A 115,343-nucleotide genomic window follows, 5' to 3' on the forward strand; every position below is an offset into this window, starting at 1 on the left:
GAATCGTACCTCGGCTTCGTCGCCATCGCCGCTGTCAAACTATGGATGCCCTTTGTCCACGAGCGCTAGTTGGCGGTGAAGCCCGGGTCGATCCTGTCGAGGATAGCGTACGCCGCCTCGATGCGCGCCGGGTTCGCCCAGAAGCGGTTGGCGAGTATCACGATCGCCGTGCCGCGCGCGGGTTGAAAAAGGGCGTAAGCGCCGAAGCCGAGCGTGGAGCCGGTCTTCGAGACGGTCCCGACTGCCGCGCCGGTCACAGGCGCTTCCGGGCGCTCCACCGCATTCGGTTCCAGCACGAACGCCGGATCGGCGCCCTGAAGAAGCTCGGCGCTCCGCGCGGGTGCGCGGTAGAGTTCCCAACCCAGCCCCTGATACATGCTGCCGACGCGGTAGACACCGGTGCGCGCCGCGACGAGCGCGGTTTCGAGGTCGCTACCGAGGCCTGCCGGGTTCACCGATGCCTCCACGAAGCGGAGCAGATCGCTCGCTGTGGTCTTCACGCCATAGGCCTCGTGATCGAAGAGGCCGGGACTGACGCGCACCGGCGCGTTGTCGCGCGTGTAGCCCTGCGCGTAGTTGGCCATGCGGTTCGCCGGAACCTTGAGGAAAGTGTCCTCAAGCTTGAGGGGGGCGAGGACCTTGCCGGTCAGAAGCGTGGAGAAGGGCTGTCCGACGGTCACCGCGGCGAGGTATCCGGACAGCCCGATCGAGGGATTCGAATAGAGGCGGCTCGCGCCGATTTTGGCGGTGGGCTTGAAACTCCGGAAAAATTTGGCGAAGTTCGTCTTGTCCACCCAGGCGGGGAACTGCAACGGCAGGCCGCCGGCGACATAGGTGTGAAGGTCGAGAAGGCTTGCACCGCCGATCGGGCTCCCCGCGATCTCCGGCAGCAGGGTCTGCGCGGACGCCGAAAGATCCACCAACCCTTCCGCTTCAAGGCGTGCGAGAAGCGTTCCCGTGAAGGGCTTGGATAGGGAGCCGATCTCGAACAGAGTCTTGTCGTTCACGGGCGCGCGGGTCTTGCGGGATGCGACGCCGTAGTGAAAGACGTGGCGCTTGCCATCGTGGAGGATCGCGACCGAAAGGCCGGGCAGGTCGTGCTCGGCCATCAGCGGCTTTATCACCGCGTCGACGGTCGCGCGCACAGTATCGGCGGCCAGGGCCGGAAGGGCAGACAACGTGATCGCCGCCGCAAAGGTCAAGGTTCGCAGAAGAACAGATTTCATGCCGTGCTCCAGTTCACGAGTAGATTTTACGCCGACGACTGCTTCCGTCGATGGCCGTTGGCCTTCAGCAGGGATGCCCTTCGGGGAACGCCATGGCGACGGTCCCGCCTCACGATAGAAAACATTTGCCTCGCAGGCCTATGGGTATCTGTAGCGTATTGTCAGGGCGTGATGATGTATTTGGATTTGTGTCTCTATGACTGAATCACGGCGAGGATTGTGCTCCCCGGCCGGCGCGGGTTCAGCGCCCGATTGTCACGAACGGAATGACGAGAGACGCCGCCGCCAGGGTTGCGCCGGCGACCAGTGAGATCGTCGCATAGGTGCTGAAGTTCCTGGCTGGCGCGGTGTCGGCGATATGAAGCTGAACCGCCGCCACGAGATTGTCCAGAACAACGTCCTCGTGCCGGGCGCCGAACATTTCCTCCAGTTCCTTCCGGGCTGTCGGAAAAGGGTCCCGCAGGAGGCTCGTCGCAACGTGGGCCGCGAGAGCGAGCGCCCTGGTGGCCCACAGCGCCGAGGTCACGAGAAGCGCCAGGCCGCACAGGGCGAGCCCGGCCGGGACTGGCTGCGAGGTTGCGAAGGCTTGCGGGTTTCCGCGCAGAATTGCGGCGAGGACGGTGACGAAGCCCGCCATGGCGGCGATTGCCAGCGTCAGCATTACCCTTGTATGCGATACGACGAGCGCGCGAGAGCCGTTGGACTGTTCGATATAGATCTTGACCAATGTTTCGAGTGCGAACCTCCTCGCCTCGAATCCGAGGCGACGGTCCTCCGCCGGCATCGCGGGTGCGTCAGATACTGGTCCCATTCTTCCCTCGTCTTTTTCGGAACAGCCTTGTGCCGCGATTGCCGCAAACCAGCTTGCCAAATTACGTAAACACGTTTATTAAACGATGTCAATTAATGTAGGATGGAAGGTATTCCGGCCATCCACGATACCCTCGCAGGCGGGTGGGACTATTTTGCGTCGCAGACATCACAAATCGGCTTGCAGTATTATCTGAACGTGTTTAATAAACGTTATTATCAATGGGAGGAAATGACCATGCCCCGACAACCCATGACGCCAGAGCAGACCGAAGCAGTCCGCCGCCGCATCCTCAAGGAAGCGGCGCTGATCGTTGCGGAGGAAGGAATCGGCGCGCTTTCGATGCGGTACGTGGCGTCGAAGATGGGCATGACGGGGGGCGCTCTTTACCGGTATTTCCCGAGCCGGCAGGACCTGATCCTGGCGCATTTCAGCATCGGAATGAGCGATCTGCATGAGCGGCTGATGGCGGGTGAGACCTCCCCGGATCCGCTGACGGCGTTGCGTGACTACGCGCTTTCCTACGCGGATTTCGCGCTGTCCGATCCCATTCGGTTCCGGTTGATGTTCCTTGAGGACAACAAGGCGACCGAGAACGCCGGCGTGAATTTCGAAACGGTTGCCGCTGTCTACGGAGAATTCGTCCGCCGCATGGCCGCCGCCATGGATGCGCGGGCGCTCGCCCCCGGCGAGCCGAAGCCGAGCACGGACGTTCTCTGGGCCGGCCTGCACGGATCGGTCACCCTTGCCATCGTGTCGCCTGAAATGGACCTCGGCGATCCGCGCGAATTTATCGAGCGGACGATCGACACCATTCTGAAGGGGCTTTCCCAAGGGGAGCGACGTCATGAACATTCTTAGGCTGGGTGCATTCGTGCTCGCGGCCGCGGCTGTCGCCGGCTGCTCGCCGCAAGAAGAGGCTCAGCCCAGGGCTCCCCGCGTCGTGCAGGTGGTCGAGGCGCGCACGGAAACCGTCGAGCAGTCGTTCAGTCAGGTCGGCGAGATCCGGCCCTACCACGATACGGCGCTGAGCTTCCGCCTGAACGGCATGCTCGCGACGAGGCTGCGCCTGGGCGAGACCGTGCGCGAGGGAGACGTGCTGGCCGTTCTCGACAAGCGCCCGGCGGAAAACGACCTGCGTGCCGCGCGGGCGGAACTGGCGGCTGCGAATGCGGCGCTGTCTCTGGCGACGTTGTCGGCCGAGCGCCAGCGCGTGCTCTTCGAGCGCAACGCCGCCGCCCGCGCCGTGGTGGAGGACGCGGACGCCAACCGCGCGACGGCGACCGCGCGTGTCGACGCCGCGACCGTCGCGCTCGAACGCGCGCAGGATGCGCTGTCCTACACGGAACTGCGCGCCCCTCACGAGGGCACCATTTCGGCGGTCGAAGCCAATCAGGGCGAGGTCGTGGCGGCGGGGCAGGCGGTGCTTCGCCTGGTGACTGAAAACCGGCGGCATGCCGTGTTCGACGTGCCGGAGGTTTTCTACAGGACCACTCCCAAAGCCTCGGTCATCACGTTGCGGCTCGTGAGCGATCCCGCCATCACCGCCACGGGAACGATCGACGAAGTCGCGCCGCTCGCGGACAGGACCACCCGAAGCTACCGGGTCAAGGTCGCGGTGGAGGGGAACGGGGCAAGGATGCCGTTCGGCGCGCCCGTCATCGGCACGCTCGTGTTGAGCAAGGATGAGCTTGTGAGGTTGCCCGCTTCCGCCTTGACGACTTCTGAAACGGGATCGGCGGTTTTCGTCGTCGACGTCCAAACCGGCACGTTGCATCGCCGCCCCGTGGAACTGGCGCGCTTCGACGAGCGCTCTCTGTACGTATTGAGCGGCTTGCAGGAGGGAGAGCGCGTCGCCACCACGGGCGTTGCCAAGCTGCGCGACGGCGAGCAGGTCCGCGTCGCGGACGGAGGGAAGTGATGTCCGCCCAGGCCCGGACGACCCGCGGTCGTTTCAATCTCTCGGCATGGACCCTGCGCCATCGGTCGTTCGTGATCTTCATGATGCTCTCGGCCCTGATCGCAGGTGCCCTGAGCTACATGCGGCTGTCGCGTAACGAGGATCCGCCCTTCACAATCAAGACCATGGTCGTCGCCGCCGATTGGCCGGGGGCGACCACGGCAGACACTGTCCGCCTGCTCACCGAGCCGCTGGAGAAGAGGCTGGCCGAGATCAAATATCTCGACTATACGCAGAGCTACACCCGTCCGGGCAAGTCCGTTATCTTCGTCAATCTCAAGGACGACGCGCCGCCGGCCGAGATCGCGGAGATCTGGTATCAGGTCCGCAAGAAGGTCGAGAACCTCGCGCCGATGCTCCCCCAGGGGGTGCAGGGGCCATGGCTCGACGACGAGTTCGGCGACACCTACGGCAGCATCTTCGCGTTCACCGCCGACGGCTTCACTCTTCGCGACCTGCGCGACCGCGTCGACGTCATCCGCAACCAGCTGCTCTCGGTGCCCGACATCGGAAAGGTCAACCTCCTCGGTGTTCAGGAGGAGGAGATCGTCATCGAGTTCTCGACCGCGCGGCTCGCCGCCTTCGGGCTGGACCAGGCGACGGTGATCGAGGCTCTTCGTGCCCAGAACGCGGTCGCGCCGGCGGGCGAGCTGAAGACGGACGAGGACAAGATCCTGTTTCAGGTCAGCGGCGCGTTCGCGTCCGAGGAGAGCCTGCGCGAGCTGGTGTTACGGATCGACGGGCGGTTCGTCCGGCTTGTCGACATCGCCGACGTCTGGCGCGGGCTCGTCGACACGCCGGCGCCGAGTCTGCGCGTCAACGGCGAAACGGCGATCGGCCTCGCCATTTCCATGACGGAAGGCGGCAACCTGATCGAGTTCGGGGCGAGGCTGCGGGCGCGGATGGCGCAGATCGAGGCGAGCCTTCCCCCCGGCATCGCCGTTGTTCAGGTCGCGGATCAGTCGACGGTGGTGGAGGACGCCATCGGCGGTTTCGTGAAGGTGCTGCTCGAAGCGATTGGGATCGTGCTGGCAGTTTCCTTTCTGTCGCTCGGCTTGAGGGCGGGCCTCGTCATCACGGCGGCGATCCCGCTGGTGCTCGCGATGACCTTCATCGGCATGGAGATCGCGGGGATCGGGCTGCAACGCATTTCGCTCGGCGCGCTGATCATCGCGCTCGGTCTTCTCGTCGACGACGCCATGATCACGGTGGAGAGCATGGTCGGCCAGCTGGAGATCGGGCGGCCCAAGGATGTTGCCGCGGGCCACGCCTACGAGACCACGGCCTTTCCCATGCTGACGGGCACGCTCGTCATGATCGCCGGGTTCATTCCGGTGGGCTTCGCGGCGTCGAGCGCCGGGGAGTACACCTACTCGCTCTTCATGGTCGTGCTGATCTCGCTCTCGGCTTCCTGGATCGTCGCCGTCCTGTTCGCGCCGCTGCTCGGCATGTGGCTTCTGCCGGACACGATGAAGCACGAGCAGCACGGCGAGGGAAGGTTCATGCGCGCCTTTCGCAGCGTTCTGGAAGTGGCGATGCGGTGGCGGATCGCCACGCTGGCGCTGTTTCTCGCCGCGTTTGCCGCCGCCGTTTTCGGCGCGACGAAACTGGAGGAACAGTTCTTTCCCGCATCCGACCGTCCCGAGCTGCTCGTCAACCTGAACCTGCCGCAGAACGCATCCCGTCAGGCCACCGAGGCACGCGCGCGCGCACTGGAGGATATACTGTCGCGGGACCCCGGCGTGCGGAACTTCACGACCTATGTCGGATCGGGCTCGGTGCGCTTTTACCTGCCGATGGATCTCCTGCTCGACAACGACAATGTCTCTCAAACCGTGATCGTCGCTGGAAGCGTGCAGGAGCGCGACGAGGTGCAGCAGCGTCTGGAGGCCTTCTTCGCCAACGAACACCCGGATATCGTCACCCGCGTCTCGCCGCTGGAGGTCGGGCCTCCGGTCGGATGGCCGATCCGCTTCCGCGTGCTCGGCCCCGATTACGATGTCGTGAAGCGCCTGAGCGCCGAGGTCGCCGGCATCGTCGCCGGGGACAACCGCACGTCCGACATCAACCTGACGGCGGGTGAGCCGCAGCGCAGGGTCCGCGTCGAGTTGAACCAGGTCGAGGCGCGTGCGTTGGGTATCAGCTCGCAGTCGGTCGCCAACGAGATTGCGGCGACGATCGCGGGCACGTCGGTGACGTCGGTGAGGGATGGCAACCGCATGGTCGACGTCGTCATCCGTGGCCGGCCTCACGACCGCTCGACGGTCAGCGCGATCGAGGACCTGCATTTCCGTGCTGTGTCCGGCGCCAGCATACCGTTGCGCCAGATCGCGACGGTGGCTTACGGCATGGACGAACCGGTAATCTGGCGCCGCTCCGGCAACGCGATGGTCATCGTTCAGGCGGATGTCGCGAAGAATGTCCAGCCCGCGACCGTCGCCCTCGACATCGACCGCAGGCTCGAACCCGTGCGTGCGCAGCTTCCGATCGGCTACGCGATCGAAATCTCCGGCGTGGTCGAGGAGGCGGCGAAGGGCACGAATTCGATCCTTGCTGTCCTGCCCGCCATGGCCTTCGTGATCTTCGCGCTGCTGATGGTCCAGCTCCAGAGCTTCGCCCGCACGGGGCTCGCCATCCTGATGGCGCCGTTCGGTCTCATCGGCGTGGTCGCCGCGATGCTGCCGACGGGCACGCCCATGGGTTTCGTGGCGCAGCTCGGCGTCATCGCGCTGGCCGGGATGATCATCCGCAACGCCGTGATCCTGATCCAGGAGGTCGACGAGAATGTCCGCCGGGGGGAGGAGCCCTGGGAGGCCATCGTCCACGCTTCCACGCATCGGGCGAGGCCCATCGTGCTGACGGCGCTCGCGGCCATGCTCGGCATGGTGCCGATCGCCTTCCAGATCTTCTGGGGGCCGATGGCCTTCGCCATCATCGGCGGCCTTGCCGTCGCGACGGTCGCCACGCTTCTTCTGCTGCCCTGCCTCCTGCTCTGGCTGCTACAGTATGAGCAGCGCGGCGGGGCGGCGGAAGGACGGGTCGAGACGGCGGCCGCATCCTGAGCGGGTGTGCGGGGCGCCGCGACGGACGCATCGGCGCGTCGAAAGGCGCGCCGGAGGCGATCTCTTCGGCCAAGTGAGTATCAGCTCCAATTCACGGACGATGCATCGGCTCCTGTCTCGGCGGGAGCGCGTGCGGCGCTTGTTGCCTTCGCCGGATCCGCACGTGCGACGAGGCGGTCGAAGGCGAGATAGACCACCGGCGTCGTGAACAATGTCAGCATTTGCGAGATGATCAGACCGCCGACGATGGCGATGCCGAGCGGCACGCGCAGTTCCGCTCCCGGACCGTGGCCGAGCGCCAGCGGCAACGCCCCGAGCAGCGCGGCAAGCGTCGTCATCATGATCGGCCGGAAGCGCAGCAGGCATGCCTGCCGGATCGATTCAACCGGCGTCAGGCCTTGCGTCCGTTCGGCGTCGAGGGCGAAGTCAATCATCATGATGGCGTTCTTCTTGACGATGCCGATCAGGAGGATGATGCCGATCATGCCCATGATGGACAGCTCCTGACCGAACAGGAGCAGGGCGAGGAGCGCGCCCACGCCCGCCGATGGCAGGGTCGAGATGATCGTCAGCGGATGGATGGCGCTTTCATAGAGAACCCCGAGGACGATATAGACGGCGACGACCGCGGCGAGGATCAGCCATGGCTGGCTGGCCATTGAAGCCTGGAAGGCCTGGGCCGTTCCCTGGAAGGTTCCCTTGATGTTGACAGGCATGCCGGCCTTCAGCTCGGCATCGTGAATCGCCGCCACGGCATCGCTCAGCGCGACGCCGGGTGCGAGGTTGAACGACACGGTGATGGCCGGAAGCGACCCCTGATGGTTGACCGTGACCGGCAGGAGACCCGTCTTGATGGACGTGACCATGCTGAGGGGAACCAGCTTCTGGGTTGTTGTCGAACGCACATAGAGGCGGTTCAGCGCATCGGTGTTCAGCTGGAAACGCGGATCCAGTTCGAGCACCACATGATACTGGCTGACCTGGGTGAACAGCGTCGCGACTTGGCGCTGGCCGAAGGCGCTGTAGAGCACGTCATCGATGGCCTGCACGCTGACCCCGAGCCGGGCCGCCGTGGGGCGGTCGATCACGAGTGTCGCGCTTGTCGCCCCCGGCTGCTGATCCGACGTCACATCCTGGATTCCCGGCAAGGCCGTCATGGCCTTGGCCATGACGGCGGCCCATTTGCCAAGCTCGGTGGTGTCGCCGCTCTGGAGCGTATACTGATACTGGGCCGCGGATGAGCGTCCGCCCACCTGGATGTCCTGGCGGACCTGCATGCCAAGCGTGAGGCCCTCGATGTTGGCCGTTGCCTTCTTGATGCGCGCCATCACCTCCGCCGCCGTGGCGTGGCGCTCGGAGAAAGGCTTCAGGTTGATCTGGATCGCGCCGATACTTGCCGAAGGGCTGGGATTGATCCAGTAGGCGACATTGTCGACGTCGGGATCGCTCTGCACGATGTCCCCGAGGCTTTGCATCTTCTGCGACATCGCGTTGAAGGAGATATCGGTTGCCGCGCGCGCCTGGCCGATGATCCAGCCGGTGTCCTGCTGCGGCAGGAACCCCTTCGGCGTGATGGCGTAGAGCCACACCGTCAGCGCGAGTGTCGCGACGGTTACCATAAGCGTCAGGAACTGATGGCGCAACACGACGTCGAGGCAGCGTCCGTAGCCGCGTGTCACCGCCTGGAAGAAGGCTTCCGACCACCGATATAGCCGGCCGCGCGGCGCGCCGTGATCGTGGCTGATCAGCCAGGCGCACATCATCGGTGTGACCGTGAGCGAAATGACGCCCGACATCAGGATCGCGACGCTCACCGTGACGGCGAATTCACGGAACAGGCGTCCGACAATGCCTCCCATCAGCAGGATCGGGATGAACACCGCGATCAGCGAGATCGTCATGGAGACGATGGTGAAGCCGACCTCCCTGGCGCCTTCGATGGCGGCGTCGAGCTTCGACTTTCCCATTTCCATGTGGCGGATGACGTTCTCGATCACCACGATCGCGTCGTCGACGACGAAACCGACCGCGATGACGAGCCCCATCAACGACAAATTGTCGAGGCTGTAGCCGAGCAGATACATCACGCCGAAGGTTCCGAGCATGGAAAGAGGGATCGTGATGCTCGGGATCACCGTTGCCCAGAGGTTGCGCAGGAAGGCGAAGATCACCGCCACCACCAATGCGACGGTGATCAGCATCGTGAACTGCACGTCGTCGACCGAAGCCTGGATGATCTGCGTCCGATCGCCGATCACCGACAGCTTGACGGAAGCAGGCAAGGAGGCGCTGAACTCGGGAATGCGATCCTTGATGGCCTGGATCGTGGTCAGGACGTTGAAGCCGGATTGCTTCTTGATGTCGATCATCACCGAGCGCGTGCCCTGGAGCCACGCCGCCTGACGTGTATCTTCAGGGGCCGTCACGACGGTTCCCAGATCGCTGAGCCGGATCGGGGCGCCGTTCCTGTAGGCGATGACCATGCCCGCATAGGCGGGGGCATCGATCAGCTGATCGGTCGCGTCGAGGACGACAGTCCGGTCGGCATTGCTGAGCGAGCCTTTTGGAGCATTGACGGTCTGCTGGCCGATCACGCTGCGTATGTCGTCAAGGGTCAAACCGCGTGCGGCCACCTTGTCCGGGTCAAGCCGGATGCGGACGGACGGGCGTTGCGGTCCATGGAAGTCTACCTGGCCGACGCCCGTCATCTGCGAGATTTGTTGGGCGATGACGTCCTCGGCATAGTGGTCGAGCTCGGTCATCGGAAGCGTGTCCGAGGTGAGCGCGAGCGTCAGGAGGGTGGCATCCGCCGGATTGGTCTTGTGGAAGGTTGGCGGGTTGGGAAGGTTCTTGGGCAAGGCTCCGGCGGCGGCCGAGATCGCGATCTGGACGTCCTGCGATGCCGCATTGATGTCGCGGGCGAGGTCGAACTGCAGGGTAATTGAGGTGCGCCCGGACGAGCTGACCGAGGTCATCTGGGTCACGCCGGACACCAGCGTCGAGAGCGAGTTCTCCAGAGGTGTCGCGACGGCGGTCGCCATCGTCTCGGCGCTGGCGCCGGGAAGGCTCGCGGAAACCTGGATGGTCGGGAAATCGACCTGTGGCAGCGGCGCCACCGGTAGCTGGAAATAGGCGATCGCGCCGAGAAGGACCAGACCGATCGCGAGCAGGCAGGTGCCCACCCGGCGCCGGATGAACGGTTCCGAAATGGTCATTGCTTCGCCTCCAGTGCGAGATGCTGCGCGGAAATGTCGGATTGGGTGACGCTCACGCGCGTGCCCTGCGTCAGCCGGGATTGTCCGGACAGCACGATATTGTCCCCGGGCGATATGCCGGCCTTCAGCGCGGTGAAGTCGCCCACGGTTTCACCGGTCTGAACCTGCGTCACGGCGACCGTGCTGTCGGGCTTCACCACGAAGACGTAGGGGCCCTTCTGTCCGTTCTGGACGGCGATCGACGGTACCACGGTCGCGTTGGCGTCGGTCCGTACGATAACCCGCGCCGTCACCAGCGCTCCCGGCCAGAGTGCGTTGTTGAGGTTCTCGAACTCCGCCTGGAGCTTGATCGTGCCGGTCGCGGTGTCGACCCGGCTGTCGATCACGGTCAGCTTGCCGTCTGCGAGGTGGCGCGAGCCATCGCGCGAGTCAACGGAGACTTGCAGCGGAGCCTTGGCCTGTCCGGTCAGAAGGTCGGGCAGATCGTCCTGCGGCAGGGAGAATTGAACAGCGATCGGATGCAGCTGGGTGATGGTCACCAGACCGGCGGCATCATTCGCATGGATGATCGCACCTTCATTCGCCTGCTTCAGCCCGGCACGCCCCGCGATAGGCGCCGTCACCGTGGCGAAGGCGAGGTTGAGCTTTGCGGTATCGATCGCAGCCTGGTCCCCGGCGATCAGCGCCTCATTGATGGCAACCTGTGCCTTGGCGGTATCGGAGGCTTGCGACGAGCCGGCGCCGAGCGTACTCAGCCGGGTCGCCCGCCCTTCCTCCTTTCGGGAGTTGGCAAGCTGCGCCATGTCCTTCTGCAACGTGGCCTGTGCCTGGGCGAGCTGGGCCTGATACGGGCGGGGATCGACTTCGGCCAGCAGATCGCCGGCCTTGACGTCCTGGCCCTCCGTGAAGGCGATCTTCTGGATCTGACCATCCACCCTGACCTTCACATCGACCTGATTGAGGGGGGTCACGGTTCCCAGACCGGACCGCGAGATCGGAAGATCGCGACTCGCCGCAAGGACGGCCGTGATGGGGATCGTCGCGGGCGTGGTCGCGGCTTTGGCCGGCAGCGGCTTGCCGGGTATCAGCCGATCCCGCATGGCGTAGCCGCCGCCCGCAATGGCCAGCAAAAGGATGCCGACGATCCAGCGCCCGCGTCGTCGCGGCTTGCGGCGTTCCGGCATGTCGGGGTTCTTGTTGCTGGGTGAGAGTTCCATATCCATCTCCATCACATCGGTTCGGAGGCAGCACGCAGCGGCGGTGCCGGGTGGGACTGCCTGACCGCGACTCCGCGGTCTCGCGCGAATCCTCCGCCGAGGGCGCGAAAGAGGTTGACCGCGGCCTGAAGCTGCTGCAGGCGCACGAGCAGATAGGCTTCCTCTGCCTGAAACAGCGTGCGCTGCGTGTTGAGCACCGTGAGGTAGGTCGAAGTATCGTCCAGGCCTCTCTGTTCGAGCGCCTTCAGCTCACGGCTGTTGAAGGCCTGCCACCACGTCGTGCTGACGGAAGCGTCCTTCCGGTCGCCCGAGCTATAGGTGGCGGAAAGCGCGAGGCCGGGGCGCTGGTAGGGCGGCACGTGAGAGCAGGCGGTCAGCCCGGCGGACGGTATCGCGATGCCCACGGTTTTCCGTCGCGAGCGGCACAAGCGGTGGCGGCTCGATGGTTTCAAGCGGTGGATGGGGCTGTTGGGCATTCGGCTCGACCTGTCACGTCGCGCCTCTGTTGCGGCGCACAATCGACTATGAGGGTCGGCAGATGAGGCGGTTTTCGCACGAAGATGAAATCGCGTTTATGATGGGGCCGGGCTGGTCCGTCCCGTCGGCTATCTCCTCCTCACCGGCGTTGGCGCTCCGCCTAGGATGCCGTATTCGATGCTCGCATGAGGTATCCGGCTCCGGGAATGGTATGGATCAGGGGCGAGGCAAAGCCGCCATCGATCTTGCGGCGGAGCCGGTGGATATGCATGTCGACGACATTGCTCTTCGGCTCGAAGTCATAGGGCCAGGCAGCCTCCAGGAGCATGGTGCGCGTGACCACCTGACCGGCATGACGCATCAGGTATTCGACCAGCAGGAACTCCCGATGCTGGAGATCGATCCGGCGCTCCCCGCGTCGTGCGCGGCGCTGCACCATATCGAGTTCGAAGTCGCCGAGCCGCAGAATGTGATCCCGCCGGTCTGGCCGTTTCCGGCGCAGCAGTGCTTCGAGCCGGGCGATGAGTTCGGCGGTGGCGTAGGGCTTGACCAGATAATCGTCGGCACCGGCGTTGAGGGCTGCGACCTTGTCGAGCGTGCCGCCGAGGGCGCTCAGCATCAGCACAGGGATGGGATTTCCAGCTGTGCGCAGCGCCGCCAGAATCTCTGTCCCGGCCAGCTCGGGCAGGAGTTGATCCAGGATGATGACGTCATAGATGCCCTCCGACGCCATGGCGAGGCCGGTCGGTCCGTCGCCGACCCGGTCGGCGATATGTCCGGTCTCGACGAGCGCGCGCTCGATGTAGCCGGCGGTGCGATCGTCGTCCTCGACGATCAGGATGCGCATCGCGATGCTCCAGAAGAGTCAGATGAAATGGATTTCATGATATGGCAAACCCGACGTTCGGAGCGAAATGAGATCATGCTACCATCAAACATACCTAGGCTGGCTTAGTGAGGCGATGTGATGACGACTATTCTCGTTATCGAGGACGACGTTCAGACGGCTCGGGAGATAGAGGCTGCGTTGGTCGACCACGGTTATGAGGCCCGTATGGCGTCGACCGGACGTGAAGGGCTCGTCAAGGCCGTCGGCGAGAGTTACGACGCGATCATTCTCGACCGCATGCTGCCGGGCGACCTCGACGGCCTGGGGATCCTCACAACCTTGCGGACGGCCGGGGTGAGCACGCCGGTTCTCATCCTGAGCGCCCTTTCCGCGGTCGACGAACGGGTGCGCGGCCTCAAGGCGGGCGGCGACGATTATCTGACGAAGCCGTTCGACTTTCTGGAGCTGACCGCGCGGCTCGACGCCCTGATGCGCCGCAATGTCGGCCCGGCAGCTGAGACCACGCTGCGCGTCGGCGATCTGGAAATCGACCTGTTGACCCATAGCGTATGCCGGCGGGGCCAGACGATCGAGTTGCTGCCGCGCGAGTATCGTCTTCTCGAATATCTGATGCGTCATGCCGGTCAGGTGGTTACGCGGACGATGCTGTTCGAGGAGGTCTGGCACTATCGCTATGACGAGCCAACCAATGTCATTGATGTCCATATCGGGAAACTGCGCCGGAAAATCGATCTGGGGAGCCAGGCGTCGATGATCCAGACCGTCCGCGGCTCCGGCTATATCCTCGATGCGAATCATTGAACTCTATCGCACGACCGGCTTCCGCCTGGCGTTGAGCTTTCTGGCGCTGTTCGGGCTGACGTCCGTTGTTCTCTATACATTCATCGACATCGAGGTGAAGGACTTCCTCACCGAAAAGGTGGATGACTGGGTCTTGCGAGAAGGACGCAGCCTGACCAAGCTCGATGTTCAGACCATCGCAGCGAGGCTGGACAACCGCAAGAATGGCGAGTTTGATGCCGAGCGGCCCATGACGCTGTTCAATGCCGCCCATGAACGGTTAGCCGGAAGCCCGATCCCCTTTCCCATGGGGTACGACGGGGCGACCACGCCATTCGAATTCGGCGCCGACAGCGGCATGCCCGGAGTACCGTTCCGCGGGCTGACCTGGACGCTTCCCGGCGGCGAGATCCTGCTCGTCGCGGAGAGCATTAGCGAAGTGAAGGAATTCAACGAGGTTCTGTTCGGCGCGATGTTGCTGGCGGGTGGCTGCACCGCGCTTTTCGGGCTTGCCGGTGCGGTCCTGATCGGCACGGGGGCCGTCCGTCATTTCGACGCCGTCACCCAGGCCACGCGCAAGATCGTCGCCGGCGATCTGTCCGGCCGTCTGCCGAGCCAGGGTGTCGGGGGCGATACCGGCCGTCTGATCGCCGTTGTCAACGAGATGCTCGACGAGATCGAGCGCCTGATGCGGGAGGTCAAAGGGGTATGCGACAACATCGCCCACGATCTCCGCACGCCACTGACCCGTCTGCTCGCCGGGCTGGATCGTGCCCGCCGCCGCGCAACCAATGTCGAAGACTATGCGAACAGCGTCGATGAAGCGATCGTCGAGACGCAAGGCATATTGAAGACGTTCGCGGCGCTGTTACGCATCTCCGAAGTCGAGGACGGCGCGCGGCGCGCGGGATTCGTCCCGGTCGATCTCGCTGCGATCGTGGCGGATGCCATCGAGCTTTACGAACCGCTGGCGGAGGAAAAGGAGATCAACCTGACGTCCTCCATTCAGGAAAGCGATCCCCGCTCGCTTCCGGGCGATCCCAGCCTTCTGTTCGAGGCCGTGGCCAACCTTATCGACAATGCGCTGAAATTCTCGCCAAAAGGCGGGAATGTCGAGGTCCATCTGGAACGCAAGGGCGACCTGACCCGCTTGCGGGTGACCGACGACGGACCGGGCATTCCGGAAGCTGACAGGGCCAATGTCTTGCGGCGCTTCTATCGCGCGGAACCCAGCCGGCACGCGCCCGGCAATGGCCTTGGTCTCAGCCTCGTCGCCGCCATCGCCCGGCTGCACGGCATAAAGCTGGACATCGCAGGGGGAACTGGCACCACCGTCACGCTTGAACATAACGCGGCGTCTGCGCCTTCCCTCGGCTGAGAAGGGGGCGCGGCAGTATCCGATGCCGGGCCCCGCGCCCTACGATGGGGGAACGGGATACCCGGGCAAACGTCAGCGGCATGCCCAATCGGGTCAAGACGTTCCCTGTCAGTCAGCGGGTGCGTTGCCAGCTTGGCGCAATCGAGCGTTTCCTCAACAAAATCGAACGCTTCAGAGTCGTCGCGACCCGGCAGGGCAAGCGAGACGGTAATTTTCTCGCTTCCTTACAACCCGCTTCAATCCGCATCCGATTGCGAAACCATGTGTCGGTCGCCTCATCCAACGGCGAGAAAAAACGCAGGGGCAGATCACCGGTTTGAGCGTCTGGCGGAGGGCGTCGGGTCTCCGCGCGGCTGCTCAACGAGCCTTGTCCGACCAACGTCGCATTGCCTCCCTTCTTTTCGGGCGTTTGATGTAGGTGGTTGCTTTCGTAACTTATGCGCTGTCGGGATAGGGAGAAGACGGGATGCCGGGTTGCGCGGATGATGTTTCAGGCAGTCTGCGTTCCGGATTCGGGCGTGGGTACGATTCAGCGGCGGTCCGGCTTGCGGGCGGCGGAGGATTTCTGTTCGCCCTGGCGCGATTGTTCCCGCCATGGGTCCGGTGGATAGCGGCGGCTTCGGCTGTGCCACTTGTGATCGCCCGGCCCGCTCTTGCCGAGGGTGGCGATCCGTCGCTCGCCAGATGCGCTGCCATTCCGGCTGATAGCGACCGGCTGGCATGCTATGACGCCCTTGCACGCGATCGGGCGGGTCCGATTTTCTCGGGCTTCGGTAATGGCGCCACAGGCATTTTCAGTACCTCCGGTCCAGCGACTCTTGTCTACGAAAGCGAGGACGTCATCCTCGTTCTTTATCTTGAGGACGACACCGGCCGGCTTGTTCAGAACCTCCATCTCGGCGGCAGGGGCGAAGGGCGTTATCCGCTGCCCGGGCCGGGGCGATATCGTGTGCAGGTCGATGCCTCGGGCGGCTGGCGCATCCGGGTGGTGGAGTCCCGGCCGTGACACTCGCCGTCCGCCTTGCCCTCGCTGTCGCGATTCCGCTCGCCGCGCTCGCCGCCCTGACGTGCCTCGGGGCCTGGCAACTCCGCACGGAGGAATGGACGCACAGCCGCGTGGAGAAGGCGGGGCGGCAGATCGCCGTGCTGGAGCGGGTGCTGGCGGACGTCGACCGGATGGCGCTGGATACGCTGCTCGCCGCGGATCCGGCAGCAGCACGCGCGGCGCTGGCGGAGGCCGAACTCGACGCGATGCAGGATCTGGGCGTGCTCGACCGGCTGACGGAGGAGGAGATCGCTTTCGTCGGCGACGAGGAGCGTGACAGGGAAGTGGAGGAGCGCGAGCGCCCGGCCGCGTTGCGCGCCGGTATCCGCCGCATGACGGCGCTGCTTGGCGGTGCCGTGGAGGCTCGCTTTTCCTCAGATGCCGCTGTCGCGGCGGGCACGGGTGCAAGTGAACTGGACCAGGCGCGGCAGGATTTTCGCGCGCTGGTCAAGGAAGCGCTGACCGACGAGGCCGACGAAATCGAAACCGCCCGCTCCGGCCGAGCTGCGCTCCGCAACAGGCTTGTTTGGCTCGTTTTCGCGCTCGTCGGCATTGCGGCCGTGGCCGCGTTGGCGCTGGGGATGTCGGTCGCCCGGCGGGCGGGGCGGAGTTTCCGCAGCCAGCGCGAAGCCGTGTCCCGGATTGGGGACGGGCATTTCGATACGCGGATTTCTCCCGTGCCGTGGGACGAGGCCGGCACAGTCTCGCAGGCGGTGAACGGCATGGCGGAGGCGCTCGAACGCGCATCAGTCCGACAAGGCGAGGAGCAGCGCCGGCTTGCCGGGACGCTGGAACGCCGGAGTGTCGAACTCGAACTGTCCAACGCCCGGTTGCGTGAAGTCGATGCCAACCGGCGGCGCTTTCTGGCCGACATCGGCCACGCCCTGAAGACGCCCCTCGCGGTTGCACGCGGCACGCTGGAGAACGCCCGCACGGGTTGGGAACGGCAGGGCAGGGGTACGGCACCGTTCGATACCGCGATCGATGCCATCGATGAGGTGGCCGGGCGGGTTTCCGAACTGCTCACGCTCGCGCGCGCCGAGGACGGACGCCTCGTCCGGGCGGTGGAGCCGGTGGAGCTTTACGATTTTCTCGACAGCCGGCTGGCGTCGCTGCGCGCCTTGCCGGGAAGCGGGCGGCTGCGTTTCCGCTATGCAGGCGATGAGCCCGTGATGATCCGGGCCGATCGGCGGGAATTGCAGCGGGCCTGCGATGCGTTGCTTGAGAACGCGCTCGACCACGCCGGACCGGAGTCGCCAGTCGAGGTCACGCTGGAGGCCGACGAGCTGGAAGCCCGCGTCGCGATCCGCGATAGCGGCCCGGGCATTCCCGAGCCGCTCCTCGCGCACGTCTTCGAGCGGGAGGTGAGCGGGAGGGGAGGCACCGGCATCGGCCTTTCCATGGCGCGCGGGCTGGTGCAGGGGCTCGGCGGCACGCTGACGATCGGCGCCGGGTGCACGGGCGGGACGGAGGTGCTGATCCGCCTGCCCCGGATCAGCGAGGAGACGGAGGAAGGCACGGCATGACCATTCTGGTGATCGAGGATGATTTCCGTATTGCGCAGGTGGTGGAGGACGCCTTCGTGGCCGGCGGCTGGCAGGTGGAGCGATGCGGGACCGGTGAGGAAGGTCTCGACCGGGCGGCGGCAGGCCGGTTCGACGCCATCGTGCTCGATGTGCTCCTGCCCGTCTATTCGGGCTTCGAGGTCTGCCAACGGTTGCGCGAGCAGGGTGTGACGACGCCGATACTGATGCTGACCTGCCGCGACCGGGACGAGGATATCGTGCGCGGCCTGCGCCTCGGCGCCGACGATTACGTGACCAAGCCATTCTCGACCACCCAGCTGACAGCGCGCGTGGACGCGCTGGTGCGGCGGGCCACGGGCTTTCCCCGTGGCCGGCAGCTTCGGGCAGGATCGCTGGTCCTCGATCAGAAAAGTCGGCGGGTCTCCGTCGGGGAGCATGTCATTCCGCTCACGGCGAGGGAGTTCGGGCTGCTCGAATTCTTCATGCAACATGCTGGCCGGGCAATTACGCGCGAGACCCTGCTGGAGCGCGTCTGGGGCGACGACGATTGTCATACCCCCAATGTCGTGGACGTTTACGTCTCCTATCTGCGCCGGAAGCTCGCCCACAGCGGCGCCGGCTTGCAATTGCGGACGGTGAGGGGCTACGGTTACATTCTCGACGAGCCGGTCGGGCATTGAACCTGCGGGTTACGCCGCGGGGCGCGACATGAAACGTCGCGGAGCGATCGGCATACGACCAAGGTCCCCCCTCGTCTTAGGAGATTCTCAGGCGGGCCTCAGTCCGCTCTCAGTCCGGAATGCTAGCCTCCCATTCATTGGAACCGGAGAAAACCGGCCTTACGTCTGGGAGGAAAAACGATGAAACGCAAAGCCACGCTTGTGGCGGCCGCCAGCTTTCTGGCGCTCGTGCTCGCTGCACCCGCCATGGCCGATGTCGGCTGGGACGACATCCGTAACGATGCGGAAACGACGGAAGACGTGCTGATGTACGGTTTCGGGCCGAAGGCGCAACGCTTCAGCCCGCTCGATGCCGTCAATGTCGAGACGGTGAAGAACCTCGTCCCCGCATGGTCCTTCTCTTTCGGGGACGAGCGCCAGCGCGGCCAGGAGGCGCAGGCCATCGTCAAGGACGGCGTGATCTATGTCACGGCATCCTACAGCCGGATGTTCGCCCTCGATGCCCGGACCGGACGCAAGCTGTGGCAGTATACCGCGCGCCTGCCGGAAGGCATCCGCCCCTGCTGCGACGTGATCAACCGCGGCGCGGCGATCTACGGCGACAAGGTCTATATGGGACTGCTCGACGCCTCGGTCGTCGCGCTCGACCGCAAGACCGGAAAGGTCGTCTGGCACAAGCGTTTCGGCGATTACAAGGTCGGCTATACGATTACCGGCGCCCCGACGATCATCCGCGACAGGGAAACGGGCCGCGACCTGTTGATCCATGGTTCGTCCGGCGACGAGTTCGGCGTGGTGGGCCAGCTCTTCGCCAGGGATCCCGAGACGGGCGAGGAGATATGGATGCGGCCGCTCGTGGAGGGCCATATGGGCCGCTACATGGGCAAGGACAGCACGCCGACCGGCAACCCCGACGCGCCGTCGTGGCCGCGCGACAAGAGCGGGCAGCTCGTGCAGGCGTGGCACCATGGCGGCGGCGCGCCGTGGCAGTCCGCCTCCTTCGACGAGGAGACGAACACCATCATCATCGGGGCCGGCAACCCTGCTCCGTGGAACGGCTGGGCACGCTGGCCGGGTGACAGCCTGTTCACATCCGGGCAAGCCTATGTCAACCCGACGAACGGCGAGCTGGTAGGCTTCTATCAGCATACGCCGAATGATACCTGGGATTTCTCCGGCAACAACGAGATCATTCTCTTCGACTACACGGACAAGGACGGCAAGAAACATCGGGCCGGCGCCCACGCCGACCGTAACGGGTTCTTCTACGTGACGGACATCGACGCGCTTTCGAAGCGCGGCGGCGAGATCAACCGTCCCAAGGCGTTGCTCAACGCCTTCCCCTTCGTGGACGGGATCACGTGGGCCAAGGGCATCGATCTTGAGACCGGCCGCCCGATCGAAGTCGAGGGCCAGCGTCCGCCTCCGCCCGCGGAAGGGCAGAGCAAGGGGCCCGTTGCGCAGATTTCGCCGCCATTCCTGGGCGGCAAGAACTGGAATCCGATGTCCTACAGCCCGAAGACCGGCCTCTTTTACATCCCGGCGAACCACTGGCAGGAGGATTTCTGGGCAGAGAAGGTGAACTACGCGCCCGGCGCCGCCTATCTCGGCATGGGCTTCACCATCAAGAAGAAATTCGAGGACCACGTCGGCATCCTGCGCGCCATGGACCCCGCGACGGGCAAGATAAAGTGGGAGCACAAGGAGGAGATGCCGCTCTGGGCAGGCACGCTGGCCACGGAGGGAGGGCTCGTCCTCACCGGCACGTCGGACGGCTACTTCAAGGCGTTCAACGCCGAGACGGGCGAAGAGTTGTGGAAGTTCCAGACCGGCTCGGGGATCGTCTCGTCCCCCATCACCTGGACAATGGATGGCGAGCAGTACATCGGCGTGGCGTCGGGCTACGGCGGCGCGGTGCCTCTCTGGGGCGGCGACATGGCCAAGATGACGCGCAACGTGAGTCAGGGCGGATCGTTCTGGGTATTCAGGCTGTCCGACATCAAACAGGCACGGAAGTAGACAGGTCCGGTCCCTTCGGCACCGGTTCCGGCCGGTGCCTTCCTCGCCGCTGTGAGACAATCATGAAAACTCTCGTCATGGCCTTTCTCGTCGCCCTTGTGCCATTCGCCGCCTCGGCTGAGGAGAAGTTCTGGAGTTACGACGGGCCGGATCCCGGTTCCGACGGTGTGGTGGTGATCAATGGATGCCGCATCGAGCCGCGCACCCGGTGTCCCGGCGCGGACTTGCGTCACGCCAATCTCAAGGGCAGCAACCTCGCGGGCGCCGATCTGCGCGGCGCCCGGCTTGCGCGCGCCAACCTCTCCGGCGCCAATCTCCGCGGCGCCAACCTCGACGGCGCGGATCTGAAGGCTGCGCGGCTTGAACGCGCGTTCCTGCAGGGCAGTTCCGCCAGGCAAGCCGACATGCGTGGCGCGAACCTCGAACATGCTCGCGCGGCCGGTTCGGACTGGTCCCGCGCCGATCTCACGGCCGCCGATCTCGAAATGCTCCAGGGCAGCAAGCTCAACCTGAAGGGCGCGAACCTGACGGACGCCAACCTGCAGGAGACCAAGTTATACGATGCCAATCTCGCCGACGCGATCCTGGAGGGGACCAGCCAGGCCTTCGCGATCTTTCAAGGCACCTGGATGGAAGGCTGTCGCGGCTGCCCCGTCAACTGGTGAAAAGCGGAACGAGCAGTCATCAACAGCGTCCTCCGCTATCGTGACAGTTGACTGAAACGCTGACGCATCAAACCGCCATCTGCAGCGGAGTATCAGCAGGTTGGCGCCTGCCCCGAACGTCATCACGGGGTACGACCTCAAAAAGCAACCATAACCCCGGCACGGGAACAGCGCCAATCGCCGCGACGGTGGGCTGGGATTTTGCGATCCGCTGTCGGAGCCGTCACAGACCTTCGACGATCACGAGCTGGGTTTCGGCCGCGCCTTCCCTGCGGCGGCGGGCTTCCTGATACTCGGGTGAATCGTAGCAGGCCCGGGCGCTGGCAAGATCCGGAAAGCGGATCACCACATGGCGTTGCAGCGCTGGTCCCTCAAGCGTCTCAAACGCGCCGCCACGCGCCAGAAACTCCGCTCCGTAACGGGCGAAGGCAGTGGCGGCCTGCTCCCGATAGCCCGCATAAGCCTCGGGGTCGGTGATCGTTACATGGGCAATCCAGTAGGCGGTCATCGGCCGGATTTTCCTTTTTTGGGAGCGGATGTCTCGCTGGCGTCGAGAAGGCGGCCGGCGATCATGGCCGCTTCTGTCAGGTGATCGCGAACGGCTTGCGCGGCGGTTTCCGGCTGGCGCGACAGGATCGCCTCGGCGATGCGCTGCATCCGCGCGTGGCCTGAAACATGACGCTCCTTCGAGGCCAGCGTCAGTGCGCGCAGCCGCGATATGCGACCGTTCAGACGCTGCACGATTTCCCACGCGATATGATGCCCCGCCGACGTGAAGATCACCTCGTAAAAACGGGTCGTCGCATCATAAAGAACCTGCGGGTCCGTCGAGGAAAACGCTTCTTCGAGGTTCTTCAATGCGCCTGAAAGCGCAGCTCGCGACCTGTCATCCAGAAAACGCGCGCAATCGGCGGCTGCCGCGGATTCCAGCCGCAGGCGGATGTCGTAGATCTGCCGAGCCGTGTCTCGGTCCAGCGTGGCAACCACCGGGCCGCTGCGGGGCATGATCTCGACCAGCCCTTCCGCCTCCAGATAGCGGATCGCCTCCCGCACGACCGAGCGCGAGACACCGAGCTGGTCGACCAGAGTGCGTTCGACCAGCCGGTAACCCGAAGGAAGCTGTCCGGACATGATCGCGGCGCGCAGGCGCTCGATTGCGATCTCCCGCAGCGTTTGGGGCACATGCTCAATGCGTAGGCCGATGAACTGTTCGTTTTCCATGCACACACCTTACCCTGCGCAGAAAAAATGCACAACATATTATTGACAGATGGTATGTTGGTATACCAAGATAATTGGACAGCAAGGAGAATCGTAAAGGATAGGTGCAATGGCTGCTGAAATTCGAAAAACCCTTCTGACCGTCGAAACGATCCTGATCGAAGGTGGCCGCGCCGCGCCGCGCCCCCTGAAGCTCATTGCGGCGGCGGCCGTCGTCCGCAATCCCTGGGCGGGCCGTGGCTTTGTCGAGGATCTGAAGCCCGAGATTCATGCGGTCGCTCCGGAACTGGGCGAGTTGCTGACGAAGATGATCATCGATACAACGGGCTCTGGCGAGGCGGTCGAGGGTTATGGCAAGGCGGCGGTTGTCGGGCTGGATGGCGAGCTGGAGCACGCCAACGCACTGATCCACACCCTGCGGTTCGGCAACCATTACAGAAGCGCGGTCGGGGCGAAGTCCTATCTGGCTTTCACGAATACACGCGGCCCCGCCAACTCCCCGATCCTGATCCCGCTCATGGACAAGAACGACGAAGGCCGCCGGTCGCACTACCTGACCATCCAGTTCGCCATTCCCGACGCTCCGGCGGCGGATGAAATCGTGGTGGCGCTCGGAGCCTCCATCGGCGGCCGCCCGCATCACCGTATCGGCGACCGCTATCAGGATCTGAAGGATCTGGGTCATGACGTTTCGAACCCTGCCGCTGTCTGACGGCAGTATCGTTCGGCTGATCGAGAGTGGTCCGCGTGGCGGCGCGAACAGCGCGCCGTTGCTGCTTATCCACGGTGTAGGAATGCGCGCGGAGGCATGGAAGCCGCAGATTGAGGAGCTTTCGCGCAGTCACCATGTGATCGCCGTCGACATGCCCGGCCATGGCGGCAGTTCACCTTTGTCGCCGGATGCGCGCCTGCCAGATTTCGTCGGCTGGGCTGCGCGTCTGGTAGAGGCGCTGGGAGAGGGGCCGGTCAATCTGGCGGGCCATTCGATGGGCGCTCTGGTATCCGCCGGGCTCGCCGTGGAGCGTCCCGATCTGGTCGTGCGCGTCGCGCTGCTGAATGCGGTCCATCGGCGCAGTCCGGAAGCGCGGAACGCAGTCATCGCCCGCGCCGCCGAGATATCCGGTGGAGACGGACGCATCGACGGGCCGCTTTCTCGTTGGTTTGGCGACGATCAGGATGATATCCGCGCCATGGTGGCCGACTGGCTGGCCGGGATGGATCTCCGGGGTTACGCGACGGCGTACCGCTCTTTCGCGGAGGGCGACACCGTCTATGCCGATCGCTTGTCGCAGATCCGTTGTCCCGCACTGCTGCTGACTGGCGAGCATGATCTCAACTCCAGCGCGCAGATGAGCCGCGACATGGCGGCGGCCATTCCGCTGGGCGAGGCGGTGATCGTTCCCGGCCATCGTCATATGGTCAACCTGACCGCTCCCGCCATCGTCAACGATGCCCTGAAAGACTGGCTCAGCCGGAGTATAGCCTATGACTGCGTTTGATCCGCGCGCCCTGCGCGACGCCTTCGGGTGTTTCATGACCGGCGTCACAGTGGTCACCACCACGGGCCCCGCCGGCGAGCCTGTCGGCTTCACGGCGAACTCGTTTTCCTCCGTCTCCCTCGATCCGCCGCTGCTGCTCGTCTCGATCGGCCGCAGCTCGCGCAACTTCGCGCATTTCGTCAACGCCGGGGGATTCGCGGTCAACGTGCTGGCCGAGGGTCAGAAAGAGGTTTCCAGCACATTCGCGCGGCCCGTCGAGGATCGCTTCGCGGACGTCGAATGGCATGCCGGGCCCGCGGGCTCGCCGGTGATCGCGGGGGCGTCGGCCTGGTTCGACTGCACCCTGTGGCAGACGGTCGAAGCCGGCGATCATGTCATCCTGCTGGGGGAAATAAGGGGCTTCTCCGCCTCGCATGAGCCGGGGCTGGGCTACTACCGGGGCGCCTACATCACCCCGGCCGCGACGGCCGCGCAGCTCCCGGCTGGTCCCGATGTCGTGATCTCGGCCATCGTCGAGGCGGCGGGGCAGGTGTTGCTTCTGGATGACGGCGCCGGCCGCTTGAGCCTGCCGGAAGCACGTGTCGGCCGTGATGGCGTCAGGCCGGCTCTGGAGAAACTGCTCGCCAGCGTGGCGCCGGGCGCGGCTTCCGGGGAAATCTATGCCGTCTATGAAGGCGAAGCCGAAGGACGGCAGCATATCGCCTTTCGTTGCGCCGCAACCTCGCCGGAGGCGTCACGCGGCGCATTCATTCCGCTCGAAACCGCCTGTCTGAAGGCGGTGGGCGACCCGGCCACGCGATCGATGCTGGACCGGCTTGCGACCGAAGCAAGGCTTGGCAACTACGGCGTCTACTTCGGGTCGCATGCCGAAGGTCAGGTTACACGCAAATAGAGAGGACACGGCATGAAGTTTTCGCTCTTCATCCACATGGAACGTGTGTCGGCGGATCAGGACCAGAAAACGCTCTACGAGGAAATGCTGGAGCTTTGCCGCATCGCCGACGAGGGCGGCCTGTACGCCATCTGGACCGGCGAACACCACGCCATGAATTTCACCATCTCGCCGAATCCGTTTCTGAACCTGATCGACATCGCGCGACAGACGAAGAACGTGCGCCTTGGCACGGGCACGGTGGTCGCCCCGTTCTGGCATCCGATCCGGCTGGCGGGCGAAGCGGCGATGACCGACCTGATCACCGGCGGCCGGCTGGAGCTGGGCATTGCGCGCGGCGCTTACAGCTTCGAGTACGAGCGGATGCTGCCCGGGCTCGACGCATGGGGCGCGGGCCAGCGCATGCGTGAACTGATCCCCGCCATCAAGAAGGTGTGGCAAGGCGATTACGAGCATCAGGGCGATTTCTGGCAGTTTCCCAAAACGACGAGTGCTCCGCTGCCGGTGCAGAAGCCGCATCCGCCGATCTGGGTTGCAGCGCGTGATCCCAACAGCCACGAATTCGCCGTGGAGAACGGCTGCAACGTGCAGGTCACGCCGCTGCATCTGGGCGATGAGGAAGTCGAGAGCCTGATGGAGCGCTTCAACGCCGCCTGCGAGAAGTTCCCCGATCAGCCCCGCCCGCAAATCATGGTGCTGCGTCACACCTATGTCGCCGACAGCGAGGCAGATGCACAGCGCGGCGCTGAAGAACTGAACCTGTTTTACAATTATTTCGGCGCGTGGTTCAAAAACGAACGTCCGATCTCGATGGGCCTCATCGAGCGGCTGACGCCGGAAGATGTCGCCGCCCATCCGTTCTATTCGCCCGAAGCGATGCGCAGGAACCAGATCGTTGGCGAGGCTCCCGAGGTCATCGCCCGCATCAAATCCTACGAGGCGCTGGGCTATGACGAATTCAGCTTCTGGATCGACAGCGGCATGAGCTTCGAGCGCAAACGCGCCTCGCTGGAGCGTTTCATCCGGGATGTCATCCCGGCTTTCGGGTGACCGGCATGCAGAGTTTTCAACACTATATCGACGGGCGCTTCGAGGACGGGGCGGCGACCTTTGAAAGTCTCGATCCGGCTGATGGCCGCCCCTGGGCGCTGATGCCCGACGCCAGCGCGGCGGATGTGGACCGTGCGGTGCGCGCTGCCGATCGGGCGTTTACCGATCCCCGGTGGGCGGGGTTGACGGCGACCGCGCGCGGAAAGCTGCTGATGCGGCTTGCCGAACTGGTGGAGGAGGCCGCGCCGCGTCTGGCGCGCCTGGAAACCCGTGACACCGGCAAGATCATCCGCGAGACATCGGCCCAGATCGCCTATGTGGCGGAGTATTATCGCTATTATGCGGGGTTGGCCGACAAGATCGAAGGCGCGCACCTGCCGATCGACAAGCCGGATATGGAAGTCTGGCTGCGGCGCGAACCCGTGGGCGTCGTGGCGGCCATCGTGCCATGGAACAGCCAGCTTTTCCTGTCCGCCGTGAAGATCGGCCCGGCGCTGGCGGCCGGTTGCACGCTGGTCGTCAAGGCCAGCGAGGATGGTCCCGCGCCGTTGCTGGAATTTGCGCGACTTATCGATCAGGCCGGTTTCCCACCCGGCGTGGTCAATGTCCTGACTGGCGGTCCAGGGGCCGGCGCGGCGCTGACCACACATCCGAAGGTCGCGCATATCGCCTTCACCGGTGGGCCGGAAACCGCGCGCCACATCGTGCGCGGCTCGGCTGAGAATCTGGCCAAAACCTCGCTGGAGCTTGGCGGCAAATCTCCTTTCATCGTCTTTGACGATGCCGATCTCGACTCCGCGGCGAATGCGCAGGTCGCGGGTATCTTCGCCGCCACGGGCCAGAGCTGCGTCGCAGGTTCCAGGCTTCTGGTCCAGGAGAGTATTCGCGAGGATTTCCTCGCCCGGCTGAAGGCAAAGGCCGAGGCCGTCACGATCGGCGCGCCCGACGATATGGCGACCGAGGTCGGCCCGCTCTGCACCCGTCGCCAGCGCGACCGGATAGAGGGCGTTGTCGCGGCCTCCGTCGCCGGCGGCGCAAGGCTCGTGACCGGCGGTGCGGCGATTGCCGGTGACGGGTTCTACTTTCCTCCCACCATTCTCGACTGCTCGTCCGTGCCGGATGCGTCATCGGTGACGGAGGAGCTTTTCGGCCCGGTCCTCTCGGTCGTGAGCTTCAGGGATGAGGACGAGGCGCTGCATCTGGCGAACGACACACGCTATGGCCTGGCATCCGGCGTGTTCACGCGTAGCCTGACCCGTGCGCATCGCATGATCAGGGGCATTCGCGCCGGCATTGTATGGGTCAACACCTACCGCGCCGTGTCGCCCATCGCGCCCTTTGGCGGGCATGGATTGTCCGGGCACGGGCGCGAAGGCGGCCTCGCCGCCGCGCTGGATTACACGACGGTCAAGACGGTCTGGCTGCGAACCTCGGACGCTCCCATTCCGGACCCTTTCGTCATGCGTTGACCATCACGCATTGAACGGTTCCGACACGGCAACAGCTGGTCGAATAAAGTGAAAATCAACAATGGAGGGTTACGTTATGAAAATGAAAGCGCTCGTTGTCGCTGCCGCCCTGACGCTCGCGGGCGGTGCGGCACAGGCACAGCAGATGGTCTTCACCTCGTGGGGCGGCACGACACAGGACGCCCAGACCAAGTACTGGGCGAAGCCCCTGACCGAAGCCACCGGCATTGCCGTGGTGCAGGATGGCCCAACCGACTACGGCAAGATCAAGGCGATGGTCGAGGCCAACGCCGTTTCGTGGGATGTGGCCGATGTGGAGTTCGACTGGGCGCTTCAGGCCGGCCAGAAAGGGCTTCTTGAGCCGCTCGATTTCACCGTGATCGACCGGGCGCAGCTCGATCCGCGTTTCGTTTCGGATTATGCGGTGGGGTCGTTCTACTATTCCTTCGTTCTGGGCTACAACTCCGCCGCTTTCCCCGGCGAAAAGCCCGCGACGCTGGCCGATCTGTTCGACACCAAGAAGTTTCCCGGCAAGCGCACCTTCTACAAATGGTCCGCCCCCGGTGTGATCGAGGCGGCGCTTCTGGCCGACGGCGTCAAGCCCGAGGATCTCTACCCGCTGGATATGGAGCGGGCTTTCGCCAAGCTCGACACGATCAAGAAAGACATCATCTGGTGGGAGGGCGGCGCGAAGAGCCAGCAATTGCTGGCGTCCGGCGAGGCGCCGATCGGCTTTTTCTGGAACGGGCGCGTGGCGGCGCTTCAGGCTGACGGCATGAACATCGGCATAAGCTGGGATCAGAACATCACCGCAGCCGACGCGCTCGTCGTGCCGAAAGGCACCAAGAACAAGGAAGCCGCGATGCGGTTCATCGCCGCCGCCACCGCCGCCAAGGCACAGGCCGACTTCGCGGCCGACACGGGCTATGCGCCCATCAACACGGGGTCGGCCGCGCTGATGAAGCCTGATGTCCGCGCGACCCTTCCCGACCAGCAGAACGCCTTGCAGATCAACGCCGACATGGCCTACTGGGCCGCGCATCGCGATGAGATCGGCAACCGCTGGTATGCCTGGCAGGCGCGCTGAAACCCGTCTTCGACACCTGCCCGAAGGCCTTGCGGCCTTCGGGCGACATGCCGGCGCGATCGGGAGGAAATATCGCTATGAGCATCATCCGCCTGGCTTTGCCCAACCGGGGGCGCGGGGGCTCGGGCCTGGCGCTGGCCATGCCGGCGGTCCTGCTTCTTCTGGCATTTTTCGTGATACCTGTGGCCATGCTTCTGCTGCGCTCGATCACGGAGCCTGAACCGGGCCTGCAGAACTACGCCGCGCTGGTCGGGTCGCCGACTTACGCCAAGGTTTTCCTGAATACGTTTTTCGTCGCCGGGATCGTGACGCTGATCACCGTGCTGATCGCCTTTCCGGTGGCCTGGGCGCTGACGATCATGCCCCGTCCCTGGGCCGCCGTCATCTTCGCGATCATCATCCTGTCGATGTGGACCAACCTTCTGGCGCGCACCTATGCATGGATGGTGCTGTTGCAGCAGACGGGACTCATCAACCGGATTCTGATCTCCATCGGCATCATCGACCAGCCACTGCAACTGACCAACAATCTGATCGGCGTGACCATCGGCATGGTCTACATCATGCTGCCCTTCATGATCCTGCCGCTTCTGGGCGTGATCCGGAAGATCGATCCGTCCATTCTTCAGGCGGCCGCGCTGTGCGGCGCGACGAGGTGGCAGGCGCTGACCAGGGTCCTGCTGCCGCTTGCGACGCCCGGCATCGCCTCCGGCGGGCTGATGGTCTTCGTCATGTCGCTGGGCTACTTCGTTACCCCCTCTCTGCTCGGCGGCACGGCCAACATGATGCTGGCCGAACTCATCGCCCAGCAGGTGCAGAGCCTTGTGAACTGGGGCATGGGCGGCGCGGCGGCCTTCATCCTGCTCGTCGTCACGCTCGGTCTCTATGCCGTGCAACTGCGGTTCTTCGAAGCCAGAGAGGGGACGCGCTGATGCTTCTCGATTTTCGCAAGCTCGGCGCATGGAAGTGGGCGCTTTCGGCGATCTGCGGGCTGATGACGCTGTTCCTGCTCCTGCCGATCCTTTTCATCGTGGCCCTGTCCTTCGGCAGTTCTCGCTGGCTCATCTTTCCACCGCCGGGCTGGACCTTGCGCTGGTATGAGGAGCTTTTCGCCGATCCGCGCTGGATAGACGCGGCGATGACCTCGGCCAAGATCGCGGTCATCGTCATGGTGCTGTCGGTGGTGCTGGGCCTGCTGGTGTCGCTGGCGCTGGTGCGCGGGCGTTTCCGGGGCAGGGCGGTGCTGCGCGCCTTCTTCCTCACGCCGATGGTCCTGCCGGTGATCATCGTCGCGGTGGCGCTTTACGCGGCCTTTCTGCGGCTGGGGCTCAGCGGCACGCTCGTGGGCTTCGTGATCGCCCATCTGGTGGTGGCGCTGCCGTTTTCGATCATTACCATTTCGGGCGCGCTGGAAACCTTCGATCCCGCCATTGAGGACGCCGCCATCCTCTGCGGCGCGAGCCCGTGGGAGGCGCGTCTGCGCGTGACCATGCCGTGCATCAGCCACGGCCTGTTCTCGGCGGCCATCTTCTCGTTCCTCATTTCATGGGACGAGGTGGTGCTGGCGATCTTCATGGCCTCGCCCTCGCTCCAGACGCTGCCGGTCAAGGTGTGGACCACGCTCAGGCAGGACCTGACACCGGTGATCGCCGCGGCCTCCACGCTTCTCATCGCGCTGACGGTGCTTCTGATGGTCATCGCCGCCCTGATCCGCAAAGGTAAAGCAAGATGACAACACCCTTTCTGCATATCAACGGCCTCCGCAAGGTCTACGGCAATGTGGTCGCCACCGACCATGTCGAGCTTGCTATCTCGAAGGGCGAATTCATGACCTTCCTCGGCCCGTCGGGCTCGGGAAAGTCGACCACACTCTATATTCTTGCGGGCTTTCAGGACCCCACCGCCGGCGACATCCTGCTGCAGGGCCGCTCGTTGCTGTCGACGCCGTCGCACAAGCGCAACATCGGCATGGTTTTCCAGCGTTACACGCTGTTTCCGCATCTCAGCGTGGGCGAGAACGTCGCTTTCCCGCTGCGCGTGCGCCGCGCCGGCAAGGACGAGATCGACCGGAAGGTGAAGAAGGCGCTCAAGCTCGTGCGTCTCGACGGGTTCGAGGATCGGATGCCTGCCAACATGTCTGGCGGCCAGCAGCAGCGCGTCGCCCTGGCGCGGGCGCTGGTCTACGATCCGCCTGTGCTGTTGATGGACGAGCCGCTTTCGGCGCTGGACAAGAAGCTGCGCGAGGAAATCCAGTTCGAGATCCGCCGGATCCATCAGGAAACCGGGGTCACGATCCTCTACGTCACCCATGATCAGGAGGAGGCATTACGGCTGTCCGACCGGATCGCCATCTTCAACAAGGGCAAGATCGAGCAGGTCGGCACCGGGCCGGAGCTTTACGCTAACCCGGCCACGCATTTCGTCGCCGACTTCATCGGCGACAGTGCGTTTCTGGGCGGCGAGCTGGCCGCTGTCGCCGACGACCGGGCTACCCTGCGCTTCGCCGACGGTGAGGTGCTGGCGGGGGTTCCGCTGCATGGAACGGGAACGGCGGGAGACAAGGCCGAGCTGATGTTGCGGCCGGAGCGGATCGAGCTGGCTGCCGGTCCCGGACGCGAGGGCGCGACGCTGCCGGTCGTTGTAGAGGATGTCACCTTCCTTGGCAACAACAGCACCGTCACCGCCCGCACCGGTTGGGGCGACGCGCTGACGGTGCGTTTGAACTTCGGCCATCCGATGATCGGCTCCGTCGCGCGCGGCGACAGGCTGCACGTGCAGTGGCAGCCCAAAGATGCTCACGTTTTTGTAAAGCCATAAGCGATGCAACTGAACGATCCGAGCCTGCTCTGTACGGATGCCCATGTCGGGGCACGTCGTGCTCCGGAGCCGCTCGCGGACGTAACGACTGCACCCGCGCGGACGAGCGAGGAGCGCGCCGCCACAATACCGGGCTGATCTCCATGGAACTTGCGCCTTTCGGCGGCATCAAGCAATCCGGCCTTGGGCGCGAAGGCTCGCATTACGGGATCGAGGATTATCTGGAGCTGAAAGACGCCTGCCTCTCGATATGAGCGCGTCACAGGCATCAAGGACCGGGGAGATTTGGCCTTCGGCCGAGCGCGCGCATGTGCGGAAAACGCTCCCTGGCTCATGTTGTTATCTCATGGCAATGACAACCTGAGACAGGTTTTGATATTGAACGAATGCTTGTCGATTAAATGATTTCATTTAATCAGAACGTTCTCTACGGAAAAATGGTCCGAAACCAGATCTGGCTGACGACCTGTGTCGCGTCATCGACGGGTAACAGCTTCTCGTCATCTGCCGGATGCGCATACCATACATAGGCGGATTGCTCGGTCATCGACGCCAAGGCTTCGAGAGACGTCCTGACGGGCCTCCCGCTGATCTCGGTTATGCCATGGTCGCGGCGCAATGCGGCGGCTACGCGGACTATATGACTTTCCCGCATATACCACCACATTTTATTGTACCGTTTATCTACCATCGTTGCTTCGATGAAGGCGCGCATGACCTTGCGGTGAGTAAGGTAGTGCGACAGGTACCCGTGATTGGATTCCAGAATCGTTTCATAGGGGGCGGTGCGAAACGTGTACCGGCCGTTGCCGCGGCTGGCCGCGTAAAGCTCGCCATGAATGCCGTGGATGATAGCCAGGAAGACATCATCCTTGTTGTCGAAATAGCGGTACAGCGCACCCATCGACAGATCGGCCTTCTCCGCCAGGTCGCTCATGCGCATGGAGACATATCCTGCGTCGCCAAAGACTTCGCGGCCGCTCTCAAGGATACGCGCCAGTGTGGCTCGCCCTTTGGGCGTGGTGGGTTGCGGCAGGTTCGGTTCTGCTGGTTTTTCCATCGTTCCAGACATTTAAAAAAGTGACATCACTCTTGTTTTTATGTGGCAGTTAGCATAGGCTCAACCCAATCAAAGGACAACCGACGATGATGAACATCGCGGGGGAATCGGGACAAATGCCATGGTGCTTTTATCTGCCTCGGAAGCCGCGTCGTGCGCTTCCGAAAAGGGAGCCGTATTGCTGGGCGATATATCCGTTGCCTTCAAACGCTTTGGCGAAGGGCAACCCGTCATATTCGTTCATGGCCTGGCTGAAGACAAGGAAAGCTGGTCGGGGGTCGTGGCGCGCCTGCCCCGGGGTATCCGCGCTCATCTGCTCGATCTGCGCGGACATGGAGGCTCCACTGTCGGAGAGGGAAACGGAACCGTATCCCAGCTTGCCGGTGATCTCACGGCCTATCTGGAAGAGGTGACGGGGCCCGCCGCCTGCGTCGGCTTCTCGTTGGGCGGAGTGGTGGCTCTGGAGGCCGCCTTGCAGCGCCCGGATCTGGTTCGCCGCGCCATCGTCATCGGCGCGTCGAGCAAGGTAGGGCGCGCCGCGGCGGGCTTTTTCGAGGCGCGCATCCAGCAGGCCATGTCGGATATCGACGGGTTTCGCCGCGCACTCGCGGAGGATACGGACGCGCAGGTCGTGTGCAACCGGCAGGATGTTGCGGCCATTGCCGCCCGTCGGATTGCCGCCGTGGGCGATGGTGCCGGTTATGTCAACGCGGCGCGCGCCATGGTGGGGCTGGCAGCCGTGTCTATGACCGAAAGGCTGCGCGACATTCGGGTGCCGGTCCACATCATCCAGGGTGAAAACGATGTCTTCTGTCCGCTAAAGGCGGCACAGATCATGCGCGATGCCATGCCGGACGCAGGCTACACCAATATCCCCGACGCCGGGCACCTGATCGCAGCTGATCAGCCCGATTTGTTGGCCCGGGAACTGTCCCGCTTGATCATTCAAAAGCATGGGAGAAGCAGATGAGCGATAGGAAGGTCGCAATAGTTACCGCCGCCGCCGGTGCGGGTATAGGCTCGGCCGTGGCCCGCCAGCTCGCCGCGGACGGCATGCAAGTCGTGATCACCGACCTGCACGAAGGGCGTATGACCAAACTCTCCGAGGAGTTGTCGCAGGTCTCCGGGGTGGAGTGCCCGTCCTACAAGCTGGATGTCAGCGATCATGCCGAGGTCGAGGCGGTATTCGGCGCGGTGGCCGACCGTTTGGGACGGATCGATGTCCTCGTCAACAACGCCGGCTGGTCCAAGATCGAACCCGTTGCCGAGATGTCCCTCGACACCTGGCAACGGTGCCTTGCCATTGACCTAACCGGGACATTCAGCTGCATGCGCTTCGCGCTGCCGCACATGATCGCTGCCCGCTCGGGGGCGATCGTCAACATCTCGTCGATTTCCGGTTGGGAAATGACCACCGAGCACGGCGCGGCCTACTCCGCGGCCAAGGCGGGCGTCATGGCGCTGACCCGTGTGGCCGCAGCCGAGAACGGCAAGCATGGCATTCGCGTCAACGCCATCGCGCCAGGGCTGATCTACAACGACTTCCTGCGCCGCATTTATCCCGACGAATTTTTCGACAGTTATCTCGAAAAGAAGGCAGTCGTTAACCGGCTCGGCCGCCCTGAGGACATAGCGCATCTTGTGTCGTTCCTCGTCGATGACGTTAAAGCGGGATATATTACTGGAGAAACATATGGTGTGAGCGGCGGAGTGCATCCGCATGCTTGACAGGAACGACATTTTCGTCGGCGCTGCCCCCTCGGCCTGCAGTCTATTGGGCGCTTTCCGGCGCCGTGATCTCTCGCCGGTCGAAGTTGCCGGTGCGTCGCTGGAACGGATCCGCGATTGCGACGACACGCTCAAGGCCATGGTGCTCGTGCTCGACCAACTTGCGCTGACCCAGGCGAGGCAGGCCGAGGACGCATGGCGGACGGGGGATTCGGCGCCGCTGGCCGGCGTTCCGATCACCATCAAGGACACCTTCGATATCGCGGGATCCGTCACCACGCGGGGGTCGCTGATACACAGTCGACACCGCGCCTTCGAGGACAGCGGTGCCGTGCGGCGGTTGCGCGCCGCGGGGGCGGTTTTTGTCGGGAAGACCAACACGGCCGAGTTCGGCCAGTCCGCCACCTGCGAGAACCGTCTCCCGCAGGTCACCCGCAACCCGTGGAATCTGCGCGCGACACCGGGAGGCTCAAGCGGCGGGGCGGCTGTGTCGGTGGCGGCGGGATATGTGCCGCTGGCGCTCGGCGCCGACGGCGGCGGCTCCATCCGCATCCCCGCCGCCATGACAGGCATCTTCGGCTTTAAACCGAGTTACGGGCTTTGCGCCGACGAGGGCGGCTTCCGGGCCATGAGCGAGTTCGCCTGTGCCGGCCCCATGTCGCACGAGGTTGCCGATGCGCGGCTCTTCCTGTCGGTTCTCGCGGACAAGGATTTGCCGCGCCAAAGCGTTCGTGAAGCGTTGCGCATCGGACTGTGCGTTTCGCCCGACGATCATCCCGTGGATCCCGGTATCCGCGCGGCAGTGGTGAAGGCGGCCGCCGCTCTCCGTGATCTCGGGCATGAGGTCGAGGAGATCGATCTGGATCTGCGCGGCTGGGATGAAGTGTTCAATGCTCTGGTTCTGGCTGAGGAATGGCGCGAACGCGGGTTCATGCTCGATTATTGCGGCGACGACCTGAGCGACTACGCGCTGGCGAGCTTGCGCGCCGCGACGAGCCTGAGCGTCGAGCAGGTTGCTGCGGCGCGCAGCCGGCACGCCGGGTACCGAGCACGCATTGCCGGGCTGTTCGACGGGTTCGATGTCCTGCTGACGCCGGCAACCGCCTCGCCGGCGTTTACTATCGGAGCGCGCCCGCGTGAGATCGACGGGCAGAGGGTCAGCGGCCTTTGGGGGGCGTTTCCTTTCACCAGCCCGTTCAACGTCGGGGGAAATCCGGCGGCGGCGATCCCCTGTGATACGACCGGCGGGCTGCCGGTTTCGGTCCAGCTCGTCGGGCGCGCCGGGCAGGATGGGCCGCTCCTCGATCTAGCGGAGGATCTGGAGGAGGCGTTGACGTTCGGCGAGCGGATCGCGGCACTGCAGTTCACAGGGCGGGTCGGGAATGGATGACCTGCGCGTCGAAACGCCGGGCGACGGCGTCCGCCTGCTCGTACTCTCCCGCGATGCGCGGCGCAATGCGCTCTCGCGCAAGCTGATCGGCGCGCTGCGCGACGCTGTCGCCGCAGCGCGGGTCGAGGGTTTGCGGGCCATCGTCATCGCTGCTGAGGGGCGTGTCTTCTCCGCCGGCGCGGATTTTGCGGAGCTGGACGGCAGCGTGGCGGATATCGCCTTCGACGAGGAGATGTCGGCGCTCACCGCGAGCCTGCGGGACAGCGCGCTGATTTCCGTTGTGGCGATCAACGGCGCATGTATCGGCGCGGGGCTCGACCTCGCACTCGCCTGCGACTTCAGGGTCGCCTCGCCCGATGCGATCTTCGCCCTTCCCGCGGTGCGGATGGGGATCCTCTACAATCCGCGGCGGCTGGCGCAGATACTGCCACGGATGAGCCATGCGGCCGCCACGCGGCTGCTGCTGCTCGCCGAGCGGCTGGACTGCACTGACGCCCGGATCGGCGGGATCGTCACCCATGTCGCGGATCGGCCGGGTGCGGATGCGGTGCGCGAACGCGCGTTGGAAATCGCCGCAGCAGCGGTGGGGCTTCCCTCGCTCGCGCAGGAAGCAGCGAAGGCCTTCGTCGCATCGTGCGAAAGCCCCGATTTCAAGGTTGCGGATTGGGAGGCACGGCGGCTCGAACTGCTGGCTTCAGACCAGCGGCGAGAGGCGCTGGAGCAAGCAAGGACGAAAAAATGAAGCATCCGGAAACATTTCACGATCTGATCGGCCTCGACCTCGGCACGCAGGAGATCGGCTGGACCGAGAAGGACGCGATCCTCTATGCCCTGGCCTGCGGGGCGAGGGCGCACGAACTCGATCTGGTCTATGAGCGCGACCTGCGGCCTCTGCCCGGCCTTGTAAGCGCGCTCGGCTTGTGGGCGGTGGAGCGGTGCGGCGATCTGGGCGTATACGACCGGAAGAAGTCGCTACATGTGTCCCAGGGGATTGATATCCACGCGCACGAGGGCGGCGCATTTCTGCCGCGCAGTGCACGTTTTCCCGCTCGGGCACGGGTCGCGGCGGTATGGGACAAAGGCAAGGCTACCATCGTCGAGATCGAGGTCACCAGCGTATTCTTCAGCGCCACCTATTCCATATTCCTGCCCGGCATCGGGGGCTGGGGAGGGCTGAACGCGCCTGCTCCCGCCAAAGCGGACGCATTGCCCGCGCTGGCGCCGCTGGCCGAGTACGCGACATCGCCAGAGCAGGCGGTGCTTTATCGGCTGACCGGAGATCTGCATCCGGTGCACGTCGATCCCGAGATAGCACGCGGCTACGGCTTCGATCGGCCGATCCTGCACGGGCTGTGCACGCTTGGCATAGCGCTGAAACTGCTGGGGCCGGCGTTCGGCGATCATCCAGCCGCGTTGCAGGCCGCGACCGCGCGCCTGAGTTCACCTGTGTTGCCCGGTGATGTCCTGACGCTGCGCGCCGCGCCGCAGGAGGGAGGCGTGGCGTTCGACGTCGTCGTAGGAGATCGGCAGGTGCTCAAGGACGGCTGGGCCCGCTACGCGCCTGGAAGCTGAAGCGATTTCGGATTAGACGGAATCGCTTGATCAATAAGAAATCCTTAAAAATCAAAAAATTAGAGGAATTTCGCGTTTTAACGAAAGCAGGGCGCCTCTAAAGAGCGATCAAACCAGAGAGGGAATATATAAATGAAAAATTCCATTTGCAGGGCGGCCATGGTGTTCACGTTGGCGCTTTGGCCTCTTGGACATGCACTGGCCGACAGCATCAGGATCGGCGAGATGTCATCCTATTCCGCCAACCCGCAATCGACCGATGCCTATCGCAAGGGTTGGGAGCTGGCGGTCAAGGAGATCAATGCCGCTGGCGGCGTGCTCGGCAAGCCCCTTGAGGTCATCTCGCGCGACGATACGGGCAAGCCCGACGCCGGGCTGCGCGCCGCGCAGGAACTCGTGACCAACGAGAAGGTCGCCTTGCTGACGGGTACCTATCTGTCGCATGTCGCGGTTGCGGTGGCGGATTTCGCCAACACCAACAAGATCTTCTTCCTCGTCGGCCAGCCGCAGAGCGATGCGCTGGTGTGGGAGAGGGGTAATCGTTACACGTTCCGTCTGTTCAACAGCAACCGCTCCCAGGTTCTGGCGCTGGCGAAGATGGCGGCCGAGCTGCCGGCGAAGCGCTGGGCGACGATCGCGCCGAACTATGAGTTCGGTCAGTCGGCGGTTGCCGGGTTCCGCCAGGAGCTGCAGCGTCTTCGTCCCGATGTCGAATTCGTCAACGAGCAATGGCCGGCTCTCGGCAAGCTGGAGGCCGGCGCAACCGTTCAGGCCATGATCGCAGCCCGCCCCGACGCGGTGTTCAATGCGACGTTCGGAGCCGATCTGGCGAAATTCGTTCGCGAGGGCAACATGCGCGGCCTGTTCGAGGGGCGCGAGGTCTTTTCGGTGCTGACGGGGCTGCCCGAGTATCTTGAGCCCCTGGGCAACGAGGCGCCGGCGGGTTGGATCGTTACCGGCTATCCGGCGGAGCAGGTCGACACGCCAGCACACAAGGCGTTCCGCGATGCCTACGAAAAAGCCTACGGTCTTTCGCCCAAGGTCGGTTCGCTGATCGGCTACAGCGAGATGCAGGCCATCAAGGCCATCATCGAGAAGGCGGGCAGCACGGACACCGAGGCCCTGATCGCCGCGGCGCGCGGGGTGAAGTTTGAAACACCTGTCGGCCCGCTGACGTTCCGGCCGCAGGATCATCAGTCGACGTTCGGCTTCTTCATCGGAAAGCTCGCCGTCGAGAACGGCAAGGGCAAGATGGTCGACTGGAAGTTCTACGACGGCGCCGACTATCAGTTGCCCGACGACGTCGTCAAGACGCTTCGTCCCCACGCAGCAACCCAGTAACCGGCGAGGCGGCCGGTCGCACCGACATGGCCGCCACCCGTGCCGACAGACGCAAAACCCGCGCCCCCCGAGATGTGTCCGCGCGCGTTTCGCGACGGACGGGGTTTGTCCGCAGTGCCGAGGACCGAAGGTCATGTATGACGCATCCACGCTGTTCGTTCAGCTTCTGAACGGCCTATCCTACTCATCGACGCTGTTCCTTGTCGCTTCGGGACTGGCGCTGATCTTCGGTGTCTCGAAGATCGTCAACTTCGCCCACGGTTCATTCTACATGCTGGGCGCCTATGTCGCCCTGACGGTGATCAGCATCATGCCGAACACCGCATATGGCTTCTGGGGCGGGGTGCTCATCGCCGCGCTGATCGTGGGGGTGGTCGGCTGCCTGATCGAGGTCACGATCCTGCGGCGCATCTACAGCGCGCCGGAGGTGTTCCAGATCCTCGTCACCTTCGGACTGGTGCTGGTATTCCAGAACCTGATCTTCGAGTTCTGGGGGCCGGACGAGGTGCTTGCGCCGCGCGTGCCGGGCCTGCGCGGGGCGGTGACGATCTTCGGCGAGCGCATCCCGCAGTACAATATCGTGCTGATCTTCGTGGGCCCGATCTTCCTCGGGCTGCTGTGGTGGCTTACCCACCGCACCCGCTGGGGCCGGCTGATCCGGGCGGCAACCCAGGATCGCGAGATGGTCGCCTCGCTCGGCGTGAACCAGACGACCCTGTTCACCGTCGTGTTCTTCATCGGCACCTTTCTGGCGGGGCTTGCGGGCGCGCTGCAGATCCCCAAGGAATCCGCCAATCTCCAGATGGATATCAACATCGTCGTCGACGCCTTCGTGATCGTGGTGATCGGCGGCATGGGCTCGATCCTTGGTGCGTTCCTCGCCGCCGTGTTGGTGGGGGTGATCAATGCCTTCGGCGTCCTGTTCTTTCCGCAGGCGGTGTCGGTGCTGATCTTCCTCGTGATGGTGCTGATCCTGATCTTCCGCCCCAACGGCCTCATGGGCGGACGCCTGATACCGCAGCGCCCGAGCGATCTGTCCATCGATCAGCCGTTCCGCCCGCAGTCGCGGCGCGCGCAGCAGGCGACGCTTGCCGTCATCCTCGCGCTGGCGCTGCTGCCCCTGCTGGCGCCGATCTACGTGGAGGTGATGATGACGGAGGTCTTCATCCTGGCTATATTCGCCAGCAGCCTGCACTTCCTTCTGTCGGTCGGCGGCATCGTCTCCTTCGGGCACGCCGCTTATTATGGGCTCGGTTCCTATGCGGCCGCGCTCGTGGCGACGCGCCTCGGCCTGCCGATGGGGGCGGGGATCGTGGCGGCGATGCTGGCCGCCGCGTTGGGCGGCGTGGTGTTCGGCTGGTTCTGCACCCGCCTCAGGGGTGTCTATCTCGCCATGCTGACGCTGGCGTTTGCGCAGATCCTGCACGCGCTGTCGGTGCAGATGGTGTCGTTCACCGGCGGTGATAACGGCATCGTCGGTCTTGCCCGCCCCGCATGGCTGAATTCCCACGTCGCCTACTACTATCTGGCGCTCGGCGCGGTGGTGGTTGCTACCTATCTGATGCGGCGGGCGCTCTACGCACCCTTCGGCTACGCATTTCGATCCGGCCGTGACTCGCTGCCGCGCTCCGCCGCGATCGGCATCAACGTCGCCCTCATCCAGTGGGGCGCCTTTGTTCTGGCGGGCGCCTTCGCCGGGCTTGCGGGCGCGTTGATGGCCTATCACCGCGGTTCCGTCTTCCCGACGGATTTCTCCGTCGCGACTACGGTCGATGCGCTGGTGATGGTGCTGGTGGGCGGGGTGCAGTCCGTCAGCGGGCCGCTGATCGGCGCCCTTGGCTATCACATCGTCTCGGTCGAGTTGATCCGCAACCTCTCCGACTACTGGCGGCTGATACTCGGCATCTTCATCATCCTGTTCGTGCTCAAGATGCCTCAGGGGATCGTCGGCGCGTTCATGGGCCGCTTCGGAAAGGGTGAGAGATGAGCACTCTGACAGTCAACGGTATCAGCAAGTCGTTCTATGGCGTCAAGGCGGTGCAGGGCGTGTCCTTCGAGATCGGTCCGGGCCAGATAATGGCGCTGATCGGGCCGAATGGTGCCGGCAAGTCGACCTGCTTCAACATGCTGAACGGCCAGCTTCGCCCTGATACCGGTTCAGTGACCTTCGGCGGGCACGACATCACCGGCAGTGCTCCGAGCGAGATATGGCGCCATGGGGTCGGGCGCACTTTTCAGATCGCGCAGACCTTCGGCTCGATGACAGTGCGCGAGAATGTGCAGATGGTGCTGCATTCGGTCAATCGCCGCCTGTGGGGGCTTTGGTCGCCGCTCATGGCGGGCTATGCCGCGGAGGCGGATGAGCTTTTGGAGGCGGTCGGCATGCAGGAACAAGCCGATCGAGCCTGCTGCGTTCTGGCTTATGGCGACGTGAAGCGGCTGGAGCTGGCGATGGCTCTCGCTAATCGCCCGCGGCTTCTGCTGATGGACGAGCCGACCGCGGGCATGGCGCCCAAGGAGCGTAACGAACTGATGAGCCTCACGGCCCGTTTGGTGACTGAGCGCGGCCTGTCGGTTCTTTTCACCGAGCACAGTGTCGATGTCGTGTTCGAGCATGCGAACACGGTCGTGGTGATGTCGCGTGGCCAGTTGATCGCCAGGGGAACTCCCGAGGAAATTCGCGAGGATCCGTTGGTACAGGAGGTCTATCTGGGCAGTGGCGCTTTCCTCGAAACATCGGGTATCGGACAATGAACACACCAATACTGGAAGTGAACGGTCTGAATGCGTCCTATGGGCGAGCCCAGATCCTGTTCGACGTGAGTCTCAAGGTCCATCCCAACGAGGTCGTCGCCGTCATGGGGCGTAACGGGGCCGGAAAGTCGACGACCTTTAAGGCGATCATGGGCCATCTGCGCAACCGTTCAGGTTCGGTGCGACTGCGCGGCGAGCAGATCGAGAAGCTGCCGGTCTATCAGGTAGCCCGGCGCGGCCTCGGCTTCGTCCCTGAGGACCGGCGTATATTCTCGGAGCTGACGGTGCTTGAGAATCTCGACCTCGGGCGCCAGCCTCCGCGCGACGGCGCCGCGACATGGACGATTGAGACGCTGTTCGAGGTGTTCCCGAACCTCGCCGCGATGCCGCATCGCCCCGGTTCGGACATGAGCGGCGGCGAACAGCAGATGCTCACCATCGCGCGCACCCTGATGGGCAATCCCTATCTCGTGCTTCTCGACGAACCCTCCGAGGGCGTGGCGCCAGTGATCGTCGAGCGTCTGGCGCGCCTCATCCTCGATCTCAAGGCACAGGGGCTGACGATCCTGCTCTCCGAACAGAACCTCGCTTTCGCGGCAGCGCTGGCGGATCGCGTGTATGTGCTCGACCGCGGGCAAATCGTCTTCGACGGTACCATGGCGGAACTCTCGGCCAACGAGGCTGTCTGCCGCGCTTATCTGACGATGTAGGAAGGAAAACGCAATGTCCGATCACGAAATCTCCGCCCACGACGCCGCTGCCGACGAGGTTTCCGCTATCGTCGAGGGCGTGCGGCAATTCGTGCGCCGCGAGATCGCGCCCCGCGTCGCACGGCTGGAGGAAGCCGACGGTTTTCCGCAGGACGTCGTCGACGCCATGGCCGGGCTTGGCCTGTTCGGCATGGTCATCCCCGAAAGCCACGGCGGGCTCGACCTTCCGCTCGCGGATTATGTGGCGATCATGGAGGAGCTGGCGGCGGGCTGGTCCGCGATGCCCAGTTTCCTCAACAGCCACTGCACTGTGGCACGGTTGATCGCGCTTTACGGCACCGAGGCGCAGAAGGCGCGCTACCTGCCGCAACTGGCCGACGGGTCGCGGCGCGGCGCGATCGTGCTGACGGAGCCTTCGGCCGGTTCCGATCTGAAGCAGATCCGCACCCAGGCGGTGCCGCAGCCTGACGGCAGCTATGTGCTGAACGGCCAGAAGACCTTCATCACCAACGGGCTGCGCGCCGGCCTGCACATCGTCCTCGCACGCGCGCCCGCCGTCGACGGAAAGGGGCCGATCAGCCTCTTCATCGTCGAGCCGGAAACGCCGGGCTTCGAGGTGACGCGCGTCATCGACAAGATGGGGTTCAAGCACGTCGATACGGCGGAACTGCGCTTCGATGACGTTCGCCTCGGGGCGGACGCCCTGCTCGGCGGGGAGACGGGCAAGGGGCTGCCGCAGGTGCTGTCGATGCTCGAAACCGGCAGGCTCGCCATGGCGGGGACGGCGCTTGGCATGGCGCGCCAGGCGTTGTCGATCGCCCTGCAATACGCCAAGGACCGGGAAGCCTTCGGCCAGCCGATCGCGGGGCATCAGGCGGTTCAGATCCACCTGGCCAACATGGCGACCCAGCTCGTCGCGGCGCGGGCGCTGCTCGGGGAGGCGTTGCGCCACAAGGCACGATACGGGCGCGCGGACATGTTCGCCTCCATGGCGAAGCTTTTCGCCACCGAAACCACCATGCAGATCACCCAGGATGCCATGCGCGTGCTGGGCGGCTATGGCTATGTCGCTGAGTTTCCCATCGAGCGCCTTTACCGCGAGGCGCCCATCTACGTGCTGACCGAGGGCACTAACGAGATCCAGCGCATCATCATCGCACGCGAGATGATCAAGGCCGACGGACCCGAGCGACTCGGCCTCGTATGAGCGGCCGGCAAATGATCAGCCGGCAAGTGATCAGCCGGCAAGGAGCAGGAGCATGAATTTTACCGATATCGTCTCGCCGGTGCTGCGCCATGCAGCCGCGCGGCCCGATCACCCCGCTTTCGTGTTCAACAATGAGATCACGTCCTATGGGGCGCTGGTGGATGAGGGGCGCCGGGCCGCGACCGCGTTGCTGGATGCCGGCATCCAGAAGGGCGATCGTGTTGCCGTGTTGTCCGCGAACCGGCCCGAGATCTTCTCGCTCTACCTGGGCATGGCCATGATCGGCGCCGCCATCGTGCCCGTGAACGCGGATTTCGCCCCTCATGAAATCCGCTATATCCTCGATCACTGCGGGGCGAAGCTGCTGATTGAGGCCGACGAACTGACGCCGACGGTCGAGCGTGCCGTCGAGGAGCTGGAGCCCGCTCCCCTGCGCGAGACCTTCGACGGATTTCTCGCGCGGGCCAGGGCAGCCGAGCCCTGTATGGAGCCGCAAGCGGCGGCGGGGAATGATCTCGTCCTCCTGTGCTACACATCGGGCACGACCTCCACGCCGAAGGGCGTCGCGGCGACCCATGCCAACGAGCTTGCGTCGGGCCTCGCTTACAGCGGCATGTGGTGCATCGGTCCCGAGGATCGCATCCTGGTGATGCTGCCGCTGACGTTCAGCTACGGCTTTCACGCCGCGACTTACGTCGCCCTGCTGAGCGGCGCGACGGTGCTGCTCGCGCCGAAGTTCCATCCGCGCCTCGCGCTGGAGGCCATCGAGAACCTGCGGCCCACGGTATTTCTCGGCGTGCCGACGATGTACGCCATGATGGCCGACGTGGCGCGCAAGGACGGGCGGTGTTACGACGTTTCCTCGCTGCGGCTGTGCGCAGCCTCGGGGGCGGCGCTCAACGAGCAGATCGAGGCGGATTGCCGGCAGTCCATCGGCATCACGGTTCGCCCCTATTACGCGATGACGGAGGTGCGGCCGATCTTTTCATTCGACCTGCGTCTGGCCAGCCAGCCGCCCGCGGGCTCGGTCGGCCGCCTGATCGCGCCGACCGAGATCCGCCTGGTCGACGACAAGGGCGCCGAGGTGCCGGGGGGCGAGGTGGGCGAGCTATGGGTGCGCGGCCCGAGCTTTTCGGGAGCGTACTACCGCGATCCGGTCCGCACCGCCGAGGCGATGACGGACGGATGGTTCCGCACCGGCGATCTGGTCGCATGCGAGGAGGGGAATTTCTTCATCGTCGGGCGCAACCGCGATCAGATCATCTCGGGCGGTGCCAAGATTGCACCCATCGAGGTCGAGAACGCGCTGCTCGCCCATCCCGGCATCGCCGCCGCGGCCGTGGTCGGCAGCCCCGATCCGGTTTTTGGGCAGGTGGTGAAGGCGGTCGTCGTCAAGGCCGATCCCGAATTGAACGAGGATGACGTTCTCGTCCATTGCCGCAGCTGCATCGCCGAATACAAGGTGCCGCGCATCGTCGCCTTCCTCGACGAGCTGCCCGTCGCGCCGTCGGGCAAGGTGCAGAAGTCCAAGCTGGTCTGACCATGGCGAAGTCCGCATCCGCGAGCGCTGCGATCGTCATGCGAGGCGTGCTGGCGGGGATTGCCGCGGCGACGATCTGGAGCGGGTGGTATGTCCTTGCCCGGCATGGCGTCACGGCTGGCGGGCTGGACCCCTACGACCTGGCGGCGCTCCGGTTTATGGTGGCCGCGCCGATCCTGATGCTGCTGGTGCGTCGGGTTCCCTTTCCCATGGTCAAGCTGCCGCTTGCGCTGCTGATGACGCTCGGCGTCGGACCGCCGTTCGTCATCCTTGTCGGCCATGGTTTCCTCGCCGCCCCGGCGCTGTTCGGAGGGGCCGTTTCGGCAAGCTCGGGCGTGGTGTTCACGCTGCTCGGCGGCACGCTGTTTCTGGGGGAGCGCCTGAGCAGAGTACAAGCCGGCGGTATTGCGATAACCCTCGTGGGCCTTGTGTGGCTGGCAATGGCTGCGGGCGGGAGCGGCCACATAGGCTATTTCCTGGCGGGCGGGGTTCTGTGGGCCGTGTACGGCGTAGCGTTCCGCCGCAGCGGCCTGACCGCGCTGGAGGCGGTGACAACGGTGGCGCTCCTCTCGGCCCTCGTTTACCTGCCGTTCTACTTCTGGCTGGCTGGCGCGCGGATACTGGCGGCCACGTCACAGGAACTCGTGCTGCAAGGGCTGGGGCAGGGCGTTTTAACAGGTATCGTGGCGCTTGCGCTGCATGCCTGCGCGGTGGCCGATCTGGGGGCCATCAAGGGTGCGCTGTTCCAGTCGTTGGTTCCGGCGTTCACCCTGATACTCGCGGCTGCCTTTCTGAGGGAGATACCCGATCCGGCCGAAATCGCCGCGATACTGATCATCCTGTGGGGTGTGTATATGGCGCTGAAGTACCGGGCATGAAGCGACGGGCATTCAAAGCTCCCGTCGTTTCAGATAGTTGGTTGGGCGCCGTTGCGTCCTTCTTTTCCTTGTCTCATGGAGTGCCGCAGGTCGATGACCGGTGCCTTTGACCTCGCCGTTCCCCTGCTAGAATCTGTCTTGTTTACGTTGAAACAGGACAGATTCTCGTTTCCTTATCTTGAGCGAATTCTGATCGGAACGCGCTCTCATCAGGCTCTCCAACATCTGTGAGAAGCACCGTGTTTAGGAGGCAGGCAACTGGCAGCTCACATCCCGCCATGTGCCGGCGCCGGTCGCCGTCTTCGTCCGCGCCAACCCAATCAGTGCCTGCGCCCGCCCGGCGCAATGCCCCTCGCTTCGGGCGACGGTATAAGACGCGCGCATAATATGCGCACTTCTCGGCATTAGACGCGGGAAGGCGCGTCTTTATACGATCCCTCCATGCATCAGGCATGGAGTTGATAGATGAAGATCACAGGGGCAGAGATCTATCTTGCGAAGATCGATGGCCGGAGCCCGGTTATTCTCAAGGTCGAGACAAGCGAGAACATCTCGGGGTTGGGAGAGGCGGCGCTGGCCTACGGCTCGGGAGCGTCGGCGGTGTCGCAACTGATCGCCGAGTTCTGCGAGCGCTTTCTCATCGGCAAGGACCCTTTCCGGATCGAGGAAATCTGGAGCGAACTCTACGATCACACCTTCTGGGCGAAGGGCGGGGGGCCGATTGTCTTCGCCGCCATCAGCGCCATCGAACAGACCTTGTGGGACATCAAGGCGCGCGCGCTCGGCGTGCCGGTCTATGAGCTGCTGGGCGGCAAGTTCCGCGACGACGTGCGCGTCTATGGCAACGGCTGGTCGTTTCGTGCCCAGACGCCGGTCGAGATGGCCCGCGCTGCGGAGAAAGCCGTGGCATCGGGATACGACGCCCTGAAGCTATACCCCCTGGGCAAGCCGATCCCCAACCATCCGAACGGCATCTTCACCCATGTTTCGCGGCGTGAATACGAACGCGCCGATCGTAACCGGGCCGTCGCCATGGTGCGGGCGGTGCGCGAAGCCGTCGGCCCGGATGTCGACATCATGGTGGATATGAGTGCGGAGCTGACCACCGACGCCATCATCCAGGTCGGCCGTGCCCTTGAGGAATTCGATCTGCTGTTCTTCGAGGAACCCGTCGATCCCACCAACGTGCCAGCGCTGAAGAAAGTTGCCGACAAGCTCGACGTGTCGATCGCCGTGGGCGAGCGGCTGTACAGCCGATACGGCTTCCGCGCCGTGCTGGAGCAGCAAGCGGCGGCCATCCTGCAGCCGGATATCGGTAACACCGGTGGCCTGATGGAAACGAAGAAGATCGCCGCCATGGCCGAGGTCTACAGCATGCGCATCGCCCCGCACGTCTGCGCCGGGCCTGTCGCCAGCGCCGTGGCGTTGCATCTCGACGCCTGCATTCCGAACTTTCTCATTCAGGAACTCTATCCTTTCCGGGTTCCCGAGCATTACGCCCTCGTGGACGATCCGGTCGAGCCGAAGGTGCGCAACGGGCGGGTCGCGATCCCGACACGTCCCGGCTATGGCGTCGATCTCGTGCCCGAGCGGGTGGCGCCCTATCTCTTCCACCGCGTCACTGCCAGCGCGTGATGCCGAAGGTAGGCTTCGCCGATTTCGGAAAAGACGCGACAACAAATAGATGAACCATTGTGGGCGAAGTTGCCCCCTGACGGGTCTAATATCATGGCCGATGAAACGCTGCGCATCTATGTCGAGAACAGCAGGGAACGCGATCCTGCCTACAGGATCACGGAAGAGGCTGTGAGGCGCGCCTTGTCGCCGGTGGCGCTGCCGGCGATCATCGATGTCCGGTATGGCGACGAGCGCGACGAGCGGGCGATACGCGCCGCGCACGTGTTCGTCGCCGGCCGGCTCGACATGGGGATGCTGTCGGCGTGGGGCGAGCGCCTGCGCATCGTCCACTGCACCAGCGCGGGCGTCGAGAGCTATATGCCGCTCGACTGGCTGCCGCCGGGCGCCGTGCTGACCAACAGCAGCGGCGTTCACGCGGCGAAGGCGGGCGAGTTCGGGCTGCTGGCCGTCCTCATGCTGCATCAGGGCATTCCGGCCTATGCCACGTTGCAGCGGCAGCACAGGTGGCAGCGGTCTCTTTCGTCGACGATCGCCGGCCGGAAGGTGCTCCTCTACGGCGTCGGCGCGCTCGGCGGCGCCGTCGCCGAGCGGCTGCGGCCGCTCGGCCTCGATATCGTGGGCGTGCGCCGCAGCGGCGAGCCTCATCCCGCCGTCGGGCGGACGATCCGGCCCGACCGGCTTGCGGACGAACTGGCGGATACCGACTTTCTGATTCTTGCCTGTCCGCTGACGCCCGAGACGAAGGGCGCGATCGGACGGGCCGAACTGGCGGCACTCAAGCCCGGCGCGTCAGTCGTCAACATGGCGCGCGCAGCCGTCATGGACTACGACGCGCTGGCCGGGCTCCTGGCGGAAGGACATCTTTCCGGCGCCATCCTCGACGTGTTCGACAGGGAGCCCTTGCCCGAGACATCCCCCCTGTGGGACGTGCCGAATCTGTTCATCACGCCGCATATCTCGGCGGACGATCCGCACGGCTACGTCGACCGCTGCCTGGCGATACTGGCCGAAAACCTGGCCCGGCAGGCGGACGGGCTTCCCCTCCGCAATGTCGTGGATGGCCGGCGCGGATACTGACCTGGCATACCGCCCGCCGCCCTATCGCATCGGGTTCCTGATCCACGGTCCCGGTTCCTGCAGGAGCCCGAATGCCTGTTTTGCCTCGTCCGTTTTCAGCGTGTCGAAACGGTTCAGGGTATCGAGCAGGAAAGAGGTGCTGTGCTTTTGCGCAAGCTCGCGGAAGCTTTGCGTGAGGCCGGTGATGGGGCGCTGGGGCGGAAATATCATCATGGTGCGGAAGGTGATGCGCGGCAGAAAGGGGCGCACCGCCAGGCTGTCCGTTGAAATGGCGTGCAGGCAATAGGGGTTGACCAGGCCAATGCCGAGCCCGTGCTGCACGAAATGGCAGATGGAAAGCGCATAATGCGTTTCAGCCACGATATTGCGCTCGCCGCCCACGCGCTCGAACATTGCGTCGATCCGCTGCCGCGCCCGATCCGTGCGTGACAGCGACACGAACGGCTCGCCGACGATGTCGCGGGCCTCGATGACCGTCCGTTCCGCCAGCCTGTGGCCGACGGGCATGACACATACCGCTGGCGGCATGGCATATTGCTCCGCCATGACGCCGGTGCTGTCGATTTCTTCCGCCGCGAATCCCACATCGAATTGCCCCGCCGCGACAAGATCGCGGACGGCGTCGGAATTGGCCGATTCCATGGAAATGGAAATCCGCGCCTGATTTTCCTGCATGAACCGCGAAATCAGAAACGGAATCAGGGAAAATCCCAGCGCCGGAAGCGCTGCGATGCGCAAATTGCCGGAGCCGTGGTTACGGATGTCCGCCGCCACCATTTTCAGCCGTTCGAGGACGAGAAACGAGCGGTCCACTTCCTTGTGAAAGAGGGAACCCTCGAAGGTGGGCACGAGGCGGCCGTTTATCCTTTCGAAAAGCGTGAGTTGAGTCGCCTTTTCCAGTTGCTTGATCAGACGGCTGATGGCGGGCTGCGAAACGCCCAGCAACTCGGCCGCGCGCGTCGTGGTGCCTACGGCCATGACGGCATTGAAGGCTTCTATCTGTCGAAAATTCACCGATGCGCCCCATAAGGTGAGTGAATAAGGTATGCATACAACCGTATTTGCGGAGGGGCTACCTTCCTACATATCATTCCAAAGAAGAGAGCCCGGCAAGGGCTGAAGCGGGAACGTCCCGGTCGCGGGCAATGGTCGAATTATCGTGAAGTGGCGTCAATCCGCGCGTCATCGAAAAATCGTTCTGCTCCACGCCGGTGCCTTCTGACCCGGACGCCGGCCCAGGGGCGTGTCCTGCGCGATGCGCGTTCGACGTCGCACGGGGTGGGCCGGGAAGAGGCGCAGAGATGTCCGGCACTCGCAAATTCATAAGGGGAACAATGCAATGATCGCAAAAGACAGCAGGCGTGGGTTTTCTTTTTCCCGCAGAGGTTTTCTCGGTGCGTTGGTCATAGCGGGCGGGCTGCCGGTCGGCATTGCCCGGGCCGCCGCTGGCGCGAAGCCCGTGCGGTTCGGGCTGTCTTCGTTTCCGCCCAACCTGCATCCGTTCGAGTATACCGGAACTGCATCGCTCACCGTCAAGCTGATGCTGTATCGCGGGCTGCTGTCCTATGCTCCGGATGGCACGTTGCGCCCTGAACTGGCGCAAGAGTGGCGCCAGGTCGACCCCGTCACCTACGAATTCGTTTTGCGCGAGAACGCCCGTTTCCACGATGGAACGCCGGTACTCGCCGAAGACGTGAAATATTCCTTCGAGCTGATCGCGGACGAGAAGTCCACCGCGCATCTGCGCAAGGATTTCCAGATCGTGAAAACGTTCGAGGTCTTCGGCGAGCGTTCGTTGCGCATCGTGTTGAAGCAGCCCAGCGTCACCTTCCCGCAGGTGCTGGCGGCGGGGTACGCGGTTGTCGTGTCGCGCCGGTCGGCCGCTCCGAACTTCATCGGCGCCGGCCCGTTCACCCTCGACAATGTCGAGCGCGGCTCTTCCGTCACCGTGAAGGCGTTTCCGGAGTTCTTCCGCGCCGGCGTGCCCGGGCCTTCCGCGATCCACTTCATTGCCATGCCCGACGAGAGCCTGCGTATCGCCGCTCTCGAGTCGGGTGACGTCGACATCATCGAATACGTGTCGACACAGTATTTCGACCGGCTGAAGAACGGGGCAGACGTCGGCCTCGAATCCGCGAACGGTCCGTTCATGTATCTCCTGTTCAACGTCCAGGAAGGTCCCTTTACCGATCCTCGCCTGCGCCATGCCGTTGCCTGCGGGATTGACCGGAACGCCGTCAACGCGGCCGCGTTCTCGGGCGTCGGGACGCCGTTCGACCATCTACCCGTGCCGCCGAGCCCGGCCTATGACGCGGCGCTCGTCAGCGAACGCTTCGGCTATGATCCGGCGCGTGCGAAGGCTCTGCTGGCGGAGGCCGGGGTGGGCGGCGGTCTCGTGATCGAGCTGCTGTCGACGTCGCAGTATGCCCAGCACAACGATACCGCGCTCGTCATCCAGCAGAATCTGGCGGAGATCGGCATCAACGCCAATCTGTCCCTGCCGGACTGGGCGACGCGCGTGAGCCGGGGGAACCGGGGCCAGTATCACCTTGCGGTGCAGGGCACGGCGGGTGCCTTCAACGATCCCGATGCGGTTTCGGCCTATATCGAAGGCGGGCAGGTGCCGTCCTACACGCGGCCTTTCGGCTACAACAACGCACGGGTCAACGAACTGCTCTCCGCCGGCCGTCAGGAGATGGACAACGCGAAGCGGCAGAAGATCTATGCGGAAATCGATGGCCTGATCGTGCAGGACGCGCCGCTGCTCTCGCTTCTGTGGCGCCCGCAGGCATACGGGGTGCGCCGGTCGATCCGGAATTTCGCGCCCTTGCCCGGCTTCCTGTCATTCCAGAGCGCGTTGCGTCTCGAAGACGTCACGAGCGCCTGAGCAAGCGTTGGGAATTGCGCCCGCCCCGCCATGGGCGGGCGATCCGCCGTCAGCCGGAGATCACAATGAACTATGTCGTCCGTCGGGGCGCAACGGCGATCGCAACCCTGTTCGCCGTTGCTTCCTTGATTTTTCTGTTGCTGCATCTCGTGCCCGGCGACCCGGCCGAGATTCTCCTGAGCAGCGGCGGCATCGCGCCTTCGAAGGAGAGCGTGGAGGCTCTGCGCGTCAACCTCGGCCTCGACAAGCCGCTTCTGGAGCAATACATTACCTATCTCGGCAATATCACCACCGGCAATCTCGGCACGTCTTTTCAGGACGGTGCGCCCATCGGCGACGAGATCGTCAAGCGCCTGCCGCGGACGCTCGAACTCATCCTGGCGGCCACCTTCATCTCCGTGCTGGTGGGTATGCCGGCGGGCGTGGCGGCGGCCCTGCGGCGCGGTGGCGTCATCGACGGGCTGTGCTCGTCGCTGGCGAGCTTCGGGCTCTCGGTCCCGGTCTTCGTGACGGGCACGTTGCTGATCCTGCTGTTCTCGCAGATCCTGCGGCTGGTGCCGGCGGGAGGATATGTGGGCTTCGCCGACAATCCGGTGCAGCATATCGTCTACCTGCTGCTGCCGGCCGTCAGCATCGCCGTCGGTCTCATTCCCGTCGTTTTCCGGATGGTGCGCACCTCCATTCTCGAATTTCTGGAGAAGGAGTGGGTGCGCACGGCCAGAGCCAAGGGGCTGGACGAGCCGCGCGTGCTGTTGCTGCACGTCGTGCGCAACAGCTTGTCGCCGGTCGTCACGGTTCTGGGCCTGCATATGGGGACGCTGCTCGGCGGCACCGTGCTCGTCGAGTACGTCTTCAACTGGCCTGGCCTCAGCGGCATGCTCGTGCAGGCTGTCGAGCAGCGCGACTATCCGGCCGTGCAGGGTATCGTGCTGGTCATCTGCCTGCTTTTCGTCCTGATCAATCTCGGGGTGGACCTCCTGTACGGCATGCTCGACCCGCGCGTCAGGTACAAGTGAGTTGCGCCAATGTTGAGAAATGTCACACTTGTTTTCGCGATCGGGTTTCTGGCGGCCATGGTCGCTCTCGCGGTTTTCGCGCCGCTGCTGCCGTTGCCGGACCCGGTCAAGATGGATGTCATATCGCGCATGGCGGGACCGAGCTGGGCGCATCCTTTCGGTCAGGACGAATACGGCCGCGATATCTTCAGCCGGATCATCCACGGCGCGCGGGCGTCGTTGGCGGTGTCGCTGACGGCGGCGGCGCTGGCGGGTGCCGCCGGTGTTATCGTCGGCCTCGTGGGCGGCTATTTTCAGGGCTGGATCGAGCTGGCGACCATGCGTCCGCTCGATGTCATCCTTTCCTTTCCGCCCATGCTGCTCGCTCTGCTGGCAGTCGCGCTGCTGGGGCCGGGCGCGTTGACCCTGACAGTCATCCTGTCGATCCTGTTCATTCCGGCCTATGCCCGCGTCACCTACGGCGAAGTGCTGGTCGTGCGCAATCACGAATATGTCGAGGCGGCGCGCGCGCTCGGGCACCGGCCGTTGCGCATCCTGGCGCGGACGATCCTGCCCAATGTCGCCGGGCCGGTGCTCGTCCAGTTCTCGCTGGTCGTCGCCTCCTGCATCGTGCTTGAGTCCGGCCTGAGCTTTCTGGGGCTCGGTGTCGTGCCGCCCACCCCTTCGTGGGGGCTGATGATCCGCGGCGCGAGGGCCTATATGCACCTCGACCCCATGGGCATCGTCTGGCCTTGCATGGCGCTCGTCTTCACCGTGTTTTCGGTGAACCGGCTTTGCGACCATCTGCGCGACGTGTTCGATCCGAAGGCGCGGCGCGTTTCCTTCTCCCCCGCTTCCGCCATCGATGAGGACGACGGCGCACGCGGGCGGGAAGCGGCAGCCGCGTCGGCCACGGACGACATGCTGCTCGATATTCGCAATCTGACGACGGAAATCGCCGTTCCGCGCGGTTCGATCCGTGCCGTCGACGGCGTGAGCCTGAAAGTGCGCAGGGGGGAGGCGGTCGCGCTGGTCGGCGAGTCCGGCTCGGGTAAATCCATGACCGGCCTCGCGATCATGAAGCTCCTGCCGCGACGCATCAGCAGGATCGCGCGCGGTTCGATCGACTACGTCACCGCCGATCGCCAGCGCCACGACCTGGCGACGGTGCCGCTGAACCGGTTCCGCGCCTATCGCGGCAAGGAAATCGGCATGGTGTTTCAGGAGCCGATGGCCTGCCTCAATCCCGTCTACACCATCGGTTATCAGCTTGTGGAAGCGGTCACGGCCCACGCGCGCCTTCCGAAACAGGAGACGTGGGCGAGGGCGCTCAAGGCGCTGAAGCAGGTCGGCATTCCGGACCCCGAGCGGCGGCTGCACGAGTATCCGCATCAGCTGTCCGGCGGTATGCGCCAGAGAGTGGCCATCGCCATCGCCTTGTGCGGCAAGCCGAGCCTGTTGATCGCGGATGAGCCGACCACGGCGCTCGACGTCACCGTGCAGGCGCAGATACTCGACCTCCTGGAGCAGATCCGCGAGGCGAGCCGCATCGGCCTCATCTTCATCACCCACAATCTCGGCGTAGTCGCGGAAATCGCGGACCGTGTCGTGGTGATGTACTGTGGACAGGTGGTCGAGGAAGGCACGGTGGAGGAAATTTTCTACACGCCGCGCCATCCCTATACGCGCGGCCTGCTGGCCAGCGTGCCGAAGGTGGAGGACAAGACCGGCGGTAACAAGCGGCTTTCCTCCATTCCGGGCGCCGTGCCGAGCCCGCTGGCGCTGCCGCCTGGGTGCCGGTTCGCACCCCGCTGCGCCCACGCGACAGATCTATGCAATGCCGGTGTTCCTGCGCTGGAGCCTGTTTCGGACAGCCAGGCCGCCAGGTGCGTCCGCTGGAGGGAGTTGGCATGACGACGCCTGTCTTGAAAACGACGCCTGTGTTGGAAGTCGAGAACCTTCAAAAGCTGTACTACTCGTCGGGCGGCCTGTTCTCGGGCAAGCGCAAGCCGGTGAAGGCCGTGGACGGCGTCAGCTTCTCCATTGCCCGGGGAGAGGTCCTCGGCCTGGTCGGAGAATCGGGGTCCGGCAAGAGCACGGTCGGCCGCACCTTGCTGCGTCTGCACGAACCGACCGCCGGAACGATCCGTTTCGACGGCGAGGACATCACCCACGCTTCCGGGCAGCGCATGCGCGATTTGCGGCGGGAGATGCAAATCATCTTCCAGGACCCTTTCAGCAGCCTCAACCCGCGCTCGCGTATCATGGAGATCGTGGGCGAGGCGGTCGATCTGCGGGGAGCGTTGCCAAAGGACGAGCGTGAGGCTTCGGTCATCCGGCTTCTGGAGCAGGTCGGCCTGTCGCGGGATCACCTGCACCGCTTCCCGCATGAGTTCTCCGGCGGCCAGCGCCAGCGTCTGAACATTGCCCGCGCGCTCGCCGTCCGGCCCCGGTTCGTGGTTGCGGACGAGCCCGTCGCCGCTCTCGACGTGTCCATCCAGGCGCAGGTCATGAACCTGCTCGTGGATTTGCAGCGCGACACCGGCATCGCTCTGCTGTTCATCTCCCACGACCTCGGCCTCGTGGAGTTCATTGCCGACAAGGTCATGGTGATGTATCTGGGGCGGATCGTGGAAATGGCCAGCGCACGCGATCTCTATAGCCGGCCGTTCCACCCCTACACGCGCGCCCTGCTGTCGACCACGCCCTCCGTGGACCCGCGCGAGGCGCGGGCGCGCAAGAGGACGCTGTTGCAGGGCGAGCCGCCGAGCCCCGCCAACCCGCCGAGCGGCTGCACCTTCCGCACCCGCTGCCCTTTCGCGATCGCCGCGTGCGCGGCCGAACGGCCGGCTTATCGGCAGGTCGGGGAAGGGCATTATCACAGCTGCATCCGCGACGATATTTCGGGCGGGGAGCCGCTGCGGGCGGTTGCCTGAGAGGCGGGGTGATCCGGCCCTACGCGGCGCGTTCCGCGTCGGGTCGCACGCCCCATTCCTCCATGACGGCCGTGCGCAGCGTCCGGAGCGGAGCGTCCGGATCGGGACGGGTGACGAAGTACAGCGGCACTTCCCGACGTCCCTTTTCCCAGACGACGATACGATCGTCGCGGGCAATCGCCCGCACGACCTCTTCCCTGAGAATACAGAGGCCGATACCGGAAGCGACCAGATTGACGATGGTCGCCTCCCTGTCGGCCTCGATGATTTTCATCGGCGTCAGGTGATGGCCGGAAAAGAGATCGCGCACGATATGCGGGTATGATCCGTTCTCGGGCGTCCATATCCACGGCATGCGGGCGATGTCGGCCAGATCGGCCCTCCCGATTTCGCCCGCCCAGGCTGCCGGCGCCGCGACCAGATAAGTCAGGCGCGTCAGTTCCGTGGCGTCCACGTCGCCGGGAAGGTTAGGTCCCAGGAAGAAGCCCGCGTCGAGCTGGCCGCTGCGCAGGCCGGCAATCACCCAGCCGGACAACCCCTGCTGCACGTCGATCCGCAGATGGGGATCGCTCGCGTTCAGTCGTGCCAGCGTCTTGCCGATTCTCAAGACTTCCGCGCCGATGATGATGCCGAGCCGGAGATGACGCGGCGGCGCCGTCCGCAACGAGTCCGCGCGATCCAGAAATGCGGCGGCGGCATCGAGCACGGCCTCCGCCTTGTCCAGCAGCCGGGCGCCCGTTTCCGTCAGCGCCACCTTCTTGCCGTCGCGCTGAAACAGCGACACGCCGATCTCTTCCTCAAGGGCCCGAATCTGGCCGCTGATCGCGGGCTGGCTCAGATGCAGCTTCTCCGCCGCGCGGGTGAAGTTGAGCAGGCGGGCGGTGGTAACGAAAGCGCGCAAATGGTTCAGGTTCATCGGCGGGTCGGGACCGGAGCTGCGGAGAGGGCGGGACGGGCCACGACAGGCGTGCGCGGGTCAATAAGATTTCCTGATGGATCGTCATCAGGAATGACCATTGGCGCAATTCCCCTGTCTGGCGCTAGCTTTCGGGTCACATGCAATTCTTCTGGAGATATCCATGTACCGTATTGGTGTCGACGTCGGCGGCACGTTCACCGACTTTACGCTGCTGAACGATATAACGGGCCAGGTTTCTTTCTACAAGGTATCGTCCACGCCCGCGGACCCGTCGCAAGCCATCTGCACCGGCGCGCGCGAGATGCTCGATGTGTTCGGCGTCAAGGCCGAGGAGGTGAGCTTCATCGGGCACGGCACGACCGTGGCGACGAACCTCGTCATCGAGCGTAAGGGAACGAAGACCGCCCTTCTGACGACGAAGGGCTTCCGCGACATCCTCGACATCGGCCGCCAGACCCGCCCCAATCTTTACGACTACCGCGCCGTCAAGCCGCAGATACTGGTGCCGCGCTCCCTGCGTTTCGAAATCGACGAGCGGGTCGCCTTCGACGGTTCCGTGCTGAAGCCGGTCGATGTGGCGCAGGTCGACGGCATTCTGGAGAAGCTGCGCGCCGCCGACGTGCAATCGGTCGCCATCTGCTTCCTGCACTCCTATCGCAATCCCGACCACGAGAACCGTGTGCGCGACCGGCTGCGCGAACTGGCGCCCGATCTCTACATCACCGCCTCGTCGGACCTGCTGCCGGAGTTCCGCGAGTTCGAGCGCCTGTCGACGACGGTGCTCAATGCCTATGCGGGCCCGCGCATGCAGACCTATCTCGACCGCCTGTCGGAAGGCGTGAAGGAGCTGAACGCGCCCGTCGCGCCCTATACCATCCATTCGAACGGCGGGCTGATGTCGATCCCGACCGTGCGCCAGTATCCGGTCCGCACGTGCCTCTCCGGCCCGGCGGCGGGCGTCATCGGCGGCGCCGTGCTGGCGGGCGAGGCCGGTTTCCGCCACGTGATTACCTTCGACGTCGGCGGCACCAGCACGGACGTCTCGCTCATTCTCGACGGCCGCCCGCAGTTTACGTCAAGCCGCACGGTCGCGGACTTTCCGGTCAAGATCCCGATGATCGACATTCACGTCATCGGCGCGGGCGGCGGCAGCATCGCCCGGCGGGATGATGCCTCCGCCCTCAAGGTCGGCCCGTTTTCCGCCGGCGCCGTGCCGGGGCCCGTCGCCTACGGACGCGGCGGCACGGAGCCGACGGTCACGGACGCCAACGTCGTCCTGCACCGCCTCAATCCGGTGACGTTGCTCGGCGGCAAACTGGCCGTGGACGAGCAGGCGGCGATCCGCGTCATCGATGATCAGGTCGCGGGCCCGCTCGGCATCGACAGGGACGAGGCGTCGCTCGGCATCCTGCGCATCGCCAACGCCAACATGGGGCGTGCGATCCGCTCCATTTCCAGCGAGCACGGCCACGATCTGTCCCGGTTCGCGCTGATGGCCTTTGGCGGTGCCGGTCCGCTGCATGCCTGCGAAGTGGCGCAGGAATGCGGAATCCCGACCGTCATCGTGCCGCGCGAGCCCGGCACCATGTGCGCGCGGGGCATCCTGCTCTCCGACATCAGCCTCGATTTCGTGCGCACGCGCGTGGCGGCCGCGACGCCGGAAACGTGGCGATCGGTCATGACGTTTTTCGATGAAATGCGCCGCGAGGGCGAGGAGTGGCTCGACGGCGAGCATGTATCAGCGGAGTTGCGGAGCTTCCAGCAATTGATCGAGGCGCGTTACGAGGGCCAGAACTTCGAGGTGACCGTGCAGGTCGCCCCCGACGAGACGCTGACGCTGGCCGAATTTCTGACCCGCTTCGATGCGGCTCATCGGATCGAATACGGCTACGACATCCCCGGCCGCACGGTCGAGGTCGTCAACTGCCGCACGAAGGCCGTAGGCCTTGTGCCGAAGCCTTACAACGATTTCCAGCCGAAGATCGGGGGAAGCGTGGAGGAGGCGCTCATCGAACACCGCACGACCTACTTCAACGCCGGTCGCGGGCGCGAGAAGACGCCTGTGTACGAACGCGAGAAGCTGCCGGCGGGTGTGCCGATGGCGGGCCCCGCGATCGTCGAGGAAATGAGCTCGACCACGATCATTCCGCCCGCCACCCGTTTCGAGATCGATCCGGCCGGCAACATCATCATTTCCATCCTGGGAGACGCGCAATGAACCACCAGACCATTCAGGCGGGCGGGACGCCCCGGATCGCCGATCCCATCGGCATGGAAGTATTCTCCAATCGTCTGCTGACGATCACCGAAGACATGGGCAACACGCTCATCCGTTCGTCGTTCTCCACCAACATCAAGGAACGGAAGGACTGCTCGGTCGGCCTTTTCGACAGGCATGGGCGGCTCATCGCGCAGGCATCCCACATCCCCCTGCACCTCGGCTCGCTGCGCGGCAGCGTGCAGGCCGTGCTGGAGCGCTTTCCGGCCGAAACCATCGAGCCGGGCATGGCGTTCATTTCGAACGATCCCTATCTGGCGGGCGGCACCCACATGCCCGACATCGCGCTGGTGACGCCAATGTTTGCCGAAGGCGAACTGCGCTTCTTCACCGCCAACATCGCCCACCATTCGGATGTTGGTGGCAGCGTTCCGGGCTCTATTTCTGCCGCCTCAAGAACCGTTTTCGAGGAAGGCATCCGCATTCCGCCGATCCTCGTGGTGGAAAACGGCCGGATTCGCGAGGATCTGCTGGATTTCATCGCCTCCAACACGCGCGAGCCGGAAGAACGCATCCTCGATCTCAAGGTGCAGATCGCGACGAACGAGCGGGGCAACGCCGCGCTCGATGGCCTGGTGCGGCAGATGGGGCTGGCGCAGGTGGAGCAGGCGATTGAGGACATCCTGAACTACACGGCTTTGCGCATGAAGATGCGCATCGGCGAACTCGGCTCCTCGCGCGGCTCCTTCGTGTGCCACCTCGATGACGATGGCTCGGGCGGCGACCCGGTTCCGGTCGCGGTCTCCGTCTGGGTCGAGAACGGCAATCTCGTGTTCGACTTTTCCGGCACGGGGCCGCAGGCGAAGGGCGCGCTCAATGTCTCCCGCAGCGCGCTCGAAGCATCGGTCTTCTATGCCGCCAAGGCGCTTCTCGATCCGCAGCTGATGCCCAACGAGGGCATGATGGCGGCCGTCGATATCCGCGCGGAAAAGGGCCTCATCATCAACGCGCAGTTTCCCGCAGCCGTCGGCGCGCGCAGCATCACGTGCCAGAAGATCGTCCGCTCGATTTTCGGTGCCTTCCGGGAAATCCTGCCCGAAAGCCGCGCGCTCTCCTCCGGCAACGACGACCTGCCGACCATCGTGTTCTCGGCCAATCACGCGCGCCGGGCGGGCACCTATGTCTATCTGGAAACCATCGGCGGCGGCGGCCCGGCGTCCGCGGAAACGGACGGCATGAACGCGATCCACGTGCATGTCACCAATACATCCAACCTGCCGGTCGAGGCCCTGGAGCACGAATATCCGCTGATGGTCGACGAATACAGCCTGGTCGAGCGCTCGGGCGGCGCCGGCCGGCGCCGCGGCGGCCTCGGCATCACACGCCAGATTACGGCGCTTCGGGACGGCACCATCTTCTCCGCCCGTTCGGACGGCCACAAATTCCCCGCGACCGGCGTTGCCGGCGGTGGCGACGGCGCGACCGCCCATCTCTATCGCAACTACGGGCTGCCGACGGAGCAGGCGCTCGCCTCGAAAGTCACCCATCTCGTGCTCGCGAAAGGGGAGAACATCCGCATCGAGACGCCCGGTGCGGGCGGCTATGGCCTGCCGTCCGAACGGACCGACGCGGAAGTTGAACGCGATCTCGCTGACGGCATCATCGCCGCCGGGGATCTGCCGCTTTACGGCCGGTGAAAATGGCGGCGCGCCGGACATGTCCGCGGGAAAGTTCCGGCGCAGCTCCCCACGCCTGGCGGGCGTTCCAATCAGATGGAAGCATCTGATCGATCAGAACTCGCTCAAAATAAGGAAACGAGAATCTGTCCTGTTTCAACGTAAACAGGACAGATTCCGGCGGGCGTATTCCATGGAGCATATTCGCGGACTGACAGGAGGCGTGAGCGAGATGTCCGACCAGATTGCACCGTCAGGCACATCCTGGTGGCTAGAGGAAGCGATGGCTGCGGAACAGCGGGAGGGCGTGCTCCCTCCGCCGCCGTCCGGCCCGTTGCCGGAAACCGGGGTGGATGTCGCCATCGTCGGCGGTGGCTTCACCGGCCTGTGGACGGCGCTCGCCCTGCGCCAGCGCGCGCCGGAGCTGTCGGTCGCTGTTGTGGAAGCAGGCGTCTGCGGCAGCGGCGCCAGCGGGAAGAACGGCGGCAAGGTGCACGGTTACTGGTCTCAGTTGCCCCATCTTACCGCTACTTTCGGTCCCGACGCCGCCCTCGCCATCGCGCGGGCGGGAACGCAGGCGCAGGATGCGCTCCGCGCCTTCGCCACCGCCGGCACGTATGACGTGTGGTGGCGCGAGGGCGGAAACGTCCGCGTCGCCACGACACCCGAGCAGGAGGCGAAGCTGCGCGGCTATGTCGAGACGGCGCGCCGGCTCGGCGTGCCCGATACGGCGCGGTCATTGAGCGCCGGGGAGGTCGCCGGGCTGTGCGCGTCGCCGGTGTTTCGCAGCGGCGTGCTGTTCGCCGAAGGCGCCACGGTCCAGCCCGCCCGGCTGGCGCGCGCCCTGAGGCGCGAGGCCATGGCAGCCGGCATCGCTGTTCATGAGAACACGCCGGTGGTCGGCCTCGATCGTGGAAACCCTTCGCGCCTGCGCACCGCAAGGGGCGATATCGTCGCCCGCAAGGTGGTGCTGGCAACCAACGCTGCCTTGGGGCGGGAGCCGTCGATCTCGCCCTTCCTGAGCGTATTTTCGAGCTATGCGGCGATCAGCCGGCCGGCCGCCGGCGCACTGGCGTCGATGGGCTGGAATACGGACGTCAGCTTCGCCGACATGCGGATGTTCGTCCACTACTTCCGCCGTACGCCGGACGGACGCGCACTGATGGGGGCCGGGGCGGGGCCCGTCGCCTACGCCAACCGGTCCGAGGCGGTGGGCATGACCGGATCGGCGGAAGGCGCCGGGCGTGCCATTGCCGGAATGCGTCACCTGCTGCCGGACCTGATGAACGCGGTTCCCGCCGAGCGCGTATGGGGCGGTGCGATCGATGTCGCGTCCGATCGCCTGCCGTTTGTCGGCAGCCTGCGGGGAGGCGACGTCTTTTACGCTTGCGGCTTCTCGGGACACGGCGTCAACCCGACCTTTATCGTGGCGCAATGCCTCGCCGCACTCGTGGCGGGCCAGCACCATCCGTGGCTCGACCTGCCGTTCTATCGGCGGCAGATGCCGCGCCTGCCGCCCGAGCCCCTGCGTTATCTGGGTGCGGCGGCGGTGCGGCGCGCGATCCTCGCCTGCGAGGACGCTGAGGAGAACGGGCGCGCCCCGTCCGCCTTCGCCCGGACGGTCGCCGGTCTTCCGGCGCGGCTCGGGCTGCGGATCGGCGTCAGGTAGCGGCGTCCAGAGCAGTTTGCCTTCGAGTCGATCCGTCGAATCGAATGCAAGTTACGGCAAAATATAGGACTTAGAATCTGTCCTGCTTCCGTCGCAACGTCCAGACCCTATCCATGGTCACTAACAGCCTTTAGCGCCGCCGTCAGCGTCTCGACGGCGGAGATGAATTCATGTTCGATGCGGGTCATCTTCGCCATTTCGCGCATGACGATCGAGAAGCCGAACTTGGCCTGGATGTCGATCGGCCGGGCCTCCCCGCCGGCGCGGATATGCTCGCGGGCGGTGAAGGCGTCCACGATGGCAATGCCCAGATCGCGCAGGACGAAGGACGAAACCATCTGCGACAGGTGCACATCGATGCGGGAACGGATATCGAGCCCGTTTTCGCGGACCAGCCGCTCGATGAGTTCGGCGCTGGCCGTTCCCTTCGAGTAGCCGATGAACGGATAGCGCTCCAGATCCTTCAGCGTGACGGCTGGACGGGAGGCCAGCTCGTGATCGTGAGGGAGGATGCACATGTAGGGAACGGCCAGCTGGCGGATGGCGATCAGGCCGGAAATGTCCCGGTAAGGGGACGCGATCCCGATGTTCGCCGCCTGGCTGGAGATCATCCGCAGCGCGCTTATCGTGGTCACCGACATGATGCGGATCGACAGGTCCAGGTGCCTTTCCAGCACGATCCGCATGGCGTCGGCCACCACGGTGGTGGCAAGGGCGGGCATGGAAGCGACGACCAGGCCGACACGCCGGCCATGCGCGATATCTTTCGCCGTTCTCTCCACCTGGTCGAGGCTGATGAAGAAGCGGTTCACCTCTTCCAGCAGATCGAAGGCGCCCGGCGTCGGGTTGACGCGGCCGTGGCTGCGCTCGAACAGCGCCATGCCCAGATGCTGCTCCAGATCGCGGATGAGCCTGCTCGCCGCCGGTTGCGAGATGTGCAGCGCGTCCGCCGCCGCCGAAACGGTGCCGTGAGTCATGACCGCACGGAATATCTCAATCTGTCGATGCGTGAACATGCGCCTATAACATTGCCTCATGAAAGCAAGGGTTATTGGTATTTGATTTATAGGTTGCGGTCAACGAACCATTATGCTGGGCACTGGTTGCAGGATCTGGAGCATGACGAACGGACGAACGAGCGATATCGTGGTCATCGGCGGCGGCCTCATCGGTACCGCTGTCGCCTTTGGTTTGCGTGAACGTGGCCTCGATACGGTGCTGCTGGACGAGGGCGACGTGGCATTGCGTGCCGCGAGAGGCAATTTCGGTCTGGTGTGGTTGCAGAGCAAGGGCGCGGGCCTGCGGGAATATACGTCATGGACACGCAAGGCCGTGGACGCATGGCCCGGTTTCGCCTCGAAATTGAGGGACGTTACCGGCATCGACGTCCGATACCGCCGTCCCGGCGGTTATCATCTGTGTCTGTCGGATGCGGAACGCGACAAGCGTGCCGCGATGGTCGCCCGCGTCAGGCCGGGCCAGCCCCACGACGCCCGGACGGTGATGCTGGAGCGGGATGAGCTGAAGGCGCGCCTGCCTTTCATCGGCCCCTCCGTGGTCGGCGGCTCGTATAACCCGCTCGACGGGGACTGCAACTCGCTGGCGCTGTTCAGGGCCTTGCACGAAGCCTATTCCGCGCGCGGCGGAGACTACCGGCCGGGCCAGGCCGTCCGCCGCCTGCTCAGAGGGAAGGGCGTCTACGGCGCGGAAACTGCGGAGGGAACCTGGTGGGCGCCGAAGGTCGTCATTGCCGCCGGCCTCGGGTTGGTCGATCTCGGTCGGCAGATCGGCGTGGGGCCGGTGGTGCATCCCCAGCAGGGGCAGATCATCGTCACGGAGCGTGTGAAGCCCTTTCTCGACGTGCCGATATCCCAGATCAGACAGACGCCGGACGGCACGCTGCTTGTCGGCGACAACAGCGGCGGCGAGACCTACGAAACCCCGACCTCGCTCTCCGTCATGCACCATCTCGCGAACCGGGCCGTCAGGATGATCCCCGAACTGTCCGACATCCGGATCGTCCGCTCGTGGGTTGCCCTGCGCGTGCTCAGCAAGGATGGCGCGCCGGTCTATCAGGAAGCGCCGGACTGGCCCGGCGTGTTCTTCTTCACAGCGCACAGCAGCGTGACGCTCGCGCCGATGCATGTAACGGAACTGTCCCGATGGGTGGCGGATGGCGCGATCGACGAGGAGGCACGGGCGTTTTCCACCGCCCGCTTCTCCTGACGATGCGGCCTCCGGACAGGCTATCCGGGCGAACGGCCTTGGAACGGTGGATGGAAAACCGCCACCGTTCTCTCCATTTGCCGCTGCACGATCTTTTCAGAAAGCGACATGCCCTTCCGGGAGCGCACTCCTGGAATCCGTCCAGTTTACGTTGAAACAGGACGGATTCTAGCGCGCGTTGTCCACGTAGGCGGTGACGACGACTTCGAGCAGGGTATCTTTTCCCAGTTGGGCCACGCCTACCGTGGCGCGTGCGGGAAGATTTTCCGCGCCGAACCATGCGACCCACGCCTCATTCATCTCGTCCTTCAGGCCGAGGTCCGTCACGTAGATCGTCGCCGCCAGCACGCGGCTCCTGTCAGAGCCCGCCTGCGCCAGATAGGTGCCGAGCTTCGCGAGTATCTGTTCTGTCTGGCCCTTCATGCCGAGGCTCTTGTCGTCCGCCACGATGCCGCCGAGAAAGACAAGGCCGCCGTGCTCCACCGCCCGGTGCATGATTGGTGTTGGAATGTATCGCGTCGCCATGATCCATGTTTCCCGTCTGTCTGGAAGGATGAGCGTGAAACGCCCTGCGTGACCGTCCCCGATCCGAGGGTATAAATCAAATAGCCATATCGCATCTATCCATGCACAAATATTATGTATCTATATAATATCCAAGCATAAGATGGCAATGAGAATGCATTTGTATGCATATTTAGCCTTGTGCAACATCAGACAATTGCTGACGCCGCTTGGGCCGAGCCCTGGTGCCGGAGAGGCCGGCGGATCGTTGAGGGTATCATGACGCATACTCCGGTATTCCGCCGGTTGCCCGGTCCTGATCGCGAGAAGGTCGTCTTGACTGTCGACGGCCATCCGATCGAGGCGCTGAAGGGTGACTCCGTCGCCGCCGCTGTCCTTGCGGCGGGAGTTGTCAGCACACGCACCACGCCGGTGAGCGGCAGCGCGAGGGCGCCCTATTGTCTGATGGGTGTGTGTTTCGAATGCCTGATGGATATCGACGGTGAGCCCAACAGCCAGGCCTGCATGACGCTCGTCCGCGACGGCATGGTCGTCAGAAGCCAGGCGGGCGCGCGCCTCCCGGCCGGTCAGCCGCGGGGAGGCGCGTGATGCCGCCCTCTGCCATGCCGGCGATCGCTGCGCCATACGATCTTGCCGTCATCGGTGCGGGGCCGGCGGGGATGGCGGCAACGCTGAGTGCCTGCGAGCTGGGATTGCGCGTTGCCCTGATCGACGAGCAGCATCAGCCGGGAGGGCAGATCTACAGGGCCGCCGGCGCTTCGCCGTTGGCGGACGTCGCGCTTCTGGGACCGGATTATCGGCGCGGCCGCGAGCTGGTCGCCGCGCTTCGCGCCTGCGGAGCCGCCTGCGACTACTATGCGTCCGCAGCCGTATGGCAGGTTACGCCTTCGCTGGAGATCGGATTTTCGGCAGGCGGCCGGTCGCGCCTGCTGCGGGCGTCGGCCATCGTCGCGGCGACCGGCGCGATGGAGCGGCCGATGCCGATCCCCGGCTGGACTCTGCCGGGCGTGATGACGGCGGGCGCGGGGCAGATCGCGATGAAGAGCGCGGGTTTCGTACCCGTTGGGCCAGTCGTGCTGGCGGGCAGCGGCCCGTTGCTGTTTCTGGTAGCCTGGCAATACCTGAACGCCGGCGTCACCTCCATCGCGGTGGTTGAAACGACGCCGCTGGGGAACCATGCGCGCGCGTTGCGCCATCTCCCGCGCGCCCTGCGCGCGGCTTCCTATCTCCGCAAGGGCGTAACGCTCATCGCGGCGTTGGCCAAAGCGGGCGTACCTATCCGGCGCGGCGCGCGGGACCTGCGGGTGCTTCCCGACGAGAGCGGGCGCGTGGGGCGGCTTCAGTACCGCATCGGCTCGCGCCTCCTTACCGATCCCTGCAATCTGCTCTTGCTGCATCAGGGTGTGGTCCCCAACACGCAACTCACGCGATCTCTGGATTGCGCTCACGCATGGGACGAGGGGCAACGCTGCTGGCGCCCCGTCACCGACAAATGGGGAGCGTCGTCCCTCGACGGGCTGTGGGTTGCGGGCGACGGCGCGGGCATCGGCGGTGCGCTGGCGGCGGAGAGCCAGGGCCGGCTCGCGGCGCTGGACGCGGCACGGTCGCTCGGTCGTCTCACGCCCGACCGCAGGGATGAGATGGCCAGCGCACCGAGGCGGCAGCTATCCCGGAATCTGGCGATCAGGCCGTTTCTCGATGCCTTGTATGCGCCTGCCCCGGATTTTTTGGCTCCACCGGATGAAACCGTCGTCTGCCGTTGTGAAGAGGTGACGGCGGGCGATATCCGTCGTTTCGTCGCGGCCGGTTGCACAGGGGCAAACCAGTTGAAGATATTCAGCCGCTGCGGCATGGGCCCTTGTCAGGGGCGCAGCTGCGGCCTGACGGCAGGCGAGATCATCGCCGCCGCAAGAGGCGTCCCGGTGCCGGAGGCCGGCTATTACCGCATCCGCGCGCCCTTGAAGCCGGTGACGCTGGGGCAGCTCTCCGATCTCTCGATGGAAGCTGATTGATGCCACGCTGACATCAGCCCCCGCCGTTCGTCTGACACATGTTGACGTGGCGGGCGACGCGATCGAGCAGAACGTCGGTGAGGCGCTTGGCCCCGGTGTTTCCATACATTCGAAGATTGCTGGTGATCAGGGTGACGCGCTGCTTGACGGCAAGCGGCGAAAATAGTGGTATTTATCAACCGAAAATAGTTGTATTTGTCCATCATTTGTATAACCTTCCATTAGCTGGATGACGATTTCGTCAGGACATAAAAATGGGGAATTGAGTGGCGGATGACGTCCTCTCAAGAGGTGAGGCTGCACCTCCAACGAATGTAGACCATGTCGATATTGATGTTCTTGAGAACACGTTGAGTTTTTATATCCGCGTCATCGACTTGTCTGTTTCAAAAGACCTTGATGACAGGCTGAAAACGCTCGAAGTGGCTAAGGGAAAGGGAAAGATAACCGCCCTTTTGCTTATCGACAGCCATCCGGGCATCCGGCCCTCCGTCATCGCGCAACTGGCGATGAAGGACCGTTCGGCCATGGGTCGCATTCTGGATCATTTCGAGAAGCAGGGCCTGATCGAACGCAGGATGTCGCCGGCGGACAGTCGGGCGCAGGAACTCTACACCACGCCGAAAGGGGCGGCGCTGGCGCGGACCGTCCGCGGCATCGTCACGCGGCAATCGGAGGATTTTTTCAAGATCATCCCCGAGGATGAACAGAAAATCCTGATGGACATTCTGAAGCGCGCCTATGAGCGCCTGCGGGAGAACTGGAGGTGAGCGTGCCAAAGAATGAATCGCGCGTTGCTCTGATATCTGGTGGCGGACGCGGGATCGGCTCGGCGATCGCGCAAAGGCTGGTCTCGGCAGGGTGGAGCGTGTCGCTCGGGATGCGCAATCCCGATCGGCAGGCGTGGATGGCCGGCTCGGAGGATCGCATTCATCTGGCCGCCTATAATGCCCTCGACGCCGACGCAGAGGAGGCGTGGGCCGCCGCCGCGGCGAAGCGTTTCGGGCGCATCGACGCGATCGTCGCCAACGCGGGCGTTGCCAATCCCAAGGACGTCATCGAGGCTTCCGACGAAGAATTGCAGCAATTGCTTGATATCAATGTCAAGGCGCCGCGCCGGCTGGCCAGGGCCGCATGGCCGTGGCTGGCGAGCGCTGGAAACGGGCGCATCATCGTCATGGCGTCGCTGTCGGGCAAGCGTGTGAAAAGCGCGCGCTCCGGGCTTTATTCCATCTCCAAATTCGCGGCTGTGGCGCTGGCCCACGCCCTGCGCCACGCCGGGTTCGATTGCGGCGTGCGCGCGACCGCCGTTTGCCCGGGCTTCGTCGCCTCCGACATGTCAGCGGCCCTGACCGATCTCCCGCAGGACCGGATGACCGATCCCGCGGATATCGCGCGGATCATCGAAATGCTGCTCGATCTTCCGAACGAGGCGAGCGTGGCGGAATTCACGATCAATTGCCAGCTTGAGGAATCGTTCTGAAATGCCGGGACCTTTCGTAGTTCCATTTCACGGCGACGCCGAACTTCCTGCCGAAGTGGATGTGGTCGTCATCGGCGGCGGCATCATCGGTGCGTCTACCGCGCTTGAACTCGCCGAGAGAGGCACGCGGGTCGCCCTTTGCGAAAAGGGCGGTATCGGTCACGAGCAGTCGAGCCGAAACTGGGGCTGGGTGCGCATCTCGCGCCGCGACCCGCGCGAAATTCCGCTCATGGCCGAGGCGCTGCGCATATGGCGAACGATGGACGAGCGTGTGGGACGCGAAACGGGCTATCGCCGTGCCGGGATCATTTTCACCTGCGCGACGGATGAGGAATACGCTCAACACGAGCGCTGGAACGAGAATCTGCGCGGCTATCAGCTCGACTCGCGGATGATCTCGCGCAACGAGTTCGAGGCGATGTTCCCTGGCTCCAACCTGCCGGTCAAGGGCGGGCTTTATACCGCGGCGGACGGGCGCGCGGAGCCGCAAAAGGCTGCGCCCGCCATTGCGGAGGCCGCGCGCGACTGCGGAGCCCATGTCATGACGGAATGCGCCGTTCGCGGGGTCGAAACGGCGGGCGGCAAGATCTGCGGCGTCGTCACCGAACGCGGATATATCAAGTGCCAGGCGGTGGTGCTGGCCGGCGGCGCATGGTCCGGTCTTTTCCTCGGCAACAACGATATCAATCTGCCGCAACTGAAGGTCATGAACTCTGTGCTGCGCACCTCGCCGGTGGAAGGCGGGCCGGAGCAGGCGATCTGGTCGCGCCACTTCGCGATGCGCAAGCGGCTGGACGGCGGCTACACCATCGCTTCTGGCCACGAAAACGTCGTGCCGATCGTGCCGAACTCGTTCCGCTATGCGCTCGATTTCCTGCCTGCGCTGAAGAAGGAATGGCGCTCGCTCAATCTGCGGCTGGGATTTCGCTTTCTGGATGAGGCGCGGCTGCCGAAGCGCTGGGGTCTCGATGAGCCGACCCCGTTTGAGTATAATCGGGTGTTGGATCCGCAGCCCGACAAGCGCCTGTCGGACACGGCGCTTGTCCATGTGAAAAAAGCGTTCCCCGCCTTAGAAAACGTGGAAATCGCGCAGCGCTGGGCCGGCTACATCGACGTCACGCCCGATGCGGTGCCCGTCATTTCGCCGCTAGAGCAGATACCGGGCCTCTTTGTCGCCACGGGTTTTTCCGGCCACGGCTTTGGCATTGGCCCCGCGGCTGGCCGTCTGATGGCCGATCTTGTGCTTGGAAAGACGCCGATCGTCGATCCTGCGGACTTCCGCTTCAGCCGGTTCTCCGACGGGTCCAAGATCAGGCTGATCAGCGGATTCTGATGTTTCACGAGGCGGGCGCGTGTTGCATGCCCGCCGGCCGCGAATGCGGAACAGTAAAAGCATTAAATGCGAACCAAAAACGTTGAAAAAAGGGGAATATGATGACTGACAAGCAAGATGGTTTCCTGCTGAATCGTCGCCAGACTCTGCTGATGCTCGGTGCGACGGGACTGACCACGATCGCCGTGCCCGGCTTCTTCCGTGGCGAGGCTTTGGCGAAAGAGGCCCCCAAGGGGCAGATTATCATCGGCTTCTCGCAGGAGCCGACCGTCTTCAATCCGCACCTGCTGCATGTCGAATGCGACGAGGGTGTTCATTACGCGGTATTCGATCCTCTCTTCGACGTCGATCCTGAGGGCAATTACTTTCCATTATTGGCTGCCGAGGTTCCTACCGTCGCCAATGGCGGCATTTCCGCCGACGGCCTCAACTGGAAGATCAAGCTGCGCGACGACGTGAAATGGCATGACGGAAAACCTTTCACCGCCGAGGACGTCAAGTTCACGCTCGAACTTCTGACAGATCCCGATTTCAGGAGCTGGCGACGCACCGGGCATGAGTTGGTCCGCGATCTGACCGTCGTGTCACCGACCGAGTTGACGTGGCGCATGGAGAAGCCGTTCGCGCCTTACGCCGCGTTTCTCGCATCGACCTTCATCGTGCCGAAGCACGCATTCGACGGCGTTGCCGACAAGAACAGCGCGCCGTTCAACAACGCGCCGATCGGAACGGGCGCGTTCAAGTGGAAGAAGCGTGTCGCCGGCGACCATATCGAACTGGAGGCCAACCCGGATTATTTCGGCGAGGGTCCGCATATCCAGCAGGTCGTCATCAAATACATTCCCGATCTGACGGTTCTTTACACGCAGTTCAAGACCGGCGACGTGGATCTGGTGGGCGTGCAATGGATCACGGCCGATCATTACGAAGAAGCCAAGAGCCTGCCGGGACGGATCATAGAACTGACCGGCGTCGCGACGATCGAATCGATCAGCCTCAATATGGAACGTCCCTATTTCAAGGATCCGGCGGTGCGCGAGGCGCTCTATCACGCGCTGGACAAGCAGGCGATCATCGACGCCATTTATTATGGCGTGCCGACGCCGACCGAATCCTACATGCCGAAGGAGTCATATTACTACAATCCCGACTTGCCCAAGCATGAGTACAACATTGATAAGGCCAAGGCGATCCTTGATAAGGCCGGCTGGAAACCGGGAGCCGACGGCATTCGTGAAAAAGACGGCGTGCGCCTGTCCTTCAAGAACTCCACGACGGCCGGCAACAATCTGCGCGAGCAGGCCCAGCAATTCGTCCAGCAATCGTTCCGCGACATCGGTGTCGAAATGACCATTTCGAACCTGCCGCCGGCGGTGATGTGGGGCGATTACTGGATGATGTCGCAGTTCGACTCGGTCATGGTTGGCCTTACGCCGCTGATTGGCCCCGATCCTGATCCGTCGGATTTCTTCAAGTCCACGGCTTCCCCGGCCAAGGGCGGGACGGGCCAGAATACCTGGGTCTACGCCAACGCCGAAGTCGATGCGCTGATGGAGCAGGGTGGGGCGCTTTTCGTTCCCGAAGAGCGTCTGCCGATCTACAAAAAGGTGCAGGAGCTTGTCCGCAAGGATCTCCCGATGCTGCCGATGTTCCAGTATATGCAGGTGCGCGGCCGCAAGGCCGATGTCGACGGCTTCAAGGGCAACATCAATAATCGTATTGATACGTGGAACATCCGCGACTGGCGTCGCAAATAAGCTGCCTTCTGGCGCCGTGCCGTGTGCCTGAATGGCGGGGCGGCGTCAAAAGCCGCCCGGGATATTCGTGTCACACTGTCCTGCGCCGGTTTGCTCGCTTTAGGCGGAGATCCCATGCTTGGATATACTTTACGGCGACTGTGGCAGAGCGTTATTCTGCTGCTGATCGTGTCCGTTATCGGCTTTTCGGTTCTCAACCTCGCACCCGGCGGCCCTCTGTCTCAGTACACGCTGACGCCGGGAATGACCAAGGAGGCGCTGGACCGCATCGCCGAGCAGATGGGTCTGAACAGGCCCCTGCCGGTGCAGTATCTCGACTGGCTGTGGCGGCTCGTGCAAGGAGACTGGGGGCATTCCTATCGCGACGGGCGGCCGGTTCTTGAAATCATCGCCGGTCATCTGTGGGCCACCATCCTGCTCATGGGCGGATCGACGCTGCTGTCTATCCTGATCGGCACCTGGCTCGGCGTCCATACCGCCATCCGGCGCGGCTCGGCTTTCGACTATGTGGGGACGATCGTCGCCATGGTCTCCCTGTCGATACCCACGTTCTGGTTCGGCCTGGTGGCGATCTACGTATTCTCGCTAAAACTGCAGTGGCTGCCGGCGGGCAACATGTTCACGGTCGGCGACGGATCGTTCCTGGATTACGTCCGGCATCTCATCCTGCCGAGTGTCGTGCTGGCGCTGGTGAACGTCGCGGTCTGGAGCCGCTACATGCGCAGCGCCACGCTGGAGGTCGTCAATCAGGATTTCATCCGCACGGCCAGGGCCAAGGGCTTGTCGCCGCGCCGTGTGTTGCTGAAGCATGTGCTGGGTAACGCGATGCTGCCGATGATAACGCTGGCTGGCGTACAATTGCCGGCGCTTCTCGGCGGCGCGCTGGTGACCGAAACCGTCTTCACCTGGCCGGGCATGGGGCGCCTGTTCCTCGACAGCCTGGGATACAATGATTATCCGGTCGTCATGGGACTACTGATGTTTTCGGCAATTCTGGTTCTGCTGGGTAACTTCATTGCCGATCTTCTCGTCGCGTTTGTCGATCCGCGCGTTCGTCTGGACTGAGAGGAAATCCCATGAACACGGTCATGCAAACAGTCCCGCAGGCCGCGCGTCCGCGCTGGTGGCGAAGCCGTGTCGTCGGGCGCTTCGTCAGGAACCGGCTTGCGCTCGTCGGGTTGGCGATGATCGCTATCCTGACGTTTGCCTGCGTCGCCGGTCCGCATCTTCTGCCGTTCGACGAACTCTACATCGACCTGCGCGCACGTTTTGCGCCGCCGGGAACCGGCGCGCACATTTTCGGCACTGATCCGCTGGGGCGTGACATCGCCGCGCGGCTTTTCCACGCCGGGCGCATCTCGCTGCTGGTCGGGTTTTCCGCCATGCTGCTTTCGACCTGCATCGGATCGGTGGTTGGTGTCGTATCGGGCTATTATGGAGGGCTCGTCGGCACGACGCTGATGCGCATCGTCGATGCCTTCCTGTCGTTTCCGTCCATCTTTCTCCTCCTGACGCTCGCGGCCTTCGTCAAGCCGAGCCCGTTGATGATCACCGTCATCATCGCGGTGACGAGCTGGATGGAGGTGGCCCGGATCGTGGAGGCCGAAACCCGATCGCTGCGCGACCGCGATTTCGTTCTCGCAGCCAGAATGCTCGGCCTGCGCGGACGCTGGATCATGTTCCGCGAAATCCTGCCCAACGTCATGGGGCCGATCGTCGTCGCCGCGACCCTGACCATCGCGCGCGCTATCCTGCTGGAGGCCTATATCAGCTTTCTGGGCTACGGCATTCAGCCGCCGCTGCCGAGCTGGGGCAACATGCTCAATGGCGCGCAGCAGTATCTGACCTCGGCGCCTTGGCTGGCCATCGTTCCGGGCGTCGCGATCACGATCGCGGTTGCCGGTTTCAATTTCATCGGTGACGGCCTGCGCGATGCGCTGGACGCCCGTTCCGATCAGGGGTGAATGCGGTGCAACCGAAGTTTTCTCCTTTCGAAACGTCGCTGTGGTACGCGACCGCCGCGCCCGCGCCCGAAACCGGCCCGTTGTCCGGCGACGAGAAGGCCGACGTCTGCGTCGTCGGCGGTGGATACACCGGCCTCACCACGGCGCTGGAGCTGGCGAAAGCCGGCGTGGAGGTGGTGCTCCTGGAAGGTCGGGAGGTGGGTTATGGCGGATCGGGCCGCAACGCCGGCCATTGCACGCCGACCTTCACGCATTACAGTCTCGACGAATTGCGCAGGATGCTGGGCGAGCCATGGGCCAGCCGCCTGATCGCCCGCCAGACCCGCGCCAACGACAAGGTCTCCGCCTATATCCGCGACTACGTCATCGACTGCGAGTGGGTGCAGAACGGCTACGTCATGGGCGCTCTGCATCCCGGCCAACTGGCGGATATCGAGGCGAAGGTGCAGAGCTACAACGCGGTCGGCGCGCGCACCCGCATGCTTGACCGTAACGAAGTCGCCCGTGTCACGGGGTCGCAGCGCTACTACGGCGGCTGGCTGCATGAGGAGGCGGGCCACCTCAATCCGCTCGGCTATGCGCGCGGACTCGCCCGCGCGGCCATGCAGGAGGGCGCGCGCCTCTACACCCGCTGCGAGGCGGCGGGTTGCGAGCCGGCGGCCGGGGGGCGGTGGAAGGTCAGGACTGCCGGCGGCTCGGTCACCGCGGACAAGGTGATTTTCGCGACCGGCGCCTATACGGTCGCCGGCTGGCCGAAGCTGGACGAGAGCTTCAAGCTTCAAAAGGTGTTTGTCGCGGCCACACGGCCGCTGTCGCCGGCGGCGCGTTTGTCGGTGCTGCCGCGCAACACAACCATGCATGACGGGCGCGGCGATATCTTCGTCTACAAGTACAACGCCGAGGGGCGGATCGTGGCCTCCATGTTCCCCATGGGCCGGCGCGGCGCGGACATTGAGTTCACCAAACGGGTTCTGAGCGACCGACTGAAATGGCTTCACCCGCAGATCGAGGAGCCGGTCGAGTGGGATTATCTGTGGTTCGGCGAACTCGATATGCAATACCGCACCGTGCCGCGTCTCTACGATCTCGCACCGGGTGTGGTGGCGCTGACCGGGCTTTCCGGCCGCGGCGTCCCCACCGGCAGCATGCTGGGTGGCGTGCTGAGTGAATGGGCGTTGGGGACGTCGACGAACGACCTGGCCCTGCGGCCGGAGCCTCTGCACCGGGCACCGCTCTACATGAATTACGGCCCGCCGCTCACGCTGCGCTATTACCGCGTGCATGACTGGTTCAGGAGCCGGATGTCGGGAGCGGCGCTTCCGCCGCACGCATGACGACGAGTATCCACCGCGCCGCAAGGCCCGATCACAGGAGAGGAACCTCAACCATGTCCATCTATAATGTCGCCGACGATATCGATTTCGCGCCAAGCCGCCCCGCCGAGGGCCGCGACAGCGGTTCGGATGCCCGCCTGATCTGGGAGGACGACGTGGAGAACGGCACGAAAGTCGCCGTGTGGAAAGCGGAGCCGGGCCTTTATGTCTATCCGGCGCGTGACCTGGACGAGACCTTTGTCGTCATCGAGGGCGAGGCGCTGTGCAGCCTCGACGGTTCGCAGCCGGTGCCGATTTCCACCGGCTCGATCGTGCGCATCGCCAAAGGCGTCGCCATCACGCTTGAGGTCCTTTCTCCGCTGCGCAAGGTGGCGACGGTGGTTCCCAAGCCATGATCCGGCTGGTCCGCGTTCCGATCAAGCGGGAGGAGACAGGGGAAATGGCGTTCACACGTTCGCAATCGGCGACGTTTTCCGCCCCACCTGTTGACTATCGCAACTTCGTCGACGCGGCGGAGATCGGCACCGGCATGCAGACCGCGTGGACGGCAAGCATGGTCTTTACGGGTTCACCGAAACCCACGCCGTCTACATTCAGGGCTGACGCCTGAATTATGATTGCGGAAGGCCGCCGATGCGTTCGGCGGCCTTCCGCCAGCGGGGAACAGCCACGTTGCGGAGCACTGTTGACATGACGGGAAACGACAAGAGCGGACAGGCGATTTTGTCAGTGCGCAACCTGAGCGTCCGCCTGCCCAAGGGGTTGGACCGGCGATATGCCGTCCATGACATATCGTTCGAATTGAAAGCCGGCGAAATTCTCTGCATCATCGGCGAGTCCGGCTCGGGCAAATCGGTGACGGCCAACACAATCATGGGATTGCTGCCGTCGACGATGACGATAGAAAGTGGATCGATCGCTTTTCGAGGCATCGATCTTCTGAAGGTCCCGGAAAGTCAGCGCCGCCTGCTGCGCGGCAAGTCGGTTTCCATCATCTTTCAGGACCCGCTGTCATCGCTCAACCCCCTGATGACGATCCGCGATCAGATCGAGGAGGTTCTCGTCGCTCACGATTTCGGCGACCGCGAGCGCCGCGCCGCGAAGATCGTCGAGCTTCTCGGTGAGGTCGGCCTGCCCGATCCGGCGGTGATCCAGCACCAGTATCCTTTCCGTCTTTCCGGCGGGCAACGCCAGCGCGTCATGATCGCCATGGCTTTGGCTCTCGATCCGGACGTGCTGATCGCGGACGAGCCGACCACGGCGCTGGACGTGACCACGCAGGCGCAGATTCTCGATCTCATCCGCAGGATCCAGAGGCGCAAGGGCATGAGCGTCATGTTCATCACGCATGATTTCGGGGTGGTTTCCGAAATCGCGGACAGCGTCATCGTGATGGAGAAGGGCGATCTCGTGGAACAGGGGGGCGCGAAGGACGTGCTTCTCAATCCCCGGCATCCCTACACCAAACGCCTGATCGCCGCCGTTCCGCATATGCGCAAGGGCGACAGGACAGCGGCCCCGGAGACGGATGTCGTGCTTGAAGTCGCGGACCTGCGCAAGACCTATCGGCTCGGTTCGGGGACGTTCAGCCACAAGCGGATCGTCATCGCCTTGCAGGATGTCAGCTTCACCCTGCGTCGGGGACAAACGCTGGGCGTCGTCGGCGAAAGCGGCTCGGGCAAGAGTTCCCTTGGGCGGGTGCTCATGAAGCTGACGACTCTCGATTCCGGCAGCATCCTCTTTGAGAACCGCGATATCGCCGCCCTTTCCGAGAAAGAGTTCCGCCCTTTGCGGCCCCGCATCCAGATGGTGTTCCAGGACCCCTTCGCCTCGCTCAATCCCCGCCACACGATTGGCATGTCACTGACCGCCGGACCCGTCGCCCACGGCCGGAACGCCCGGGAGGTGCGGGCGCGGGCCTATGAGACGCTTGAACTGGTTGGCCTCGATCACGGCGCGATGGAGCGTTTTCCGCATGAATTCTCCGGCGGCCAGCGGCAGAGGGTGGGGATCGCCCGCGCGCTCATGATGGACCCCGAAATCCTGATTGCCGACGAAGCGGTGTCCGCGCTCGACGTGTCCATTCAGGCCCAGATCCTGGAGCTATTGCAGCGCGTCCAGCGCGAACGCAATCTGGCGATCATCTTCATCACGCACGACCTGCGCGTGGCCAGCCAGATTTGCGATGACATCCTGGTCATGCATCGGGGTGTCGTCGTCGAGTCCGGTGCGCCGAACGTCATCTTCGGGACTCCCCAACAGGATTACACCCGCAATCTGGTCGCAGCCATTCCGGGGACGCATTGACGCAGGCATAACCTTCTCGCGTTCTTGCACCCATGACCGGACAGAACCCAAACCTCCGCCGGCCGTCGGATGGCTCATGAAACGGAACAAACGGCCATGAAAGCGCTCCCCTACGGACAGCCGCGGGAGACGCGCTTCTCGGTTCCGCGATCCATGTCGCAGGGCGGACGGCGACACCGCTACGTCTCAGGGCTGTTCCAGTTCCTGCCGGCGAGCGACGAGTTCACGCGCGATGGCATCGGCAACGGTGCGCACGCGCCGCGAGCCCGCCAGATCCGCATGCATGACCAGCAGCACCGGCCGTGTCATCGCGCCCCCGTCCGGCAGGGTCTCGCTCAATAGCCGGAGCCCGGCATTGCGCGCCAGAAAGTACGGCAGCACCGCGACACCGATTCCGGACCGTACCGCCGCCACCTGGGCGGTCAGCGTATTGACGGCAAAGCGCCCGTTTTCCTCCGCGCCGAAAGCCCTCGACCACGCCAGCGGCGTGCCCAGGCTCACCATGTCGGGCCAAGTCACGTGTCGGGAAGGCGGCGTCCCGTCGGGCGGGCCGTAAAGCGCGAATCCCATGGCCGTCAGACGCCTCGCCACCAGATTGCCGCGCTCGGGCGCGACCATGCGAAGAGCCAGATCGGCATCGTGGCGATGCAGGTTCACGGTGGAGGCCGAATAAAGCACCTCGACATCGAGCCCTGGATTGTCCGCCAGCAGGGAAGCGAGTGCGGGCACGACGAAAGGCGCGATCAGGCTTTCGAAGCTGGCAAGACGAACCAGTCCGCGCACTTCGACCTGTGCCTCGGCCTCCTGCCGCATGCCCTGCGCGGCCAGTTCCATAGCCTCTGCCCGGGGTAGCAGCGCCGCGCCCTGATCGGTCAGGTCATAACCCTGTTGATGGCGCAGGAACAGCGGCAAGCCGAGCGCCTGCTCGATCCGCTCGATGCGGCGCGAAATCGTCGCGATCCCGATCCCCAGGCTACGGGCCGCGCCCGATAGCGTGCCTTCGCGCGCCAGCGTCAGAAACAGGCGGATATCATCCCAGTTCAGCCGATCCATCATCTTTCCGATATCGGAAAACAGTCTGCAGATAGATGCGATACCATTGTGCGTTCCGGAATGCGACAACGCCTTATCCCGCCAACCGGAGATGTTCTATGCCCGTTACTGAAACCGCGCGCGCCGCCATGCCCCGCTCCGAGGGGTCGGCTTTTCTGCTCAGTGCGCTTGCCGCAATCTTCTGGGGCACGAATTTCGAAGCCACGCGCATCGCCCTGCTCGATGTGCCGCCCTGGACGGCGGCTTCGGGGCGCTTCATCTTTGCCGCTGCCACGATCCTGTTGTGGCTCTGGGTCACCCAGGGCTCCGGCCTGCGGGCTCTGCGGCGCAATGCTCCGGCTTTCATGCTGCTGGGTGTCGTCGGAGTGGCCGGGTTCAACGCCGCGTTGTTCCTGGGTATGCGCAGTTCCAGCCCGGTCACCGCAGCGCTGATCATGGGCACGAGTCCGCTGACGACGAACCTGCTCGATGCGCTGATCGGCCGGCGCTTTCCGGGCGTCCTCGCCCTGGTGGGCATGGCGGTCAGCCTGCTGGGTGTGGCGCTGACCGTCGGGGCGTTTTCGGGCGCGCGTTTTGCCGCCGGCGATCTGTTGATTCTGATCGGTAGCTTCGCCTGGGCGCTCTACACCATCGGCTGCCGCCGCTGGGTGAAGGAGGCCAGCCCGCTGGAAACCTCGGCCTGGACCATGCTGTTCGGCGCACTGGCCCTGCTGGCGGCCGCGTTCTCGTTTGAGGCGCCTGTCGGTGCGGCGGCCGCCGCCTCCGGCACGGCGTGGGGAGCGACGCTGTGGATGGCGCTGATAGGCTCGGTCCTTGCCTATCTGTTCTGGCAGGTGGGCATTGCGGTGCGCGGCCCGGGCGCGACGTCGGTGCTGTTCAATCTGGTTCCGGTCGCCGCCCTCGTCACTGCGGCGCTGTTCGGGCGGATGCCGGATCTGTCGCAGATGGCCGGTGTGGCCGTGGCGATCTTCGGTGTCCTGCTGGCAAGCGGGCGCCTGACGCCGGCGCCCGCGCACCGTTGAGTGGTGGTCCGGGCGCCCGCGTCCGCGGAGGGCGAAGACACGCGGCGCGGAAGCCGGATCAAAGGGTCGTTGCCGTGCGGGCGGCTTGATCGTAGTGCCCCGACAGCACCCGAACGGTCGACGCGACCCCGCTTATCGCCCGGGGATCAAGGCCCAGCGTCGAGATTGCGTCTACCAGCAGTCGTTCTCGGATCTCGCCATACCGTTGGCAGAGATCCTCTCCGGCCTGTGTGATCAGGATCAGCCTCTCCTTGCCCTGGCGTACCCTGACAACCATGCCCTGCGATTCGAGCTTCTTGAGCGCGTAGACCACCGTGTGGGAATCCTCGATGCCCAGCACCAGACAGATATCCGCAAACCGCTTTGCCCGCTGGCGGTGATTCACCGAATGCAGAACCAGTACCTCAAGCGGCGTCAGCCCCGGCAGGCCCGCCGCGGCCATGCAGCGCACGATCCACCGATCGAAGGCGTTGCGGGCCAGGATCAACCCGAACTCAAACTCGGAAAGCTCCGGCAGCTTGCTGCCCGCCGCCAGATGCGCCGAGGAGACGATGGGGCCGTCATGCGTGTGCTGCTGAGGGGCCACGGTTTCAGTTCCCTTTTTCATGCCTGTCCTATGTCTCGTTCCGCGGCCCGGTGCGGCGGGCGCTCCGCAGCTTGATAAGGTATCTGCATTTTATCGTTCAGAATGAAAGCCCGAAGCGGTCTCTAGCACGATGTTTCACCGCTCACCTTTGCCGGATTGGCTGAAAAAACCAAGCGTCTGGAAACCACTCATGCCTGCGAGCGTGCCGGAAACCGTGCGATCGGTCCATGCCGCCATGCGATCCCCTATCAAGAACAGCCATTTCTTATTGACAAAATATCGATGTATCGTCAACGTATCATCAATTATATATACAGAGGTTGGCGATGCGTTGGGATTTCTGGATCGACCGCGGCGGTACGTTCACCGATGTCATCGCGCGCAGGCCCGATGGCGGGCTGGAAGCGCGCAAGCTGCTGTCCGAGAATCCCGAGGCATATCGCGACTCCGCCTCTGCCGGCATCCGCAGCTTTCTTGGCCTGAAGCCCGGCGAGAAGATTCCCCGGGGGATGATCGGCACGATCAAGATGGGCACCACGGTCGCGACCAACGCGCTGCTGGAGCGCAAGGGCGAGCCTCCGGCACTTCTCATTACCCGCGGCTTCCGCGACCAGCTCGAAATCGGCTATCAGGCGCGCAAGGACATCTTCTCCGTGCGCATCGAGAAGCCCGACGCGCTGTACGGCTGCGTTGTCGAGGTGGCTGAGCGCGTCCTGTCGGACGGCACGGTCGAGCTTCCGCTGGACCTGTCACTGGCCCGGCGCCAGCTTGAGGAAGTGCGTGCCAGCGGGATCAATTCCGTCGCGATCGTGCTGATGCACGCCTATCACTACCCGCAGCACGAGCGGGCGCTCGCTGCGCTGGCGCGCGAGATGGGTTTCGGGCAGGTGTCTGTCAGTCATGAGGTTTCGCCCCTCGTCCGGATCGTCGGGCGCGGGGATACCACGGTGGTCGACGCCTATCTCTCGCCGGTGCTGCAGCGATATCTGGATGGGCTGATTGCGGATCTGGATCTCGATAGCAGCGGCGCGCGGCTTCTGTGCATGACGTCGGGCGGGGGGGTGACCTCCGCGCACTTGTTCCAGGGGCGCGACGCGATCCTTTCGGGGCCGGCCGGCGGTGTCGTGGGCGCCGCGCGAACCTGCGACGCGGCGGGCTTCGACCATATCATCGGTTTCGATATGGGCGGGACCTCGACTGACGTGACGCATTATGCCGGAGAGTACGAGCGCAGCTTCGAATCCGAAGTGGCCGGCGTGCGGATGCGCGCGCCGATGATGCTGATCCATACCGTTGCGGCGGGCGGTGGCTCGATCCTGTCGTTCGACGGCGCGCGTTTCCAGGTGGGGCCGGAATCGGCCGGTGCCAACCCCGGTCCGGCTTGCTATCGCCGCGGCGGGCCGCTGACCATCACCGACGCGAACGTCATGCTGGGCAAGCTGCGGCCGGAGAATTTTCCCTCCATATTCGGCCCCGAGCAGAACCTGCCGCTGGACGGGCAGGCGGTGCGAGAGCGATTTGCGGCGCTGGTGGCGGGTGCGGGCGGGACGAAGACCCCGGAAGAGGCCGCGGATGGCTTCATCACCATCGCAGTGCAGAACATGGCCAACGCGATCAAGAAAATCTCGGTCGCGCGCGGCTACGACGTCACCCGCTATGCGCTGGCCTGCTTTGGCGGCGCCGGGGGGCAGCATGCCTGTCTTGTGGCCGAGACGCTCGGCATGAGTACCATTGTCGTGCACCCCTTTTCCGGTCTGCTGTCGGCCTATGGCATCGGCCTGGGGGACCTGCGGGCCAGCCGGCAGAAAAGCGTGGAAGCGGTGCTGGACGCCGCCGCGATGGACACGATAGCGCGTCTGACGGACGCGCTGCTTGCTGAGACGCGCGGCGAACTGGCTGCGCAGGGCGTGAGTGGCGAAGAGATCCGCGACGAGGTGCGTGTGCATCTGCGCTATCTCGGCACTGACTCGGCTATCGAGATAAAGTCCGGCCCGCTGGAGGACATGTTGCAAGCGTTCGAGCAGGCGCATCGCCAGCGCTTCGGCTTCGTGCAGGCAGGGCACGACCTTGTGGTCGAAGCTCTGGCGGTGGAGTCGATCGGCGGTGGAGCCGTCGTGCCCGAGACCTTGCGCCCGGTGCCCGCGTTGCCGCCGGCGTTGCCCGACGCTTTCACGCGCATCTACAGTCAGGGCGCCTGGCGCGATGCGCGCATTGTCCGGCGCGACCAGCTTGCGCCCGGCCGGATTCTGCCCGGTCCCGCGCTGGTGATCGAGCCCAACCAGACCGTGGTGATCGAGGCCGGCTGGAGCGGGCGGATTACGGAACGCGACTACCTTGTCCTGACGCGCACCGCCGGCGTGGTCGAGACCGCCCGGCTGGATACCGCCGCCGATCCTGTCATGCTCGAAGTATTCAACAACCTCTTCATGTCGATAGCCGAGCAGATGGGCGTGGTGCTGCAGAACACCGCCCGCTCGGTCAATATGAAGGAACGGCTGGATTTTTCCTGCGCCCTTTTCGACGGAACCGGGAATCTCGTGGCCAACGCCCCGCATGTGCCGGTGCATCTGGGTTCGATGGACAGCTCGGTCCGCTCCGTGCTGGAGCGCGGCCGCGACAGCATGAAGTCGGGTGACGTCTACGTGCTGAACGCTCCCTATCAGGGTGGGACGCACTTGCCGGATATCACCGTCGTGACCCCGGTGTTCGACGAGACGGGAAGTCGCATCCGCTTCATCGTCGCCAGCCGCGGACATCATGCCGATATCGGCGGCCTGGCGCCCGGCTCCATGAGCCCGAGCGCCCGCACCATTGAGGAGGAGGGCGTCTATATCGACAGCCGCAAGCTGGTCGACCAGGGCCGCTTTCTCGAAGACGAGATGCGCGCGCTGCTGGCTGGCGCCAGGTATCCCGCGCGCAACATCGACGAGAACATCGCAGACCTGAAGGCGCAGGTTGCCGCCAACGAGCGCGGTGCGGCGGAGGTGCGGCGCATGATCGCCCGGTTCGGCGACGAGGTGATCGCGGCCTATATGGGGCACGTGCAGGACAATGCCGAGGCCGAGGTCCGGCAGGTCATCGACGGGCTGGCGGACGGCCGTTTCGAATTGCTTATGGATCAGGGCTGCCACATCAGCGTCTCGCTGAGCGTGGACCGTGCCGCGCGTCGGCTCCGCATCGACTTTGCCGGCACCAGTGCGCAACAGGACAGCAATTTCAACGCGCCGGAATCGATCACCCGTGCGGCGGTGCTGTTCGTGTTCCGCATGCTGGTGGGGCGTCCGATACCGATGAACGCCGGCTGCCTGCGTCCCATCGATATCGCAATCCCCGAGGGCACGATGCTATCGCCACGCTGGCCGGCGGCGGTGGTGGCCGGCAATGTGGAGGTCAGCCAGGCGGTGACCAACTGCTTGCTGGGTGCCGTTGGGCGGCTTGGTTCTTCGCAGGCGACGATGAATAACCTGACCTTCGGCAATGCGGCCACGCAGTATTACGAGACCATTTGCTCCGGCGCTCCCGCCGGGCCCGGCTTTGACGGCGCGGCCGCGGTGCATACCAACATGACCAATACCCGGTTGACCGACCCCGAGGTGCTGGAGGCGCGCTATCCGGTCGTGCTGGAAGAATTCTCCATCCGCCGCGGATCGGGCGGACGTGGCCGGTGGAAGGCCGGCGACGGCGTGCGTCGCGTCATCCGGTTCCGTGAGGACATGGACTGCGCGATTCTGAGCGGCAATCGTCATGTGGCGCCCTTCGGCACAGCCGGCGGCGAGCCCGGTAGCCTGGGACGTAATCTTCTCCGTCGGACCGACGGTCGCATCGAGGAACTCGACTCCTGTGTCCAGATCGCCATCCGGGCAGGCGAGGCCATAATCATCGAAACGCCGACCGGGGGCGGCTATGGAAAGGCGGAGACCCGGCCGGACGAGAGCGGAGCAGCATGACGGCGACGTGTTGAAGGTTGATGATAATTTGGGAGGCAAATTATAAAAATGTAATTTACAATTATAAAATAATATATAAATTCATAATAAAATATACCTAAATATAAAAATTAACGAGTGGAAGTTTTATGCTGAAATAATGGATTATCAATAGGGTTGGATTTCGGTAGCTGCTGAATATCTCTCCATTATTGTGGTCCCGGCAGAGGACAAGAACGAGGGGAAAAATGAAGACGAGAATTTCTTGCGGCATGCACCGCAGAACATTTCTGGCCACGGCAATGGGCCTGGTCACCTTGATGGCCGGCTTCGCCCCGCAGGTTGCGCGGGCGCAGGACGACGGCAGGATGCTGACTTTCGGGCTGTCGGCCAATGTCGGCAACCTGATTTACGGCCCGTCGCGCGGCGCCGCCCAGTTCATCGTCAACCAGCAGCTGCATCGCGGCCTGGTGAAGTTCGACGAGAACGGGACCGTTGTCCCTGCTCTGGCGGAAAGCTTCGAGGCCGTGGACACGTCGACCTACCGTTTTACCTTGCGCAAGGGACTGGTGTTCCACGACGGTACGCCGATCGACTCGACCACGGTCAAGGCCAGCCTCGAATATCTGGCGCGTCGCGAGACCGGAGCGGCAATCTATGCCGCACTGTCTACCCTGGAAGCTATCGAGACGCCGGATGCGGATACAGTACTCGTGCGCCTGTCGAAGCCGAACGCTTCGCTTCTGGACTACCTCGCCGATCCGAACGCGGGCATCTCGCCGCCGGCGGCGCTTGCCCCGGGTGCCGTGAACTGGATTGGCGCCGGCCCGTTCAGGCTGAAGGCAAACGACAGCGGCGTCAGCCTGACTCTGGTCAAGGCCGATACATACTATGACAAGGACGCGGTTGCGCTGGACGGCGTGAAGTTCATCTTCTATCCGGACTCGTCTGCCCGCGCGAACGCGCTCATCGCCGGTGATGTCGACATGGTCGATTTCGTCGGCTGGGAAGATTTCGAACGTATCGAGGCGACGCCGAAACTGGTGCTTGACGCGGTTCCCGGTCCATTCGTCTATACGCTATTCAACACCGGGCGCGCGCCCTTCGACAATCCGAAGGTTCGGCAGGCCATCGCCTACGCGATCAATCGCGACAACGTGGTGGCCGCGGCCTTCTACGGCCATGGCAATCCCCTGAACGGCATGCCGATGTCGCCGGGCAACGATCGTTACGATCCCGCGATGGGTGAGCTGTGGAGCTACGATCCCGACAAGGCCCGTGCCTTGCTGGCCGAAGCGGGCGTGGCCAAGGGGATGAAGATTTCGCTCCTCACGTCGTCGACCTATTCGTTCTTCCGCGACATGGCACTGTCCATGCAGGCCGATCTCAAGGCTGTTGGAATCGACGCCGAGCTTAACGCCCCCGATTGGCCGACCTACACTTCCGCGAAGAACGGAGGTAACTACGACCTTGCCGTTGCCGGCGGCGCGCCGTCGGTGACCGGACCGGTCTACATGCAGGCCTACGCGGTTGGCGCGCCCGCCTCGTCTTTCGGCAGCTACGGATACGATGCCTCGGAGATCGTCGCCCATATCCAGGCCGGTGAGGCCATCGCCGGCGATGAAGAGGCGCGGGCCGAGTACGCGAAAGCTGTCCGGATCATCGGCGATCAGGTGCCCTTTCTGCCCCTGGCGCAACGCAGCCAGGCCTTTGCCTACACCGACAGGGTCAAGGGCTTCAGGAACATTCCCGGCTTCCTGAGCATCACGGGCACCGGCTACATGATCGAGAAAACCTCGATCCGCTGAGTGAGCCGGCCTTCTTCCGTCCGCCGAGCGATATCACCGGCCCGCGGGGGAGGGCTCGCCCGCGTCCGGCCCTGCAAACCGAAAGAGTTCACCGTGATGGGATTGGCTGCATATTGCGGGAAGCGCATTCTGATCGGTCTGGCGATGATCGTCTGCGTGCAGGTGATCATCTTCCTGGCTATCCAGGTCGTGCCCGGCGATCCGGTCGAAGCCATGCTGAGCGAGACGGCCGGTATCGGCCCCGATGTGGTCGCCGCCCTGCGCCAGCAGTTCGGGCTGGACAAGCCGATGCCCGTGCGGCTGCTCAACCATGTAATCGGGTTGCTCCGGCTGGATTTCGGCATCTCCTTTCAATATAGCCAGCCCGCCTTTGATATCATTGCCAGCAGACTGGCGGTCAGCATCGAACTGGTCGTGCTCGCCGCCTTCTTCGGCATAACGGGTGGCATTCTGCTGGGCAGCCTGAGTGTGCAGACCCGTTGGGGCGATCGACTGGTATCGATACTGGGACCGGTCATCCTGTCCGTGCCGGGCTATGTGCTGGGCTCGGTCCTGATCCTCGGGCTGTCGCTGTCGCTGGGGTGGCTGCCCGCCGGCGGCGTCGCCCCCTTCTCCGACCCCGCAGAGCACGTCCGTCGCCTGGTGCTGCCCGTCGTTACGCTGGCGCTGCCTATCGCCGCGACCATCGCGAAGGTGACGCGCTTCGAGATCCTTGAGGTGCGGACGCAGGACTGGGTGCGCACTTCGCGCGCCTACGGCTTTCCCACACGGGTGACCTTCCGCCGGGACATTCTGCGCAATGCGCTGACACCCGTGCTGACCATCTCGGCGCTGGAACTGGGCGGGCTTATCGGAGCCACCGTTCTGGTGGAGAAGGTCTTCAATCTCTCCGGTCTTGGTTCGCTGCTGGTCTCGTCAGTCAGTGTGCGGGACTACCCGCTTATCCAGGGGGCCGTATTCGTGATTTCAGCCTTCTATATCGCGATAAATATCATCTCCGACATCATGTACGGCTTTCTCGACCCGCGGGTGAGCAAACGATGAAACGCATCATCCTGCCGCTAATTGCCGGAATTCTGGTGGCTTTCGCCGTCGCCGGGCCGCTGCTCGTGCCTGTCGACCCACTGGCGCAGAACATCCTCGCGCGTTTTGCCCCCGTCGGCACGCCGGGGCATCTGTTGGGCACCGACAACTTCGGCCGCGACATACTGGCCCGTATCGCCACCGGCGCGCAGGTCGAGCTGCTGACTGCGCTGGCCTCGACGATGATCGCGCTCTCGCTCGGGGTGTCGATCGGCGTGACCGCCGCCTATTCGCGCGGATTGACAGAGGATTTTCTGATGCGCGGCATCGATGTCATGCTGTCGATCCCGCCGCTGATCCTGGCGCTGCTGGTGGTGGCCGTGCTGGGCCCCAGCGTGCCGACCCTCATCGGCGTGCTGGCGCTGCTGTTCACGCCTGGCTTCGCGCGCGTGGCCTATGGCCAGACCCTTTCGGTCCGCAGCCGGCCCTTCATTCAGGCGGCCATCATCTTCGGTGCTCCGCGCCGGTCGATCATACTGGGCCAGATTCTGCCCAACATCGTCGCCCCTCTGCTGGCGCAGGCTTCTTTGACCATCGCCTCCGCGATTCTTGTCGGTTCCGGCCTCGGCTACCTGGGCCTCGGTATCCGGCCGCCGATGCCTTCATGGGGCGGCATGGTTGCCGACGGGCAGCGGTATCTGGCCACGCACCCGATGCTGATGCTCATACCCGGGCTGTTCGTTGTCTCGGCCATCCTGACCTTCAGCGCGCTGGGCGACACGCTGCGGACCCTCTGGGACCCGCGCGAACAGGGAGGCCGCTGATGGGTATCCTTACGCCAGAGGCAACCGCCATGGCAAAACCGCCGCTGCTGGCGGTCCGCGGGCTGAACATCGCTTTCGGGGACACGGGAATTGTCAAGGACCTGTCGTTCGACATCGCTCCGGGCGAGACCCTGGCCATCGTGGGGGAGTCCGGCTCCGGCAAGTCTGTGACGGCCCTCAGCCTGCTCGGCCTGCTCGGCCCGCGGGCCAGGGTAACCGGCAGCATCGCCTTCGGGGGTGAGGAACTGCTGCCCTACGATTTCGGCCGGCTGACCGGTCTGCGCGGCAACGATGTGTCGATCATATTTCAGGAGCCGATGGCGGCGCTGAACCCGGTCTACAAGATTGGCCGGCAGCTCGGCGATGTGCTCCGCAATCACCTGAAACTGTCGCCGGCGGAGGCTCGCGCCCGTGCGGTCGAGCTGCTGCACAAGGTCAAGCTGCCCAATCCCGAGGTCAAATGCGATCAGTACCCGTTCGAACTGTCGGGCGGCCAGCTTCAAAGGGTTATGATCGCGATGGCGATCGCCTGCCGCCCCAGGCTATTGATCGCCGACGAGCCGACGACCGCGCTGGATGTCACGGTGCAGGCCCGCATCCTCGATCTGCTGCGGGAATTGCAGGCCGAGATGGGCATGTCCATCCTGTTCATCACCCACGATTTCGGCGTCGTGGCGGATATCGCCGACCGGGTGCTGGTCATGCGGCATGGTGAGAAGATCGAGACCGGCCCGGCCGAGGATCTGTTTTCCGCCCCGCGCGAGGACTATACCCGTATGTTGCTGTCGGCGGTCCCGTCGCTGGAGAGGCGCGATTTCCTGGAGGATGCGCCGGCGCCATCAGATGACACGACGGTTCTGGAATTCCGTGATGTCGGCATCACCTTCTACGGTCGCCGAGGGCATGAGCTGAAGGCGCTCGACGGCATCGATCTGACCATCCGGCGCAACGAAGTGGTGGCGCTGGTGGGGGAATCCGGAAGCGGGAAAAGCACGCTGGGTAACGTCGCAGCCGGTCTGCTGCGGGTGAATCGGGGACAGGTCACCATCGACGGCAGGCTGCGCCAGGGGGCGGGTGCGGGAAAGGATCTGCACTCTCCGGGTGTGAGCATGGTGTTTCAGGATGCCAACGCCTCGCTCAACCCGCGCATGCGGATCGGGGCCACGCTGCGCGCGGCCCTGCAATGGAACCGCCGCTACAAGCCCGGCCTGGATTGCAGCGACGGGCATATCCGCCATCTTCTGTCGGAGGTCGGCCTTGCGCCCGAGCTGTTCGACCGCTTCCCGCACGAGCTTTCGGGCGGGCAGAAGCAGCGTGTGGGAATCGCGAGGGCGCTGTCGGTCAAACCCTCGCTCGTCGTGGCGGACGAGCCGACTTCCGCGCTGGACGTCTCCGTGCAGAAGACGGTGCTGGAGCTGTTCCGCAAACTGCAGCGGCAATACGGTTTCGCCTGCATCTTCATCACGCATGACCTGTCGCTGGCCGCCAGCATCTCGAACCGGGTGGTCGTGATGAACCGTGGGCGCATCGTCGAGCAAGGTCCCGCGGCAGAGGTGCTGCGCAATCCGGCCGATGCGTACACCCGTGCGTTGCTCGACTCGATCCCCTTGCCCGATCCGGCCGCCCAGCGCGCCCGCAGAGCGCGGCCGGCCGGTCCGGGCACGCATCCCTGACGCCGCCAGCACATCGTTCGACGGCAATTTGCGAAGGAAACAGCCATGAAGGCGATTATTATCGGTGGTGGCATCGGCGGAATCATCAGCGCACTGACGCTGCGCTACCACGGCATGGACGTTGAACTCTACGAGCGCGCCGAGGGAAACCCGGAGATCGGCTCGGCCGTGCAGTTCACCGCCAATGTTACCAACATCTTCAAGCGCATCGGGCTGCTCGATCTGGTGAAGGCCTGCGGCTCGCCCGTCGAGGTGCGCAATATGCGCGAATGGAACACCGGCAACATAATCAGCACCAACCGGCTGGGCGACACCATCGCCGAGCGTGAACTGGGGTCGCCCTATCTGGTGTTCGGCCGTTCCGAACTGCTTGACCGGCTGGGTGAGCAGCTGCCCGCCGGTCTGGCCCGGTACGGCATGAGATGTGTAGCGGTGGAGCAGGATGACAGCGGCGTGCGCGCGGTCTTCGAGAACGGCCACGTCGCCACGGGCGATGTGCTGATCGGCGCGGACGGCATCCGTTCGACCGTGCGCCGTCTGGTGTTTGGTGAGATCGAGCCCGTGTTCTCGGGCAAGGTCGCCTATCGCGGCCTGATCCCCGCGGAACAGTTGCCCGATTTCGAAAGCTATCAGTGGACGGCAAATGCGTGGCCGGCGCCGGGGCAGTTCTTGCTGCAGAACTTTGCCGGGCGCAGGACCATCAACCTCAGCCTCTATCGCAACAACCAGCGGCTGGAGGACCTCGACACCGGCCACCGCACTGCGGTCGTGTCTATGGAACAGGTTCTTTCCTTCGTCGAGGGCTGGGAGCCGGCCGCTCGTGAATGGCTGTCCAGGTCGGCCGATTTTCTGCGTTGGCCGCTGTTCGATATCGAACCGCTCAACGCCTGGGCCAAGGGGCGTGTTGCGCTTCTGGGCGATGCGGCGCATGCCACGCTGCCGTTCATCGGCCAAGGAGCGGGGCAGGGCGCCGAGGACGCCAGCGCGCTGGGCGATGCGCTGGCGCACATGCCGGATGATCCGGTTGGCGCATTGAAGCTCTATGAGGAGTTCCGCCTGCCGCGCGCCTCGCGGGTTCAGCTCGAGTCGCGCGCGCGCTCCAATTACATGATGCTGAAGGACCCCTTCGCCATCAACCAGCGCAACTTGCAATGGCGCGAGGCGTCGAAGGCGATCACCGGCTATTTCGGCAATTCGGTCGACCACTGGATTCTGAACTACGATGTCGCGCGCGCCTTTCAGGAGCACGTCGCGGCCTGATCTTGCTTTCCGGGCACCGGTCGCCCCGGTTGCTGTCCCGCCCTTTCTTGTCCGAGAATATAAGGATTGCTACTATGACGAAGCCACGGATCGGCATAATCATCGGTTCGACGCGAGACAGCCGTTTCGGCGAGAAGCCGGCAAGATGGTTGCTTGAAGTCGCCTCTCGCCGCGACGACATCGATGTCGAGCTGGTCGATTTGCGCGACTACGACCTGCCTTTCTTCAACGAGGCGTCGTCGAATGCATGGCAGGCCTCGCAGGATCCCAAGGTTCTGGCCTGGCAGAAAAAGATCGGCGAGCTGGACGGCTACATCTTCGTTACTGCGGAATACAACCGTTCCATACCGGCCTCGCTGAAGAACGCGCTCGACCAGGCCTATGTGGAGTGGAACTACAAGCCGGCCGCCATCCTCGGCTACGGTGCGGTCGGGGGTGCGCGTGCCGTGGAGCATCTGCGTTCGATTACGGTCGAACTCTATATGGTGCCGGTCCGCTCCACCGTTCATATCAGCGGCACCGAGTTCTTTACCGTTTGGCACGGCGGCGGCGACCAGCCCATCACGGCGATCGAGGGCACGATCGGGCAGGGCACCCAGGAAATGCTGGATCAGCTTTCCTGGTGGGCCGAGATCACCAAGGCCGGTCGCGCCGCCCGGGCGCAAAAGTCGGCTTGACCGCTTGCGTCCAGCGTTTCCCGGAACCCGGCCGCCCGTCCGGCCGGGTTCCGCCATCCCGTCCGTCGACCGGCGTTTTGGCCGAGAACGAACTCATCGTTGGCAAATTTCTGCCAGCCAATCGACAAAAACGCGCACCTTGTTGCTGAGGTGCCGGTTCGGCGGATAGATGATGTGCAGCGGCTTCGGCGCCGTGCACCAATTCTCCAGCAATGGGACGAGGCGTCCATCGGCGATCGGCACCCGGGCCATGAAGGCCGGCAGCTGCATGATGCCGTGGCTGGCGAGACCGGCAGCGAGATAGCCCATGCCGTCATTGACGGCGATGGTATAACGCCCTGAGACTTCGATCGTTTCGCTGTGGTTCTGGTAGATCAGCGGCAGGACCCGGCCGCCGAGCGCCGGCCGGTAGGCCACGATCTGGTGGCCGTCCTCGATGTCGCGCGGATGGCGTGGCGTGCCGAAGCGGGCAAGATAGTCGGGCGTGGCGCAGGTGATAAGCTGCATCTCGCCGATCCGCCGGGCGATCAGGCTCTGGTCGGTGATCTCCCCGGCACGCACCGCGCAATCGAGATTCTCGCCGATCAGGTCGGCCGGGCGATCGCTCAGGCCGAGATCGAGCTGGATGTCAGGGTAGCGCGCGTTGAACTCGTGCAGCGCCGGGATGATGATCGATATCGCCAGCGCGGAACTGCAGTCTACCCTGAGCCGGCCACTCGGCCGCGCCTGTGCCAGGGTCAGGCTGGCGTCGAGTTCGTCGAGTTCCGACAGGAGACGGAGCGCCCGCTCGTAGTAGGCGGCGCCGTCCATGGTCACCGTCACGCGCCGCGTGGTGCGGTTCAGCAGCTTGGTGCGCAAGTGCCCTTCGAGCTGCTGGATCAGCTTGGTGACGGTCGGCTTCGGCATGTCGAGGATATCGGCCGCGCGGGTGAACGTTCCCGTCTCGACCACCCGCATGAAGGCCCGTATCGCTGCCAACTGGTCCATGTGATCTCGTATTGTTTCTGTACGTGAATAATGAATGAACGAATAGCCTATTTATTCCGGTGCGTCGATTCACTAATTTCTACCGCAACGCAACATCGAGGATAGGCCATGGCCGAGACCGCCGCGCAGGAGCTTCAGCCGGTTCTCTCCGTCTTCTGGCGGGAAGAGAGCCTGAACGTTCGTGGAGAAATCTTCTTCGGGCGTCTCTACGTTTCGGCCAAGGTGCCGGAGCACGCCGGCCTTGTGCTGCATCTGCATGGCGGCCACTTCAACAGCGGCTCGCCGGCGGAAGGGCAGGCGGTTGCGGCGGCACTGACCGAGGCCGGCGCAGTCGTGTTCTCGCTCTCCTATCCGCTCGCGCCGGCCCACCGTTTCCCCGAGACGCTCGAACTCATCTATGCAGCGCTTGAGGCCCTTGCCAGGGGGCGGAGCCGCTGGGTGGCCCGCGGCGCGCCGCTGTATGTCGCGGGCGAAGAGGCCGGCGGCAATCTCGCCGCCGCGCTCGCCATGATGGCGCGCGATCGCGGCGGCCCGGCGCTGGCCGGCCAGATCCTGCTTTCGCCGATGCTCGATGCTTGCCTCGCCACCGCTTCCCTGCGCGGTGCGCAGGCCGGCCCGGTCGGCTGCTGCTGGGCCGATGGCTGGGCCGCCTATCTCGGCACGCCCGAGCGCGCCGCTCATCCCTATGCCGCGCCGTTGCAGGCGACGCGCCTCGCCGGCCTGCCGCCGGCGTTGCTGATCAGCGCGCAGGACGACCCGATGCGCGACGAGGCGGCGCAATATGCGGCCCGCCTCGGCCAGGCGGGTGTCCATGTCCGTCATATCGAGCGCGCTGCGCCGACGCACTGGCCGCAGGCCTATGCGGATGCACCGGAGGAAGGCTCCTGCCTGTGCAAGACCTGTGGAGAGATCGCCGCCTTCTATGGGCGGACCGCGCCGTCCTGACGGCATCCCTTTCCAGCTATCCCACATCATTTTCGAAGAAGGACCGACCCCTATGATTCAGGGAACGAACCGTCGCGGCCTCGTGGCTGCCCTGACTGTCTCCGTCGCGCTGACCGCCATCGCCGCCTTCGCCTTTTCCGGCAGCCGCGCGCAGGGCGATGTCACCGCTGCTCCCGCTCCCGCCGTGCCGGTCTCCGTCGCCACGGTCGAGGCGCGTGAGATTGTGCCCTGGGCCGAGTTTTCCGGCCGGCTGGAGGCGATCGAGCGCGTCGAGCTGCGCTCCCGCGTTTCCGGCGTCGTCGAGGCCGTGCATTTCCGCGAGGGCAATCTGGTGAAGCAGGGCGATCTGCTCGTCAGCATTGACCAGGCGCCCTATCTCGCCGAGCTGGAACGCGCTCAGGCGCAGGTACTGGCCGTCCAGGCGCGCGTCGCGCTTTCCGAGAGAGAGCACGAACGCGGCCAGCAATTGATCGCCACCCGCAACCTGTCGCAGCGCGACCTCGACACCCGCGTCAACGCCCTGCGCGAAGCTCAGGCCAATCTGCGCGCTGCCGAGGCGGCCCGCCGCGTGGCGCAGCTCAACCTCGACTACACACAGATCCGCGCGCCGATCAGCGGCCGCATCGGCCGGCTGGACGTCACCGTCGGCAATCTGATCACCGCCGGCGGCCAGGTGCTGACCAGCCTGTTGTCGGTCGATCCGATCTATGCGGCCTTCAACGCCGACGAGCGCAGCGTGCTCGACGCGCTTGCCTCGCTGCCGGATGGCTCGCATGCGCTGGAGCAGATTCCGGTGAGGCTCACCACGGCGACGACCGAGGCGGCGCAGTTCAGCGGCCGTCTGCACTTCGTCGACAACGGTATCGATGGCGCCAGCGGGACGGTGCGGGTGCGCGCCCTGCTCGACAATCCCGACGGGCGGCTGATGCCCGGCCAGTTCGTCAGGGTGCGGCTCGGGCAGGCCAAGGCCGAGCCTCAGCTCGTCATCAACGAGCGCGCGGTCGGCACCGACCAGAACAAGAAGTTCGTCTTCGTCGTCGGCGACGACAGCAAGGCTGTCTGGCGCGAGGTCTCGCTCGGCTCGTCTCATGACGGGCTGCGCGTGGTCAATGCCGGACTGAAGCCCGGCGAGCGCATCATCGTCAACGGGCTGCAACACGTCCGGCCGGGCGCGGCAGTCGCGCCGGAACGGGTTCCCATGGCGGAGAAGAGCGAGTTGAAGAAGCCCGCGACCGAACTCACACAACGTTGAACCCATGGCGGTCGGCGGCCGCCGTCAAGCGGGGCCGCAGACGCAAGGCTACGTCGCTCGAAAGGGGACGCTCCATGAACCTCTCCAAGTTCTTCATCGACCGGCCGATCTTTGCGGCGGTCCTCTCCGTTCTGATTTTTCTGGCCGGGCTGCTGTCGATGAGGGCTCTGCCGATTTCCGAATACCCGGAGGTCGTGCCGCCGACCGTGGTCGTGCGCGCGCAGTATCCCGGCGCCAGCCCGCGCGTGATCGCGGAAACCGTGGCGACGCCGATCGAGGAGCAGATCAACGGCGTCGAAGGCATGCTCTACATGTCGAGTCAGGCAACGACCGACGGTGTGATGACTCTGAACGTCACCTTCCGGCTCGGCACCGATCCCGACAAGGCCCAGCAACTCGTGCAGAACCGCGTCAGCCAGGCCGAGCCGCGCCTGCCCGAGGAAGTGCGCCGGCTCGGCGTCACCACGGTCAAGAGTTCGCCCGACCTGACGATACTGGTGCACATCACCTCGCCGAACGGACGCTACGACGTGACCTATCTGCGCAACTATGCGTTGCTCAACGTCAAGGACCGGCTGGCGCGCATCGATGGCGTCGGCCAGGTCCAGATCTTCGGCGCGGGCGACTACTCGCTGCGTGTCTGGCTCGACCCGCAGAAGGTTGCCGAGCACGGCCTGTCCCCCGGTGATGTCGTGCGCGAAATCAGGGCCCAGAACGTGCAGGCCGCCGCCGGCGTGATCGGTGCATCGCCGAACGCGCCCGGCCTCGATTTCCAGCTCTCCGTCAATGCACAGGGCCGCCTCCAGTCGGAGGAGGAATTCGGCGAGATCATCGTCAAGACCGGCACCGACGGCGCGGTCGTTCGCCTGAAGGACATCGCCCGCATCGAGCTTGGCGCGGCCGAATACGCGCTGCGCTCGCTGCTGGACGGTCAATCGGCCGTCGCTGTGCCCATCTTCCAGGCGCCGGGCTCCAACGCCATCGCCATTGCCGACCGGGTCGACGCGGTGATGGCCGAAATCAAGCAGAACATGCCGGAGGACGTCGATTACAGCATCGTCTACGACACCACCCAGTTCGTGCGCGCCTCGATCAACGCCGTCATCCACACCCTGCTGGAGGCGGTGGCGCTGGTCGTGCTGGTCGTCATCGTCTTCCTGCAGACCTGGCGGGCCTCGATCATCCCGCTCATCGCCGTTCCGGTCTCTATCGTCGGCACCTTCGCGGTGATGTATCTGATGGGGTTCTCGATCAACGCACTCAGCCTTTTCGGCCTCGTGCTGGCCATCGGCATCGTCGTCGACGATGCGATCGTCGTCGTCGAAAACGTCGAGCGCAACATCGAGAACGGCCTTGCCCCGCGCGAGGCGACCTACAAGGCGATGCGGGAGGTGTCCGGCCCGATCATCGCCATCGCGCTGGTGCTCGTCGCGGTCTTCGTGCCGCTCGCCTTCATCTCCGGGCTCACCGGCCAGTTCTACCGCCAGTTCGCGCTCACCATCGCGATCTCGACGGTGATCTCGGCTATCAACTCGCTCACGCTCTCACCCGCGCTGGCGGCGCTGCTGCTGAAGGGCCACGAAGCGCCGAAGGATGCGCTGACGCGCGTGATGGACCGGGTGCTCGGCTGGTTCTTCCGCGCTTTCAACCGCTTCTTCCAGCGCTCCTCTGAGGCCTATGGCGGCGGCGTGCGCCGCGTGATCTCGCATCGTGCGGTCATGCTGGGCGTCTATGTCCTGCTGCTCGTCCTGACGGGTGTGCTGTTCAAGGCGGTGCCGGGCGGCTTCGTGCCGGGCCAGGACAAACAGTACCTCGTCGGCTTCGCACAGTTGCCGGATGCCGCGACCCTCGACCGCACGGAGGACGTGATCCGCCGCATGGACGAGATCGCTCGCAAGCATCCGGGCGTCGACCATGCGATCGCCTTTCCGGGCCTTTCGATCAACGGTTTCACCAACTCGTCGAACGCCGGCATCGTCTTCGTGACGCTGAAGCCCTTCGACGAGCGCAAGGACCCGTCCCTGAGCGGCGGCGCCATCGCCATGCAGCTCAACAAGGAGTTCGCCGGCATCAAGGAAGCCTTCATCGCGATGTTCCCGCCGCCGCCCGTGCAGGGGCTCGGCACCATCGGCGGTTTCAAGCTTCAGATAGAGGATCGCGCCGGCCTCGGCTATGCGGCCCTCGACGAGGCGACCAAGGCCTTCATGGCAAAGGCCGCGCAGGCGCCGGAGATCGCGGGCATGTTCTCAAGCTTCCAGGTCAACGTCCCGCAGCTTTATGCCGACATCGACCGCACCAAGGCCCGTCAGCTCGGCGTGCCGGTGAATGAGGTGTTCGACACATTGCAGACCTATCTCGGCTCGACATATGTCAACGACTTCAACAGGTTCGGCCGCACCTACACCGTGCGTGTGCAGGCAGATGCGCCCTTCCGCGCTCAGCCAGAGCATATCGGCCGGTTGAAGGTGCGCGCGAACACGGGCGAGATGATCCCGCTGAGCGCCGTGCTGAACGTCCGCTCCGACTCGGGGCCCGAGCGTGCGATGCGCTACAATGGCTTCCTCTCGGCCGACATCAACGCGGGGGCGGCGCCCGGCTTCTCCTCCGGCCAGGCGCAGGAAGCGGTGGAGCGCATCGCCGCGGAGACCTTGCCGCAGGGCTTCGCCTTCGAGTGGACCGAGTTGACCTATCAGGAGATCCTTGCGGGCAATTCGGCGGTGATCGTCTTCCCCGTGGCCATCCTTCTCGTTTTCCTGGTGCTTGCGGCACAGTACGAGAGCCTGACCTTGCCCATCGCGATCCTGCTCATCATCCCGATGGGTCTGCTTGCGGCGCTGACCGGGTTGTGGCTCACAGGGGGAGACAACAACGTCTTCACCCAGATCGGCCTCGTCGTGCTGGTCGGTCTGTCGGCCAAGAACGCCATCCTGATCGTCGAATTCGCGCGCGAGCTGGAATTCGAAGGCAGGACGCCGGTCGAGGCCGCGATCGAGGCGAGCCGGCTGCGCCTGCGGCCTATCCTGATGACCTCGCTCGCCTTCGTGATGGGCGTGGTGCCGCTGGTCATCTCGACCGGCGCCGGTGCCGAGATGCGCCAGGCCATGGGCATCGCGGTTTTCTCCGGGATGATCGGCGTCACCGCTTTCGGTATCTTCCTGACACCGGTCTTCTACGTGCTGATGCGCAAGCTGGCGGGCAACCGCCCGCTGGCCAGGCATGACGTCGAGGCGCCGGTTGCGCAGGCGGCGGAGTGACGGCCGGGTCGTACATCGTCATCGTTTAAAGCGTTTTCAAGCAAAGTGGATACCTGTTTGCATGAAGAAAGCGCGTAATATCAAAAATTTATATCATTTCGGCGTTTCAATGAAATGTCGAAATGCTATAGACCATTACTGCGTTTACTACGTTTTTTGAGACGCAATAATGGTCTATCTTTCTGTTTTGAAACAGCTTCAGGCGGAGGCGAGGTCGAGAGTCAGGACCGAGCCTGACAGGGGGGCTTCCTCCAGCACGTTCGCGGACAGGCGGATGCGTGCCGTGGTGATGAACAGCGTCTCGTTCGAGGGGCCACCGAAGCACAGGTCCGTGGGACGCGGGACGGGCAGGGTGATGCGTCTGTCGATCTCCCCGGAAGCACTCAGCCGCACGACCGACCAGCCGTCCCAGAGCGCCACCCACAGCCCGCCGTGCCTGTCGAACGTGATGCCGTCCGGGCTTCCGTCGCTGGCGGGAAACTCGGCAAAGGTCTCGAACGCCCCTATGCGGTGAGCCGCGGCGTCGAAGGCGGCGCGCAGGATGGCGCGACGGCCGGAATCCACGAGAAAGACTGTCCGGCCGTCCGCGCTCCAGGCCATGCCGCTCGGAACGGACAGGTTCTCGGTTGTGACCTCGATGCCGGTTTCCGACACGTGCAGAAGGGCACCCTCTCCGGGCCTGGCGCGAACGCTCATGAGAGCCAGCCAGAAGCCGCCCGACGGATCGACACCGCAACAGTTGAGGCGGCTTTCTCCCAGCCCCCTCGGCAAGGGCGCCGCAAGACGATGCTCGCCCGTCGCGATATCGAGACGGTGGACGCCGCGGCTGTCCGCGAAGACCAGCTCGCCGGGGCCGGACCAGCCGCAGAGCACGCCCATGTCGGGCTTCAGCAAGGTCCGGCTCAGGCCGGAGGCCGGCTCCGCGCACAGGATCGCGGGGCCGAGGATATCCGCCAGGAAGAGGTTCCCCGACGCCGGCGACCAGCGCGGCGTCTTTCCCAGCAGGGTATTGGCGGCAATGCAACGGGGCTCCGGCTGGCCCGGCTCCGCGGCCGGGCGGGCGCGCGGCTCGATGGACTGGAGCGAGTTCCCGGCGTTCGAGGTAATCCGCCTCGCGCAGTCGATGATCGTGGGGGCGAGTGCGTGCAGGTGGTCGGGCGTCAGCCGGCTCGTCGGGCCGGTCACGCCGATCGCCGCGATCGGCCGGCCGAGATAGTCGAGAATGGGGGCGGCGACGCTCGCCACCCCGTCTCCGCCCGTGCCGACGTGGATCGCGTAGCCGCGCGCGGCCGCACGGCGCATCACTTCGTCGAAGGGCACGTCGCGTCCGTCGGACAGGCGCGCGGTTGCGTGTGTCAGGCTGTCGTCGATCTCCGCGGCCACCTCCGGCCCCAGCTCGCTGAGGATCGCCAGGCCGAGGGCACCGGATGCGAGCGGTGCCGTCTGACCGATCGGCACGACTGATCGCACGCCGAACAGGCTCTCGCGCCGGTCCACGATCACGAAGTTGTCGCCCGAGCGTACGCCCAGAACAGACGCCTCGCGGCTGACCTCGCGCAGCCTGTCCAGCGGGCCGCGCGCCAGTGCTCGCAGGTCGATGTCCGCCCACGCCTTGTGTGCCAGTTCGAACAGATGGAACCCGAGGCGGAAGCCCCGCGTCTGGGCCTCCAGCTGGACGAGCCCCTTTTTTTCGAGCGCGGCGACGATTCTATGCACCGTGGGACGGGGCATGGCGAGATCAGAGGCGATCTGGCCGATGCTCAGTGGCTCCTGGGATTTCGAAATCAATTCAATGATGTCGAGGGCCTTCAGGAGAGCGCCAACACCTTGAGTGCCGGATTTTTCGGCCATCGTGAAAATCCTCCGTTGACAGGAACTCGGAATATGCCCTAGCGTAACCACATTATGGATATCACGTCCATAATGTGGACACAAGGGGCTGCAGTAGGGGGCGGAACAATATCCCGCTGAGAGAGCCCCCGCCGCAGGGAGGCCCGGCCCGGAAGGGGCGGGAGAGTTCGAGCGGCTTCGGGAGATGGAGGACGAAGTTGACTTTCATTAGCGGTATCAACCCAAAACTCGCGGTGATTGCCGAGGCCGCACCGTTGCGCGGGGAATGCGGCATCGGGGCGATGATGCCCTGGGCAGGCAAACTGTGGTTCGTGACATTCGTCGGCCACACCGGGCGTTCCGGCGCGGGCACGGGCCTGTATACGCTCGACGAGAACCTGAATCTCGAAAAACATCCGGCGAGCGTGGTGGGCACCTATGCCAATCGCTGGATCCACTCGGCCACCGACCAGCTGGTGATCGGCCCGCATCTGGTGGACGTCAACGGCAATGTCCGCACCATCCCCGACCTGATCCCGCACCGCCTGACCGCGACCATGGATCATCACGAGGATGTGGTGAACAAGGTCAGCTACGTCACGATGGAGGGGTTGATCCTGGAGCTGGACCTGCGCACGCTGGAGGTGAAGACCGCCTTCAACATGCTGCGCGAGCTGACGCTGCCGGTGGGCACCCAGCCGCATTTCAAGGCGGGATTCACTTCGAACGGCCGTATCATCGTGGGCAACAACACCTATGATGAGCGCGATCACAAGGGTGAATGGACGGGCGGCCTGCTGGCGGAGTACCATGACGGCAAATGGTCGATCCTTGAGCGCACCGGCTTCATGGAGGTGTTCGGCCGGCGCAATCTGGGCGGCACCATCTTCGCCATCGGCTGGGACAAGCGTTCGGCGATCATGCGCACGCTGATCGATGGCCAGTGGACGCGCTATCGGCTGCCGAAGGCGTCTTCGGGCTACGAATATTATTGGTCGCTCGAATGGACCCGTATCCGCGAGATGGAACACGAGCGCTACATCATCGATGCGAGCGGTATGTTCTACGAGGTGAGCCCGGTGAGCTACGAAGGTCGCGTCTGGGGCCTGCGCCCGGTCAGTACGCACCTGCGCGTCGTGCCCGACTTCACCATCTATCGAGGCATGCTGGTGCTGGGCGGCAACCAGATCTCGCCGAACATGGAACTCGACTGGTGGCGCTCCGACCGGACGGAGAACGAGGGTAAGGATGTCGGCGACACGCTCGATCTCGTTACCCGGATCGACAACAACCCGATCGCGGGCGAGCCGCAGACCGGGCTCTGGTTCGGCGCCATGGACGACCTGTGGACGAAATTCGGCAAGCCGAAGGGATGGGGCGGCGTCTGGTGGGAGGACGAGGTCAAGGGCGGCGTGCCGTCGGACCCGTTCCTGATGACGGGCTTCGAGCACAAGTCCATGCACCTGTCCAACGGCTCGGACCATGCCGTGACGATCCGTGTCGAGATCGACTTCCTCGGTAACGGCAGCTGGAAGACCTATGACGAGATCGAGCTGAAGCCGAACGGCTATGTCTCGCACGCCTTCCCGACCGGGTTCGGCGCGCATTGGGTGCGGCTGGTGGCTGACAGGGATGTCATTGCCTCGGGGTATTTCCACTATACCTGAACCTGATCCGCCCCGGCGAAAAGGCCGGGGTGGTCCAACAAGGGCCGCTCCCACGCCGGAGCGGTCCCGCCGCAGGGGTGCGGCCATTATAATCGTTCAGTTCTGGGACTTTGGGAGGAGACCGAGATGAACACCGGCAAAGGACTGTGCGGCCTGGTCGCCGCAGCCCTGCTGTGCGCGTTGGCGCCCGCCACGCTGCAGGCAGCACAGACGACGATCCGCATGTGGACCTTCTTCAACCCTGAGGGGACCACCGTCAGGGAAAAAGCGCTGGCGAAGGTCATCGCGAATTTCGAGGCAAAGAACCCCGACATCAGGGTCCGTACCGAACAGCAGGTCTGGGACCAGATGACGCAGAAATTCCTGGCTGCGAGCCGGGCGGGCAAGGCACCCGACGTGATCTGGGTGAACTCGGACCTGCTCGGCACCGTGATTCAGGCGAATGCCCTGGCGGACATCAGCGGCGCCTTCACGCCTGAGGACATGAAGGACCTGGACAACGAACTCGTCCGCTCGGCCTCGGACGGAGGGAAGGTCTATGGCGTCGGGCAATCCTATATGATCTTCGGCCTGATCGCCCGGAACAAGTTCCTGCAGGAGGCGGGCGTCGACCCGGAGGCGATCCGCACGTGGGACGACCTGGACGCGGCGGCGAAGAAACTGACCGTGGGATCGGGCAACGACGTCCGGCGCTGGGGCCTGTGCCAGGATCTGGGCATGACCAAGATCGATCCGGGCATCCTGCTCGCGCATTTGCTGACGGGCGAGGGCGCGCCCGCATTCGACAAGACCGGACGCGCGCACTGGTCTGATGCGCGCGGCGTTGCCGGAATCCAGCGTACCGCCCGCCTGATCGAGGCCGGTTCGAGCCCGCGGGAGGGCCTGAACTGGACCAATGATGAGATGTATGACCAGTTCTCCGCCGGGCGCTGCGCGATGATAACCGGCGCGAGCGTGCGCATCAGCGGCTTGCAGCAGGCGACGGGGGACGAGGACATCATCTTCATCCCCTATCCCTCGGATACGCCCGGCATGCCGTCGCGGCAGGCGATGAGCAACTGGACCACCTCCGTCTGGGAGGGCTCAAAGAACAAGGATGCCGCCGCGAAGCTCGTCGCCTCCATGGTCAGCCCCGAGGCTGACGAGGTGTGGGTAACGACGGGCGGCACGCTGCCCGCGCGCACCTCGACCGCGGCGGGGCTGACGGACTTTCTGGGCCAGAAATCGCACCGGTTCATGGCCGCCGCGACGGAGTACATCCGCACCAGCGGCTGGGTCCCGCCCTTCGGCGCGGATATCAGCGGCTACCGCGACGACATGAACCGGGCGATCCAGCAGGTTGTCATGAACGGAGCGGCTCCGGAGAAGGCGTTGCAGGAGGCCGAACAGGCCTACAATGCGCGCCACGGATACTGATCCGGCCTTTCTGCCCATCTTTGGAAGACGCCATGACGACAGGTGCTTATCCCGCCGCGAACCGGCGCCGGACCGACTACGGCATGCTTTATGTCGCGCCGACGGTGCTGCTGCTGATCCTGCTTCTCTACGGGCCGGCCGTTTCCGGCTTCTGGCAGAGCCTGTTCCGCCTCGACGGCGCCGACGCCGGCGCCTTCGTGGGGCTGGACGTCTACGGCAAGGTGCTGGCAGAACCTGGCTTCGGCAAGGTCGTGCTGTCCACCACGCTGTTCGTCGTCGGCTCGGTCATCGGCACGGTCGGGCTCGGGCTCGCGATCGCGCTCTACGTCAACAGCCTGGAGGAGGCGACGGCGCGTATCCTCCAGATCGGGGTCATCATTCCCTGGGCGATCTCGTCCGTGGTCGGGGCGCTGCTGTTTCGCTGGTTCTACATGAGCGACCTGGGCCTGTTCCAGGGGATGCTGCGCGGGTTCGGCCTGCCTGCCTTCGACCCCATGTCCACACAGGCGGGGGCGATGACGGCCCTGATCCTCTCCGCGGTATGGAAGAAGCTCGGCTTTGCGGTGATCCTGCTGCTTTCGGGATTGAAGGCCATTCCGCATGACTATTATGAAGCCGCGCGGATCGATGGTGCCGGCGCTTTCGCGCGCTTTCGGGAGATCACCGTGCCGATGCTGACCGGACCGCTGCTGATCAGCTCTGTCGTGCTCGGCATCGCCGATCTGAACACGGTCGAGCTGCCGTTGATCGTGACGGGAGGAGGGCCGCTCGACAGCACGACCACGGTGGCGCTGTCCATTTATCAGAAGGCATTCAGCCAGTACGATCTCCAGCGCGCGATCACGCTTGCCATCATCACCTTTCTCGTGAACATCGTCCTCGTCGGGCTCTACGTCCGCAGCGTCCGGGGACAGAGCGAATGAGTGCCGCCATGTCCCGCAAGCTTCGTTCCCGGCTGTCGCTGATCGCGTTTTCGGCCTTCATCATGATCTTCAATCTCGGCCCCATCCTGTGGGGCATCCTCGGGTCGCTGCGCCCGCGCGAGGAGATCATGCGTTTCCCCCCGCAGCCGCTGCCGTCGAGCCTGAGTCTGGAGCATTACGCCGCGATCGCGGAAAGCGGGTTCCTCGGCGCGGCACGCAACAGCCTGATCTACGCGGCCATCACCGTGGTCGTGGCGCTGGTCGCGGGCAGCATCGCGGCCTACGCGCTGGACCGGCTGCGCTTCGCGGGCAAGGCAGTCGTGATGTTCCTCGTGATCGCCGGCATTCCGCTCGCCAGCGGCGCAGCGGCGCTGATCGTCCCCAGCTACCTCTATATGACGTCTCTCGGGCTGAGCGATACGCCGTGGGTGCTGCCGCTGGTCTATATCGCTTACAACCTGCCCACGGCGGTCTGGGTGCTGAAGGGCGCGCTAGGCGGTCTCTCGCGCGAACTCGACGAGGCAGCCGCGATCGACGGGGCAGGGCGCCTGCGCACCCTGTTCGAGATACTGCTGCCGCTCTGCAAGCCAGCCATCGGTGCCGCCGCCCTGTTCTGTTTCGTCGGGGCCTGGAACGAATTCGTCGCGGGTTCGGTGCTGGTCGACAATCCGGATTTGCGGCCGGTGCAGGTCTCGATCTACCAGAACATGGGATATTTCGGTCGCGACTGGGGGCCGCTGCTGGCCGCGGCGACCCTCGCCATCCTGCCGATCATCGCCGCCTTCCTGGTCTTCGGCCGCCTGCTGATCGCGGGGCTGACGAAGGGTGCGGTCAAGGGCTGAGCCCGTCCCTGAAAGTGCCGTGGGAGGAACTGACATGGCCCATATCTCCTTCGAGAACGTCTCGAAATCCTATAGTACGCTGAACGTGATCAGGGATATCAATCTCGACATCCACGACGGCGAGATGCTGATCCTCGTCGGGCCGTCGGGCTGCGGAAAGTCGACCCTGCTGCGAATGATCGCGGGGCTGGAGAGCGTGTCCTCGGGTGCGATCCGCATCGACGACCGCGTGGTGAACGACCTCGATCCGCGCGACCGCGACATCGCCATGGTGTTCCAGAGCTACGCGCTCTATCCGCACAAGACCGTGCTTGAGAACATTACCTTTGGCCTGAGAATGCGCCGGATGGCGGGTGACGAGATTCTGCGCCGCGCGAAACAGGCCAGCATGGCGCTCGGCCTCGATGCCTATCTCGACCGGTATCCCCGCCAGCTCTCGGGTGGGCAGCGCCAGCGCGTCGCGATGGGCCGGGCGCTGGTGCGCGAACCGAAGGCCTTCCTGTTCGACGAGCCGCTCTCCAACCTGGATGCCCAACTGCGCGTGCAGATGCGCATGGAGATTCGCGCGCTTCAGCAGAAGCTCGGGGTAACCTCGGTCTACGTCACTCACGACCAGATCGAGGCGATGACGATGGGCGACAAGATCGCCGTAATGAACCGGGGAGGCATCGAACAGATCGGCACGCCGCTCGATATCTATGACCGCCCGGCGAACGAATTCGTTGCCACGTTCATTGGATCGCCGATGATCAATCTGCTGGACGCCGAGGTCCGCGGCGACGGGCGCAGCGCCGTGACACCCGGGGGCCTCGTGCTTTCGACCGGCACGGCCGCGCTGTCGCCGGGCGAAAAGGTCAGGATCGGCATAAGGCCCGAGCACGTCCGGCTGGGAGACGACGGCGCCCCTGGCATCGTCGAGGCGGTCGAGCAGACGGGGCTCGACACGCTCGTGCTGGTGCGGACGTCCGGCACGGCGATGCGGGTGCTCATCCGCGAACGACGCTATATGGAGCGGGGGCAGAAGGTTTTGCTGTCGCTCCCGCCCGCCGACATGCATGTTTTCTCGTCCGACACCGGCGCGCGACGCTGACCGGGGCCTCTCGCTCCGGGGTGCGGATGAGGAACGACTCAACATGCACGCAACACCCTGCCATTCGCCGCCGCCACGGATGGCGGCGGCGATCATGAGCGACGAGGCGTGGCCCTGTCCCGAGTTCGTACAATAGACTGATATATAAAGGAAAAGATTGTTTTCCCGAGGCCCGTGGCTGTGGCGGGATGACGGTGCCGGCTTCGTCGGGCGGTGACGGCCTCCGCCCGGCGGCCCGCGCCGCCGCCTCGCTCGCCGTCCGCCCTTCGAGCCATCCGGGCGCTTCGGGGCCTTCAACAACGGCTTGCGGAACATCTATGGATATTGTTGGCCGCGAGTGCGGCAAATAACGAATAAGTCGATTGCGTCAATGGCCCTACCATTACGGTGCCTGCGCCGGTATCCCATGGCAGGACACCGCGTCGCGCCACTGACATCCCCATCGACCGGGACGCCGCTTTTCGGCACGGCTGCACAGAAATCCGGAGGTCCCGTGGGCGATTACTCTCATCAGATGAAGAGCCGCGTCAGGCGGCTTCTTCATTATGCCGAAAGCTCCCGGCGTACGAAACTGGGTATCGGGGCCATCGTGCGCCGGGCGGCGCGCTGGCTTGAACTGCGCTCGTTCGGGCTGACGCCGGAACATTTCACGGGGGCGGAAGGGCTGCGCGCCGCGCTTGCGGTCGCTTTTCCGCTCGTCCTGATCATCGGAAGCAGGCAATACGAATTCGGCTGGGCGGTCTTCGCGGCATTCTGGACCTGTCTTTGCGACAATGCCGGACCGGACCGTCTCCGCCGTTTCCTTCTGGCGGTTTTCGTCTGCGCGGGAACGGCGATTGCCTTCGTCGGCTCGTGGGTGGGGTCGTTCGGCACGCCGGAGGCGCTCGCCACCGGCCCGCTGCTGGTTTTTCTGTCGGCGCTGCTGCCTTACCGGCTGGCGCAGGCGGGGACGCTTTCCGTGCTGCTCGGTGTGGTTGGCGTGGTCGCCATCGGCTTTCCGCTGCCGTTCGAGGGTGCGGCGAAGCTTGCGCTTTCCTTCCTTCTGGGGAGCGCGTGGGCGTACCTCCTCATCAATGTGCTGTGGCGCATCGACGCCTGGCTGCCGGTGCGGAAAATGACATCCGCGGTGTTTTCCCGTTTGTCGGACATGATCGCCGAAATGGTCGCGACGCGGGACGGCAGCCATCCGGATGCCATCTGGCACCCCGGACATGCGGAGCACCGCCGGTCGGTGCGCATCGGCCTTGAGCGTCTGCGCCAGCTCCTGTCGCGCTACAAGGGAGAGCCGGATGAGGTGTTGCGCCCCTTCCTGCTTTTTCAGGACGCGGCGGAAACATTGTTCAGCGCCGCGATCGCGCTGGAGCATGATTTCGTCGTCAGGGAAGGCCCGGCGAACGAACGGGTGGTGGCGGCACGCGCCATGCTGCATGCGGTCGTCACCTGCCAGATGGCTATAGATGGCGGCGAGCGGGGACAGGCCAGTCTTCGGCGCCAGATCGGGCGACTTCAGCGCAGCCGCTCCGTCATGTCGGGACAGCTCCCGATCGGCTGCCTGATCGCGGCGGAACAGGCCCTGCGGCTGCTGGTGAACGATCCGGAAACCGAAAGAAGCGCTTCCGGGGCGCCTCTTCCAGAACTGCCCGAGGCCGCGAAAACCGGATTGAAATCCGCGCTGCAGCAGGCGTTGAGGCAGGCGTCGGGCGTCGTGGCCGTCTACTATGTCGCGACGGTGTTCCGGTTCGGTTATCCCTACTGGGCGACGATGGCGGTGATCGTCGTCATGCAGGGCGCGGCGCGCATGACGTGGACACGCGCGCTGGAGCGCATATTCGGAAGCCTGCTCGGCGGTGCGGCGGCGCTGTCGTTCCTGCTCCTCGTCACCCATCCCTATGCGCTCGCGGCGCTGGCGGTGCCTCTCGCGGGCGTATCGATAGCGCTGCGGAGCGTCAACTATACCGTCTTCGTCCTGTTCCTCACCATGCTGTTCGTCATCGTGACGGAACTGCTCCAGCCCGGCGTCGGCATCGCTTCGGCCCGCATTCTCGATAATACGGTCGGCAGCCTGGCGGCTTTGCTTGCCGCGCTGCTGCTCTGGCCGAAATTCGACCCGCCCCTCGCCACGATGATCGGCGACGGGATGCAGACCAACCGCGACTACATCGACGCGGTCACGTCGGGACGGGACGAGACGGCCATCTACGCGGCACGCCGCCGCGCGGGTCTGGCAAGCACGACCGCCGAGGTGGCCCTGCATGACCTCGGCGGCCTGCCGCGCCGCTGGCAGAGATTGTCGAACGAGGACGCGGCCGCGCTTCGCAAGCTCAGGCTGCTCGCCGGGGAAGCCGCCGCCGCCTGGCACCGCCGTCTGGCCGCGGAAGAACGCAGTGGCACGTGAGCATCAGCGTTTCGGGCGCCGCATCCCGGCCGAGAGTTCGGAGGCGGCTGCCCACAACTCGCCGAAATCGTGGATCAGACGGTCCGGCGACAGCGCGGCGACGGGAATGTCCGAGTAGCCGAAGGGAACGGCGATTACGGGCATGCCGGCCGCGCGGGCGGTGGCGATGTCCGTGCGGGAATCGCCCACCATCAGCGCGCGGCGCGGGTCCGCCCCCGCGCGTTCGATTGTCAACGTCAGGTGGCGCGGGTCCGGCTTGCGATAGGCAAAGGTGTCGTACCCGCAGATAGCCGCGAACCGGTCGCCGATACCGAGCAGGTCGAGCAGCTTGCGGGCCTGGTCTTCGGCCTTGTTGGTGCACACCGCCAGCAGCCAGCCTTCCGCCCGGAAACGGTCGAGCGCCTCCGGAACGCCAGGAAAGAGCCGCGTGTCCCGCTTGAGATTCCGGCCGTAGAAGCCGAGGAAGCGCTGGAACCGCGTTTCCAGAAGGTCTGCCGGGCTGCCGAAAACGCCGGCTTCCCGGAAACCGCGCTCGACCATGGACCGCGTTCCGGAGCCGAGCAGGCGTCTCGCCCTCTCGGACACGAGCGGCGGCAGGCCCTCTGCCTGCAGCGTGGCGTTCAGCGCGGCGATCAGGTCGGGCGCGGTATCGGCGAGCGTGCCGTCGAGATCGAAGACGACGATCGGACGCGCGCTGTCAGACACGATACCGGTAAACCGGATGGAAAGGCTCGCTGGCATGGTTCCGCTCCTTCTTCGTCGATCGTCCCATGAGTGACTCGTCCTTTGGCTGACGGTCCGGTCCGGCTGCGTTCAGTGCCGTGAGAAACGCTTGCGTTCCGACGGACCGAACAGGATCACGTCGTAGGGCGCCGCCGTGTCGGAGACCTCCATGCCCGGCGAACCGGCTGGCATGCCGGGAACGGCGAGACCCGTCGCCGCAGGGCGTTCACGCAGCAGGCGCCGTATGTCCCCGGCCGGCACGTGCCCCTCGATGACGTATCTGTCGATGACCGCCGTATGGCAGGAGTAGAGGTCTTCGGGCACGCCGAACTGCGCCTTGACCGGCGTCGGGTCGTCCCGGAGCCGTTCGTTCACTGTAAAGCCCGCCAGACGCATATGCTCGATCCATCCTCCGCAGCAGCCGCAGTCCGGGGAGCGGAAGACGTCGACCGCCGGCGGCGCGGCCAGTGCGAAAAATGCAAGGCCACAGGCAATCGGGACGGCAAGATTGATCGACACGACGCCGAGCAGCACGCGGCGGGTGAGTTTGCCCATGGGTGATCTCCTCTTTCGTTTCCATGGCCGGGCCTCGCCACGGCGCGGCCATGGCGAGGTTCGCGGAGATGTTCGTCAGAAGACATTCATGACGACGATCGTCAGCAGTGCCATTACCAGACGCGAGACGGCGTAGCCCGTCGCATAGCCGATGACCGGCACGTTGCTCTTCGCCTCCTGCTGGAGGGCGCCGAGGGCGGCGGTCGTGGAGCGCGCGCCGGCGCAGGCTCCGAGCATGATCGCGGGGTGGAACTTGAACACGTAGTGTCCAAGCAGCAAGCCCACGACGAGCGGCATCAGCGTCACCAGCGTGCCGGCGAAGAACAGCGTCAACCCGTATTGCTGGATGCCGCCCACGAAACCGAGCGCCGCGTTGAGGCCGATGCAGGCGATGAAGCCGTTGAGGCCGACGTTGTTGAACACCCAGATGGCAGGACCGGGAATGAAGCCGAAGGTGCGCATGGTCGAGCGCAGATAGCCGCAGATGATGCCCGCCACGATGGCGCCGACGGCGGTGCCGAGCGACAGCGGAATGCCTCCGATATGGATCGTGATCGCGCCGATCAGGCTGCCGACCACGATGCCGAAAGCCATGAAGGCCATGTCGGAACGCTCCACCGGACGGTCGGCGTACCCCATTTCCTTGGCGATCTTGGCGACGTCCGCCTTGGCGCCGAGGATGGTCAGCACGTCGCCGCGGTGGACTTCCATCTCCTCCCGCATCGGCATCACGGTGTCGGAGCGGGTCAGCTTGAGCAGGAACACGCCGCGGCCCGGCTCGCCGAACAGGGTGCGGATGACCTCGCCGAGCGTCCTGTTGGCGTAGGCCTTGTTGGTGACGACGAGATCGAGCTGTTCGGTGGAGAAGTCGAGCAGCGCGACGTCCTTGAGTTCCGGCCCGAAATCGTCCCGGTAGGCCAGCAAGGCGCCGAGACCGCCGGAGACGGCCAGAATGGCCCCTTCGGTCAGCACGGTATCGCGCGTGCACTCCACGATCGCCTCATCCCGGCCCGCGCGCATACGGCGGATGAAGATCTCGTTGTTGAACATCTTTTCGACCTGCTCGACGGTCTTGCCCAGAAGCGCGCTGTTGGTGAGCTGCAGGGCGCGGGCGGAGTATTCGCGATAGGCCGTCGTGCCGATCCTGGCGCCGCCGTTGGCGCGCTCGTAATCCGCGCTGACCTTGGCGAGATCGAAGCCGAGCAGCCTCGGCGCGATGTTGGCCAGCAGCACGGCCGAGCCGATGGTGCCGAAAGGATAGGTCACCGCGTAGGCGACCGGCAACAACGCCAGGGACGCTCTCAGGTCCGCCTCCGCAAGGCCGGACTGGTTCATCAGATCCGCGGCGACGCCGAGCACGGTTGAGTTGGTATAGCCGCCCGACAGCAGACCCGCCGTGAGCGCGGCATTGTAGCCGAGGAGCTTGCCGAGCACGATCGCGGTCGCAGTGCCGACGAGGCAAAGAATGATCGCGAAAACGACCTGAGGCAAGCCATCGCTTTTCATGGCACGGATGAACTGCGGGCCAACCGCGTAACCGACCGCGAACAGGAACATCGCGAAGAAGGTGGACTGGAGCACGGTCGGCAGCGTGATGCCGATCTGTCCGACCAGCAGCCCCGCCAGCAGCGTGCTTGTGACGACACCAAGGCTGAACTTGCCGAGACGGACGTTTCCGAACATGAAGCCGATGCCGATCGTCAGGAAGAGCGCAATCTCCGGGTACTTTTGGATGGTTGTGACGAAGTAACTCATGACGGATCCTTCGGAATGCCCGGCCGAGACGGTTCGTATTGTCTCGACCGGACGAAGAAGACGCTCAGTAGGTCGGGTTGTAGAGCAGGTTCTCGATCCACGACCGGATTTCGGGAGGCCGTTCAACCGTGGCAAGGCCGGAATCGAACATGTATTCGACGATGCGCGTGGCTGTGGTGATCTCCGTTTCCATGATCTGGTCCTGGCTCGGATAGAGCATGCCCTTGGCCTGGAGCGACGGGCCGATCTGATCGGCCGTTGCGTGGGCGGCGACGATGAAGCACTCGTCGTTCAGTCGGGTCGGACGCGCGGCGTAGGTCGCAAGGCCGATGGCCGGGTAGATGTAGAAATTGTTGGCCTGTCCCGGGCGATAGGTCTTGCCCTCATAGACGAACTCGTCGAACTGAACGCCGGCCGCGAACAGCGCTTTGCCCTTCGAGTAGGTGTAGGCCTGTTCCGCCGTACATTCCGCCTTGTGGGTGGGGTTGGAGAGGGCGAAGATGATGGGCCGGGGCGTGTGCCGCGCCATGGTTTCGATGACTTCCCGCGTGAAGGCGCCGGCCTTGGTCGACACGCCGATCAGCACGGTCGGCCTGAAGCGCTCCACCACGTCGATGAAGTTTTTGGAGGGCGCCTCGTCCTGCGCCCACGGCTTCTGCGCGTCCGTGAGGTCCGTGCGCGAGGATTCGATGAGGCCGTTGACGTCGAACAGGCGGATGCGCTTGCGGGCTTCCTCCGCCGAAAGTCCCAGGGTCTGCAGCTCGGCGGCGATCAGCTTGGAGATGCCGAGACCGGCGGAACCGGCGCCGAGGAACAGGATCCGCTGATCCTGCAGCTTGCCGCCCGCCTGCTTCAGGCCGGCGGAGATGCCCGCCAGAGCGACGGCGGCCGTGCCCTGGATGTCGTCGTTGTAACACAGGACCTTGTCCTTGTAGCGGTCCAGCATGCGGATGGCGTCGGTGCCCTTCCAGTCCTCGAAGTGGACGCAGCAGCCCGGGAACACCTCGTTGACGGCCTCGATGAACTCTTCCGTCAGCTCGTCGAGTTCCTTTTCCGGCAGCGGCGCCTCGCGGGTGCCGAGGTAGAACGGGTCGGCGCGCAGGTGCTCGTTCGTCGTGCCGATATCGAAAAGGACTGGCAGCAGAACCTGCGGGGGAACGGCGGCGCAAGCGGTGTAGAGCTGCAGCTTGCCGATCGGGATACCCATGCCGTTGGCACCGATGTCGCCGAGGCCGAGGATGCGGCCGCCCGTCGACACACAGACGAAACGCACATCCCGTTGCGGCCAGTTACGCAGCACGTCCGCGATGCGGCCCTTCATGTGGCGGGTGATGTACATGCCGCGCGGGCGGCGATAGAGGTTGCCGAAGGCTTCGCAGGCATCGGCGACCGTGGGATCGTAGAGGATCGGGATGAAGCGCTTGGGGTCGGACATGACGGTCTTGTAGAAGACCGTCTCGTTGCGCGCCTCAAGATCCATGAGATAGTTGTACTGGTCCAGATCGTCCTTCAGGCGGCCGAGGTGATCGAGAACGCGCTCGACCTGCCGGTCGAGCGTTTCAACCGCGTGCGGCAGCAGCCCCTCCAGCCCGAGCTGGTGGCGCTCCTCGCGGGTGTAGGCGGTGCCCTTGTTCTGGACGGGATCGTGCAGCAACGTCAATCCGATGTCATCGCTGTCCTGGCTCAGTTCCGCGTTGGTGACGGTGATTGCAGCCATTATTGAACTTCCTCTCCTGTGCGTGTCCGCGAGCCGCGACGTCCACTGCCGGGCTCGCCTACACCTTTGCAACGCGGGTGCCAGGATGAGATTTTCTATCAAACTATTGATAAATAAAGATTATTTTAAATTATTAGCCGAATGCTCTCCGGCATTCGGCCGATTTCCCGAAAATCGCCGTTTTCCGGTTTTCGGGTATCCGACCACGGCGCTTCCGCGGGCCGATAAATGGCTGCGGGAGGATGGAAAAAGGGAAAAATCCGCGCCAGGAGCAGGTCTGCGGGTCAACATGTCGCAGGGATGCCGTTGCCGGTTGGCAGCGGCTTGGAAAACAAAAGGCCGCGCCGCCCCGGGTTCGGGGGCGGCGCGGCCGCGGCATGTTCCGGACGGACGGCGGCTCTCAGGTCTCGCGGATGCGAATGTCGTACTTGCGGATCTTGTCGAACAGCGTGGTCTTGGCAATCATCATGGCTTCTGCGGTCCGGGAGATGTTTCCGTTGTTGCGCTTCAGCTCCTCCTGGATGAGGCTGCGCTCGAAGCTTTCTACGGCGGCCGTCAGCGAGATGGGGCCGGAGCCGGCCTCGCTGCCGGGCCCGGATTTGAGGCCGAGGAGAAAACGTTCCGCCTGATTGCGCAACTCGCGTACGTTGCCCGGCCAGTTATGGGCCATCAGGTCGAGGATTACCTGTTCCCTGATCGGCGGCGGCTCGCGATTGAGGCGCAGGGCAGCCTGATCGACGAAGTGCTCGAACAGCAGCGGAATGTCTTCGCGCCGGTTGCGAAGCGGCGGCAGCTCGATACTGGCGATGTTCAGCCGGAAATGCAGATCGCTGCGGAACTTGCCCTCCACGGAAAGCTGCAGCAGATCGGCCTTGGTGGCGGCGATGACGCGGAAGTCGACGGGAATGACCTTGTTGGAGCCGAGCCGCTCGACGACGCGCTCCTGCAGCACGCGCAGCAGCTTCACCTGCATGGACATCGGCATGCTCTCGATCTCGTCGAGGAACAGCGTCCCCCTGTTGGCGTATTCGACCTTGCCGATGCGCTGCTTGGTCGCGCCGGAGAAAGCCCCGGCCTCGTGGCCGAAGATCTCGCTCTCGAACAGCGTTTCGGGAAGGCCCCCGCAGTTGAGCGCCACGAAAGGTCCCTTGCGGCCGGAAAGATCGTGCAGGTATCGGGCGATCAGCTCCTTGCCGGTGCCGGTCTCACCGAGGATCATGACATCGGTCGGCACAGCCGCCAGTTCCTGAACCAGTTCGCGCAGCTCCACGATCGCCTGCGAGGTGCCGACGATGCGGCTTTCGATGTCGCCCATGGCCGCGAGCTGCCGGCGCAGCCGCCGGACCTCCATCGCCAGCCGCCGCTTCTCCAGCGCCCGCTGCACGACGCTGGCGAAATGCTGCGACGCGAACGGCTTCTCGATGAAATCATAGGCGCCGTCGCGCATCGCCTGCACGGCCGTCGCGATGTCGCCGTGTCCCGTGATCATGATGACGGGCAGATCCGGGTCCTTGTCCTTGAGCTGGGCAAAATAGCTCAGGCCGTCCATGCCCGGCAGGTTGATGTCCGAAACGATGATGCCGGGAAAGTCGCGCATCGGCGCCCTCGGCACATTTTCCACCGCCTCGTAGCCGATGGCCTTGATGTTGTGGAGGGCCAGCGCCTGCAGGCAGCCGAGCCGCACGTCCTCGTCGTCCTCGATCACCAGCACGTCATGATCAAGCATTGTCCTTCTCCGGGGTGTTGGCGAGGGGCATCGTGATCCGGAAAACCGCGCCGCCCGCAGGGCGATTGGCTGCCGTCAGGTCTCCGCCGAAGCGGCGGACAATGTCTTGCGATATGGCGAGCCCGAGGCCGAGGCCGTTCGTTTTCTTGGTTGAGAAAAAGGGCATGAAGAGCTTTTCGATGACCGTTGCGCTAAGCCCGTGACCATTGTCCGCGACCTCGATGACCGCCCGGTTGCCGTCTACCCGGGCGGCGATCCCGATACAAGGCTCGCCGTTCCCCTGCAGCGCATCCATGGCGTTGCTGATGAGGTTGACCAGAACCTGTTCGAGACGCACGGCATCGCCGAGGACCTTGATCGGGGCTTCCGGCCGGCGGACATCGATGCGCACTTTCTCTTTCTGGATGCGGTGATTGAGCAACGCCACGGCGCGTTCGACGGAACGCTCGACATCCACGCTGCCGACCTCCCCATCCGTGCGCCGGGCGAAAGAGCGCAGCTGTCCTGTCAGCACGCCCATGCGGTGGACGAGATCGCAGATGCGCTGGAGGTTGTGGCGCACCGTGCCCAGGTCGTTGAGTTCGAGGAAGCGCACGGCGTTCTCCGACAGGGTGGAAAGCGCCGCCAACGGCTGGTTGATTTCATGCGCCAGCCCCGCCGAGAGCTGGCCGATTACCGCTAGGTTTTCCGTCCGTATCATCTCTTCCTGAAAATCCTTCAGCCGCTGGACGGCCTGTATGCGCTCGGCCACCTCCCGTCGCAGGTCCTCGTTGGCCGCGCGCAGTTGCCGGTTGCGGTCCTCGAACTGATCCTTAAGTCGCGTATAGGCCTCCTGCAGCGCATCGCGCGTCAGCAGACGCTCCCGGATGACCAGTCGCCGCTGATTGAAGATATAGAGGCTCAGGGCGACCACGACGACGATGATCGCGGCGATCGTCGCCGGCAGGGCGGCCTTGCGGGCGATCCCGGAATAGTCGGAAAGGACCGTCAGCGTCATCGAGACGTTCGGCAGGAAGCGTGAGCCCGCAAGGTATGTCCGGGTGCGCGATCCTTCCGTTATCGATACGAACCGGCTGCCGTCGCTCGCCAGGCTGTCCGTTCTCCAGTCGAGAGCTTCCAGAATGTGCCGGTTATACTGCTGCGTCTGGTTGAATTGCTCGATCTTGCCCGGCTCGATCGGCCCGAGGCTGAGATATTTCCAGTCCGCGCGAGAGGAGAGCAGGACGATGTTATTGGTGTCGCTCACCACCATCAGCGGATCGTTGCCGATCAGCCAGTCCTGCTCGATGCGCTCCAGATCGATCTTGACAGCCACCACGCCGACGCGGTGACCGTCCCTCTCCACCGCCGTGGCGAGATAATAGCCGGCAAGATTGTCGGTGGTTCCGATGCCGTAATAGCCTGTCACGCTCCCTTGCCTCGCGATCTGGAAGTAGGGCCGATAGGAGACGTCGCGCCCCACGAAGCTGTTCTTCTCTCCTCCGTTGCTGGCTGCGATCATGGTGCCGCTCGTATCGATCAGGAAGATTCCCACGGTGCCGGCGGCCTCGTTTATCCGGGCAAGATACGCATTCATGTCCGCCACGGCGCCCGCGCGGTCGCGCGAGAGCAGGAACGCACCTGTCTGCTCGTGGGCCGCGATCGCCAGCGGCAGGATGTTGAACTTATCGATTTCATGCTCCAGACGGGCGATCGACTGGCGCAGGCGTTCTTCGCCAAGCACCTTCAGGTCGGCGAACTCCCTGCGCTCCGACCAGACGAAGGTCGCGGCGAAGCAGAGGATCACCAGCAGCGCCGTGACCAGTGCGAATATCAGCGTGCCCCTTCGGCGGTGGCGCAGTATGCACTCCTTCTCGCCGAAGGCGCCCGGGTCCAGCGGATAGTCGTCGAATTGATGGCACGCGATGCTGCAACGTCCCGCATAGCGGCACGGGATCGTCCGCGCGTTGCGTGCGGCGGTATCCTGACCGTCGTTGATCGCTGTTGCCGTCATCGTGGTTCACCTGTCCTGTCCTTTTCAGGCTCTGGCCGCCCGAAGCAGTCCTGGCATATCGCCTGTTTGCGGGAGATCGCATCACCCGTCTTCAGCCGGCGCTCGATCAATATTCAGCAAAACGGATGCCACTCGGGCACGGCGGCCTTCTGCCTTGTTCTGCTGGCTTTTTTCGGGCGACGGCTTCTGCGCGTTCGGATTTCCGACTGTCACGCCGGCGGCGGTGTTCGGAAACCCGAACGATCCTGCTGCCGCGGCACGGACGGAGCCGGGATAAATCCCCGCGTACAATGAATTGAGAAAAACTCCAGCCTTGGCACGGCGCTTGCGACGCCTCCG

Annotated in this window: 94 protein-coding genes and 1 pseudogene; 71 read left to right on the plus strand and 24 right to left on the minus strand. The window is 64.4% G+C overall.

All coding sequences use genetic code 11. The features are described 5' to 3' along the window. Window positions 1–65: 65 nt before the first annotated feature. Complete coding sequence (gene ampC / locus ACFFJ7_RS00005) at window positions 66–1,226, minus strand: class C beta-lactamase (protein ID WP_377590051.1); 1,161 nt, start codon at window positions 1,224–1,226, stop codon at window positions 66–68. 241 nt (window positions 1,227–1,467) lie between these two features. Continuing rightward, entirely contained in the window at window positions 1,468–2,037 is a 570-nt protein-coding gene (locus ACFFJ7_RS00010; protein ID WP_377590053.1) for a hypothetical protein, read from the minus strand. A gap of 102 nt (window positions 2,038–2,139) precedes the next feature. On the opposite strand from ACFFJ7_RS00010, the gene ACFFJ7_RS00015 reads away from it, so the two are divergent. Genes ACFFJ7_RS00015 through ACFFJ7_RS00025 form a run of 3 tightly spaced genes read left to right on the plus strand, consistent with a single transcriptional unit; the run spans window position 2,140 to window position 7,059 of the window. Continuing rightward, window positions 2,140–2,898 (plus strand): TetR/AcrR family transcriptional regulator, encoded by a 759-nt coding sequence (locus tag ACFFJ7_RS00015; RefSeq protein ID WP_377590055.1) that lies wholly within the window; start codon window positions 2,140–2,142, stop codon window positions 2,896–2,898. Further along, window positions 2,885–3,958, plus strand: coding sequence for an efflux RND transporter periplasmic adaptor subunit (locus ACFFJ7_RS00020; protein WP_377590057.1), 1,074 nt, complete (start codon window positions 2,885–2,887; stop codon window positions 3,956–3,958). The genes ACFFJ7_RS00015 and ACFFJ7_RS00020 overlap by 14 nt, the downstream gene beginning before the upstream one ends. Continuing rightward, complete coding sequence (locus ACFFJ7_RS00025; RefSeq protein WP_377590059.1) at window positions 3,958–7,059, plus strand: efflux RND transporter permease subunit; 3,102 nt, start codon at window positions 3,958–3,960, stop codon at window positions 7,057–7,059. The genes ACFFJ7_RS00020 and ACFFJ7_RS00025 overlap by 1 nt, the downstream gene beginning before the upstream one ends. 80 nt (window positions 7,060–7,139) lie before the next feature. Here ACFFJ7_RS00025 and ACFFJ7_RS00030 read toward each other — a convergent pair whose 3' ends face one another. The 4 genes from ACFFJ7_RS00030 to ACFFJ7_RS00045 form a co-directional block, all read right to left on the minus strand. Further along, window positions 7,140–10,274, minus strand: coding sequence for an efflux RND transporter permease subunit (locus tag ACFFJ7_RS00030; protein WP_377590062.1), 3,135 nt, complete (start codon window positions 10,272–10,274; stop codon window positions 7,140–7,142). Then, window positions 10,271–11,491 carry an efflux RND transporter periplasmic adaptor subunit gene (locus tag ACFFJ7_RS00035; RefSeq protein ID WP_377590064.1) on the minus strand — a complete coding sequence of 407 codons (1,221 nt, stop codon included), beginning with the start codon at window positions 11,489–11,491 and terminating at the stop codon, window positions 10,271–10,273. The genes ACFFJ7_RS00030 and ACFFJ7_RS00035 overlap by 4 nt, the downstream gene beginning before the upstream one ends. Before the next feature lie 11 nt (window positions 11,492–11,502). Continuing rightward, window positions 11,503–11,895, minus strand: coding sequence for a hypothetical protein (locus tag ACFFJ7_RS00040; protein ID WP_377590066.1), 393 nt, complete (start codon window positions 11,893–11,895; stop codon window positions 11,503–11,505). A 233-nt stretch (window positions 11,896–12,128) separates the two neighbouring features. Beyond that, window positions 12,129–12,815, minus strand: a complete 687-nt coding sequence (locus tag ACFFJ7_RS00045) for a response regulator transcription factor (protein WP_166953478.1) — start codon at window positions 12,813–12,815, stop codon at window positions 12,129–12,131. 120 nt (window positions 12,816–12,935) lie between these two features. Here ACFFJ7_RS00045 and ACFFJ7_RS00050 point away from each other — a divergent pair, with 120 nt between their 5' ends. From ACFFJ7_RS00050 to ACFFJ7_RS00080, 7 genes are all read left to right on the plus strand, one after another. Beyond that, entirely contained in the window at window positions 12,936–13,619 is a 684-nt protein-coding gene (locus ACFFJ7_RS00050) for a response regulator transcription factor (protein WP_166953480.1), read from the plus strand. A 94-nt stretch (window positions 13,620–13,713) separates the two neighbouring features. Further along, a complete protein-coding gene (locus tag ACFFJ7_RS00055) occupies window positions 13,714–14,976 on the plus strand; it encodes a sensor histidine kinase (protein WP_377590069.1) in 1,263 nt (420 codons plus the stop codon). A gap of 625 nt (window positions 14,977–15,601) precedes the next feature. After that, a complete protein-coding gene (locus ACFFJ7_RS00060) occupies window positions 15,602–15,982 on the plus strand; it encodes a hypothetical protein (RefSeq protein ID WP_166953482.1) in 381 nt (126 codons plus the stop codon). Then, window positions 15,979–17,547: a sensor histidine kinase gene (locus tag ACFFJ7_RS00065; RefSeq protein ID WP_377590072.1), complete on the plus strand. Its 1,569-nt coding sequence runs from the start codon at window positions 15,979–15,981 to the stop codon at window positions 17,545–17,547. The genes ACFFJ7_RS00060 and ACFFJ7_RS00065 overlap by 4 nt, the downstream gene beginning before the upstream one ends. Then, a complete protein-coding gene (locus ACFFJ7_RS00070; RefSeq protein WP_166953486.1) occupies window positions 17,544–18,227 on the plus strand; it encodes a response regulator transcription factor in 684 nt (227 codons plus the stop codon). The genes ACFFJ7_RS00065 and ACFFJ7_RS00070 overlap by 4 nt, the downstream gene beginning before the upstream one ends. Window positions 18,228–18,407: 180 nt before the next feature. After that, complete coding sequence (locus ACFFJ7_RS00075; RefSeq protein WP_166953488.1) at window positions 18,408–20,246, plus strand: methanol/ethanol family PQQ-dependent dehydrogenase; 1,839 nt, start codon at window positions 18,408–18,410, stop codon at window positions 20,244–20,246. Between the two features lie 77 nt (window positions 20,247–20,323). Continuing rightward, a complete protein-coding gene (locus ACFFJ7_RS00080) occupies window positions 20,324–20,911 on the plus strand; it encodes a pentapeptide repeat-containing protein (RefSeq protein WP_208394232.1) in 588 nt (195 codons plus the stop codon). Window positions 20,912–21,134: 223 nt separating this feature from the next. On the opposite strand, the gene ACFFJ7_RS00085 is transcribed toward ACFFJ7_RS00080, so the two are convergent. Then, the gene (locus ACFFJ7_RS00085) at window positions 21,135–21,419 is read right to left on the minus strand and encodes a DUF1330 domain-containing protein (RefSeq protein WP_377590075.1); all 285 of its coding nucleotides are present in this window, start codon (window positions 21,417–21,419) and stop codon (window positions 21,135–21,137) included. Further along, entirely contained in the window at window positions 21,416–22,132 is a 717-nt protein-coding gene (locus tag ACFFJ7_RS00090) for a GntR family transcriptional regulator (protein ID WP_208394233.1), read from the minus strand. Before ACFFJ7_RS00090 ends, ACFFJ7_RS00085 begins: the two co-directional genes overlap by 4 nt. A 109-nt stretch (window positions 22,133–22,241) precedes the next feature. On the opposite strand from ACFFJ7_RS00090, the gene ACFFJ7_RS00095 reads away from it, so the two are divergent. The 10 genes and pseudogenes from ACFFJ7_RS00095 to ACFFJ7_RS00140 all read left to right on the plus strand — a co-directional run. After that, the gene (locus tag ACFFJ7_RS00095) at window positions 22,242–22,844 is read left to right on the plus strand and encodes an amino acid synthesis family protein (RefSeq protein ID WP_166953494.1); all 603 of its coding nucleotides are present in this window, start codon (window positions 22,242–22,244) and stop codon (window positions 22,842–22,844) included. Continuing rightward, on the plus strand, window positions 22,816–23,631 hold the full coding sequence (locus tag ACFFJ7_RS00100; protein WP_166953496.1) for an alpha/beta fold hydrolase: 816 nt from the start codon (window positions 22,816–22,818) through the stop codon (window positions 23,629–23,631). The genes ACFFJ7_RS00095 and ACFFJ7_RS00100 overlap by 29 nt, the downstream gene beginning before the upstream one ends. Beyond that, the gene (locus ACFFJ7_RS00105) at window positions 23,618–24,523 is read left to right on the plus strand and encodes a flavin reductase family protein (RefSeq protein WP_377590078.1); all 906 of its coding nucleotides are present in this window, start codon (window positions 23,618–23,620) and stop codon (window positions 24,521–24,523) included. The genes ACFFJ7_RS00100 and ACFFJ7_RS00105 overlap by 14 nt, the downstream gene beginning before the upstream one ends. Before the next feature lie 12 nt (window positions 24,524–24,535). Next, window positions 24,536–25,573 carry an LLM class flavin-dependent oxidoreductase gene (locus ACFFJ7_RS00110; RefSeq protein ID WP_377590081.1) on the plus strand — a complete coding sequence of 346 codons (1,038 nt, stop codon included), beginning with the start codon at window positions 24,536–24,538 and terminating at the stop codon, window positions 25,571–25,573. 5 nt (window positions 25,574–25,578) lie between these two features. Beyond that, window positions 25,579–27,042, plus strand: a complete 1,464-nt coding sequence (locus ACFFJ7_RS00115; protein ID WP_377590083.1) for an aldehyde dehydrogenase — start codon at window positions 25,579–25,581, stop codon at window positions 27,040–27,042. 76 nt (window positions 27,043–27,118) lie between these two features. Next, window positions 27,119–28,129 (plus strand): ABC transporter substrate-binding protein, encoded by a 1,011-nt coding sequence (locus tag ACFFJ7_RS00120; RefSeq protein WP_377590085.1) that lies wholly within the window; start codon window positions 27,119–27,121, stop codon window positions 28,127–28,129. 77 nt (window positions 28,130–28,206) lie between these two features. Then, the gene (locus ACFFJ7_RS00125) at window positions 28,207–29,061 is read left to right on the plus strand and encodes an ABC transporter permease (RefSeq protein WP_166953506.1); all 855 of its coding nucleotides are present in this window, start codon (window positions 28,207–28,209) and stop codon (window positions 29,059–29,061) included. Further along, a complete protein-coding gene (locus ACFFJ7_RS00130) occupies window positions 29,061–29,861 on the plus strand; it encodes an ABC transporter permease (protein WP_377590088.1) in 801 nt (266 codons plus the stop codon). The genes ACFFJ7_RS00125 and ACFFJ7_RS00130 overlap by 1 nt, the downstream gene beginning before the upstream one ends. Beyond that, complete coding sequence (locus ACFFJ7_RS00135; RefSeq protein ID WP_377590091.1) at window positions 29,858–30,946, plus strand: ABC transporter ATP-binding protein; 1,089 nt, start codon at window positions 29,858–29,860, stop codon at window positions 30,944–30,946. The genes ACFFJ7_RS00130 and ACFFJ7_RS00135 overlap by 4 nt, the downstream gene beginning before the upstream one ends. Before the next feature lie 110 nt (window positions 30,947–31,056). After that, window positions 31,057–31,200, plus strand: a pseudogene (locus ACFFJ7_RS00140) (aldehyde dehydrogenase family protein); the annotation flags it as partial. A gap of 173 nt (window positions 31,201–31,373) precedes the next feature. Here the strand turns inward: ACFFJ7_RS00140 and ACFFJ7_RS00145 are convergent. Beyond that, a complete protein-coding gene (locus tag ACFFJ7_RS00145; protein ID WP_377590093.1) occupies window positions 31,374–32,006 on the minus strand; it encodes a TetR/AcrR family transcriptional regulator in 633 nt (210 codons plus the stop codon). Window positions 32,007–32,127: 121 nt separating this feature from the next. Here ACFFJ7_RS00145 and ACFFJ7_RS00150 point away from each other — a divergent pair, with 121 nt between their 5' ends. The 14 genes from ACFFJ7_RS00150 (at window position 32,128) to ACFFJ7_RS00215 (ending at window position 47,841) form a co-directional block, all read left to right on the plus strand. Further along, a complete protein-coding gene (locus ACFFJ7_RS00150; protein ID WP_166953514.1) occupies window positions 32,128–32,976 on the plus strand; it encodes an alpha/beta fold hydrolase in 849 nt (282 codons plus the stop codon). Beyond that, window positions 32,973–33,734 (plus strand): SDR family NAD(P)-dependent oxidoreductase, encoded by a 762-nt coding sequence (locus tag ACFFJ7_RS00155; protein ID WP_166953516.1) that lies wholly within the window; start codon window positions 32,973–32,975, stop codon window positions 33,732–33,734. The genes ACFFJ7_RS00150 and ACFFJ7_RS00155 overlap by 4 nt, the downstream gene beginning before the upstream one ends. Then, complete coding sequence (locus ACFFJ7_RS00160; RefSeq protein ID WP_377590096.1) at window positions 33,727–35,124, plus strand: amidase; 1,398 nt, start codon at window positions 33,727–33,729, stop codon at window positions 35,122–35,124. The genes ACFFJ7_RS00155 and ACFFJ7_RS00160 overlap by 8 nt, the downstream gene beginning before the upstream one ends. Further along, window positions 35,117–35,866, plus strand: coding sequence for an enoyl-CoA hydratase/isomerase family protein (locus tag ACFFJ7_RS00165; protein ID WP_166953520.1), 750 nt, complete (start codon window positions 35,117–35,119; stop codon window positions 35,864–35,866). The genes ACFFJ7_RS00160 and ACFFJ7_RS00165 overlap by 8 nt, the downstream gene beginning before the upstream one ends. Next, window positions 35,863–36,696 carry a MaoC/PaaZ C-terminal domain-containing protein gene (locus ACFFJ7_RS00170; RefSeq protein WP_377590099.1) on the plus strand — a complete coding sequence of 278 codons (834 nt, stop codon included), beginning with the start codon at window positions 35,863–35,865 and terminating at the stop codon, window positions 36,694–36,696. The genes ACFFJ7_RS00165 and ACFFJ7_RS00170 overlap by 4 nt, the downstream gene beginning before the upstream one ends. A 132-nt stretch (window positions 36,697–36,828) precedes the next feature. Next, window positions 36,829–38,037: an ABC transporter substrate-binding protein gene (locus tag ACFFJ7_RS00175; protein ID WP_166953524.1), complete on the plus strand. Its 1,209-nt coding sequence runs from the start codon at window positions 36,829–36,831 to the stop codon at window positions 38,035–38,037. A 133-nt stretch (window positions 38,038–38,170) separates the two neighbouring features. After that, window positions 38,171–40,024, plus strand: a complete 1,854-nt coding sequence (locus ACFFJ7_RS00180) for an ABC transporter permease (RefSeq protein ID WP_377590101.1) — start codon at window positions 38,171–38,173, stop codon at window positions 40,022–40,024. Next, window positions 40,021–40,791 (plus strand): ABC transporter ATP-binding protein, encoded by a 771-nt coding sequence (locus ACFFJ7_RS00185; RefSeq protein WP_166953528.1) that lies wholly within the window; start codon window positions 40,021–40,023, stop codon window positions 40,789–40,791. Before ACFFJ7_RS00180 ends, ACFFJ7_RS00185 begins: the two co-directional genes overlap by 4 nt. Beyond that, complete coding sequence (locus ACFFJ7_RS00190; protein ID WP_166953530.1) at window positions 40,788–41,501, plus strand: ABC transporter ATP-binding protein; 714 nt, start codon at window positions 40,788–40,790, stop codon at window positions 41,499–41,501. The genes ACFFJ7_RS00185 and ACFFJ7_RS00190 overlap by 4 nt, the downstream gene beginning before the upstream one ends. A gap of 13 nt (window positions 41,502–41,514) precedes the next feature. Beyond that, the gene (locus tag ACFFJ7_RS00195; RefSeq protein WP_377590104.1) at window positions 41,515–42,708 is read left to right on the plus strand and encodes an acyl-CoA dehydrogenase family protein; all 1,194 of its coding nucleotides are present in this window, start codon (window positions 41,515–41,517) and stop codon (window positions 42,706–42,708) included. A 52-nt stretch (window positions 42,709–42,760) separates the two neighbouring features. Then, complete coding sequence (locus tag ACFFJ7_RS00200) at window positions 42,761–44,248, plus strand: class I adenylate-forming enzyme family protein (protein ID WP_377590106.1); 1,488 nt, start codon at window positions 42,761–42,763, stop codon at window positions 44,246–44,248. A gap of 2 nt (window positions 44,249–44,250) precedes the next feature. Continuing rightward, a complete protein-coding gene (locus ACFFJ7_RS00205; RefSeq protein ID WP_377590108.1) occupies window positions 44,251–45,126 on the plus strand; it encodes a DMT family transporter in 876 nt (291 codons plus the stop codon). Window positions 45,127–45,591: 465 nt separating this feature from the next. After that, window positions 45,592–46,761, plus strand: coding sequence for a mandelate racemase/muconate lactonizing enzyme family protein (locus ACFFJ7_RS00210; protein ID WP_377590110.1), 1,170 nt, complete (start codon window positions 45,592–45,594; stop codon window positions 46,759–46,761). 93 nt (window positions 46,762–46,854) lie between these two features. Next, window positions 46,855–47,841: a D-2-hydroxyacid dehydrogenase gene (locus ACFFJ7_RS00215; protein ID WP_377590112.1), complete on the plus strand. Its 987-nt coding sequence runs from the start codon at window positions 46,855–46,857 to the stop codon at window positions 47,839–47,841. A gap of 21 nt (window positions 47,842–47,862) precedes the next feature. Here the strand turns inward: ACFFJ7_RS00215 and ACFFJ7_RS00220 are convergent, their stop codons facing one another. Next, on the minus strand, window positions 47,863–48,855 hold the full coding sequence (locus tag ACFFJ7_RS00220) for a LysR substrate-binding domain-containing protein (RefSeq protein ID WP_377590114.1): 993 nt from the start codon (window positions 48,853–48,855) through the stop codon (window positions 47,863–47,865). A 385-nt stretch (window positions 48,856–49,240) separates the two neighbouring features. Between ACFFJ7_RS00220 and ACFFJ7_RS00225 the strand changes: the two genes are divergently transcribed. From ACFFJ7_RS00225 to ACFFJ7_RS00240, 4 genes are all read left to right on the plus strand, one after another. Next, window positions 49,241–50,728 (plus strand): ABC transporter substrate-binding protein, encoded by a 1,488-nt coding sequence (locus tag ACFFJ7_RS00225; RefSeq protein ID WP_377590116.1) that lies wholly within the window; start codon window positions 49,241–49,243, stop codon window positions 50,726–50,728. A 65-nt stretch (window positions 50,729–50,793) separates the two neighbouring features. Further along, window positions 50,794–51,744: an ABC transporter permease gene (locus ACFFJ7_RS00230; protein WP_377590118.1), complete on the plus strand. Its 951-nt coding sequence runs from the start codon at window positions 50,794–50,796 to the stop codon at window positions 51,742–51,744. Between the two features lie 9 nt (window positions 51,745–51,753). Further along, a complete protein-coding gene (locus ACFFJ7_RS00235) occupies window positions 51,754–53,637 on the plus strand; it encodes a dipeptide/oligopeptide/nickel ABC transporter permease/ATP-binding protein (protein ID WP_377590121.1) in 1,884 nt (627 codons plus the stop codon). A gap of 11 nt (window positions 53,638–53,648) precedes the next feature. Beyond that, a complete protein-coding gene (locus ACFFJ7_RS00240; protein WP_166953910.1) occupies window positions 53,649–54,659 on the plus strand; it encodes an ABC transporter ATP-binding protein in 1,011 nt (336 codons plus the stop codon). A gap of 19 nt (window positions 54,660–54,678) precedes the next feature. Here ACFFJ7_RS00240 and ACFFJ7_RS00245 read toward each other — a convergent pair whose 3' ends face one another. Continuing rightward, window positions 54,679–55,575 (minus strand): LysR family transcriptional regulator, encoded by an 897-nt coding sequence (locus tag ACFFJ7_RS00245; protein ID WP_166953550.1) that lies wholly within the window; start codon window positions 55,573–55,575, stop codon window positions 54,679–54,681. Window positions 55,576–55,738: 163 nt separating this feature from the next. Between ACFFJ7_RS00245 and ACFFJ7_RS00250 the strand changes: the two genes are divergently transcribed. From ACFFJ7_RS00250 to ACFFJ7_RS00260, 3 genes are all read left to right on the plus strand, one after another. Next, entirely contained in the window at window positions 55,739–57,796 is a 2,058-nt protein-coding gene (locus ACFFJ7_RS00250) for a hydantoinase/oxoprolinase family protein (RefSeq protein ID WP_377590123.1), read from the plus strand. After that, window positions 57,793–59,493, plus strand: coding sequence for a hydantoinase B/oxoprolinase family protein (locus ACFFJ7_RS00255; RefSeq protein WP_377590125.1), 1,701 nt, complete (start codon window positions 57,793–57,795; stop codon window positions 59,491–59,493). Before ACFFJ7_RS00250 ends, ACFFJ7_RS00255 begins: the two co-directional genes overlap by 4 nt. A 211-nt stretch (window positions 59,494–59,704) precedes the next feature. Beyond that, complete coding sequence (locus ACFFJ7_RS00260) at window positions 59,705–61,141, plus strand: NAD(P)/FAD-dependent oxidoreductase (RefSeq protein WP_377590127.1); 1,437 nt, start codon at window positions 59,705–59,707, stop codon at window positions 61,139–61,141. A 107-nt stretch (window positions 61,142–61,248) separates the two neighbouring features. Here ACFFJ7_RS00260 and ACFFJ7_RS00265 read toward each other — a convergent pair whose 3' ends face one another. Beyond that, window positions 61,249–62,178 carry a LysR substrate-binding domain-containing protein gene (locus ACFFJ7_RS00265; RefSeq protein ID WP_377590129.1) on the minus strand — a complete coding sequence of 310 codons (930 nt, stop codon included), beginning with the start codon at window positions 62,176–62,178 and terminating at the stop codon, window positions 61,249–61,251. Window positions 62,179–62,260: 82 nt separating this feature from the next. On the opposite strand from ACFFJ7_RS00265, the gene ACFFJ7_RS00270 reads away from it, so the two are divergent. Beyond that, window positions 62,261–63,367, plus strand: a complete 1,107-nt coding sequence (locus ACFFJ7_RS00270) for an NAD(P)/FAD-dependent oxidoreductase (RefSeq protein ID WP_377590132.1) — start codon at window positions 62,261–62,263, stop codon at window positions 63,365–63,367. Window positions 63,368–63,535: 168 nt separating this feature from the next. On the opposite strand, the gene ACFFJ7_RS00275 is transcribed toward ACFFJ7_RS00270, so the two are convergent. Then, window positions 63,536–63,892 carry a RidA family protein gene (locus tag ACFFJ7_RS00275; RefSeq protein ID WP_166953560.1) on the minus strand — a complete coding sequence of 119 codons (357 nt, stop codon included), beginning with the start codon at window positions 63,890–63,892 and terminating at the stop codon, window positions 63,536–63,538. A gap of 258 nt (window positions 63,893–64,150) precedes the next feature. Between ACFFJ7_RS00275 and ACFFJ7_RS00280 the strand changes: the two genes are divergently transcribed. From ACFFJ7_RS00280 to ACFFJ7_RS00335, 12 genes are all read left to right on the plus strand, one after another. After that, window positions 64,151–64,480 carry a (2Fe-2S)-binding protein gene (locus tag ACFFJ7_RS00280; protein WP_377590135.1) on the plus strand — a complete coding sequence of 110 codons (330 nt, stop codon included), beginning with the start codon at window positions 64,151–64,153 and terminating at the stop codon, window positions 64,478–64,480. Further along, the gene (locus ACFFJ7_RS00285; RefSeq protein ID WP_377590137.1) at window positions 64,480–65,904 is read left to right on the plus strand and encodes an FAD/NAD(P)-dependent oxidoreductase; all 1,425 of its coding nucleotides are present in this window, start codon (window positions 64,480–64,482) and stop codon (window positions 65,902–65,904) included. The genes ACFFJ7_RS00280 and ACFFJ7_RS00285 overlap by 1 nt, the downstream gene beginning before the upstream one ends. Window positions 65,905–66,170: 266 nt before the next feature. Beyond that, the gene (locus tag ACFFJ7_RS00290) at window positions 66,171–66,674 is read left to right on the plus strand and encodes a MarR family winged helix-turn-helix transcriptional regulator (RefSeq protein WP_377590139.1); all 504 of its coding nucleotides are present in this window, start codon (window positions 66,171–66,173) and stop codon (window positions 66,672–66,674) included. A 2-nt stretch (window positions 66,675–66,676) separates the two neighbouring features. After that, window positions 66,677–67,387: an SDR family NAD(P)-dependent oxidoreductase gene (locus tag ACFFJ7_RS00295; protein WP_377590141.1), complete on the plus strand. Its 711-nt coding sequence runs from the start codon at window positions 66,677–66,679 to the stop codon at window positions 67,385–67,387. 1 nt (window position 67,388) lies between these two features. Further along, window positions 67,389–68,720, plus strand: a complete 1,332-nt coding sequence (locus tag ACFFJ7_RS00300) for an NAD(P)/FAD-dependent oxidoreductase (protein ID WP_377590143.1) — start codon at window positions 67,389–67,391, stop codon at window positions 68,718–68,720. A gap of 101 nt (window positions 68,721–68,821) precedes the next feature. Continuing rightward, entirely contained in the window at window positions 68,822–70,477 is a 1,656-nt protein-coding gene (locus ACFFJ7_RS00305) for a peptide ABC transporter substrate-binding protein (protein ID WP_377590145.1), read from the plus strand. Between the two features lie 114 nt (window positions 70,478–70,591). Next, the gene (locus tag ACFFJ7_RS00310; protein WP_166953571.1) at window positions 70,592–71,542 is read left to right on the plus strand and encodes an ABC transporter permease; all 951 of its coding nucleotides are present in this window, start codon (window positions 70,592–70,594) and stop codon (window positions 71,540–71,542) included. Between the two features lie 11 nt (window positions 71,543–71,553). Then, complete coding sequence (locus ACFFJ7_RS00315) at window positions 71,554–72,441, plus strand: ABC transporter permease (RefSeq protein ID WP_377590147.1); 888 nt, start codon at window positions 71,554–71,556, stop codon at window positions 72,439–72,441. Window positions 72,442–72,446: 5 nt separating this feature from the next. Continuing rightward, window positions 72,447–73,775, plus strand: coding sequence for an NAD(P)/FAD-dependent oxidoreductase (locus tag ACFFJ7_RS00320; RefSeq protein ID WP_377590149.1), 1,329 nt, complete (start codon window positions 72,447–72,449; stop codon window positions 73,773–73,775). Between the two features lie 53 nt (window positions 73,776–73,828). Continuing rightward, entirely contained in the window at window positions 73,829–74,170 is a 342-nt protein-coding gene (locus ACFFJ7_RS00325; RefSeq protein WP_166953578.1) for a cupin domain-containing protein, read from the plus strand. Next, entirely contained in the window at window positions 74,167–74,385 is a 219-nt protein-coding gene (locus tag ACFFJ7_RS00330) for a hypothetical protein (RefSeq protein WP_166953581.1), read from the plus strand. Before ACFFJ7_RS00325 ends, ACFFJ7_RS00330 begins: the two co-directional genes overlap by 4 nt. An 80-nt stretch (window positions 74,386–74,465) precedes the next feature. Continuing rightward, window positions 74,466–76,082 (plus strand): ABC transporter ATP-binding protein, encoded by a 1,617-nt coding sequence (locus ACFFJ7_RS00335; protein WP_377590152.1) that lies wholly within the window; start codon window positions 74,466–74,468, stop codon window positions 76,080–76,082. Window positions 76,083–76,268: 186 nt separating this feature from the next. Here ACFFJ7_RS00335 and ACFFJ7_RS00340 read toward each other — a convergent pair whose 3' ends face one another. Beyond that, on the minus strand, window positions 76,269–77,138 hold the full coding sequence (locus tag ACFFJ7_RS00340; RefSeq protein ID WP_377590154.1) for a LysR family transcriptional regulator: 870 nt from the start codon (window positions 77,136–77,138) through the stop codon (window positions 76,269–76,271). 95 nt (window positions 77,139–77,233) lie between these two features. Here ACFFJ7_RS00340 and ACFFJ7_RS00345 point away from each other — a divergent pair, with 95 nt between their 5' ends. Beyond that, window positions 77,234–78,157, plus strand: coding sequence for a DMT family transporter (locus ACFFJ7_RS00345; protein WP_377590156.1), 924 nt, complete (start codon window positions 77,234–77,236; stop codon window positions 78,155–78,157). A gap of 58 nt (window positions 78,158–78,215) precedes the next feature. Here the strand turns inward: ACFFJ7_RS00345 and ACFFJ7_RS00350 are convergent, their stop codons facing one another. Further along, on the minus strand, window positions 78,216–78,764 hold the full coding sequence (locus ACFFJ7_RS00350; protein ID WP_166953591.1) for a winged helix DNA-binding protein: 549 nt from the start codon (window positions 78,762–78,764) through the stop codon (window positions 78,216–78,218). A 114-nt stretch (window positions 78,765–78,878) separates the two neighbouring features. Then, entirely contained in the window at window positions 78,879–79,037 is a 159-nt protein-coding gene (locus ACFFJ7_RS00355) for a hypothetical protein (protein WP_377590159.1), read from the minus strand. A 32-nt stretch (window positions 79,038–79,069) separates the two neighbouring features. Here ACFFJ7_RS00355 and ACFFJ7_RS00360 point away from each other — a divergent pair, with 32 nt between their 5' ends. From ACFFJ7_RS00360 to ACFFJ7_RS00390, 7 genes are all read left to right on the plus strand, one after another. Beyond that, window positions 79,070–82,690 carry a hydantoinase B/oxoprolinase family protein gene (locus ACFFJ7_RS00360; protein WP_377590161.1) on the plus strand — a complete coding sequence of 1,207 codons (3,621 nt, stop codon included), beginning with the start codon at window positions 79,070–79,072 and terminating at the stop codon, window positions 82,688–82,690. A gap of 251 nt (window positions 82,691–82,941) precedes the next feature. Then, window positions 82,942–84,477, plus strand: coding sequence for an ABC transporter substrate-binding protein (locus ACFFJ7_RS00365; RefSeq protein WP_377590163.1), 1,536 nt, complete (start codon window positions 82,942–82,944; stop codon window positions 84,475–84,477). Window positions 84,478–84,573: 96 nt separating this feature from the next. Then, window positions 84,574–85,521 carry an ABC transporter permease gene (locus ACFFJ7_RS00370; protein WP_166953600.1) on the plus strand — a complete coding sequence of 316 codons (948 nt, stop codon included), beginning with the start codon at window positions 84,574–84,576 and terminating at the stop codon, window positions 85,519–85,521. Continuing rightward, on the plus strand, window positions 85,518–86,324 hold the full coding sequence (locus ACFFJ7_RS00375; RefSeq protein ID WP_166953602.1) for an ABC transporter permease: 807 nt from the start codon (window positions 85,518–85,520) through the stop codon (window positions 86,322–86,324). Before ACFFJ7_RS00370 ends, ACFFJ7_RS00375 begins: the two co-directional genes overlap by 4 nt. After that, a complete protein-coding gene (locus ACFFJ7_RS00380) occupies window positions 86,324–87,997 on the plus strand; it encodes a dipeptide ABC transporter ATP-binding protein (RefSeq protein ID WP_377590166.1) in 1,674 nt (557 codons plus the stop codon). The genes ACFFJ7_RS00375 and ACFFJ7_RS00380 overlap by 1 nt, the downstream gene beginning before the upstream one ends. 45 nt (window positions 87,998–88,042) lie before the next feature. Further along, window positions 88,043–89,257: an FAD-dependent monooxygenase gene (locus ACFFJ7_RS00385; protein ID WP_377590168.1), complete on the plus strand. Its 1,215-nt coding sequence runs from the start codon at window positions 88,043–88,045 to the stop codon at window positions 89,255–89,257. 74 nt (window positions 89,258–89,331) lie between these two features. Then, window positions 89,332–89,934: an NADPH-dependent FMN reductase gene (locus ACFFJ7_RS00390; protein ID WP_166953608.1), complete on the plus strand. Its 603-nt coding sequence runs from the start codon at window positions 89,332–89,334 to the stop codon at window positions 89,932–89,934. A 93-nt stretch (window positions 89,935–90,027) separates the two neighbouring features. Here the strand turns inward: ACFFJ7_RS00390 and ACFFJ7_RS00395 are convergent, their stop codons facing one another. Continuing rightward, a complete protein-coding gene (locus ACFFJ7_RS00395; protein WP_166953610.1) occupies window positions 90,028–90,921 on the minus strand; it encodes a LysR family transcriptional regulator in 894 nt (297 codons plus the stop codon). 108 nt (window positions 90,922–91,029) lie between these two features. On the opposite strand from ACFFJ7_RS00395, the gene ACFFJ7_RS00400 reads away from it, so the two are divergent. The 3 genes from ACFFJ7_RS00400 (at window position 91,030) to ACFFJ7_RS00410 (ending at window position 96,372) form a co-directional block, all read left to right on the plus strand. Beyond that, on the plus strand, window positions 91,030–91,866 hold the full coding sequence (locus ACFFJ7_RS00400) for an alpha/beta hydrolase fold domain-containing protein (RefSeq protein ID WP_377590171.1): 837 nt from the start codon (window positions 91,030–91,032) through the stop codon (window positions 91,864–91,866). A gap of 52 nt (window positions 91,867–91,918) precedes the next feature. After that, window positions 91,919–93,118, plus strand: a complete 1,200-nt coding sequence (locus ACFFJ7_RS00405; RefSeq protein WP_377590173.1) for an efflux RND transporter periplasmic adaptor subunit — start codon at window positions 91,919–91,921, stop codon at window positions 93,116–93,118. Window positions 93,119–93,192: 74 nt separating this feature from the next. Then, window positions 93,193–96,372, plus strand: a complete 3,180-nt coding sequence (locus ACFFJ7_RS00410; RefSeq protein WP_166953616.1) for an efflux RND transporter permease subunit — start codon at window positions 93,193–93,195, stop codon at window positions 96,370–96,372. A 198-nt stretch (window positions 96,373–96,570) separates the two neighbouring features. Here ACFFJ7_RS00410 and ACFFJ7_RS00415 read toward each other — a convergent pair whose 3' ends face one another. Further along, a complete protein-coding gene (locus ACFFJ7_RS00415; protein ID WP_166953618.1) occupies window positions 96,571–98,223 on the minus strand; it encodes an SMP-30/gluconolactonase/LRE family protein in 1,653 nt (550 codons plus the stop codon). Window positions 98,224–98,420: 197 nt separating this feature from the next. Here ACFFJ7_RS00415 and ACFFJ7_RS00420 point away from each other — a divergent pair, with 197 nt between their 5' ends. From ACFFJ7_RS00420 to ACFFJ7_RS00445, 6 genes are all read left to right on the plus strand, one after another. Then, entirely contained in the window at window positions 98,421–99,869 is a 1,449-nt protein-coding gene (locus ACFFJ7_RS00420) for a hypothetical protein (protein WP_166953620.1), read from the plus strand. Window positions 99,870–99,995: 126 nt separating this feature from the next. Further along, window positions 99,996–101,285, plus strand: coding sequence for an ABC transporter substrate-binding protein (locus ACFFJ7_RS00425; protein ID WP_166953622.1), 1,290 nt, complete (start codon window positions 99,996–99,998; stop codon window positions 101,283–101,285). Window positions 101,286–101,317: 32 nt separating this feature from the next. After that, window positions 101,318–102,208, plus strand: a complete 891-nt coding sequence (locus tag ACFFJ7_RS00430) for a carbohydrate ABC transporter permease (protein WP_166953624.1) — start codon at window positions 101,318–101,320, stop codon at window positions 102,206–102,208. Between the two features lie 8 nt (window positions 102,209–102,216). After that, a complete protein-coding gene (locus ACFFJ7_RS00435; protein ID WP_377590179.1) occupies window positions 102,217–103,050 on the plus strand; it encodes a carbohydrate ABC transporter permease in 834 nt (277 codons plus the stop codon). Between the two features lie 34 nt (window positions 103,051–103,084). After that, window positions 103,085–104,140 (plus strand): ABC transporter ATP-binding protein, encoded by a 1,056-nt coding sequence (locus ACFFJ7_RS00440; protein ID WP_377590181.1) that lies wholly within the window; start codon window positions 103,085–103,087, stop codon window positions 104,138–104,140. A gap of 493 nt (window positions 104,141–104,633) precedes the next feature. After that, entirely contained in the window at window positions 104,634–106,535 is a 1,902-nt protein-coding gene (locus ACFFJ7_RS00445) for an FUSC family protein (RefSeq protein ID WP_377590183.1), read from the plus strand. A 3-nt stretch (window positions 106,536–106,538) separates the two neighbouring features. Here ACFFJ7_RS00445 and ACFFJ7_RS00450 read toward each other — a convergent pair whose 3' ends face one another. From ACFFJ7_RS00450 to ACFFJ7_RS00475, 6 genes are all read right to left on the minus strand, one after another. Next, window positions 106,539–107,276 (minus strand): HAD family hydrolase, encoded by a 738-nt coding sequence (locus tag ACFFJ7_RS00450; protein ID WP_377590185.1) that lies wholly within the window; start codon window positions 107,274–107,276, stop codon window positions 106,539–106,541. Between the two features lie 72 nt (window positions 107,277–107,348). Continuing rightward, the gene (locus tag ACFFJ7_RS00455; RefSeq protein WP_377590187.1) at window positions 107,349–107,813 is read right to left on the minus strand and encodes a DUF411 domain-containing protein; all 465 of its coding nucleotides are present in this window, start codon (window positions 107,811–107,813) and stop codon (window positions 107,349–107,351) included. A 75-nt stretch (window positions 107,814–107,888) separates the two neighbouring features. Then, complete coding sequence (locus ACFFJ7_RS00460; protein ID WP_377590189.1) at window positions 107,889–109,568, minus strand: aspartate:alanine exchanger family transporter; 1,680 nt, start codon at window positions 109,566–109,568, stop codon at window positions 107,889–107,891. A 64-nt stretch (window positions 109,569–109,632) separates the two neighbouring features. After that, entirely contained in the window at window positions 109,633–111,285 is a 1,653-nt protein-coding gene (locus tag ACFFJ7_RS00465; protein WP_377590191.1) for an NAD-dependent malic enzyme, read from the minus strand. 400 nt (window positions 111,286–111,685) lie between these two features. Further along, window positions 111,686–113,011, minus strand: a complete 1,326-nt coding sequence (locus tag ACFFJ7_RS00470; protein ID WP_166953637.1) for a sigma-54-dependent transcriptional regulator — start codon at window positions 113,009–113,011, stop codon at window positions 111,686–111,688. Then, the gene (locus tag ACFFJ7_RS00475; RefSeq protein WP_166953639.1) at window positions 113,004–115,004 is read right to left on the minus strand and encodes a sensor histidine kinase; all 2,001 of its coding nucleotides are present in this window, start codon (window positions 115,002–115,004) and stop codon (window positions 113,004–113,006) included. Before ACFFJ7_RS00475 ends, ACFFJ7_RS00470 begins: the two co-directional genes overlap by 8 nt. Window positions 115,005–115,343: the final 339 nt, after the last annotated feature.

This window comes from Pseudochelatococcus lubricantis, assembly GCF_042432495.1.
Classification (GTDB): domain Bacteria; phylum Pseudomonadota; class Alphaproteobacteria; order Rhizobiales; family Beijerinckiaceae; genus Pseudochelatococcus; species Pseudochelatococcus lubricantis.

What these genes read in the sequence shown, in the direction of transcription:
- ACFFJ7_RS00155 (WP_166953516.1), top strand. Translation starts at nt 32,973, where the DNA reads ATGAGCGATAGGAAGGTCGCAATAGTTACCGCCGCCGCCGGTGCGGGT.
- ACFFJ7_RS00440 (WP_377590181.1), top strand. Translation starts at nt 103,085, where the DNA reads ATGGCCCATATCTCCTTCGAGAACGTCTCGAAATCCTATAGTACGCTG.
- ACFFJ7_RS00195 (WP_377590104.1), top strand. Translation starts at nt 41,515, where the DNA reads ATGTCCGATCACGAAATCTCCGCCCACGACGCCGCTGCCGACGAGGTT.
- ACFFJ7_RS00380 (WP_377590166.1), top strand. Translation starts at nt 86,324, where the DNA reads ATGGGTATCCTTACGCCAGAGGCAACCGCCATGGCAAAACCGCCGCTG.
- ACFFJ7_RS00415 (WP_166953618.1), bottom strand. Translation starts at nt 98,223, where the DNA reads ATGGCCGAAAAATCCGGCACTCAAGGTGTTGGCGCTCTCCTGAAGGCC.
- ACFFJ7_RS00160 (WP_377590096.1), top strand. Translation starts at nt 33,727, where the DNA reads ATGCTTGACAGGAACGACATTTTCGTCGGCGCTGCCCCCTCGGCCTGC.
- ACFFJ7_RS00475 (WP_166953639.1), bottom strand. Translation starts at nt 115,004, where the DNA reads ATGACGGCAACAGCGATCAACGACGGTCAGGATACCGCCGCACGCAAC.
- ACFFJ7_RS00335 (WP_377590152.1), top strand. Translation starts at nt 74,466, where the DNA reads ATGACGGGAAACGACAAGAGCGGACAGGCGATTTTGTCAGTGCGCAAC.
- ACFFJ7_RS00095 (WP_166953494.1), top strand. Translation starts at nt 22,242, where the DNA reads ATGGCTGCTGAAATTCGAAAAACCCTTCTGACCGTCGAAACGATCCTG.
- ACFFJ7_RS00270 (WP_377590132.1), top strand. Translation starts at nt 62,261, where the DNA reads ATGACGAACGGACGAACGAGCGATATCGTGGTCATCGGCGGCGGCCTC.
- ACFFJ7_RS00100 (WP_166953496.1), top strand. Translation starts at nt 22,816, where the DNA reads ATGACGTTTCGAACCCTGCCGCTGTCTGACGGCAGTATCGTTCGGCTG.
- ACFFJ7_RS00360 (WP_377590161.1), top strand. Translation starts at nt 79,070, where the DNA reads ATGCGTTGGGATTTCTGGATCGACCGCGGCGGTACGTTCACCGATGTC.
- ACFFJ7_RS00300 (WP_377590143.1), top strand. Translation starts at nt 67,389, where the DNA reads ATGCCGGGACCTTTCGTAGTTCCATTTCACGGCGACGCCGAACTTCCT.
- ACFFJ7_RS00035 (WP_377590064.1), bottom strand. Translation starts at nt 11,491, where the DNA reads ATGGAACTCTCACCCAGCAACAAGAACCCCGACATGCCGGAACGCCGC.
- ACFFJ7_RS00470 (WP_166953637.1), bottom strand. Translation starts at nt 113,011, where the DNA reads ATGCTTGATCATGACGTGCTGGTGATCGAGGACGACGAGGACGTGCGG.
- ACFFJ7_RS00145 (WP_377590093.1), bottom strand. Translation starts at nt 32,006, where the DNA reads ATGGAAAAACCAGCAGAACCGAACCTGCCGCAACCCACCACGCCCAAA.
- ACFFJ7_RS00070 (WP_166953486.1), top strand. Translation starts at nt 17,544, where the DNA reads ATGACCATTCTGGTGATCGAGGATGATTTCCGTATTGCGCAGGTGGTG.
- ACFFJ7_RS00260 (WP_377590127.1), top strand. Translation starts at nt 59,705, where the DNA reads ATGTCCGACCAGATTGCACCGTCAGGCACATCCTGGTGGCTAGAGGAA.
- ACFFJ7_RS00285 (WP_377590137.1), top strand. Translation starts at nt 64,480, where the DNA reads ATGCCGCCCTCTGCCATGCCGGCGATCGCTGCGCCATACGATCTTGCC.
- ACFFJ7_RS00200 (WP_377590106.1), top strand. Translation starts at nt 42,761, where the DNA reads ATGAATTTTACCGATATCGTCTCGCCGGTGCTGCGCCATGCAGCCGCG.
- ACFFJ7_RS00375 (WP_166953602.1), top strand. Translation starts at nt 85,518, where the DNA reads ATGAAACGCATCATCCTGCCGCTAATTGCCGGAATTCTGGTGGCTTTC.
- ACFFJ7_RS00460 (WP_377590189.1), bottom strand. Translation starts at nt 109,568, where the DNA reads ATGAGTTACTTCGTCACAACCATCCAAAAGTACCCGGAGATTGCGCTC.
- ACFFJ7_RS00235 (WP_377590121.1), top strand. Translation starts at nt 51,754, where the DNA reads ATGTTGAGAAATGTCACACTTGTTTTCGCGATCGGGTTTCTGGCGGCC.
- ACFFJ7_RS00310 (WP_166953571.1), top strand. Translation starts at nt 70,592, where the DNA reads ATGCTTGGATATACTTTACGGCGACTGTGGCAGAGCGTTATTCTGCTG.
- ACFFJ7_RS00165 (WP_166953520.1), top strand. Translation starts at nt 35,117, where the DNA reads ATGGATGACCTGCGCGTCGAAACGCCGGGCGACGGCGTCCGCCTGCTC.
- ACFFJ7_RS00305 (WP_377590145.1), top strand. Translation starts at nt 68,822, where the DNA reads ATGACTGACAAGCAAGATGGTTTCCTGCTGAATCGTCGCCAGACTCTG.
- ACFFJ7_RS00080 (WP_208394232.1), top strand. Translation starts at nt 20,324, where the DNA reads ATGGCCTTTCTCGTCGCCCTTGTGCCATTCGCCGCCTCGGCTGAGGAG.
- ACFFJ7_RS00385 (WP_377590168.1), top strand. Translation starts at nt 88,043, where the DNA reads ATGAAGGCGATTATTATCGGTGGTGGCATCGGCGGAATCATCAGCGCA.
- ACFFJ7_RS00435 (WP_377590179.1), top strand. Translation starts at nt 102,217, where the DNA reads ATGTCCCGCAAGCTTCGTTCCCGGCTGTCGCTGATCGCGTTTTCGGCC.
- ACFFJ7_RS00450 (WP_377590185.1), bottom strand. Translation starts at nt 107,276, where the DNA reads ATGCCAGCGAGCCTTTCCATCCGGTTTACCGGTATCGTGTCTGACAGC.
- ACFFJ7_RS00205 (WP_377590108.1), top strand. Translation starts at nt 44,251, where the DNA reads ATGGCGAAGTCCGCATCCGCGAGCGCTGCGATCGTCATGCGAGGCGTG.
- ACFFJ7_RS00405 (WP_377590173.1), top strand. Translation starts at nt 91,919, where the DNA reads ATGATTCAGGGAACGAACCGTCGCGGCCTCGTGGCTGCCCTGACTGTC.
- ACFFJ7_RS00230 (WP_377590118.1), top strand. Translation starts at nt 50,794, where the DNA reads ATGAACTATGTCGTCCGTCGGGGCGCAACGGCGATCGCAACCCTGTTC.
- ACFFJ7_RS00015 (WP_377590055.1), top strand. Translation starts at nt 2,140, where the DNA reads ATGGAAGGTATTCCGGCCATCCACGATACCCTCGCAGGCGGGTGGGAC.
- ACFFJ7_RS00120 (WP_377590085.1), top strand. Translation starts at nt 27,119, where the DNA reads ATGAAAATGAAAGCGCTCGTTGTCGCTGCCGCCCTGACGCTCGCGGGC.
- ACFFJ7_RS00365 (WP_377590163.1), top strand. Translation starts at nt 82,942, where the DNA reads ATGCACCGCAGAACATTTCTGGCCACGGCAATGGGCCTGGTCACCTTG.
- ACFFJ7_RS00170 (WP_377590099.1), top strand. Translation starts at nt 35,863, where the DNA reads ATGAAGCATCCGGAAACATTTCACGATCTGATCGGCCTCGACCTCGGC.
- ACFFJ7_RS00010 (WP_377590053.1), bottom strand. Translation starts at nt 2,037, where the DNA reads ATGGGACCAGTATCTGACGCACCCGCGATGCCGGCGGAGGACCGTCGC.
- ACFFJ7_RS00105 (WP_377590078.1), top strand. Translation starts at nt 23,618, where the DNA reads ATGACTGCGTTTGATCCGCGCGCCCTGCGCGACGCCTTCGGGTGTTTC.
- ACFFJ7_RS00425 (WP_166953622.1), top strand. Translation starts at nt 99,996, where the DNA reads ATGAACACCGGCAAAGGACTGTGCGGCCTGGTCGCCGCAGCCCTGCTG.
- ACFFJ7_RS00280 (WP_377590135.1), top strand. Translation starts at nt 64,151, where the DNA reads ATGACGCATACTCCGGTATTCCGCCGGTTGCCCGGTCCTGATCGCGAG.
- ACFFJ7_RS00030 (WP_377590062.1), bottom strand. Translation starts at nt 10,274, where the DNA reads ATGACCATTTCGGAACCGTTCATCCGGCGCCGGGTGGGCACCTGCCTG.
- ACFFJ7_RS00465 (WP_377590191.1), bottom strand. Translation starts at nt 111,285, where the DNA reads ATGGCTGCAATCACCGTCACCAACGCGGAACTGAGCCAGGACAGCGAT.
- ampC (WP_377590051.1), bottom strand. Translation starts at nt 1,226, where the DNA reads ATGAAATCTGTTCTTCTGCGAACCTTGACCTTTGCGGCGGCGATCACG.
- ACFFJ7_RS00210 (WP_377590110.1), top strand. Translation starts at nt 45,592, where the DNA reads ATGAAGATCACAGGGGCAGAGATCTATCTTGCGAAGATCGATGGCCGG.
- ACFFJ7_RS00190 (WP_166953530.1), top strand. Translation starts at nt 40,788, where the DNA reads ATGAACACACCAATACTGGAAGTGAACGGTCTGAATGCGTCCTATGGG.
- ACFFJ7_RS00340 (WP_377590154.1), bottom strand. Translation starts at nt 77,138, where the DNA reads ATGATGGATCGGCTGAACTGGGATGATATCCGCCTGTTTCTGACGCTG.
- ACFFJ7_RS00410 (WP_166953616.1), top strand. Translation starts at nt 93,193, where the DNA reads ATGAACCTCTCCAAGTTCTTCATCGACCGGCCGATCTTTGCGGCGGTC.
- ACFFJ7_RS00455 (WP_377590187.1), bottom strand. Translation starts at nt 107,813, where the DNA reads ATGGGCAAACTCACCCGCCGCGTGCTGCTCGGCGTCGTGTCGATCAAT.
- ACFFJ7_RS00325 (WP_166953578.1), top strand. Translation starts at nt 73,829, where the DNA reads ATGTCCATCTATAATGTCGCCGACGATATCGATTTCGCGCCAAGCCGC.
- ACFFJ7_RS00085 (WP_377590075.1), bottom strand. Translation starts at nt 21,419, where the DNA reads ATGACCGCCTACTGGATTGCCCATGTAACGATCACCGACCCCGAGGCT.
- ACFFJ7_RS00020 (WP_377590057.1), top strand. Translation starts at nt 2,885, where the DNA reads ATGAACATTCTTAGGCTGGGTGCATTCGTGCTCGCGGCCGCGGCTGTC.
- ACFFJ7_RS00430 (WP_166953624.1), top strand. Translation starts at nt 101,318, where the DNA reads ATGACGACAGGTGCTTATCCCGCCGCGAACCGGCGCCGGACCGACTAC.
- ACFFJ7_RS00330 (WP_166953581.1), top strand. Translation starts at nt 74,167, where the DNA reads ATGATCCGGCTGGTCCGCGTTCCGATCAAGCGGGAGGAGACAGGGGAA.
- ACFFJ7_RS00185 (WP_166953528.1), top strand. Translation starts at nt 40,021, where the DNA reads ATGAGCACTCTGACAGTCAACGGTATCAGCAAGTCGTTCTATGGCGTC.
- ACFFJ7_RS00255 (WP_377590125.1), top strand. Translation starts at nt 57,793, where the DNA reads ATGAACCACCAGACCATTCAGGCGGGCGGGACGCCCCGGATCGCCGAT.
- ACFFJ7_RS00265 (WP_377590129.1), bottom strand. Translation starts at nt 62,178, where the DNA reads ATGAGGCAATGTTATAGGCGCATGTTCACGCATCGACAGATTGAGATA.
- ACFFJ7_RS00110 (WP_377590081.1), top strand. Translation starts at nt 24,536, where the DNA reads ATGAAGTTTTCGCTCTTCATCCACATGGAACGTGTGTCGGCGGATCAG.
- ACFFJ7_RS00215 (WP_377590112.1), top strand. Translation starts at nt 46,855, where the DNA reads ATGGCCGATGAAACGCTGCGCATCTATGTCGAGAACAGCAGGGAACGC.
- ACFFJ7_RS00350 (WP_166953591.1), bottom strand. Translation starts at nt 78,764, where the DNA reads ATGAAAAAGGGAACTGAAACCGTGGCCCCTCAGCAGCACACGCATGAC.
- ACFFJ7_RS00090 (WP_208394233.1), bottom strand. Translation starts at nt 22,132, where the DNA reads ATGGAAAACGAACAGTTCATCGGCCTACGCATTGAGCATGTGCCCCAA.
- ACFFJ7_RS00315 (WP_377590147.1), top strand. Translation starts at nt 71,554, where the DNA reads ATGAACACGGTCATGCAAACAGTCCCGCAGGCCGCGCGTCCGCGCTGG.
- ACFFJ7_RS00180 (WP_377590101.1), top strand. Translation starts at nt 38,171, where the DNA reads ATGTATGACGCATCCACGCTGTTCGTTCAGCTTCTGAACGGCCTATCC.
- ACFFJ7_RS00075 (WP_166953488.1), top strand. Translation starts at nt 18,408, where the DNA reads ATGAAACGCAAAGCCACGCTTGTGGCGGCCGCCAGCTTTCTGGCGCTC.
- ACFFJ7_RS00045 (WP_166953478.1), bottom strand. Translation starts at nt 12,815, where the DNA reads ATGCGCATCCTGATCGTCGAGGACGACGATCGCACCGCCGGCTACATC.
- ACFFJ7_RS00125 (WP_166953506.1), top strand. Translation starts at nt 28,207, where the DNA reads ATGAGCATCATCCGCCTGGCTTTGCCCAACCGGGGGCGCGGGGGCTCG.
- ACFFJ7_RS00175 (WP_166953524.1), top strand. Translation starts at nt 36,829, where the DNA reads ATGAAAAATTCCATTTGCAGGGCGGCCATGGTGTTCACGTTGGCGCTT.
- ACFFJ7_RS00250 (WP_377590123.1), top strand. Translation starts at nt 55,739, where the DNA reads ATGTACCGTATTGGTGTCGACGTCGGCGGCACGTTCACCGACTTTACG.
- ACFFJ7_RS00345 (WP_377590156.1), top strand. Translation starts at nt 77,234, where the DNA reads ATGCCCGTTACTGAAACCGCGCGCGCCGCCATGCCCCGCTCCGAGGGG.
- ACFFJ7_RS00400 (WP_377590171.1), top strand. Translation starts at nt 91,030, where the DNA reads ATGGCCGAGACCGCCGCGCAGGAGCTTCAGCCGGTTCTCTCCGTCTTC.
- ACFFJ7_RS00275 (WP_166953560.1), bottom strand. Translation starts at nt 63,892, where the DNA reads ATGGCGACGCGATACATTCCAACACCAATCATGCACCGGGCGGTGGAG.
- ACFFJ7_RS00050 (WP_166953480.1), top strand. Translation starts at nt 12,936, where the DNA reads ATGACGACTATTCTCGTTATCGAGGACGACGTTCAGACGGCTCGGGAG.
- ACFFJ7_RS00390 (WP_166953608.1), top strand. Translation starts at nt 89,332, where the DNA reads ATGACGAAGCCACGGATCGGCATAATCATCGGTTCGACGCGAGACAGC.
- ACFFJ7_RS00150 (WP_166953514.1), top strand. Translation starts at nt 32,128, where the DNA reads ATGGTGCTTTTATCTGCCTCGGAAGCCGCGTCGTGCGCTTCCGAAAAG.
- ACFFJ7_RS00025 (WP_377590059.1), top strand. Translation starts at nt 3,958, where the DNA reads ATGTCCGCCCAGGCCCGGACGACCCGCGGTCGTTTCAATCTCTCGGCA.
- ACFFJ7_RS00115 (WP_377590083.1), top strand. Translation starts at nt 25,579, where the DNA reads ATGCAGAGTTTTCAACACTATATCGACGGGCGCTTCGAGGACGGGGCG.
- ACFFJ7_RS00395 (WP_166953610.1), bottom strand. Translation starts at nt 90,921, where the DNA reads ATGGACCAGTTGGCAGCGATACGGGCCTTCATGCGGGTGGTCGAGACG.
- ACFFJ7_RS00370 (WP_166953600.1), top strand. Translation starts at nt 84,574, where the DNA reads ATGGGATTGGCTGCATATTGCGGGAAGCGCATTCTGATCGGTCTGGCG.
- ACFFJ7_RS00130 (WP_377590088.1), top strand. Translation starts at nt 29,061, where the DNA reads ATGCTTCTCGATTTTCGCAAGCTCGGCGCATGGAAGTGGGCGCTTTCG.
- ACFFJ7_RS00135 (WP_377590091.1), top strand. Translation starts at nt 29,858, where the DNA reads ATGACAACACCCTTTCTGCATATCAACGGCCTCCGCAAGGTCTACGGC.
- ACFFJ7_RS00245 (WP_166953550.1), bottom strand. Translation starts at nt 55,575, where the DNA reads ATGAACCTGAACCATTTGCGCGCTTTCGTTACCACCGCCCGCCTGCTC.